The organism is Cryobacterium sp. CG_9.6, from assembly GCF_029893365.1.
In the GTDB taxonomy this organism is placed as follows: domain Bacteria; phylum Actinomycetota; class Actinomycetes; order Actinomycetales; family Microbacteriaceae; genus Cryobacterium.
Genome location: NZ_JARXUZ010000001.1, coordinates 1,383,061 through 1,497,697, shown reverse-complemented (window position 1 = coordinate 1,497,697; position 114,637 = coordinate 1,383,061). Strand labels below are relative to the sequence as shown.

The following is a 114,637-nucleotide window of genomic DNA, read 5'->3' as shown; positions in this document are numbered from 1 at the left end:
CGTCGGCGGGCTCGAAGTGAACCATTCCCGTGACCTATCTTTCGTCGTGTGTGGAGGGTGACACGGAAACCTAGGCGCTCTTGCGAGCGTTGGCCTTGACCGCTACGGGCGGTGCAACGATCCCAGACTCTTCGGCCTTCTTCTTCTCAATGGCCTCGGCGGCATCGGCAGCAGCCTTCTCAGCAGCCTTAAACGCGATGCCCTCTGCACCCACGCCGAGCTTGTTCAAAATCTTGCGCTCAATCTCGTTGGCCATGTCGGGATTGCGCAGCAGGAAGTTACGGGAATTCTCTTTTCCCTGGCCAAGCTGGTCGCCGTCATAGGTGTACCACGCACCGGACTTCTTCACGATGCCCTGGTCGACACCAAAGTCGATGAGGCTTCCTTCGCGCGAAATTCCAATGCCGTACATAATGTCGAACTCGGCCTGCTTAAAGGGCGGTGCCATCTTGTTCTTGACGACCTTCACGCGGGTGCGGTTACCGATGGCGTCGGTGCCGTCCTTGAGGGTTTCGATCCGACGGATGTCGAGACGAACGGACGCGTAGAACTTGAGCGCCTTTCCACCGGACGTGGTTTCGGGGCTACCGAAGAACACACCGATCTTTTCGCGCAGCTGGTTAATGAAGATCATGGTGGTGTTGGTTTGGCTGAGTCCACCCGTGAGCTTACGGAGGGCCTGTGACATGAGACGGGCCTGGAGTCCCACGTGGGAGTCACCCATCTCGCCCTCAATTTCAGCACGTGGGACCAGCGCAGCCACGGAGTCAACAACGATGAGATCGATGGATCCGCTTCGCACGAGCATGTCGGCGATCTCGAGTGCCTGCTCACCCGTGTCGGGCTGGGATACCAGCAGAGCATCAATGTCAACGCCAAGCTTTTTCGCGTATTCCGGGTCGAGGGCGTGCTCGGCATCGATGAAGGCTGCAATGCCGCCGTTCTTCTGAGCATTTGCGATGGCGTGCAGGGTGAGGGTGGTCTTACCCGAAGACTCTGGCCCATAGATTTCCACGATGCGACCACGGGGCAGTCCACCTATACCCAGCGCAACGTCAAGCGCAATCGAACCGGTCGAGATGGTCTCAACGGGTGCGCGTTCGTCACTACCCAAACGCATGACGGAACCCTTACCGAACTGACGGTCGATCTGGGCGAGGGCTGTCTCTAGGGCTTTTTCGCGATCTGCTGCTGATGCCATGATGGTCTCCATTGGTCGTGCGTTTCGGCGCCTATAGGCTGTCGGGGCAAGAATCGGGAAGACCCCGGTGCTCGCTATCGACAAGGCAATTGCTACGTAGTGCGGACGTGAGCGACTGTACGCCGACCCTCCGACACTGGTTCGTCCGGACGGCGGATGGTGGACAACGTGACACTGTTCGCGCTGTGAAGGAGTCTATCAACGACCGAACAGATCTTCTATGATTACCGGGATTCAGATACCGGCGTGTCGAAAACCGACGAGGATCAGTGGCGCGCTGCGGGCAGGCCGGCACCATGGCGCCGTTCGGCGGGGACGTCGGTTTCGGCGCACAGCGCCAGCCACACGTCACGCGCCGGGATTCCCGATTCCAGAGCGGCATCAGCGGTTCGAGCGTCCAACGCTCCGAGAACCAGGTCTCCGGTGAGCACGCGCCCGTAGGCGTCACCAAACTCGTCGGCCACGGCACGGCGGAATTCGCTGAGGCGCACAGGTCACTCCTTACTGCGGGCAGGAAAAATGCAGTGCGCGAAGTTCTGTACGCACTGCATAGATCAATAGGGGGTTAGAAAGGTGACTAGCGAACCAGGAACCCGGGGTCGTAGGCGGCCCCAAAGTCGTCGGGTACGGTGTCGGGGAACGCATCGATCCCCTCGATGACGGCGAGACGGTCGCCGACCTCACGCATGATGACTGAAATAGGGGTGTCAAGAGCGTCTGCAACAGAGGCGAGGATCTCGGAAGATGCCTCTTTCTGTCCACGCTCTACCTCGCTGAGATAGCCGAGGGCGACACTTGCTTTACTTGCGACCTGCCGAAGGGTTCTACCTTTTTGCAGGCGGAAGTCCCTGAGCACATCGCCGATTTCCTGACGTACAAGAATCATCGGAACCTCCTCCTTATGCCTGTCAACCTCTGGGTTAGAACTGGGTACTGCGTCATCAGATATTTTACGCCGCTTAGCGATTCCGACAACTTGAGACTACAGAGAGTGACTGATCTTTTCTTGTTAATATGCTCGATGTAACCCATACGTAACATCATCTATTCCAAGGTCTCCCGAGCTAACAGGTCACGCACAGCTTCAACGGCGCGGGCCACCGTTTCGGCCCGAATTTCGTCGCGACTTCCTGTCAAATGCAGGGGAAGAGCCCATGACCCGGTGCCCTTGGACAGCCCGATGAAAACGGTGCCTTCTGCATGTCCCCCCTGCGGGCCCGGCCCCGCTACGCCCGTCGTTGACACTCCGATCGCCGCCCGTTCTCCGTTGACGGCCAGCGCGGTTCGCGCACCGATCGCCATGAGCTTGGCCACGTCGGGATGAACGGGGCCGTGCACGTTGAGCACGCTCGTATCCACGCCCAGGAGTGTGTGCTTCAGCTCGGTGTTGTACGCCACGATCCCACCATTGACCACAGCGGATGCCCCGGGCACCCTCACGAGTTCGGCCACGAGCAGTCCGCCGGTCAGGGACTCCGCAACGGCAATGCTGAGGTGCGCGGCGATGAGCTCCGCAATCAGCTCCGCTGCCACATCCATCTGCTCACTCATGGGCCGGCGTGCTGGACCCGTGGCGGCGCGCGGCGAGCAGGTATTCAAGGCCGGAGTAGACCGTGAGTGCCACGGCAATCGACATGGCCACGGTGTTGACCCAGTGCATGACCTCGTCACCAAACAGCAGCCAGAGCGGCAACAGCGCCAGGGAGAGGGCCACGGACTGAGCGATGGTCTTGAGCTTGCCGCTCGGAGAGGCCGGGATGACGCGGTCACGCAGCATCACAAAGCGGAACACGGTGATGCCGATCTCCCGCACCAGAATGATGATCGTGACCCACCAGGGCAGCTCACCGATAATCGACAGGCCCACGAGGGCACCGCCGGTAAGAATCTTGTCGGCAATGGGGTCGAGCAGTTTGCCGAGATCGGTGACGAGGTTGTGCTTACGTGCAATCATGCCGTCGATGCCGTCGGTTGCAATCGCAAGAATGAAGAGCAGCGCAGCCGCCCAGCGCAAAGCTCCGTCGGCTCCGTCATCGGTCAGCAACATCCAGAGGAAAACCGGTGCGAGCAGAATACGCACGATGGTGATGGCGTTCGGCACGTTCCAGTTACTGGGCGGGTGGGGCGGATCGTTCGATGTCACCATGCGTTCAGTCCCTGTCCGTCAGATTCCAGGCATCCTCGTCGTCGGAGCTGCCGTCGACCTCAGGATACCCCTGCGACATCTTGCTCACCGGGTCGTCAGCGTAGCGCGGGTCGGGGAGTTCATTGTTGGGTTTGGCGGACTGAGCCGCGTGGTGCTCGGCATCCGAGCCGCGGAGCCTCGCGAGAACACTCGGCAGTTGCTCCGCTGAAACAAGCACGTCGCGGGCCTTGGACCCCTCCGACGGGCCCACGATCTCCCGTGATTCGAGCAGGTCCATGAGGCGCCCCGCCTTGGCGAACCCCACTCGCAGCTTGCGCTGCAGCATGGATGTCGACCCGAACTGGGTGGAGACCACGAGCTCGGCGGCCGCGAGCAGCACCTCCAGGTCATCGCCGATGTCGGAGTCAATCTCCTTGCGCGGCTGCACCATCGACACGTCGGGCCGGTAGTCGGGCCGGGCCTGGTTGGTGACGTGCTTCACGACCTTCTCGATCTCGTCTTCGGTGACCCAGGCCCCCTGCACGCGAATAGCCTTGGAAGCCCCCATGGGGAGGAAGAGCGCGTCACCCTGACCAATGAGCTTGTCAGCTCCCGGCTGGTCGAGAATAACGCGGGAATCGGTGACGCTGGTCACAGCGAATGCGAGGCGCGAGGGAACGTTGGCCTTGATCAGACCCGTCACCACGTCCACGCTGGGGCGCTGGGTAGCCAGCACGAGGTGGATTCCGGAGGCGCGGGCCAGCTGGGTGATGCGCACGATCGAGTCTTCAACGTCGCGCGGGGCCACCATCATGAGGTCGGCCAGCTCATCGACCACCACCAGTAGGTAGGGGTACGGCTTGAGCTTGCGCTCGCTCCCGGCCGGCAGCACGATCTCGCCGCCCACGACGGCCTTGTTGAAGTCGTCAATGTGCCGAAACCCGAAACTGGCGAGGTCGTCGTAGCGCATGTCCATTTCTTTCACGACCCACTGCAGCGCTTCGGCTGCTTTCTTGGGATTCGTGATGATGGGTGTGATCAGGTGCGGTACGCCGGCATAGGCGGCGAGTTCCACGCGCTTGGGGTCGATGAGCACCATGCGCACGTCACTCGGCTTGGACCGCATGAGCAGGCTGGTGATCATGGAGTTCACAAAGCTTGACTTACCCGAGCCGGTTGACCCGGCCACCAGAAGGTGAGGCATTTTGGCGAGGTTGGCCAGCACGAAGCCACCACCCACGTCTTTACCGACGCCGATGGTCATGGGATGCGTGCTGTTGGTGGCCACGGTTGAGCGCAGCACGTCGCCGAGCGTCACAATCTCCCGGTCGGTGTTCGGAATCTCGATACCGATGGCGCTCTTGCCGGGGATCGGTGACAGGATGCGCACCTCGTTGGACGCCACTGCGTAGGAGAGGTTCTTGCTCAGCGCCGTAACCCGCTCCACCTTGACACCCGGGCCCAGTTCGATTTCGTACTGGGTGACCGTGGGGCCACGTGAGAACCCGGTCACCTGGGCATCGACACCGAACTGACGCAGCACCTCGGTGATCGACTTCACGATCACGTCGTTGGCGGCCGAGCGTGCCTTAGCGGGCGGGCCGGCGGTCAAAGTGGATGCCGCGGGCACGACGTAGGGAACGTTCGACTCCGGGGCGCTCGGCCGTAACCCCTCCTGCTCGGCGGACTCGTCGTCGACGCGTGGGGATGTGAACGCGGGGATCACCTCGGTGAGGCCCGCCGGGTCATCGGACTGCAGCCCCGTCGATGTTCCCTTCGACAGATCGATCTCCCCGGTGAATCGCTTCACGGCAAGCTCAGCGCGTCGAAGGTCTTCGAGTACCTCGGTGCCGTAGTGATCGGAGGGTTCGACGGCATCCGCTGTGCTCTCGAGCGGAGTGTCAAAGCCACCACGCGACGCGTCTCCTCCGAGGAGAACGCCAAGCGGGTCAGCGGCATGGTCTTCGTTTGGTGATGTCTTCTCCGAATGCAGCGCGCTGCTGAAGTCGGGATCTTCCTCACGCTGGCTGGTGTTGCGCCGCCACCATGGCAGGGCGGCGGCGTCGCCATCGACGCCATCGAGTTCCACCTGCACGGTCTTTTCGACCGCGCCGGTTTTGTCATTCTTGGCACTCTTGGCAGCCGCACGCTCGTCGTCATCGGGCAGAACGGCACCAAACAGCCAGGCGTACAGCTCGCGTGAGCGTGCCGGGAGACGGTTTGGCGGTGTCTTGGTAATGATGAACAGGCTCAGGATCAGCAGCAGAATCACCACGATCGAGGCGCCAACCGACGTCGTGAGCAGGATCAGTGGCGCAGCCACCATCCAGCCGATGACCCCGCCGGACAGGGCGAGCACGTTCATCCCCTCGCTGGGTTCGGGCTGACCGCCGAAGATGTGGCAGAGGCCGGAAACGGAGACAAGAAGAAGTGTCAGGCCGATTCCGATGCGGCCATTGTCGTGCACCGAGCTGGGTTTGCGAAAGAGCCAGACCGCGAAGATCAGCATGATGACCGGGAGGGCGAAGGCAACACGACCAAAGAGTCCGCCGAAGGTCCAGGCGTCGAGGTTCTGCGCAACAACGTTGTTGATGAGGAACCACTCCACCACTGCACCGGCAATGGCCAGGAGAACGAGAAAGAAGGGGAGGCCGTCGCGACGCTCATCCTTGGAGAGCTTTTCCGGGCCCAGGGCTCGAGCGGCGCCGCCGGTGACATGGGCAAGACCGGTCCAGATGCGGGTGCCAACGCTCGGCTTCACCTCGGTTTCCGTGAATCTCACGGTCTTGGCTGTAACTGTTTTTGCGGCAGGCTTGCGTGCCGGAGTGCCCCGCCCCGGGGCGCTCGGAGTTCGACCGGTCGATTTCGTGCTCGTTGCCATGGGACAACGGTACCGCCGCGCCGTCCGATCCCGGTGATCCCACGCCCACCACGCGCCGCGGTGTGCTTTGCTTCCCTTGCCTACCGGCTAGTAGCGGATGGCATCGATCACCTTCACGCGCACGGCCACGAGCGCGGGTACGAGGCCAGCGAGCGCGCCAACAACCGTGGAGCAGATCAAGCCGAGGATAGCGGCCTCCACGGGGAACGGTGGGAAGTCCGTGACCTGGCCTTGGCCGATAAAGCCCTCCACGAGCGGATTTTTGACGATCAGTACGGCCGCAATGACCCCGATACCACCGGCAACGACCGTGGCGACGACGCTCTCCATCATCACGGCGAAGAACACTCGTCCGGCCGTGGCCCCGAAGCTTCGCCGAATACCGATCTCCCGAATGCGCTGCTTCAGCGTAACCAGAGCAATGTTCACGAGTCCCAGGGCGCCGAGCAGCAGAACGAGACCGGCCACTCCCCCGACCATGAGTTTGAGCGGCAGGTAGGGGTCGCCGTCGAAGCTTGCGTAGTCCTGACGGTTCACGCTGGCGGTCGCACCGTCGCCGAGAGCTCCCTGGATGTCACGCTCCAGAGCGATTGAGAGGTCTGCAGCGACCGCCGGCGGAACCCACATTTCATACTGGGTCTGCGGGCTCCCATACATGCCGGGATCAACCGTTGTGACGGGAGTGCTGGCGGCCAAGGCGTCTGCAAGCATGAACATCGTTGGCTCGGTCTCCCACACGTTTGAGGGATAGACGCCGATGATGATCGCGGTCGTGTTCTGGGCGCCCACGAGAGTCGCCGTGGGGTGCGTGGCGAGATCGGGCGCTCCGATGCGATCGTAGAACACGGAGTTCACGAGGATCGCCGGTGCAAGCCGCAGGGCATCGTCAGGCGCGAACCACGTTCCGGACGAGATCTTCAGCCGGTGCATGGTGCCGTACGGCTGATCGACACCGGTGGCCATCACCATGGCCGCGCCGTCGGCGAATTGCACGGTCTGGCTCGTCGTGAGCACCCGACTGGCATAGGTCACGTCGTAACGTTCGATCGCACTCTGCCACGCCTCCTGCATGAGTGCGGCCGGTAGTGGCGTCCCGTCAGCCGTCGACACGTACACACTCAGACTGGCTGGTCGGCCTGACGAACGCTCGCTCTGCTCCACCTGTGCCTGCTGCGCGAGAGCGCCGAGACCCACCACGGTGGTGATGGCGCAAACCGCTACAGCGACTCCGATGAGGGACAGCATGACCCGAGTCCTATGGATGCGCAGTTCCTGCCACGCCTCCACGAAGGACCCGACGACGTTGGTGGCGAGTCGACTCATACCGTTGCCGCCACAATAGGCGCGGACACGAGCGTCCCGTGGTCCAGCCGCAGATGCCTGGTGGCACGTGCTGCAATCGCCGGATCGTGTGTGATCGTCACGAGCGCAGCGCCCGAGGCGAGCGCGACCTCATCGATGAGATCCATCACGGCTGCGCCGGTTTCCAGATCGAGGGCACCCGTCGGCTCATCTGCCAAAATGAGGCGAGGGCCGCGCACGAGGGACCGAGCGATCGCAACCCGCTGCTGTTCGCCCCCGGAGAGCCGGTCGGGCATGCTCGACAGGCGGTCGCCGAGGCCCACCCGGTCAAGCATTTCGGCGGCGATGCGGGACCGTTGCCAGAACTGTTTCCCCTCGGCGTAGAGCAACGGCGTCATGACGTTCTCCAGAGCTGTGCGCCCCTGCAAGAGGTTGAACTGTTGAAAGATGAATCCCACGTGCTGTCCGCGTACCCGGTCGCGTTCCCCCGATGAGAAGGACGCCACCTTGCGGTCATCGAACGTCATAACGCCGGTCGTGGGGTTGTCGAGCAGCCCGAGGAGGTTGAGCAGCGTGGTTTTTCCGGAACCGGAGCGGCCCACGATGGACACCCGATCACCGTCCGCGATATCGAGGTCGACCCCTGCGAGAATCGTGAGCGGTGGAGCGTCCACGACATCCACCGTGCGGGTCACTCCCGCCAGGTGTAGGAGACTCATCCGCCCATCCCGACGCCATTGCAGATCACGCTGCCGCCCGGGCCGGTTATACAGCCGTCCTGGGGTGGAGCCACCGCGCCCGGCACAAACTCGTTCACGAGGTCACCCTCAACGACGCCGGTCAGGAGCTGAACGCTCGTTCCGTCCGTCATGCCGAGGGTCACCGGGCGCTCCTCCGTCGTGCCGTCCGGAAGCGCCATCCACACCGAACCGGTTGCCGCCGATCCCTTGACCGCCGTTGTGGGGACCACGAGCACGTTGTCGGCCTGCCCAGCCGCAATCGTGATCTTCGCCGCCAGCCCGGAGAAGACCACGACCTCCGCGGGAATCGCGCAACTCACCGTTGTGCCGGTGCCGCCGGTCGCGGCATCCGTTCCCCCGAGCGCGTCACTCGTGGCACCGGCGAGCGGTGTGGTCACGACAAGGCCGGTGCACGTGAAGGGTGCCGGGCCATTGGTGATGGTGACGGATGCCTCGGTCGGCTTGGTTTGTAGGCGATACTGCTGGTCGGGGCTGAGTGCGCCGGTCACCGAGAAGCTCGGCGGTGCAACCTGCCCCGTAGCGTCCCCGACGGAGACGGCCTGGCCGGGAATGATAGTAAGCGAACTCAGCACGCCCGTGGCGGGCGCGAGTACCTTGGAAAAGCTCACGACAGGTTTGGGCTGGGTCATCGTGACCTGACCCAGGGCATCCGTGGTCTCCACCGGGTCTCGGAGGGTCTCCACCCGAATGTCATAGATCTTGTCGCCCTCAACCACGGGCTGGCCGGCGGCCACGAAGATCTCGTCGACGGTACCCACGGCGTTGGCTTTCACGGCAAGTGCGGCGTCGGCGCTCACGGTGGCGTCGAGTGTGACGTTATTCGTGATGGTGCCGAGCGCGACTGCAATCTGAGGTTCAACAACCTGCCCGGTGGGCTGAGCCGGATCACTCGCGACGGCGCCATCCGGGAAGAATGCCAGCTTCACGAGCGCCACAGCAATCAACGCAATGAGCGCGATTCGTAGTAGTGGAAAGATCCATGTGCGTGCAATTTTCACTCAAGCCCCCCGATTCGGCGGCCTGCGCTGGCCGACATGGTGAGTGTAGCGGTCCCGAACCCCGCGGTGGGATCGATCGCCGTGCATGGTGAGCATGTTGCGCGGCTTGACCACGCTGTTATCGAGTGCTCACGCCTGAATGACGAGGGGAACGATCATCGGTTGGCGGTGAAAGGTCTGTTGCACCCAGCGTCCCGCCACCCGACGCACAATTTGGGAGAGCACATGCAGGTCGCGCACATCGTTGAGTGCCGCGGTGCGCAGGGCCGCGCTGATGAGGGGCTTGAGCGCGTCGAAGACCGACTCGTCTTCCGCAAAACCTCGAGCGTGTACCTCCGGGCCCACGAGCACGACCCCGGTCGTCACCGCCACAACAACAATGACCGAGACGAAACCCTCCTGGGCCAGAATTCTGCGGTCTTTTAGATCAGCTTCGGTGAGTTCCCCCACCGTTGCTCCATCCACGAACACGTAACCCACGTCGAGTTGCCCAACCGCCACGGCTCGTCCGGCACACAGGTCAATGACCGTCCCGTTTTCGGCAAGGATGACACTGGATGCACTCACTCCCGTTTCGATGGCCAGCTGTGCGTTCGCGGTGAGGTGGCGAAACTCCCCGTGCACGGGGAGCACGTTGCGTGGCTTCACCATGTTGAACACGTAGAGCAGCGGACCAGCAGTCGCATGACCAGACACGTGCACCAGCGCGTTCCCCCGGTGAAAAACGGTGGCACCAAGCTTGGTGAGTCCGTCGATGATTCCGGCAATCGCGCTTTCATTGCCCGGGATTCGACTTGATGCCAGAATCACCGTGTCGCCGGGACGCACCGCAATCTCGTGAGCCTGTCGCACCATGCGACCGAGGACCGCCATCGGTTCACCCTGCGAGCCGGTGGCGATGTAGATCATCTTATTTTCAGGGATGGCATCCGAACGGCTGAAATCAACCAGCACGTCTGGCGGCACGGTGAGGTAGCCGAGCTCGGCGGCAATTCCCATGCTGCGCACCATTGAACGGCCGAGGAACGTCACCCGGCGCCCGTTGGAGTGGGCCGAATCCAGCACCTGCTGCACCCGGTGCACATTACTTGAAAAGCCGGCAATGATCACCCGGCGCGGTGCTCGCCGAATGATGTGGTCGAGGGCGGGCCTGATCGATCGCTCGTGTGCGGAGAAACCGGGGATATCCGCGTTGGTCGAGTCGATCATCAGGAGATCGACTCCCTCCCTGCCGAGGCGGGCAAACTCCCCCAGGTCGGTGATGCGCCCGTCGATGGGGAGCTGGTCCATATTGAAATCGCCGGTGTGCAGCACGGTTCCACCGGTCGTGGTGATGGCCACGGCGAGAGCGTCGGGGACGGAATGATTCACCGCGATGAATTCCAGCCCAAAGGGCCCCCACCGTTCGCTGGCACCGGCGGCAACGGACACCCGGTTAGGGACGAGGTGATGTTCCCGGAGCCGGGCAGTGAGGAAGGCGAGCGTGAGGACCGACCCAATGATGGGAATGTCTGACCGGAGTCGGAGCAGGTACGGCATACCCCCGATGTGATCCTCGTGTCCGTGTGTCAGCACAACCGCCAACACGTCGTCGATCCGGTCCGCCAGAAAGCCGAAATCGGGAAGGATGAGGTCAACGCCCGGCTGGCGCTCATCGGGAAAGAGAACGCCGCAATCGACGATGAGAATTTTTCCATCGATCTCAAAGGTCGTCATGTTGCGACCGATTTCGCCGAGCCCTCCGATCGGAGTGATTCGAAGGGTACCCGCGGTCAAAGCAGGTGGAAGGCGAACGGCCCCAGCCACAACTCCTCCTCACGCCAGAATGTGGCCTACCGCGTCGTGCCGGCAACCTTGGGCAGTGAGCCGCCGGCTGCCGCGTTGCGATCGGGCCGAAAGTTGCTGAAGTCTACTCCGGGAATGTTCTTGACGAGATCGATTTCCGATTCGATCTGGGCAGCTTCGGATTCCTCAGGACCCACGAGAGGCAGGCGAACGCGGGGGCTACCGATGCGTCGAAGTCCGTGCAGAATATATTTCACGGCGACCGTTCCGGGAACGTGGGTCATCACGGCCCGAACCAGCGGCTCCAGCTGCATGTGCGCAGCCGTCGCGGTGGCAAGGTCCCCGGCGTTCACGGCGTCGACCATCTGCCGATAGGGCGTTGCGGCAATGTTGCCGGTGACGCCAATCAGGCCCGTGGCTCCAATAGACAGGTGCGGCAAGACGTTAGCGTCATCGCCGGAGAAGTACATCAGGTCGGTCTGGTTCAGCACGCGGCTCACCTGGGCGAAATCACCCTTGGCGTCTTTGACGGCAAGGATGTTCGGGTGCTTGGCCGCGCGCAGGATGGTCTCGTACGCGATCGGAACACCGGTACGACCGGGGATGTCATACAGAATCACCGGAAGGTCGGTGGCATCAGCGATCATGCGAAAGTGAGTCAGAATGCCGGCCTGAGTGGGCTTGTTGTAGTACGGCGTGACGATCATGTTGCCGTCAGCGCCAGCCTTCTCGCTCTGACGCGCGAGCTGCATGGCGTGCGCGGTCTCATTCGAGCCACCACCGGTGATGATCTTGGCGCGACCATTGGCCACGGACTTACCCACCTCAACCAGGCGAATCTTTTCCGGGTCGGTGAGGGTGCTTGTTTCTCCGGTGGTTCCGGTCACGACGATGCCGTCCGCACCGGCGTTGATCACATCATCGATGTGCTTCTCGACCCCGGCCCAGTCCACTTCTCCGTCGAACGTGAATGGTGTGACCAGTGCGACTAGCACCTGGCCAAAGGGATTTGTAGAGGAGCTCACAAAATACAGGCTAGCGCCTACGGAGCAACGCGGCCGCTCTTGTTGAAGGCTGCGTAGGTGAGAGGCATCAGCTGCGCAAAGTGATTCTCCATCTGCTCGGCGCACATTTCGATCTCGCGCTGCGGGTACGACGGGAACACCGTGCCCTCACGCTTGGTGCGGAGGCTGAGGAAGTTCATGAGCGAGCGTGCGTTGAGCGTGACATACATCGAGGAGTAGATATTGAGTGGGAGCACGATTCGCGCGACCTCACGGGCCACGCCGGCTTCGAGCATCCGCTGGTATGCCTCATAGGAGTGCACGGCTGCGGCGCGCGTCTGCTGCTGAACGAGGGCGGCCTGCTCGGCCGTTCCCGGAAGGAAATCGTAGGCGCCTGGCTTGCCCACCTGCACCAGGTTGCGGTCCTCGGCGGGAACGTAGAAAACGGGGTTGAGCTCCCGGTATCGGCCCGATTCTTCGTTGTAGGAGGCAATGCGGTGACGCATGAACTCCCGAAAAACGAAGATGGGTGCGCGCACGTAGAAGGTCATGGAGTTGTGCTCGAAGGGCGAACCGTGACGGTCGCGCATGAGGTAGTTGATGAGGCCAGTACTGCGCTTCTCATCGGCCTCGGTTTCGGCACCGTCGAGCTGGCTGGCCTCAAGGGTCTGCTCCCCCAGCGTGGACACTCGGGCAGCGAACAGCACGTCGGAGTCGTGGGCGCTTGAGCGCACCAACTCCACGGTCATTTCCGATCGGAATTCAATTTCAGGCACGGAATAGAGTGTACCGTTCACGTTGCAGCGCGCACGTCATCTGTCGTCACAGTGCACGGCCCGCGCGTGTCGCCTTGTAGCGTTGAAGACATGAATTCCCTCGCCGCCACGGCTCTCGTGCTCGCCCTCGTGGGAGTGGCAACCGTGCTGGGTCTCATCTGGCGGTCCCGTCAGGGTCGAATTTCTCGGGTGAGTGGCACCGTACTCACCCCAGCGGATGTTGCCACCGACCACGCATTTGGTGCTCACGCCACGCTCGTGCAGTTTTCCACCCCGTGGTGCGCTCGCTGCCCCGGCACCGGTCGGTTGCTCGGCCGAGTCGCCGATGCGCGCTCGGGAGTCGTTCACCTCGACGTAGACGTGTCGGAGCGAGCAGACATCATCAGCCGTTTTTCTGTTCTGCAGACGCCGACTACCCTCATTCTTGATGGTGCCGGTCGGGTTCAAGCCCGGGTAGCCGGCGTGCCGAGCGCGGCCGACATTCATCGTCACCTGGACGAGATCGCCGAAGCGCCAGCAAAGTCCCCCACCGAAAGCAGTGTGCATGTCTGAGTCCCGTCCGGCCATTGACCCTCGAGGCCCGCGCTTCGGCGCAGGTATCACCGCGACCCTGCTGCTCGTGACCGTTTTTCTGGCGCTGGTGGGGGCATCCACTGCTGCTCTGGTGCTGTTGTCGGTGCTGGCCGGCCTGTTCGCGTGGGGCACGATTGCCGGAGCGGGGCGTCACCCCTACGGTTGGCTGTTCAAGAAGTTTGTGCGTCCGCGACTGTCACCGCCCAGCGAGTTGGAGGACGAGGCGCCGCCGACGTTTGCCCAGACAGTGGGTCTCGTCGTGACGCTCACGGGGATAGTGCTCGGCGCTCTCGGGATCCCCGAAGCCGTGGGTGTGGCGGCCGCGGTTGCCTTCGTGGCGGCCTTTCTGAACGCGGTCTTTGACTACTGCCTCGGCTGCCAGTTGTACCTGCTGTTGGTGCGGTCTGGAATGTTCCGGGCCTGACGGTCGCTCCCAGTGTTTTCCCAGACGACGCGTTCCGTCCGGGGCACCCCGACGGATAGGGTGGAATTCCACCTTATGGAGGTAACACAATGCCCACGACGCTCACCAGTGAAGCAACTACCGTCTGGACCGGCACGCTCGCAGCCGGCAGCGGCACCGTCAAGCTCGATTCCTCCCACACCGCAGAATTTTCGGTGAACTGGAAGGCTCGTGCCGAGGGCGTCGCCAACACCACGAACCCCGAAGAACTTCTGGGAGCGGCACACGCCTCCTGCTACTCGATGGCCCTCGCAAATGCCCTCTCCAGCGCCGGCCACACGCCCACCAGCATCCAGACCACCGCGGCTGTCACCTTCGCTGCCGGTAAGGGCGTACTCGGCAGCCACCTGCTCGTGAGCGCGAAGATTCCCGGGCTGACCGAAGAGGAGTTCCAGGCCTTCGCCCAGGACGCCAAGGTCAACTGCCCCATCTCGAAAGCACTTGCGGGCATCCCCATCACGATCGAAGCTGAACTGGCGTAACCCGCGTGCGCGTTCTGATCGCCGGGGCGTCGGGGCTGATCGGCAGGGAACTGTCGGCTCAGCTCGGCGTGGCCGGTCACGACGTTGTTCGTCTCGTGCGACGGGACGTGACGGGCCCCGGGGAAATCCGCTGGGATCCGGCGGCACTATCCCTTGATCCGACAGCACTCGATGGCGTCGATGCCGTTGTCAACCTGTCGGGAGCGTCGCTGGCGCGGTTGCCCTGGACTCCGGGTTACCGCAAGGAGATTCTCAACTCTCGCGTTCAGGCCACCCACACGCTCGTCGATGCGTTGCGTCACAGCCAGAACCCGCCCAGCGTCCTGCTGAACGGCTCTGCTGTGGGTGTCTACGGTGACAGGCCTGGCCAGACCGTGGACGAGACCTCGACTCCTGGCACGGATTTTCTTGCCAATGTAGTTGTGGCCTGGGAGCGTGAAACAGAGCGGGCGCCGGATGCCACGCGTGTTGTCCTGCTGCGCACGGGCCTCGTGCTCGCCAAGGGTGGCGCGCTCAAACCGCTGCTCCCGATCACCCGTTTGGGTGTGTCGGGTCCTCTCGGTGCTGGCACGCAGCATTGGCCGTGGGTAAGTTTGCCCGATGAGGCAGCTGCCATTGTGCATCTGCTCACGTCGACCCTGCGTGGACCCGTGAATATCGTGGGTCCGACACCGGCTACCGCGAATGATGTGATGAGCGTGCTGGCACGAGATCTGAACCGTCCGTTTAAGATTCCCGTACCGGCCAAGATCCTCACACTGCTGTTGCAGGATGCTGCGCGGCAGCTTCTGCTCGCCGATCAGAACGTGAGCGCGAAGCTGTTGCAGAGTGATGGGTTCATCTTCAAGCACGAGACAGCGGCCAGCGCTGTTGAGTGGATGCTGCGCCAGCCGTAGCGAGAACGTCTCACGGGGTCTCGACCTGCGCTCACGCGCTGGTCGGGGCCCCTTCTTCGTTGGTCGAGCACCGCAGGGCGCCTCACGAGGTCTCGACACGCGGCCCAGAGGGCGCTGCTCGACCAGCGAGATGGGGGCGAGCCGCGCGCAGTCTTAGACCGACCTCGACACCGCGCCCCCCTTCGCTGGTCGAGCCTGTCGAGACCCCGCGAGACAATCCACCAAGGCGAGCACCGCAGGCCACCTCACGAGGTCTCGACACGCGCCCCAGAGGGCGCTGCTCGACCAGCGGAATAGGGGCGAGCCGCGCGCAGTCTTAGACCGACCTCGACAACGCGCCCCCCTTCGCTGGTCGAGCCTGTCGAGACCCCGCGAGACAATCCACCAAGGAGAGCACCGCAGGGCGCCTCACGAGGTCTCGACACGCGCCCCAGAGGGCGCTGCTCAACCAGCGGAATGGGGGCGAGCCGCGCGCAGTCTTAGACCGACCTCGACAACGCGCCCCCCTTCGCTGGTCGAGCCTGTCGAGACCCCGCGAGACAATCCACCAAGGCGAGCACCGCAGGGCGCCTCACGAGGTCTCGACACGCGCCCCAGAGGGCGCTGCTCGACCAGCGAGATGGGGGCGAGCCGCGCGCAGTATTAGGCCGACCTCGACACCGCGCCCCTTTTCGCTGGTCGAGCCTGTCGAGACCCCGTAAGACAATCCACCAAGGCGAGCACCGCAGGGCGTCTCACGAGGTCTCGACACGCGCCCCCAGAGGGCGCTGCTCGACCAGCGAGATGGGGGCGAGCACCGCAGGGCGCCTCACGAGGTCTCGACACGCGCCCCAGAGGGCGCTGCTCGACCAGCGGAATGGGGGCGAGCACCGCAGGGCGCCTCACGAGGTCTCGACACGCGCCCCAGAGGGCGCTGCTCGACCAGCGAAAAGGTTGGAGAGGGGCAGCGCAGGGGCTAGCGCGGGGCGCGCTCCAGGGCGATCGCGGTGCGGATTGCACCACGAGCACGACGGCGGTCACCGGAGGCGTCGTAGGCCAGTCCGAGGCGCAACCAGACCCGCCAGTTGTCGGGCTCGGCATCCGCTTCGGCCTTGAACTGGGGGAATTCGGCGTCAGCGGCCTCGCGATACGGGCGTCCACTGGGGCGTCGTGGTAGGTCATCGAGGGGAAGACCACCCTGCTCCGCGAGCAGGTGGATCAGCCGTTCCGAGTGCATGCCGAACATAATCTCTCGAATCAAAGCCCAGAAACCAATGAGCGGCAGCACGAGTAGTGCCGCGCCAATCGCGATTCCGACCGGTTCACCGGTCTGCATGAACAGCACTGCGCGCCAGCCCATCAGCACGAGATACAGCACCAGCAGCAGCGACATCAGAACAACGGCAATGCGGCCCTTCATGCGGATGCTCCCGGCAAGGTCAGCCCCAGGTCGATGATCTGGTCGAGGCCCACCGTGACGCCGTGTGCCTCCCGTGTCGCGTCGAGGGCAAGCAGAATTCCCTGAATATAGGAATCCGTCGACAGCGTGTTGTGGCTGATGGTGAGGGTCTCCCCCGTGCCACCGAGGAAGACGTCCTGGCGAGCGAGAAGCCCCTCGAGCCGCAAACTGTGCACGGGAATGTTTGACACCTGCTGACCGCGGGCCCGCTGGTCGGTGTGCGGGGCCGACACGGGGCCTCGACCGGCCCGTGCCTTCGCCATGAGTTCCGCCGTGCGCACAGCAGTGCCGGACGGTGAATCCACCTTGCTCGTTTGGTGAGCCTCCACGATCTCAATCGAGTCATAGAAGCGAGCGGCCAGGGTCGCAAACGCGGTGGCGAGCACGGATCCAATCGAAAAGTTGGGGACAATAACAACACCCACGCTCTCAAGCTTCGCGAGTCGATGTGCGAGAGAGCCGATGCGGTCCTGCGACCAGCCCGATGTTCCCACCAGAACATTGAGGCCGTGGTCTACTGCAAAGTCGACCACGCTCTGGCTGACACCCGGCATGGTGAGGTCGACTGCGACATCGGCCCCGAGCATCTCGTCAAGCGAACTCTGCGAGTTCAGCTGTGCCACCAGCTCGTAGCCCTCGGCCTGCTCGATGAGCCCGCACACCAGGCGCCCCATCTTGCCCGTTGCGCCGATTACGGCCACCCTCGTTGTCATAGTGCCAATCTACCAAGCCCCGGCGGAGCCACCCTCCGCCTCGTGTCGAGATCTACGGCCGTACCCTTGGGGTATGCCAATTTTTACGGATGTCTCGGTGTCTGACCCACGCGCCGTCACCCTGCTCACCGAGTATTTCGCCGATCGGGCCCTCTCGTTTCCGGCCGCGCAGGGCACCTATCGACCCGCTTTCCCCACACCGGAGCAGTTCGTTCCGCCACGAGGCGTGTTTCTGCTCCTCAGTGACGGCGACGAGGCCGTCGGGTGCGGCGGCATCCGTCGTCTTACTGATACCCCTGACGGCAACCCGCGGTACGAGATAAAGCACCTGTGGCTGCAGCCCCACGTGCGCGGGCGCGGATGGGGACGTGTTCTGCTCACCGAGCTCGAGCATCGAGCGTCACAGTTCGGCGCTGTCGAGGTGGTTCTGGACACGAATGCGAGCCTCGAGTCCGCTGCGGCCCTGTATCAACGCTCGGGCTACCGAGACATTGCCGCCTACAACGACAATCCAAACGCCACAAACTGGTACCGAAAGGTTCTCAGCAGCGACAGCACTCTGCTCACCAGCGCGCAGCAGGTTGAGGAAACCCCCTGATCAGCACATATACAGCCAAGACGGAACTGCCCGGTAGCGCCTAGAACATGAGGGGTTCGGGCAGACCGGTGCGCAGTTCCACGGGAAGGTGACCGAGGTCGTTGTGGGTCACCAGCGTCCACGGGCGGCCCGGCTTCTGCTGTAATACCGTGAGGCCACAGTGGGCCTGGTTGATGCCGACCCAGCGCCAGTCCGGCGCCCCCAGAACTTCACGCACGAACCACGCGATCACGAAGTTGTGTGTGATGAGCAGGTCGTGACGCTCCCGGCGGCGCGGCTGTAGGAACTCGGCAACCGCGTCCTCCATCTGTGCGCGCCCGGCGTCGATGTCCTCCTCGGTGACGGAACCGAAGAAGGGGTCGTAGGCCGAGGGTGTCTCGCTGGCGCGGCCGGACGGAATGCAGTCCATCAGCAGCGGCGTGGGTTGGGACGTCAGTGCCGGCAGGCGCTCGGCAATGATGCCGGCCGTCTCCTCGGCCCGTTGCAAGGGTGAATGCCAGGCTCCGGTAAAGGGCACACCACCGAGGCGTTCGGCAATCAGCTGCGCCTGCCGCTTACCGCGGGGTGAGAGTGGGCCGTCCTGCAACCCGTGCTCGGCATCCATCTGCTCGCCGTGGCGAACAAGGTAAAGGTATTGGGGCATCATTGGCCCTTTCGATCGGGTGCGGCTGCCCACGAGCAGTCGACGTTCAGAAGAGGGTCGCGGTTAGACGCTGGCCGGAATGATCGACGCAAATGTGTCCTCGGCGAGGGCACCAACCGCCACGATCGAAATCGGCCCGCTCACGAGTTCTGCGGCCAGTTGTTGCACGTCGTCGGCGGTGACGAGAGCAAGACGACGAAGTGCCTCATCGAGGTCGGCAAACTCCCCGAGGGTAATTTCTGACCGACCCAGCCGCGACATGCGGGTGTCCGAATCCTCGAGGGCGAGAGCGGATGCGCCCGACAGCTGTCCCGCGGCCCGTCTCATCTCCTCAGCAGTCACGCCGTGGTCGGCGAGGCGATGAAGCTCACTGAGCAGAAGCTCGGCAACCTGGCCGGCCTTAGCCGGGGAACAGCCGGCGTACATACCGAAGAGACCGGCATCGGAGTACCCCGGTGCGAAGGAGTACACGGAGTAGGCGAGGCCGCGCTTTTCGCGCACTTCCTGGAAGAGGCGTGAGGACATGCCGCCACCGAAGATGGAGTTGAGCACGCTCATGGTGACCCGGCGGTCATCCGTTGCGAGGATGCCGGGCATACCGATGAGCAGGTTGGCCTGCTCCAGTTGCCGGTGCACGATCGTGACCGCTTTGCCCTGCGTAATGGTGGCCGGGTGGTCGGCACGGCGAACCACGGGAACGGCCGGCACGCTGAGGTCCCAGCCGGCGAGTTCAAGGGCTGTGACGACGTCGGCCACGAGAACGTCATGGTCAACCGCGCCGGCAACGGTCACGACGAGGTCCTGCGGACGATAGTTGGCCTGATAGTGCTCGTGCACGGCCGTGCGGGTTGCCCCACGGATGGTGTGCGCGCTGCCACCGATGGGGCGGCCGAGCGGATGGTCGCCGAGCACGGCCTCAAAGAAACGCTCGTTGGCTACGTCGGCCGGATCGTCATCGGCCATGGCGAGCTCTTCAAGGATGACCCCGCGCTCGGTTTCGAACTCCTCGGCATCGAGTGTGGACGATGTCAACATGTCGGTGAGCACCTCAACGGCCATGGACAGGTCGCGGTCCTGCACCTTGGCGTAATAGCAGGTGTATTCCTTGGCGGTCATGGCGTTATGTTCACCGCCCACCTCGTCAAAGGAAATGGCAATGTCGAAGGCCGTGCGCGTGGGCGTGCCCTTGAACAGCAGGTGCTCAAGAAAGTGGGTGGAGCCGAAGTGGCCGGGTAGTTCATCGCGCGAACCGACGGCGACCCAGTAGCCGATAGTGAGGCTGCGACTGCCCGGAACCCGTTCGCTGAGGATTCGCACTCCGCTCGGCAATACGGTGCGCCGAACGAGCGAATCACCGGCCGCGAGGAAGGAGAGTTCGGGTAGGTCTAGAGGAAATTCAACAGCGCCGTTCATATCCTGACCAGCTTAGGCCAGCGGCCGTGCCCGAAGGCGTACCCCAGCGGACCATAAATGCCGACAGACAAGACTGTCTAGTCTGTGCTACAGTCTGGAAATCAGCCCGAGCAGGCTGTCTGTCCCCCACGCGGTCGCTCAACACTTTGTCGTTCCGCAGTATCACTCTCGAGAATCAAGGAGTAACCCCAGATGGTTGCGCTGACAGACACGGTAGCCCGACCGACGACTCACGCCAAGGTGCGAATCCTCGCCACGGCCGATCGCTTGTTCTACGCCGAAGGCGTGCACACGGTGGGCGTGGACCGCATCATCAGTGAGTCCAAGGTCACCAAAGCCACCTTCTACAAGTACTACCGCTCGAAGGATGCTCTCATCGTGGTGTACCTGCAGGGACGCGACCGCGTTGCGCGAGACTTTCTGGCCGCCGTGGAAACCCGGTACGACACACCCGAGCAGCGGTTGCGCGGCATTGTGGCCGAAATCTCCACGCAGGTGACACGCCCCGGCTTCCACGGCTGCCCGTTCATCAATGCTGCTGCCCAGTTTGCCGACCCAAACCATCCCGTTCGCCAGGCCGTCACCGCTCACCGCGACTGGTACGGCGCAGCCGTCGAGGATCTTTTTCGCGGTATGGGTCACGCGCGTCCGGGCGATGCGGCCGATGACTTCTTCCTCGCTCGTGACGGTGCCTTCGCCGGCGCCAACCTGGGCGATCCCATCGGTGCCCACACCGCGCTGCTGCGCTGCATTCAGCGCGTGCTCGACGAGACCGCGGGCTAGAACTTCACCGGGCGGCTCGCCGGCGGCACGCTCACCTCGAGAGTCGGTCGAGCTCCGCCATGTCATTCCTTCTCAAGCGGATGCCGGCCGCGGCAACCAGGGCTTCCACCTGATCAGGATGACTCGCCCCAGCCACCGGAGCACACACCCCGGAACGGGTGAGCAACCAGGCCACCGCGATCGTTGTGGCGGTCACGTCATACTCGGCGGCAATCCGGTCGAGGAGGCTCAGCACCCGCAGGTTTTTTCGGTTGAGGTAGGCACCGGCGCGCTGACCGCGCAACTGACTGGAGACATCCGCTTTGCTGCGATAGCGTCCGGCCAGAAAACCGTGTGCAAGCGGGAAGTAGGGCATGACGGCCATGCCCTGCGCCCGGGTGACAAGGGCCAGTGCAGACTCAAAGTCGGGTCGGCGCACGAGACTGTACTGCGTTTCCAAGGCAACGAACCGCGGTAGACCGTTGGCGGCGAGCACCCGGGCCTCGATGAGTCGTTCGGGTGAGAAGTTGGAGGCGCCCAGATACCGCACCTTGCCGCTCTGCATTATGGCGGCCATCGCCCCGAGGCTCTCCTCGAGGGGTACCGTCTTGTCATCGCCGTGAAAGTACAGCAGATCGATGTAGTCCGTTCCGAGTCTGTCGAGTGAGGCATCGATTGCGCCGATGATGCTCTGCGGGCTCAGGCCCGGGTTGTCGAGGTTGCGCCCGATCTTGGTGGCCACGATGGTCTTGTCGCGCCCGCCCCGAGTGCGCAGCCAGGAACCGATCATGATCTCGCTTCGGCCGGTGGAGTAGCTGTCGGCGGTGTCGATGAAGTTGCCGCCGCGTGCCGCATGTTCGTCCAGAATGCGGCGTCCGGTGTCGCTGTCAACCGTCCAGCCGAAGGAGCTGCAGCCGAGTGCCAACGGGTGTATGCGAAGCGCGGTGTCGGCGATGATCCGCCGGCGAGGCCCGACCGGGTCAGCACTCGGCAGCACGGGCCGCTCTGGCAGGGGCGACATCGGCGGCGTACCGCTCACCGCATGAGCTCCCGTGGGGTGAGCCGTTCGCACTCCTGCAAGTCGGGACATCCGCGTCTCCTCCGTGTTGGGGCGACCATAACCCGAAAACACCGTCAGAGCACGAAGACTCGACGACCTGCCCAAAAAAGATCGGCAGGACGGCACTTTGGTCGGGTAGAAGTATGGGAAGCGCCCCTGACGGGGTCCAGCTGGCGGGTCGCAAGTTAGGGTAGAGGGGAGAGCGAATTCGTGCGGAAGCCGATGTAGGGCCCACTTTTGGCCTGCCGAATCATTCGCCGGAAAGCATTCATGACTCAACTCGCCGACGTGACCAATATCAACGTGCCCGTCGAAGCACGCCGCCGCCGAACCTTTGCGGTGATTTCGCACCCGGATGCCGGAAAATCGACGCTGACGGAGGCGCTTCTTCTGCATGCGCGCGCCATCACTCACGCCGGTGCCGTGCATGGCAAGGCCGGCCGCGGCGGCACCGTCTCGGACTGGATGGAGATGGAAAAGGCGCGCGGGATTTCGGTCACGAGCGCGGCGATCCAGTTCGAGTACGACGATGCAGTGATCAACCTGGTGGACACCCCCGGGCACGCTGACTTCTCGGAAGACACCTTTCGCGTGTTGTCGGCCGTGGACGCCGCGGTCATGCTCGTTGATGCCAACAAGGGCCTCGAACCGCAGACCATGAAACTTTTCGCCGTGTGCAAGCAGCGCGGCCTGCCCGTGATCACCGTCATCAACAAGTGGGACCGCCCCGGCGCCTCCCCGTTGGCGCTGATGGATGAGATCCAGAACCGCACCGGCCTGCTGCCCACGCCGCTGAACTGGCCCGTGGGTGAGGCGGGTGATCTGCGCGGGGTCATGGATCGCCGTTCCGGTGATTTCCTGCGTTTCACCCGCACCCCCGGTGGTGCCACCGTAGCCGAGTCCACTCGGCTGAGTGCCGCCGAGGCGGCCGCCGAAGAGGGTGTTGCCTGGGCAAACGCCACCGATGAATCCGACCTGCTCGATGCCGAGGGCCAGAATCACGACTCAGAGCTGTTTCTGGCGGGTGACACCACCCCGGTGCTGTTCTGTGCCGCCGTGGCGAACTTCGGTGTACAGCAGCTGCTCGATACACTGGTGGAATTCGCGCCGCCGGCTGAGGCCCGCCCCGACATCGACGGTGTTCCCCGCGCCGTGACGAGCGCCTTCTCCGGGTTCGTGTTCAAGGTGCAGTCCGGAATGAACACCGCACACCGCGACCACGTGGCCTATGTCCGCGTTGTCTCCGGTGAATTTCGTCGTGGCATGATCGTGACGCACGCCGCAACCGGTCGTCCCTTTGCCACGAAGTACGCGCAGCAGCTCTTCGGACGCGAGCGCACCGTGATTGACCAGGCGTGGCCGGGAGACATCGTGGGTCTTGTTAACGCCTCCGCGCTGCGCGTGGGTGACTCGATCTTCGAAGACGAACCGGTGGAGTACCCGCCGCTGCCGCTGTTCTCCCCCGAACATTTTCGTGCGATCCGTCCGGTGGACAGCAGTAAGCACAAGCAGTTTCGGCGTGGCATCGAGCAGCTCGACCACGAGGGCGTCATTCAGGTGATGCGCTCGGAGCTGCGCGGCGAGCAGGCTCCGGTGCTGGGTGCCGTGGGGCCGATGCAGTTCGAGGTGGTGGAAGACCGCATGGTGCACGACTTCCATGCTGACATTCGCATGGAGGCGTTGCCCTACCAGGTGGCCCGGCGCACGGACAAGGCCAGCGCACTACTGCTGGCGCCGATGCGTCAGGTGGAGGTCTTCACCCGTTCTGACGGCACCCTCTTGGCTCTGTTCAGCACTCCGTGGCGGTTGCAGGCGATTCACCGGGAGAACCCGGACCTGGTTCTGATTGACATCGCGAACGCGACGGTCGACGACTTTCGCTAGCCCTGTGCATTAAACAGCACCGAGGAATAACCAAAACTGGCCGCACCCCGAGGGGCGCGGCCAGTTCTGTGTGTAGCGGAGGCGACTAGGCGTCGACGACCACGGACGTGATCAGCGGGCTGCGACGGTACTTGCGGTTCATCCAACGGCTCACCGATGTGGTGAAGAGGTCTTCGAGCTCGGCACCGTTGACGGTCTTCACCCGGTTGGCAACCTTCATCGCTTCGTCGATGACCTTGGTGGCGCCGCGAACCCACTCGTCGTCGTGCACAAAGCCACGAGCGAGGAATTCGACGGGCTCGGAGAGCAGGCCGGTCTTGGCGTTCAGAATTCCCAGAATGGTGATGGTGCCGTCTTCGGCGAGGCGACGGCGATCTTCCATGGCGGCCTCGGAGGCGCCACCGACGGTCATGCCGTCCACGAAGACGTAGTCGGCCACAACACGGCCGGTGATCGACGCGCGACCATCGACGAGGTCGACGACAACGCCGTCTTCCACGATGAGAACGCGGTCTTCTTCAACACCGGTCTGCACCGCGAGCTCGGCGTTGGCCTTGAGGTGACGCCATTCACCGTGCACGGGCATCACGTTGGTGGGCTTGACGATGTTGTAGCAGTAGACGAGTTCGCCGGCACTGGCGTGACCGGAGACGTGCACCTTGGCGTTGCCCTTGTGCACAACGTTGGCGCCCCAGCGGGTGAGTCCGTTGATGACCCGGTAGATCGAGTTCTCGTTACCCGGGATCAGCGAGCTCGCGAGCAGAACGGTGTCGCCCTCGCCGATCTTGATGATGTGCTCACGGTTGGCCATGCGCGACAGGGCCGCCATGGGCTCACCCTGCGAACCGGTGCAGATGAGAACGACCTTGTCGTCCTTCATCCGCTCGAGTGCCTTCATGTCCACGATCAGGCCCTTGGGAACGTTGAGGTAGCCCAGCTCCGTGGCAATGCCCATGTTACGAACCATGGAGCGACCCACAAAGGCAACCTTGCGGTTGTGCTTCACGGCGGCGTCAATGACCTGCTGAATGCGGTGCACGTGGCTCGCGAAGCTCGACACGATGATGCGTCGCGGAGACGTGCGGAACACGGTGTCGATGGCCGGTCCGATGTCCTTCTCGGCCGTGGTGAAGCCCGGAACCTCGGCGTTGGTGGAGTCGGTGAGGAACAGATCGACGCCCTCTTCGGCCAGACGCGCGAACGCACCCAGGTCGGTGAGGCGCTTGTCGAGGGGGAACTGGTCCATCTTGAAGTCACCGGTGTGCAGCAGAAGACCGGCCTCGGTGCGCAACGCAATTGCGAGCCCGTCGGGGATGGAGTGGTTCACGGCGATGAATTCCAGGTCGAACACGCCGACGGTGCGACGTTCGCCTTCCTTCACCTCGATGAAGTTCTGGCTCAGGCGGTGTTCCTGCAGCTTGGCCGCGAGGAAGGCGAGGGTGAGCTTGGCGCCGATGACGGGGATGTCACCGCGTTCCTTGAGCAGGTACGGCACCGCGCCGATGTGGTCTTCGTGTCCGTGGGTCAGCACGATTGCTTCAATGTCCTGCAGGCGGTCGCGCAGAATGCTGAAGTCGGGCAGAATCACGTTGATGCCGGGCTGGTTGTCCTCGGGGAAGAGAACGCCGCAGTCAATGATGAGCAGCTTTCCCTTGTGCTCGAAAACGGTCATGTTGCGACCGATTTCGCCCAGTCCTCCCAGGGGGATGATGCGCAGGCCGCGCTTGGGCAGAACGGGCGGGGCCGACAGATCAAGGTCGTGGGTACTCATGAAACTCTTTTCTCTTGTACGGTGATGCAGGTCTCAGCTTGAGGAGACACAGGAGTACAGGGTTTTTCACCGGGGAACCAACGATGTAAGTCGCATGAAGTTCAACCGGATGCCTGGCCTGAGTCACAAAAAATGGCGGGCACCAGTGAGGTGCGTTGTGCCACTAGCTTTTCCAGTGTACCGGGACGAGGGAAACACCGAGTCATCGAGACGCCACGAACATCGACTTTGGGCTTGCGGCGGCCTCGCAGGTGTCACGGAGCCTGCGGCGATACGATCAAGGAATGGACACTTCCTCGCTGTATGAGATCCCCCTCACCCTTATCGATGGCACCCCGACAACGTTCGGCGAATTCCGCGGGAAGACCGTGCTGGTGGTGAACGTGGCGTCGAAGTGCGGCTTCACCCCGCAGTATGCCGGACTGGAGGCGCTCTACGCCCAGTACGCAACCGACGGCCTCGTCATTCTGGGCATGCCGAGCAATCAGTTCATGGGTCAGGAACCGGGCAACGAGGATGACATTGCCTCCTTCTGCGGCCTCACCTACGGCGTGACGTTCCCGATGACCAGCAAGATCGATGTGCGTGGCAAGGACCAGCATCCGCTTTTCACGGAGCTGACCAAGTTCAAGCGCGGCATCCTTCCGGGTCTGGTGAAGTGGAACTTCGAAAAGTTTCTGGTGAACGGCGACGGAAAGATCGTTGACCGTTTCGCGTCCACGGTGGAACCGCAGTCAACCGAGATTGTGGACGCCATCAAGAAGAGTCTCGCGACGCAGCCCACCGCGTAAGCACCGCCTGGGCGTGCCGCAGCACGGGTTCATCGATCATGCGGCCACCGAACTGGAAGACACCACGCTCGGTCGCGGCTGCCGCCAGAAGCGCGTGGGCGTGCGCCACGGCATCCGCTGTGGGCTCGTACGCCGCGCGAATGACGCTCACCTGACTCGGGTGGATGCAGGCCGTTGCCCGGAACCCACTGGCCACGGCATCGGCGGCCTCCAGACCGAGACCGTCGGTGTCGGGAATGTCGAGGTAGACGGAATCGATGGCCGCCACTCCGGCGGCACCGGCCGCGATGAGTACCGTGTTGCGCGCGTGCCGAGCCACCTCGCGGTAGCGCCCCGCCACATCGCGGCTGGATGTTCCGCCGAGCGAGGCGATGAGGTCCTCAGCGCCCCACATGAGCGCGACGACGTTGGGGGCGGCGGCGAGCAGAGCGGCCCCCTGCACGCCGGCGGCCGTTTCACACAGCGCAATCACCTCGTAGGCCGCCAACTCGGTCATCTGTGCGGCGGATTCGGCCTTCGCCGCCATCACGAAGCGGTAGTCGGTTGCGGCCAGGGCAACCAGGTCACGGGCACACTCGGCTGACCCCACGGGGTTGACGCGCACGATGGTGCGCTCGGGGTCCAGCGGATGCTGCACGAGAGCCGCCCGCGCCTCCTCGCGATTCGCCGGCGAGACGGCGTCTTCCAGATCGATGATGACCGCATCGGCGCGTTCGGCAGCCTTATCGAAGCGTTCGGGGCGGTCCGCCGGGCAAAAGAGCAGGGCCGGGCCGAGCTCAAACGTCACGGCGCCGCGTCCTTGCACCACACCATGACCGTGCGCACTGCGGTGGCAACCACGTCCCGGTACTGATTGCGCCCGGTATGGGTGAGCGTGATGATGCCCTGCCCGGGGCGTGAGACCGACATCCGCTTGCTCGTGACCACGGTTTCGGCGTACAGCGTGTCGCCGTGATGCAAGGGGTGCGGAAAGGTGACCTCACTGAAGCCGAGATTGGCCACGATGGTGCCCTGGGTGAGCTGAGACACAGATGCCCCCACCAGCGTCGACAACGTCCACATGGAGTTCATCAGTCGCTCGCCAAAAGGCTGGGTCGCTGCCCAGGCCGCATCCAGGTGCAAACCCTGCGTATTCATGGTCATGGTGGTGAACATGACATTGTCGGCCTCGGTTGCGGTGCGACCCGGGCGGTGCAGGTAGCGCACGGTGAGATCGAATTCCTCGAAGAACAGCCCGCGCTGTTCGATGTTTGGTCGGTCGTCTTTCATGTGGTTCTCGCCCCTTCGGCGTGTAACGGCTGGTGTGTGCGGGCGCTGGCTCAGCCCGCGAAGCCGAGTGCCCGGGAAATGACCATGAGCTGCACCTCGGTGGTGCCCTCGCCCAGTTCGAGCACCTTCGAATCACGATAGTGGCGTGCCACCAGATTCTCGTTCATGAAGCCGTAACCACCGAAGATCTGTGTCGCGTCGCGGGCATTGTCCATGGCCGCTTCGCTGCCCACCATCTTGGCGATGGAGGCCTCCATCTTGAACGGCTTGCCGTTGATCATTTTGAGGGCCGCGTCGTAGTAGGCCAGGCGAGCGGTGTGCACGCGGGCCTGCATCCGGGCAATTTTGAACGCGATGTGCTGATTGGAGCCGATGGAACGGCCGAACACATTGCGGCTGTTCGCGTAGCGGATGGACTCCTCGAGGCAGCCCTGGGCAGCTCCGGTGCAGAGTGCGGCAAAGGCAATGCGGCCCTCGTCAAGCGTCTGCACAAAGTTAGCGAAGCCACGGCCACGCTCGCCGAGCAGGTTGGCTTCGGGTACACGCACGTTGTCGAACACCAGCGGATGCGTGTCGGACGTGTGCCAGCCCACCTTGTCATAGGGCGGCAGCGCCGTGAACCCGGGCGTGGGGGTGGGCACGAGAATGGCGGTGAGTTCCTTTTTGATCGAGCCGTCGACGCGGGTGGACTGTCCCGTGACCGCCGTCACGGTGACGAGGCGCGTGATCTCGGAACCGGAGTTGGTGATGAACTGTTTGGTGCCGTTGATCACCCACTCGCCGCCCGTGAGTTCAGCGGTGGTCTTGGTGCCCGCGGCGTCGGAACCGGCATCCGCTTCGGTGAGACCAAATGCGGCGAGCGCCGAGCCACTGGCCAGGCGCGGAACCCACTCTTCCTTCTGCGCCTCGGTGCCACTGCGATACACAGGCATGATCCCGAGGCCCACGCCGGCTTCGAGTGTGACGGCGATGCTCTGGTCGGCTCGGGCGAGCTGCTCCACCGCGAGGCAGAGCGCAAAGTAGTCCTTGCCCTGGCCGCCGTACTCCACGGGGAAGGGCAGACCGAACAGGCCCATGTCGCCCATCTGCGCAATGATGCCGTAGGGCAGGCTGCGCTTCGTGTCGTACTCGTAGGCGGCGGGGGCCACGACGGTGTCGGCAAAGTCGCGCACCGTGTTGCTCAGGGCCTGGTATTCGGGGGTGAGTTCGTAGCTCATTGTGTAGCTCCCTTGTCTGTCGTATTGTCTGGACTTGGCTCTGGTGTGACGGTGGCAACGATCTGGTCGAGCTTCACGAGGGCGCCGACGCCAACGTTGATGGTGACCCGCCCTTCGGTTTGAGCCACGAGTTTGTGCTCCATTTTCATGGCTTCCACCACGAGCAGTGTCTGGCCGGCTTCGACCGCATCACCACTCGCGGCGTTCACCGTAATGACCGTTCCGGGCATCGGCGAGCGCACATCGGGGCTCATCGTTCCCGGCACCCGATCGCGGGCAAGCAGGTGTTCGGCCAGTTGCTCGGCGCGTGAGCGATGCCGGAGCGAGAGGGAGAAGCCCGCGGCGCCGAGATACAGCTCCGCACCGCCTGCTGTTGTGCCGCGATGCGCAACCTCGTAGACGCGGGTCATGCCCCGGTAGTCGGCGCTCACGCTTCCGTCGCCGGTCACCCGGATACCGGCCGCAACCGGCGTACCCGTACCCACGCCCCTATCCACGGTGACGGATGCCGCACTTGGCATCCCCAGAACCCACACGTCTACCGACTCGGTCGCCGACACCCCCAGGCAGTACCGGCTGGCGCGCGGCTCGCCCAGTCGCCACCCGGTGGGGCGGGCCCACACACCGTTCGCGTCGGCGACCGTGGACTCCTCCAGTGCGCGCTGGTGCAGAAACAGTGCGGCCGCGGCGAGAAGGTGATCGTCGGCACCGCGAAAGGCGAGGGTGGGCAGCCGGCGTTCGATCAGACCGGTGTCGAGGTGTCCGGCGCGCACGTCCGGGTCCTGCAGCAGCAGTCGCAGGTATTCAATATTGGTGTGCACTCCGAGAACGACGGTGTCGCCCAGCGCCTGATCGAGCCGGGTGAGGGCGCCGAGGCGGGTGGGCGCCCACGCGATTACCTTGGCGAGCATCGGGTCGTAGTGCGAGGCGATGTCGAGCCCGTCCACGAGCGAACTGTCCACGCGGATGCCCTCGCCCTGCGCCTCCTGCAGTCGCAGCACGGTACCCGTCGTGGGCAGAAAACCACGCTCGGGGTTTTCGGCATACAAACGCGCCTCAATCGCATGGCCGGTCAGGTGAACGTCGGACTGCAGGAGGGTGAGGGGCTCCCCCGCGGCAATGCGCACCTGCCAGTCCACCAGGTCAATGCCGGTCACCATCTCGGTAACCGGGTGCTCCACCTGAAGCCGGGTGTTCATCTCCATAAAGAAGAATTCACCGGGCGCGGCGTCGGAAACCAGAAACTCCACGGTGCCGGCACCGGTGTAGCCCACGCTGCGGGCGGCGGCGCAGGCCGCTTCGCCGATGCGCGCCCGGGTGGCCTCATCCAGGAGCGGAGACGGCGCCTCCTCGATCACCTTCTGGTGGCGGCGCTGCAGGGAACACTCGCGCTCGCCCAGGTGGATGGTGGCGCCGTAGTTGTCGGCCAACACCTGTACCTCAATGTGCCGCGGGGTGGCGATGAGGCGTTCGATGAGCAGGGTGTCGTCACCGAAGGCACCGAGCGCCACTCGTCTGGCCGTCTCGAGGGTCTCCGCGAGGTCTTCCTCGCGTTCGACCACGTGCATTCCCTTGCCGCCGCCGCCCGCCGAGGGCTTGATCAGCATCGGATAGCCCACGGAGGCGGCCGCTTCGATGAGTTGGGCGTTGCTGAGACCCGGTTCGGCGATGCCGGGAATGGTGGGTACTCCGTACCCGGCCACGTGGTTCTTCGAGCGGATCTTGTCGCCCATCATGGTGAGCGCGTGCACGCTGGGTCCAATGAACACAATGCCGGCGTCGGCGCACAACCGGGCGAAAGACTCGTTCTCGCTCAGAAATCCATACCCCGGGTGGATGGCCTGAGCACCGGTCTGGGCAGCGGCATCGAGAACGGCGTGAACGTTGAGGTAGCTGTCGGCGGGAGCCGGGCCACCGAGGCGCACGGCGGCATCCGCGAGCGACACATGACGCGCGTTGCGGTCGGCGTCGCTGTACACGGCAATGGAGCGGATGCCCTGAGCGCGCAGGGTGCGAATGATGCGGCAGGCGATCTCACCGCGGTTGGCAACGAGAACGGTGTCGAAGAAAGTGGTGGCATGGGTCGCTGTCATGTTGTCCCTCACATCCGGAAGAGGCCGAAGGCGGATTCGCCGAGGGGCGCGGTGGCACACACGGACAGGGCCAGGCCCAGTACCGTGCGGGTGTCGGCGGGGTCGATGACGCCGTCGTCCCACAGGCGTGCGGTGGAGTAATACGGGCTGCCCTGCCGCTCGTAGGTGTCGAGGATAGGTGCCTTGAAGGTGGCTTCGGCGTCGGCCGACCACTCGTCGCCGGCGCCCTCAATCTGCTCACGCTTCACCGTGGCGAGCACGGCCGATGCCTGAGCACCGCCCATCACGGAGATGCGGCTTCCCGGCCACATCCACAGAAAACGCGGCGAGTAGGCTCGGCCGCACATGGAATAGTTGCCGGCTCCGAACGAACCGCCGATGACGACGGTGAGCTTGGGTACGCGGGCCGTGGCCACGGCGGTCACCATTTTGGCGCCGTTCTTCGCGATTCCGCCGGCTTCGTAGTCCCGGCCCACCATAAAGCCGGAGATGTTCTGCAGAAACACCAGGGGAATCCCGCGCTGGTCGCAGAGTTCGATGAAGTGCGCACCCTTGAGTGCCGATTCGGAGAACAGCACGCCGTTGTTGGCGACGATACCCACCGGGTGTCCGTGCAGGTGCGCGAAACCGGTGATGAGGGTCGTGCCGTAGTCCTTCTTGAACTCGTGAAATTCGCTACCGTCAACGAGCCGCGCAATGACTTCGTGCACGTCATACTGACCCTGCACATCGGTGGGAACCGCTCCGTAAAGTTCGCTCTCGTCGGCCACCGGGTCGATCGTCGGGATCACCGTCCAGGGCGCTGCTGCGGGCCGGGGCAGGGTCGACACGATGTCGCGAACGATCTGGAGGGCGTGCTCGTCGTTTTCGGCGAGATGATCGGTGACGCCGGAGGTACGGGCATGGAGATCACCGCCGCCCAGTTCCTCGGCCGTGACAATTTCACCGATTGCTGCCTTCACGAGCGGCGGACCACCCAAAAAGATGGTGCCCTGGTTGCGCACGATCACGGTCTCGTCGCTCATGGCTGGTACGTAGGCGCCGCCCGCGGTGCACGAGCCCATGACGGAGGCAATTTGCGGAATCTTGGCTGCCGACATGCGGGCCTGATTGAAGAAGATCCGGCCGAAGTGGTCGCGGTCGGGAAACACCTCGTCCTGCATCGGCAGGAAGGCTCCGCCGGAGTCGACGAGGTAGATGCACGGCAGCCGGTTTTCGAGGGCAATCTCCTGGGCCCGCAGGTGCTTCTTCACCGTCATCGGATAGTAGGTGCCGCCTTTGACGGTGGCATCGTTGGAGATCACCAGAACGAAACGTCCGTGCACGAGTCCAATGCCGGCGATGACACCGGCTCCCGGGCTGTCGTCGTTGTACAGGCCGGTTCCGGCTAGCGGGGCAATCTCCAGAAAGGGACTGCCGGTATCCAGCAGTTGGTCAATGCGTTCGCGGGGCAAGAGCTTGCCGCGGGCGAGGTGGCGCTGCCGGGACTTTTCCGGGCCACCGCGGGCGGCGCGGGCCAGTCGTTCCTTCAGGTCGGCGACGAGGGCGCGCTGGTCAGCATCATTCGCCTGAAACGCCTGGTGCGTGGAGTCGAGCTGACTCGTGAGTGTCTCCATCGACATCTTCCCGTTATGACCCGGAATGAACCGGAGTCAAGTACAGTTAGTGTGCACTAACTGAAATTCAGGTTAGTCACTATTAACTGAAATGTCTAGTTCCGCACACCGCACAGAGAGCCCCGGGAGAACAGATGAGTGCATCGGTCGAGTCTCCCCCCACGCCGCGCAGCCAGGCCAAGGCCGACCGCCGTGAGGCTCTGCTCGAGGCCGCGGCAACGCTCTTTGCCCGCTCGGGTTTCAACGGGGCATCCCTGGAAGATCTGGGAGCCGCGGTGGGCATCAGCGGTCCGGCCGTGTACCGGCATTTCAGCGGCAAGCAGGCCGTGCTCAGCGCACTCCTCGTGGGTGTCAGCGAGGATCTCGTGGCCGGCGGCTCCACCGTAGTCGACCAGACAGCGGATGCCTCGGCCGCCCTCGGTGACCTCGTGCGGTTCCACATCAACTTCGCCCTGTCGAACCCTGATGTCATTCGGGTGCAGGACCGCGACCTTGACAGCCTGGCCGCGGAGGACCGACACCGGGTCCGTGCCCTCCAGCGCAGCTACGTGGAGCTGTGGGTCAGTGTGCTGCGCCGGGTGCACCCCGAGGTGAGCGAGGCTCTGCTTCGCATTCGAGCGCATGCCACCTTTGGACTGCTCAACTCCACTCCGCACAGCGCTCGCTCGTCGTCCCAGAGCGACGTGCGCACTCTCCTCGAAGAAATGGCCATTGCGGCTCTCGGTCTTTCCTCGGTGACACCGAGAGACTCTGCTCAGTAACCGAGGGCTAAGCGGATGCCGAGGGCGAGCATGACCACGGCAATCACGGCGTCGAGTATGCGCCACGCACTGGGGCGGGCGAAGTAGGGGCGGAGCAGGCGGGCTCCGAACCCGAGGGCGGAAAACCACACGACGCTGGCGATCATGGCTCCTCCCGCCCACCACCAGCGTTCGGTCGGACCCTGCTGAGTAGCTACGGCGCCGAGAAAGAGCACGGTGTCGAGGTACACGTGCGGGTTCAGCCAGGTGAGCGCCAGCACGGTGGTGACGGCTACGCGCAGGCCGGTCGCGATCGCGGGTCCCGTCACCACGAGGACGCCGGGACGAAGGGCACGACGAGCCGCCCACAGTGCATAACCGATCAGGAAGGCGGAGCCGAGCACGCGGATGACGATCAGGGCCACTGGGGCGGCGGCAATGAGTGCACCGAGGCCGAGCACTCCGGCGAAGATGAGCAGGGCGTCGGATAGTGCGCAGATGGCCACGACCGGGGCGATGAGGCGGTTGCGACCTTCGATTCCGAGCCGCAGCACGAACGCATTTTGGGCTCCGATGGCGATGATGAGCGTCAATCCGGTCACCAGGCCGAGGAGTGCGGGAACGAGGGTCGTGGCAGGGGTCACGGATCAACGTTAGAGGGTGTTTGGGCGCCTGCACGACGCCGGGCGAGGTGGTGAGAGTCAGAGGGTTGGCGCACGAGGTCTCGACCGCGCCGTAGACGGCGCCTGCTCGACCAGCGAGAGGGGGACGCAGAGAGCACTCAGGCTCAGAAGGCGGAGGTGCAGACGCAGAGTTCGTTCCCCTCCACGTCGGCGAGCACCCACCAGTCGGGTGCGTGTTCGTCGGTGAGCAGGGTTCCTCCGGCCTCGACAATCGTTTGCACCCGGTCTTCGGCGTCGTCCGTGGGCACGTAGATATCCAGGTGGATGCGATTGCGACCGGCCCGAGAGATCTCCATGTGTTGGAACCACACCTTCGGGTCTCTGCCGCGCGGATCGACCAGTTCGATTCCGTCGTCGCTCGTGACCTCCTCGTAGTCCAGGGCGGCCGCCCAGAACGGGCGAATGGCGTCGGCATCGATGCAGTCAATGGCAATGTCGCAGCGGGTGGGCTGCAGTGTGGCCACCGTGGCTCCCTGTTGCTCGGCCAGTTCGTCGATGCGGGTGGCCAGTGTGACGTCACGGGCGGTGACCCCACCGGCATCGTGTGAGGTGAGCACCACGTCGACGCTGCCGTAGCCGAGGCGCACGTCAGGGTGGTGATTCATCGCATCCGCTTCTCGGCCCATGGCCACCACCAGCGCAACCGCCGAGGTGAAGTCGGCGGTGCCAAAGGAGGCGTGCAGAGCGCCGTCGAAGTGCACGAAGGCGCTCTGCTGCAGGGCATGGGCGGTGGTGAAGGGGGCCAGGAGTCCGGTGCTCGCATTCATGACTCCACTGTGGTCCGCCGACACCCGCCGGTCAAGGGAGCGTCTAGACCATGGTGATAACCATGGCCGGGTTGGCCAGAATGGTGCCGATATCTGCGAGGAATCTCGAGCCCTGTTCACCGTCAACCAGACGGTGATCAAACGACAGGCTCAGGGTGAGCACCTGACGCAGTGCCACCTGGCCGTGGTACTCCCACGGTGTGGTGCGGATGGCTCCCATGGCCAGAATCGCAGCCTCGCCCGGGTTCAGAATGGGCGTTCCGGCGTCGATGCCGAAGACCCCGATGTTGGTGATCGAGATGGTGCCACCGCCGAGCGCCGCCGGTGTTGTCGTGCCGCCGCGAGCCGCCGTGGTGAGCTCGGCGAGCGCTGCCGCGAGTGCGGTAAGTCCGAGGGTGTCGGCGTCCTTGATGTTGGGCACCATCAGTCCGCGCGGAGTCGCTGCCGCGATACCGAGGTTCACGTAGCCGAACTGTACGATCTCGCCGGCTGCCTCGTCCCATTTGGTGTTGACGGCCGGGTTACGCGTGATGGCGATGCACACGGCTTTGGCCACCACGGTGAGGATCGAGATGCGCTGGTCCGCGAATGCCCGGTTGGTCTTGAGCGAGTCGAGAAGCTCCATGGTGGGGGTCACGTCAATGGTGAGAAACTCGGTCACATGTGGCGCCGTGAAGGCGCTGGACACCATGGCAGCGGCGGTCAGTTTGCGAATGCTCTTAATCGGTGTACGGGTTTCCCGAGCGGATGCTCCGGCGAGCGCGCCCGCCCCAACCGGCGTTGCACTCTCCGGAGCTGTGCTGGCCAGAACAGCACCGTCCAGCACGGCACCATCCAGGGCAGTGCGAACATCGTCCCGGGTGATCAGGCCGCCAGGCCCGGTACCCGTGACGGTCTCGAGGTTCACTCCCAGATCACGGGCGAGGGCGCGCACCGGCGGAGTGGACCGGGGTCGTTCGCTCGTGACAGTGATTTCGCTCGCCGGTACGACCAGGGTTCGCGTTACTGGGGGCGCAGGTGGCTGTGTCGTCACGGCGGTGCTGCTCGCAGCGGTGCCGGGCCGCGTTCGGCGAGCCGGTCGTCCGCCACGTTCCACGGCCGGACCGTATCCCACCAGGTTCGCTTCGCGCTCCTCGGCGGGAACAACTGAAGCTTCGGGAGCCTTCGTCGACCCACTTGCCGCACCGGCAGCATCCGCTACGGTGAACGACACAATGGGCTCGCCCACGTGCACCACCACGCCGGCGGGCTGGTGCAGCTCACTCACCACACCGCTGAACGGCGAGGGTAGCTCCACCACGGCCTTGGCGGTCTCCACGTCGGCAATGTGCTGGTTGAGCGACACGGTGTCGCCGGGCGAAATGTACCAGGCCACAATCTCGGACTCGGTCAGCCCCTCACCGAGGTCGGGCAGTTTGAAGATCTTGAGCATGGTCACCGTCCCATCACCGTGTCGATGCCGTCAAGAATACGGTCCAGGTCCGGGAGGTGGTGACTCTCGAGCTTCGCGGCCGGGTAGGGAATGTCGAAGCCGGTCACGCGAACCGGTGCGGATTCCAGGTAGTTGAAGCAGCTCTCGGTGAGGCTCGCAATGATCTCCCCACCGATTCCGCCCGTGCGGTTGGCTTCGTGCGTAACGACCAGTCGTCCCGTTTTACGAACGGATGCCTCCAGCGTGGGGTAGTCCACGGGTGACAGCGACCGGAGGTCGATGACCTCGATCGATATGCCCTCGTCTGCCGCGGCGAGCGCGGCGTCCCTCGCGGTGGGAACGAGCGGGCCGTAAGTCACGAGCGTGACGTCGGTGCCCGGTGCCACGATGGTGGCGCGCTCCATGGAGATACCGAGCTCCGGCACCACCTCTCCCTTCACGTGGTAGCGACGCTTGGGTTCGAAGTACAGCACCGGGTCATCGCTCGCGATGGCCTGCCGAATGAGGCTGTATGCGTCCTGGGGGTTGGAGACGGCGATCACACGCAGCCCGGAGGTGTGCGTGAAGTATGCCTCGGGTGACTCGGAGTGGTGTTCGGCTGCGCCGATGCCACCGCCGAACGGTACCCGAATGGTGATGGGCATCTTGACGGCCCCCTGGGTGCGGTAGTGCAACTTGGCAACCTGGCTGACGATCTGGTCGAAGCCCGGGTAGATGAAGCCGTCAAACTGGATCTCGGCAACCGGGCGGTAGCCGCGGTACGCGAGGCCCACCGCCATGCCGATGATTCCGGATTCGGCCAGCGGTGTGTCAATGACGCGGCGATGACCGAATTCGGCGAGCAGATCACTGGTGACGCGAAACACGCCGCCGAGGGCGCCAATGTCTTCTCCGAGAAGCACGACTCGGGGGTCATCGGTGAGTGCTCGGTGCAGGCCGGCGTTGATCGCCTTGGCCAGGGTGAGTGTTTTTGTGGTGGTGTCGGGCGTCAGGGGTGTCACCGCTGCTCCGGGTGTCGTCATGGTCATGAGCGTCCCTCCGTGTTGCTGGTGCTGGTGCTGGTGCCCTCAAAGCTCGACAGATAGGCGGCGTACTGGGCGCGTTCCCGGTCGAGTGTGCCCTGCGGTGTGGCGTACACGTTGTCAAAGACGGTGAGTGGTTCCGGATCCGGCATGGTGATGCAGCCCTCCCGCAGTTCCGCGGCCACCTCGTCGGCCTTCGCTTGGGTTCGAGCCTCGAGTTCCGGTGTGAGCAGTCCGAGCGAGTCGAGCAGTCGCTTGAGCCGCAGGATCGGGTCCCGCAGCTTCCACGCCTCCAGCTCGGCCTTATCCCGATACCGGGTGGGGTCATCGGCGGTGGTGTGCGGGCCCATGCGGTAGGTCACGGCCTCAATGAACGTGGGACCGTCGCCGCGTCGGGCGCGGTCGAGGGCGATGCGGGTGGCGGCGATCACCGCGATGACGTCGTTGCCGTCCACGCGCAGACTCGGAATTCCAAAGCCCGGTGCGCGGTCGGCGATGCTGCGCACGGCTTGCAGGCCCACCGGTTCGGAGATGGCCCAGTGGTTGTTTTGGCAGAAGAAGACGACCGGTGCCTGGAAGCTGGCGGCGAAGACCATCGCCTCGTTCACATCACCCTCACTGGTGGCGCCGTCACCGAAGTACGTCATTGCGACGGAATCAACGCCGTCATGTTTGGCTCCCACGGCCCAGCCCACGGCGTGCAGGGTTTGGGCGCCGATGATGATGTTGGGTGCCGCCAGTTGGTGCTGGTACGGGTCCCACCCGGACTGGGCGTTTCCGCGCCATACACGCACGATGTCGGCGAAGGGAACTCCGCGTACGTAGGCCACCGCGTTTTCACGGTAACTGGGAAAGATGAAGTCGTCCTCGCGGGTGGCCCGGGATGAGCCGATCTGCGCGGCTTCCTGCCCCAGAAGCGGCGGCCAGAGGCCAAGTTCACCCTGTCGTTGCAGGGCGGTGGCCTCGGTGTCGATGCGGCGCACCACGATCATGTCTTCGTACAGAGCGGCCAGCTGCTCACCCCCGAGGTCGGTGACCCACGGGTCAAGATCGGGGTTGCTCACCCTCACCCCGTCGGGGGTCAGAAGTTGCACGAATTCGGGGGATGATTCAACCACTGGGCCGCTCCTAGCGTCGCTGCTAAAGTTGATTGAATCGTAAGCTGATGTCGCAAAGAGCACAACCACGTCGAAAAAAATTGAGCATTCTGCTCTATTCCGCAATCTGTGAACCTGTTAGGTTTTGCGTTATGCACACTCTTGACCAGACGGACACGCTCCTGCTCCGTGCACTCTCGGAGGAACCCCGCAGCACGTTCGTCGCTCTCGCCCAGAAGCTCGGCCTCTCTCGCAACACCGTGCAGGCCCGAATGGCAAAACTTGAGGAGTCCAATACGTTTCTCAGCTTTGACCGCCGGGTGAATCCCATCGCCCTCGGCTACCCACTGACCGCCTTCATCGAGGTGCACGTGCAGCAGAAACGCCTCGCGCAGATCGTGGCGGAACTCGCCCAGATTCCCGAGATCGTGCAGGCCCACGGCATGAGCGGGCAGTCGGACCTGCTCGTGCGTGTGGTGTGCACGGATGCCGACGATCTCTTTCGCATCGACGGCACAATTCTCGCCGTGGAGGGCGTGGAGCGCACCGAAACGTCGCTGGCCATGGGTGAGGTCATTCCGTTCCGGGTGGCACCGCTCTTGGAGCGAGCCGAGCAACGTTCCTCCTGATAAATCTATTTGCTAAATCCTTCATATTGTTATATAAAGAAGTAATGAAGTTTATGGATTTTCGGAAGGCTTCGCTTCGTGAACATGTCTGATTCTCAGGAGCTGAGTTGAGCATCCTCCGGCTTGCCACCCTCATTCGGCGTAGCGGTCGCATTGCCGAACCGGCTCCCGCCGCCCCCGACCTGTTTCCCGGTGCCGAGGTCTTCGGTGGCAGCATCCAGGTTCGATTCATCAACGCCGGCGGCTGCAATGATTGCCCGCCCGAGGTATCCGCTGCCTTCGGTCCCGTCTATGACGTGGAACGCTACGGTGTGCGGCTCACCCCGTCACCTCGCCATGCGGACGTGCTGGTGATTACGGGTGGTGTCACCCGCAACATGGCGGAACCCCTGCTGCGCACGATCGAGGCCACGCCCACTCCCCGCTTTGTCATTGCGGTGGGTGATTGCGCTCTCACCGGTGGCATCTTTGCGCACGGCCACGGCATGGCGGGGCCCGTCTCGGACTTCGTGCACGTGGACATTGCCGTTCCGGGCAGTCCGCCCGCGCCCCAGGACATCGTGCTGGCCCTGCGTCGAATGACCGGCCGATGACGACGCTCGGGGCAGGCCTCATCCTGCAACTCGTGTTGGCGTCACTCGCCGTGATCACCGCCCTCACCGTCACCCCCGCGTGGCGTGCCCGGGCAACCGGCACGCTCAGCACCCTGCTGGCCCTGTCCGGACTAGCCACCGGAGCACTGGCCATGACCGGCGCCACCGGCGGCATCCGCATTCCCGTTGCGCTCCCCATGGACGCGCTCATTCTCGCGCCCGACCGCCTCGGCGGCCTGTTCATGGTGATCGTCTCCTTCGTAGGCCTGCTGGTCTCGATCTACGGCATCAGCTCGGCCAACGGCCCGGCCACGTCACGCACGGCCTGGGCCGCTCTCCCCATCTTTCTGGTGGGCATGCAGCTCGTCCCGGCGGCCACCGACTCGGTCTCCTTCCTGCTCGCCTGGGAAATCATGACCCTCGGTTCCACCGTGCTGCTCATGGCCGATCATGCGTCCCGGGTGACGGTTGCCTCCGCCGGAATCTGGTATTCCGCCATGTCGCAGCTGAGCTTCTTCCTCGTGCTCGCCGGGTTCGCGGTGATGGCGGCGGCCACGGGCGGCACCAGCTTCGCCACCATGGCCACCATTGAGTCCGGTTCCTGGGCCGCTAACCTCGCCTTCGTACTCTTTCTGCTGGGCTTTGGCGGCAAGGCCGAACTCGTGCCGCTGCATGTCTGGGTTCCCCGGGTTCTTCCCGAGGCTCCGAGCCACGTGTCCGCTGCCATGAGCGGTGCCATGGTGAAGATCGGCGTGTATGGCGCCCTGCTCGTGTTGGTGCGCCTGTTACCGGAGGCACCACCCTGGTGGGGCATCCTCATCATGGTGCTCGGCGGGGCATCCGCTCTCTACGGCATTTTGCAGGCGTCGGTCTCGAGCGATCTCAAGGTGCTGCTCGCGTACTCCACAACCGAGAACATGGGCCTCGTCTTTCTGGGTCTGGGTGCGTCGGTGCTGCTGCGGTCCTATGACGCCACTGCTGCAGCGGATGCCGCCCTCATCGCCGCCCTGCTCCTCGCCGTGAGCCACGCCGTGTTCAAGGCCACGCTCTTCCTGGGTGCCGGTGCCATCATTCACGCCACCGGCCAACGCAGCCTCGATCAGCTTGGTGGTCTCGGATCCCGCATGCCCCTCACCGCGCTCTCGTTTGGTATTGCGAGCCTCGGTGCGGCAGCCATTCCGGTGACCAGCGGTTTCGTGGCTGAGTGGATGCTGTTGCAGTCGTTGATTCACGGTGGCCGACTGGACGGCGAGGTGGTGTCGGTGGCGGCATCCGTTGCCATGCCTCTCGCGGTGGCCGTGATCGCTCTGACGGCGGGTCTGGCTCTGCTCACATTTGTGAAGGCCTATGGCATCGCTTTTCTGGCGCGTCCGCGCTCCAGCGCCGCGGCGTTGGCCCGTGAGGTTCCCCCGCTCATGCGGTTCTCGCTCCTGCTGGGGGCGCTCGGGGTTCTGGCTCTGGGCTTGATCCCCGGTCCCGTGGCGGCCGTCGTTGCGGGGACTCTCGGTGACGAAACCGCGCGGGCAGCCGTTCCCGTGGGCCTCGGTGGCGTGGCCCTGCCCGGTATTGACGCGGTGCTCGACCCGGTGATGCTCGTGGTGCTGTCGGCGCTCGTGTTGATCCCCATTCTGATTGCGACCGTCGTGTCGGCGCGCAAGCATCCGGAACGCATCAACGCTCTCCCGTGGGGTGGCGGTGGTTCGCGTGCTCGGCCGCGCATGCAGTACACGGCCACGTCGTACGCCGAACCGCTCGTGCGGGTCTTTGACGACGTCCTGAAACCCTCTCGGGACGTGCAGGTCACCCACGTTGGTGAATCCCGCTATCTCGTGGAGCGGGTGAAGATCGAGCAGCGCGTCTCCGATGTGATCGAGACGCGGCTGTATCGTCCGGTGCTCAACCTGTTGCAGCGGTACGGAATCGTGGCACGTCACGCCGCTAACGGCAGTATTCACCGTTACCTCACCTATTCGTTCGTTGCCTTTCTGATCGTGCTGATTGTGGTGTCCCTGTGAATTGGTCAGCGATCATCATCGCGCTCGTGCAGGTCGTGCTGTTCGTCTTTCTCGCTCCCCTGCTCGTTGGCGTGATGCGTCAGGTGCGGGCGAGGGTCTCCGGGCGGGTGGGTGCCGGAATCTGGCAGCCGTGGCGTGATGTGCGCAAACTGTTGCGCAAGGATCCCGTGCGCGCACAGGACAGCAGCTGGATGCTGTGGGCCGGGCCTGTTGCGCTCCTCGTATCGAGCCTGCTGCTGTGCGTTCTGCTGCCGCTGGTGGGCACCATTCCGTTCGCGCTCATTCCCAGCGACCTGTTCGTGATCGTTTCCGTGATGCTTATTGGTGTCGTGGCGCTCGCTCTTGTGGGACTCGACGGCGGAACCGCGTTCGGCGGCATGGGTTCGAGCCGGCACATGACGGTTGCGGCGCTGGTGGAACCCACCTTCCTGCTCTCGGTCTATGCCCTCTCGATTCCCGCCGGCACATCTACGCTCTCGCTCATTGTGCAGACGAGGCTCGACACTCCGGAGATCATCATTTCGCCGGTGAGTGTGCTCGCCATCGTGGCGCTGGCTATCGCAATCATGGCCGAAACCAACCGGTTACCCGTTGACAACCCCGGCACTCATCTTGAGCTCACCATGCTGCACGAAGCCATGGTGATCGAGAGTTCTGGTCGTGACCTCGCGTGGCTGGAGTTGGGCTCCTGGCTCAAACTCGCTGCCCTGCTTGGCCTTGTCGCCAACCTCGTCGCACCGTGGGGTGTGGTCACCGACTTCTCCCTCCTCGCACTTCTGATCGGCGTCGTCACCATCGGAGTGAAGGTGCTGCTGCTCGGCGTGGTGCTCGCTGTCGGTGAGGTCTTCCTCGCCAAGGTGCGGCTGTTCCAGGTTCCCGAGCTGCTTGCCGGTTCGTTCGCCCTCGCTTTCCTCGCCGTGACCGCCTCTTACCTGGTCGCTTAGGACTCCATGACTGAAACGCTGTATACCCAACTGGTCGGGCTCTGTACCGGAACCCTGCTGCTCACCAGCGCACTCATGGTGTGGCGGCATTCGCTGCTCGCGTCCATCCGCCTTCTCGCCGCTCAGGGAGTGGCTCTGGCTGCTCTGATTGCCGTCATGGGTGCGGAGGAGGGTGAGGCCGAACTCCTGCTCGTCTCCGTGCTCATTCTCGCGACGAAGGGCGTCCTCCTGCCCTGGGTGCTGGCACACCAATCAAAGGCCACGATCCGCACCATCGAGGAGTCGCCGCGGCTGAACCCCACCGCGGCTCTGCTCACCGTCACTCTGCTCACGATCTTGAGTTACGTCGTCGTCAGTCAGCTCATCGGGCTCGGGACCAGCGTCGCGTCCAACGCCGCGCCCATTGGTCTGGCCATGATCCTCACCGGATTTCTGCTGCTCATCACCCGTCGTCGCGCCCGGTCGCAGCTCATTGGTTTTCTGCTGCTCGATAACGGCATCGCGACGGTCGCTTTTCTCACCAGCGGCGGGGTTCCGTTGCTGTTGGAGTTCGGGGTGTCCCTCGACGTTCTCCTCGTCGTGCTCATCCTGCACGTCTTTACCGGCCGCATGCGTAACAAGTTCGGTGGAACCGACGTTGATCAGTTGAGAGAGTTGCACGACTAATGGAATTCGCCCTCTTAACGCCTCTCGCCATCCCCGTGATCCTGGCTGTGCTCAGCCTCACGATCGATTCCGCACAGTTGCGGCGCTACTCCCCCGTGGCGTCGAGTGCCGCGGTGCTTGTGTCCGGCCTGCTGCTTATCGGCCCGGCACTTGAGCGTGGTGGTGCCACCAGCCTCAGCGATCTACTTCGCGCCGATGCGCTTTCCTCCTACATGCTCGCCGTGGTCGGTGCGGTCGGCCTCGTCTCCACCTGGGGTGGCATCAGCAGCGTGGCCGCGAGTCGTGGTCGCACCGCCGGTTCCTACGGCGCTCTGCTCTCCCTCTTTCTAGCCGCGATGTCCCTCGCTGTGCTCGCGGACAGCATCGGTCTCATGTGGGCAGCCATTGAAGCCACGACCATTGCCACCGCGTTTCTCGTGGGGCACCACCGCAGTCGGCGATCCCTCGAGGCGGCGTGGAAATACGTCATCCTCGGCTCCGTAGGTGTGGCTATTGCTCTGCTTGGAATCGTGCTCATCTATGCGGCTTCGATTGATACCGACACTCCCACCCTGTCGTGGCTCGTGCTGAGCCAGAGCGGCCTGGGTCTCGACCCCGCACTCGTCACGGCCGGCGGCGCTCTCGCCGTGCTCGGTTTTGCCACCAAGTCGGGTCTGGCTCCCATGCACAGCTGGTTACCCGATGCCCACAGCCAAGCACCGGCTCCGGTGTCGGGCCTCATGTCGGGGGTGCTCCTCTCCGTTGCGCTCTACGCCATCCTGCGCATTCAAACCATCACCAACGCCGTCATCGGTCCGGACTTCTTGCGTGTCATGCTCAGTATTGGCGGACTGCTCTCGCTTCTCGTGGCGGCGTCGCTGCTCATCCGACAGCGCGATTACAAGCGGATGCTGGCCTACTCCAGCATCGAACACATGGGCCTTATGGCCATCGGTGTTGCCATCGGTCCGGCGGCCTTGCCGGCGGTGCTGCTCTACATCCTCGCCCACGGTCTCATCAAGGCGACGCTCTTCGTGATCTCCGGTCGCATTCTTGCGGTTGAAGGGACGCCGGTTATTGCTGATGTCAAACATCTGCTCGCTCGCCGACCGGGAATGGCCATACCCTGGCTCATCGCGATGAGTGCTCTCATTGGGTTCCCTCCGTTCAGCATCTTCTTTGCGGAGGTCGGGATCATCACGGCGGGCTGGTCCGTGGGGATGGGTGGTGTTGTCGGCGCTGCTCTCGTGCTGCTCCTGGTGATTTTTGCGGCGCTCACGCGACTGACCGTGGGCATGACCATGGGGTCTCCCCCTGAGTCCGAACCCTTTGTGGCGGACCGTTCGGCGCACGGTCCTCGGCTGCCGATCATTCTGGCGCTGGTGGCGACGGCATCCATGGCGTTTATTGCCGAACCCGTGGGCACGCTCCTGCTGCAGGCCACCGCCGTTCTGGGAGGGACAAACTGATGCACACCGAACCCACCGGCCACACCGAACCTACTGGCAGGACCGAACCCGCGGTGCTGCGAATCGTGACGCGCGAGGAGGTCCGCGACGCGGCATCCGCTCTTCTGAGTGAGGGACACCGCCTTGTTCTCATGGCGTGCCATGAAGACGACGATCAGTTTCGGGTGATCTATGCCTTCGCGAGGCCCGGCGTGCGGGTGGAGCTGTCGCTCGCTGTTCCGCGGGATGATGCCTGGATTCCGAGCCTGGCCCTCTTGTCCTTGTCGGCGGGTAATTTCGAGCGCGAGATTCGTGACCTGTATGGTGTCGAACCTCGTGATCACCCGCAGCCTCACCGCCTGGTGCGTCACGGTCACTGGCCGCGTGGGTGGTATCCCATGCTGCGCAGTGCTGCGGTCGTGCCCGAATTCGAACCCGATGTGGAGTCGTTCCCGTTCGTTGAGGTTGAGGGGCCCGGCGTCTATGAGATCGCTGTGGGTCCGATTCACGCGGGCATTATCGAGCCCGGTCACTTTCGGTTCTCTGTGGTGGGCGAGACCATTGTGCGCATGGAGGCTCGGCAGTGGTACCTGCATCGCGGTGTGGAGAAACTCTTCGAGGGGCTTCGTCCCGCAGCGGGCATTGCTTTGGCTGAGCAGATCACCGGCGATACCGTGGTGGGTCACTCGCTCGCATTCGCGATGGCTGTGGAAGACGCCGCAGGAATCGAGGTGTCGGAGCACGATCGAATGGTGCGTGCGCTGCTGCTTGAAATGGAACGTATCTATAACCACGTCACGGACCTGGGTTCGCTGGCAAACGATGTGGGGTTCAGCATTGTGGATGCCCACGCTCAGGCGCTCCGGGAGCAGCTCTTGCGCATGAACAACACCATGACGGGACATCGCTATCTGCGTGGTGCCATCACCGTGGGTGGGGCTCGGATTCGCTCGCTTCCCTCCACGGACGAGCTGCAACGTATTCACGCGGCCGTGGAAGAACTTGTCGCGGTTACTCTCAGTCACGCCATTGTTCGAGGTCGATTCACGGGGACCGCAACGCTGCCGCTGACGCAAGCCGAAATGATCGGCACGCTCGGTTACGTTGCGCGCGCTTCCGGTGTTGACACGGATGCCCGTCGTGACCACCCGTTTATCAACCTCGGCGAGGTCTTTCACGTGGTGACGGAGGAGGGCGGAGACGTGCTCGCCCGCTACCGTGTGCGGGCACGAGAATTCTCCGTCTCCATTGCCGTTCTGGTGGAGCTGTGCGCTCGTCTCGGCCAGAACACGGGAAGCGGCACTATCGCCGATCCCACCACAGAAGGAGCCGGATTCTCTCTTGTGGAGGGGTGGCGGGGTACCATTTCGCACCGGGTTGAGCTGGGAGCCGACGGAACGCTCAGTCGGGTGAAGGTCGTCGATCCGTCATTCTTCAACTGGCCGTCGCTTCCCGTGGCGCTGTCCGAGACGATCGTTCCCGACTTTCCGCTCGCCAACAAGAGCTTCAATCAGTCGTACGCGGGTAACGACCTCTAAAGAGGCACCGGTGCACCGACGATGACGCGGAGGGCACTGACGTAGCGGTGAATTTCCAGCGGCGTCGCGTCCGAGCGCAGGATCACCTGCATGCCTAGCAGGTAGGTGGTCACGAGATCTATTCGGGCGGACACCAATTCGGGACCACCGATCGGAAGCGCCCACGCGAAGAGCGGGGCAATCACGTCTGTCATTGCTCGTCGGTAATCGGCCGAAAAATCGTAGTCCGACAGACTGCCGCGTAGTTCGTTCGAGGCCATGACCAGCAGACATCCGTTCCGGCCGTGTTCGGAGACCGCGTCGGCTTCAAAGAGATTCAAGAATGTCTGCACGCCGGTGATTCCCGGGCCTGCGCTCTCAACCATTTCGGCAAACATGTGGATGCGAGCCGCGAGGTAGCGGCGCAGCACCGTGGCGAAGAGTTCTTCCTTGGTGCCGAAGGTTCTGTACAGGCTCGGCTTCTGTACTCCGCTCGTGCGCACGATATCCGCGAGGGATGTGCGGCCATACCCCTGCTGCCAGAAGAGGGTCGTCAGTCGGTCGAGCACGGCGTTCTCATCGAACAGTCTCGGCCGTCCGATCGCGGCAGTGACGTGAGTGCTCATATCGCTAGTCTAGGCATCTGCACACCGCTTTGATACCGTTCGGTACAGATTCACAAGCTATTATGGTACCGTTCGGTACTGAAAGCGGAAGGCACTCACGTCGGCCGCCACGACTGAATCGGAGCTCACCATGACAGATTTTCAGCTGCACGATGAAACGACTGCACCCGAGGACAGCCGGGAATTACTTGCTCAGTCCAAAAAGCAGAATGGCATGATTCCCGGACTGCACGCGGTGATGGCCGAGGCTCCCGGACTGCTCGAGGGCTACCGTGTGCTCCACGAGCTGTTCCTCAATTCCAGCTTCGACAAGGATGAGATTACGGTTGTGTGGCAAACGATCAACGTTGAGCACTCCTGCCACTACTGTGTTCCTGCTCACACCGGTATCTCCAAGGCCATGAAGGTGGACGATGCCATCTCCGATGCTCTTCGTGATCGCACGCCGTTGCCGACGGCACGTCTGGAAGCCCTGCGCACGTTCACGTTGAGCATGGTTCGCGAGCGAGGCAATGTGGATGAGGTCGCCGTTGCGGACTTCCTCGCGGCTGGTTATACGAAGCGCCAGATTCTGGAGGTTGTTCTCGGACTCTCGCAGAAGGTGATGTCGAACTACACCAATCACCTGGCACAGACGCCAGTCGACAGGGCGTTCCGCAAGTACGACTGGCAGGACTCTGCGGTAACCGTCTAGGACGCTCCCCCGCGCAGGGACGCCGATAAGTCGGGGATCGGCGGTCAGGAACCGATGGGCCCCTAAGCTCCCCTGATCAAATCCACAATGTTCTGGGCGCTGTCATCTGGCGAGAGAGTGATTCGGAGCTGGTCACCCTCCACAGGTTCCATGACAGTCACGGCTGACACTAGTTCGTCACCGACCTTTACGACGAGCCGTGCTGTCTCGGTGGTGGCCTGTTCTGTCAGCGTGTGGAGGAGTGTCGCTCCGCCTTGAGTGAATGTCACATCAACGGCATTCTGACCCTCGCTTTGTGCCACAGCAACGTCCTTCACTCCGGCTCGTTGAAATGTCGACGGGAGCACAATGCTCTCGCCGTTCACCGAGACGCACTGCGCGTCCGCCGCCTCAGCGCAGGTGTCCGTTACTGCGAGTTCGATCGCGCCTCCGGTATTCGGTGGCGTCTCAGCGGAGCCCTCCACACCGGTACAGGCGCTCAGCGCCAGCAGCATCGGAATCAGCAGATAAAGCCCGCGTGTTCGAGAAGTCATAAGTCCCCCTGATTGAGCGTCGTTGCCAAAAATCGCACTGTGGCGTCTCGATAGTCGAGGCACCCGCGATCGTGCTCATGTACCGAAGGTTACCCGGTGGGAACCTGATCCCGTGTGGGAATTTGATTCGCAGACCTCAGACTCCCGTGAAGACGGGGGCTTCGGCTTCCGGTCAGGTCGTGAATCGTGAGGTCACGCGCGAGCATAGCGCAGCGCAAGTTGGCGCAGGGTGGCTTCGATACCGGCGGCGTTCTGCCGAGGAAAGCCGAGCAACTCAAAGACCTTGCCCTGCACGGCTGGGACGGTGCTGTAGTCGAACGTCTCAGTGACGCGCGTCGACGTGGGTGTGAGCGGACTGAGTTCCCAGCGCCAGCGGTGGCCTGCTGGGTGACGCCATTCCACAATCCGATCATCTTCGAAGCGCGTCACCGTGCTGGTGATGCGATACCCGACGCCGAACTGCTTCATCGCTACCGAGAAGCGTGCACCCTGACTGAGCCGCTGCGGACCCGACACCGTGTTGCGGACGGTGCCCGAGCCGTCCAGCTCACCGTGACGCTGCGGATCAGCCAGCAACGCAAAGATGTCATCGGCCGAGGCCAGTACCTCGACAGTGCGCGCGACTTGGCGCGGTCCTTGCTCAACCTCTTCGACCGTCATATCACCTAGCCTACGTCGCATCGATGTGGGCCCGCCCCGCTAAGACCCCGAGCGCCGATACGCTCTTCCTGGGCGCGGTGACTGACGAAGGCCACAGGGACAATCCGTGCGGACGGATGGCGATCAAAATCAGTGACGCCGACGCCTGATGGTGGAGCGGTTGCCGTGCGCATGTGCACCCAATGAGTTCCGAATTTAGTTGAGGGAGGCGGCATCCGGTTTCACGATCAGGAAGCTCTGAAGTTTCACCCATCCGTCCGGGACCGCATCCGTATCAACGACAACCTTGGCTGCGCCTTGCCCGTTACGCCACGTCGAAAGACCCGCAATAGGCCCGCAGGTCCATGACAATCCCTGTTCAGGCGCCGCGAGAATAAGGCAGACTTCGTCCGTTGTACTGGTAGCAACGAAATAGCTGATGTCAGCCTCAACACCCACCAGCCGGATGGAATCTCTGTCAAGACCCTCAATCTGGCCATTCGAGGGTAGCGTGTCCTCGGCCGCTCGGTCAGTTGCAAGGAATGCTTGCACCTGATCTGCTGGGTCGGCGGGCGCACACCCGCTGAGGACCATTGTCGCCGCACAAAGCAGAGCCAGCGCCGCGCCCCTCCTGACAGTTCCGCTCCATAAAGTCATGTGACTCCCCCGTCATACCGTCATTGGTTATGCCTTCACCCGGTCATGTCCCCCAGGCTGTGGAACATGTAAAAATGACGGCCACGCTTCTGCAAAACACGTATGTTCTGCAAGTTGCTGCGCGAGAACCCGGTCATCGTCGGAAACTCACCGCGCAGATCCACAGCCAAACTGCCGATGACACCACAACCCTACCCCCGGCTCTCTTGCTCCGTGACGATCTCACGGCCGCCGTGCCAGGACAGCGCGATCACTGGCGTGCAAACGACCCGCTGAGCCCGAGCCAGTACCAGACGGAAACGACGCTGACCTGCCGGAAAGCCGATCCAGCTGGAGGCCTGCATTGAGAATCGAGAGTGACCGATGGTCATCACTGCAGTCAAATCCTGAATGTTTCTAGGCTGCCCGCCATGGGGAAATGACTGGTAGCAGCAACGGTTTTGGCTAGCGCATTGGCACTCTTGAGTTCAGGTTGTGCGGGTGGTCAGGGTTCACCGCCTGTGGCGCTGACGCCAACTCAAGTCGCCACTGTGGAGCCGACTTCTCACCCTGCGGGGGGTGTGGAAAATGGGTTGCGTCCCTCCGAGTGGTGTAATTTCCCGGGTTTGAGCGTCGGATTACCGATGCAGTGAGCCACCGTGCGATGGTCAGTGAGAACCGTTCAAAGTTCCTCACAGAAAGACACATCACACGATGGCTCTAGACCAGTCTGCCCTGCTTGAGCTCCTCTCGGAGCTCAAAGACACGCATCTCACCGATCGAATCCGTTTGGCGACCCAAACGCTCTACCAAGAACTCATCGACGCGGAGGCGACCGCGCGCATCGGCGCCGACCGATTCGAGCGCAACACCGACCGCACCACCCAGCGCAACGGCACCCGGCCGCGGCTGCTGTCGACGACGGCCGGGGACCTGAACCTCAAGATCCCCAAGCTTCGCCAAGGCTCGTTCTTCCCTGCTCTGCTCGAGCAGCGCCGCCGCGTCGACCAAGCCCTGTTCGCCGTCGTCATGGAGGCCTACCTGCACGGCGTCTCCACCCGGAAGGTCGACGACCTGGTCAAGGCCCTCGGCGCCGACACCGGCATCTCCAAGTCGGAAGTGTCCCGGATTTGCGCCGATCTCGACGGTGAAGTCGCCGCGTTCCGAGACCGGGATCTAGGTGAGACCGGGTATCCGTATGTGTTCCTCGACGCCACCTACTGCAAGGCAAGGGTGAACCACCGCGTCATCTCCCAAGCCATGGTCGTCGCCATCGGCGTCGCCTCCGACGGACGCCGCGAAGTCCTCGGTTTCGACGTGGGTGACAGCGAGAACGAGGCGTTCTGGACCAGCTTCCTGCGCTCGCTCCGCGCCCGAGGTTTGGGCGGGGTGAAGCTCGTCATCTCCGACGCCCACACCGGTTTGAAGAAGGCGATCAGCACCGTTTTCCAAGGCACCAGCTGGCAAAGATGCCGAGTGCACTTTATGAGAAACGTGCTCTCTATCGTGCCGCGAGCCAGCCAAGAAGTGGTCGCGTCGATGATCCGCACCATCTTCGCCCAACCCGACGCGAAGCACGTTCAGGCGCAGTTCGACGAGGTCATCCGGGTGCTCACCCCCACCCACTCCAAGGTCGCTCAGATGCTCCTGGACGCCCGCGAGGACATCCTGGCGTTCTGCGGGTTCCCGCCCAAGCACTGGCGTCAGATCTGGTCCACCAACCCGATCGAACGAGTGAACAAGGAGATCAAACGACGCACCGACGTCGTCGGCGTGTTCCCGAACCCTGCCGCTCTGCTCCGCCTCGCCGGAGCGGTCCTCGTCGAGCAGCACGACGAGTGGGAGGCCGGGTCACGCCGCTACCTCTCCGAGGCCTCCATGAGCCAGCTGGACGCTTTCAACATCGCTCTCACCGACACCGACGCGGGCACGCTCACCGGGGTGATTCACATCCCCGAACTCACTAAGGCATAATCAGAAAACACTGACCTGCACGGTGACGGGGAATTACACAGAGATACTGGATGTGACTCTGGTGCGGGGTGACTCAAAATTACACTGACTCCTTTTGAGGTTGTCTTTGGGTGGATCTGTCCGCCGCACCAGAGCCGCTAATGCCGCTTGATCGGGGCGACATGACTTGATAGGAGCCTGGCCAACAGTCTCACCTCTGTGCTGTCTGCCCTCCCGACCCAACGGTGATTTCCCTTCAACGAAGAAACGGGAGTACCGAAGTCATGACAGTTGCAACTAGTGAACCGCCACAATTCACCATCGCGGTCCAGCCTCTACGAACCATCTTCGCCGGGGTTGATACCCACAAAGACACGCACTATGTCGCTATCGTTGACGACCACGGACAACCGATCGCCGACCGGGAATTCCTCGCAGTCGGGAGCGGCTATCGCAAAATCATCGAGTTCCTCCACGCCTACGGCATCGTCGAAGCCGTTGGCGTCGAAGGAACCGGTTCCTACGGTGCGGAACTTGCCCGCGTTTTGGCGAATGCCGGAATGCGCGTGGTTGAGGTCACTCGCGCCAACCGTGCCGAGCGTCGGTTGCGCGGCAAATCCGATCCCCTCGACGCCCACCAAGCGGCGATGTCGGTTCTCGCTGGGCGAGGGTTATCAACCCCGAAACAACGCGATGGCGACGTCGAGTCGATGCGGGTCTTACTTGCGGAACGCTCCTCTGCCACCAAGGCGCGCACGGCCAGCATCAATCAGATCCATGCCCTGTTGGTGAGCGCACCCGAGGCCATCCGGCAAGATTTTCGCCGATACGACGGCAACAAACTCACGGTTGCGCTCGCGCGCACACGACCCACACCGGGCACCACTCCGGAGCTGATCCTACGGGCATCAGCGAAACGCCTCGCGCAACGCCATCAGGTCCTGACAGCGGATATTGCTCTTATCGACAGCCAACTTGGCCAACTCGCCAGCCGGCAGAATCCGGCTCTCATGGCCGCAAGCGGCGTGGGCCCGTTTGTTGCCGCACACCTGCTCGCCACTGCCGGCGACAACCCAGACCGCATCTCCACCAAGGCCCAGTTTGCTGCTCTGTGCGGCGTCGCACCTATTCCGGCATCTTCGGGAAAACGGCAACGTTTCCGTCTCTCGCGCGGTGGCGACCGGCAAGCCAACGCTGCCCTGCACCGTATTGTCCTGCTCCGCAAACGCCACAAGGAACCTCGGACTATGGCCTACATCGCCCGACGCACCGCTGAAGGCCTTTCCGACCGCGACATCGTCCGCTGCCTCAAACGCCACGTCGCCAACGAAATATTTGCATTGCTCACCAAAAACCACGCTGTCCCTCTGCCCGGTGGACCACGGCTGCGGCAACGCCGCCAAACACTCGGCATCGTCCTCACTGACGCGGCCAAACAGCTCAACGTCCCCTACCAGCGCTTACGTCGACTCGAAATAGGACAACGCGCTGACACCGACCTGGAAACCACCTTCAGCGCCTGGCTCGACGACCAATCCCGACAAGCGAAACCCACCCCAAAGGCCGCTTGACATCAATAGGAGCATCCACCACGCGGGACGTGACCGGAAAATGCCATTTTGAACGTCTTGGTTTACATCGATAATGCCGTTCCCGGCCCGGAGGGACAACCATATGACACCGGGACAGACGGGTTCTTCAATCTGACTTCAGGGCTAGCGTCCGCGTGCTCTGCCGCGGGGCAGGAATTGGTGCTCAAAGCTCACGGCGGTTAACTGCACGAACATCGCCGCGAGCGTGCTCAACAATGCCAGGTCCGCTACGGCCGCATCCATATCGCTGCCACGCTTACACCGGGGTGGTGGACCTCGACATCTGCCTAGCGCCTCCGGCGGCGCTGTTTTCCTTCTATTGGGTTCCCGGCAGGGCCGAGAAGGAACTTGTCAAGGTCGATGAGGTCAGTGGGAGTTTAGGTGGCTCGTCGAAATGCTGGAAAGACCGTTGCAGAGACGGCGCTCCCCGAGCGGCCCGGTCATGACTGGGTCTGTGCCCGTGCGTCGGTGGAGACCTCGGCGATCCGTTTGATCGCGGCGAGGGTTTTCGGGATGCCATCGAGGGCTTGCTGGGTGCGGTCGGTGATTTGAGCGTGGGCGTCGTCGCCGAACTTGTCCTCGAACATGGCGATCCCGTCCGGCAGGAATTCCCAAGACTCGGTGAGTATCGTCCCGGTCTCGACGGCGGTGAAGCTGAAGCCCCAGCGGACGAAGCTGCCGCCCACCACCCAGGCGAACTCGCGACCCTGCTCTGCAGTCACGACCTCAGACCGGGTCTCCCAGGTCCGATGCGGGAGCTCGTTGTGCCCGGTGAACCAGGCACCGACCCGACCGGCCTCGGCCTCGTCGTCCCACCAGCATGACGTGCAGACCGGGCTCCACTCGCCGGTACGGGTGATGTCGGAGAGCAGGTCGTAGAGAAACGAAGCCGACGCCTCGATGATGACGGACTCTTGGTGGCTGAGGGTGCTTGTCTCACTCATCCGTTCACCCTAACGGAGGGGGTCACTTCTTCTGCCGCCGGCTGCCGCCGTGCCAGTCTTCTTGCTTTCCGACCGTGCCCGCGTCGACTCCGAACGCGGCCAGCTGTGGCTGCTCGCGCAGGCTGCGTTTGAGTTCGGCAAATCCGGAGAATCGTGCCAGAGCGACCACGTGGTCCCACAACTCGACTGCTGAGTCCTCGTGTGGCAGCCGGCTGATCACCGGTCCGAAGAAGGCCACACCGGTGGGTGGCTCGAAGTGGATGATGGGCGTGCCCACATCTTTTCCCGTGAGGGAGAGCGCTTCGTCTGTCTCCTTCTGGATCTCCACGTCCCATGATTCGTCGTCGAGAGCGTCCGCCAGCTCGAGCGGCAGGCCTGCCTCGGCGAGGATCGGCTCCGCAAACTCACGCGTCCCGCGGAGCTCACGCATCTCGAGTTCGCTCCGATGGCTGTCCGAGCTGGGGGCGGTGTCGAAGATGTGGGTTCCCAAAGCGGCGTACAGGGGCGCGATTGCTTCGCGGCCGTGTTCTGCTCGCGCTCGTGCGGCTACCCGCAGGAGCCGAAGCCCGGCGGTGTGGCCGGCTTCGTACTCGGGAGGGAAATGCGCGTCGTAGTCGACCTGGGCGTTGATCAAGCGCAACGAGATGAATCGCCAGTCCACGGTGTAGTCGCGCTGCGCCTGCACCTGCCGCACCCACTTGCTGGTCATCCAGGCGAAGGGGCACACCGGGTCGAAGTAGAAGTTGATGTCGGCATCCATACGTCCACCTTAGGTCCGTGCCGTAAACACGACCAAGATCGACCTCACGAGGTGGGCTTGAACCCGGAGAGGACACGGGTAAGCGACGAGACCGCCGCCGGTCGCCGCGCAACGGGCGTGCCTGATCGATGGCGCGGAGCTCGAAGCGCCGTGCCCACAAGCGGGATGCCATGCGCGACAGATCGCGGACTAAACCACCCGGCGGGCGTACACGCCGATGCCGTGTCACTGGGGAACCGCAACCGGGCAACTGTCGCCACGACTCTGGACAGCGACTGACTCGCACCTGCCCACAGTCTGTTTCAGCCTGTCCCACCTAGGCTGGAGGTGCCGGCTTGGGAATTTTCAGAGTGCGCCGGCTCCAAGCGAAGGCGAGAATCCTGATGGAATCCCTAACGAGTCACACCGACTATGGCGCAGTGAGCCTGAACGAGTCCGAGGTCAACCCCGACCCGATGGTCGAGTTCCCCCTGTGGCTGGCTGCCGCGGAGCAGGCCGGGCTTTACGAGCCCAATGCCATGGTGGTCAGCACCGTTGACCCAGACGGCCGACCGAGCAGCCGAACCGTGCTGCTCAAGGGGCTCGACGGCAGCGGCTTCGAATTCGTCACCAACTATGCGTCCCGCAAAGGCCGGGCGTTGAGTGTCAACCCGGAGGTCTCGCTGCTGTTTCCCTGGTATTCCATGCAACGCCAAGTGATTGTCTACGGCACGGCCACTCCCACGGATGCCGCCACCAGCGACTCCTATTTTGCCGGCCGACCGAGGGGGTCGCGCGTTGCCGCGGTCGCCAGCGACCAGTCCCGACCCGTCTCAAGCCGCGCCCGGATCGAGGAACAGGTTCGCCAGGTGGAAGAGCGTTATCCGGACGACACGGATATTCCCCGGCCCGAGGACTGGGGCGCGTTCCGTGTGATTCCACGCGCGATCGAGTTCTGGCAGGGCCGCACATCCCGACTCCACGACCGCCTACGGTTCACGGCCGGTGAACCTGGTTCCTGGACGCTGGAACGGCTCCAGCCGTAATCAAAGTTGGAGCTACCCGCGACGTCGGAGTATTACGGCGGCACGGCCGCGGCTCGACTCATGATGCGGTTCGCTTTTTCAGGAGCGCAGCCGTCGCGTGCAGAGAGAAACAGGTTGAGCGTCCGTCTAGCCCCGGACGCTCAACCAAAGCAGTGCTTATTCTTCTCAGGCCGGCGGCGCGAAGAACTCTAGGGGCAGCCCGTCGGGATCGCGGAAGGACAGTCCTGATCCGTATCCGGCGTCTTTGATGCTGTCGTGGGTGATACCGAGCTGGTCCAGGCGCTTCTCCCAATGCTCCAGCTCGGACCGGTCTGCAACACCGAATGCGACGTGATCCAAGCCCGCACGACGCTCGCTGAACGGCATCGTTACGTCCGAGTCGGGGAACTGGTGCAGCCCGACGAGAGTGCCACTCACCATCCAGACGACGTGGCGGAAGGGTCCGGTGTCCTCATCGAGCACTGGTTGCTCCTCGAACAACTCCGTGTACCACGGGACGCTCACCTCGAGGTCTCGTACCGTGAGCGCCACATGGGCGAGGGGTGGGAAAATCGTCATCGATGGTTCCTCCTGAATTCCAATAAGCACGATCGTGCGTGCGCACCTCCACCCTACGGTCGTTCGTCTCGCAACAGTCGAGGGAACCGGCGACCTCTCGATCGCGTGCCTGATTCAACGTCGTAAAGAAATGCCGTGTTGGCTGCACCGCACGGATGGTCGAGGCTGACCGATGCGCGCCCAAGCTCGTCGTCAGCGATGCCGTGAAGGGTGAACATGAGAGACGCGTGGACGATCGAACTCTTCCGACGTCCTCGGCCGAACCGTCACGTCGGTCATAGAGCGGCCGTTCGCTAGCCGATATAGTCAACCGACCACGGAATCACCGCGTCACCGCGTCAATTAGGGAACGATCGACGGGCACTTCCCCGCTGGTACAGCGCTCGAGTTCGAGGGTCTCGCCTTGCTGTCCGGGTGCCTCCCAGCTCATGGATGGCGAGTGAGTTGCGAGACACCCGAAGCCACGAGCTTGTGAGACTCAATGAGTTCATCAACCAGATGTCCGAACACGCTCGCAGTGAACGCGGGGGCATCGGTCTGACCGAGGACGTACCGGACAGTGTTGTCGTTGTGGCTGCCGCAGATGCGGATCCCGACCGTTGGATTGTGGGTAGCGAACCGGAGCTTGTCGACGACGACGTAGCGGAGCTGGACGACGTGGAAGAACAACACGTCGAGGGAGAAGTCGTCGCCGCCCACGTCGACGTACACGTATCGGCTGACGACTGCGAAGCCGGCGTCGAGTTCCCGCGGGGTTTCAACGATGCGTTCCATCAGGGACTGTTCCATGTCGCACTCGGCGGCCTCATCGGTCAGCGCGAGGACGTCGAACACGTAGGGATCTTTCGCGATCTGCTGCACAATGTGCTCGCTCGGCCAGACAAGGGCAAGGGCAGAGGTCCGCATGTACTGCAGGTTCCGAGACGACAGATGATTTTACTCGGCGAATTCGATTCGTAGGTCTTCTGAGAACCGACGGATGACCCCGCTCCCAATCCCCCAATACAGTTCACTGAGTTGGCTGTTAACGACACGTTGCGCTGAGACCTGCGCGCGGTGGCAGGCAGCGGTGCAGGCTTGACCGGGTGATGCCGCATTTGGCGACGATCTCAGTCATGGTCAGTCCGGTGGCTCGCAGGTGCGCTGCTTCGGTGGTGAGGCAGCTCTCATCGTCATATTGCCCAAACACCTCTCCCCGCACCAATTGGGGACCGGTAGCCGCGAAGTCGAGTTTGCTGCGAGCTGATACGTTTGGTCGAAACTGTGGGATGGCGTCCGCGAATCAGGGGGAGCATATGACCACATTGTCGCCCGCGCATGTCGCAGCCCCGGCGATTGCCGTAAGGGCTCGGAGCATCGGTCCCGCCGTAATGGTCGGGCTCATTACGACCGCTGTTTACACGGTGTTCTCATGGTTTCAATGGAAGACTTTTGTGGTTCCATCATGGGATTTGGGAATCTTCACCCAACTCGCGAAACAGTACGCGTCACTAGACGCACCCATCGTCGCAATCAAGGGCGACGAATTCAATCTTCTCGGGGACCACTTTCACCCCCTACTCGTTTTACTCGCGCCGATCTATGCGGCGTTCCCGAGCGCCTTCACCGTGATGCTCGTGCAGAATGTGCTCTTTGGGGTCGCTGCAGGCACTATCGCTTTCGCGGCCGGCCACTTGCTGGGTCACCCTGCAGGAGTGCTGTTTGGGTTGGCTTTTGGATTCAGCTGGGGGCTCCAGGGTGCCATGGAGGTTCAGTTCCACGAGATCGCCTTCGCAGTTCCCCTCCTCGCATTCTCTCTGACCGCGTTTCTCCGTCGTCAGTGGGTTGCCTGCATGGTCTGGGCCATGCCCTGAGCTGCCGCGGGCATTTCGGACAGCGGAATTAGTGGATTCTTCTACGCTGCCAATGCTGGCTGCTGATAACCATAGTGGACTTCATTGGGCCGTCGGTAACCGAGAGCGGAGTGCCGGCGTCGGCTGTTGTAAAACCCTTCGATATAGCGAATGACGTCGCTGCGAGCTTGTGATTTCGTGGCGTAAGCGGTGCGATAAACACGCTCATTCTTGAGCATCGAGAAGAAACTTTCCGCCATGCTGTTGTCCCAACACACGCCGGTGCGGCCCATGGAGGAACGCATCCCCAGGCCGGACACGAGAGCCCGAAATTCGGCCGAGGTATAGACGCTGCCGCGGTCGGAATGCCAGATCGCGTCGGCCTCGATCACGGTCGTCGCAGCGGCGTTGCGGAGGGCGTCGGCGACGAGCTCGGTGCGCATGTGATCGGCGATGGACCAGCCGACAACCTTCTTGGAATAGCAGTCGATGACGGTGGCCAGATAGATGAATCCTTGCCAGGTATGGATGTAGGTAATATCGCCGACGAACTTCACCCCGGGGCGGTCGGCGGTGAAGTCGCGTTTGACGAGGTCGGGCATGTTGGCGGCCGCTTCGGCATCGGCTTCGGTAGTGATGCGGAAAGGCCGTGGTTGGCAGGCTACGAGGCCAATCTGGCGCATAAGCTGCCGCACCAGCTCGGGCGAGCACTCGGTCTGCTCCGCGGCGAGGTCGGCGTGGATTCGGCGGTATCCGTAGGTGCCGTCGGACTCCTCGAAGAAGTGTTGAATCCGCGCGATCAGGGCCTCTCGCCGGGCCGCGGTCGCGGACTGCGGCCGGATCGCCCAGTGGTAGAAACCGGACGTTGACACGGCCAGCCAGAGGCACATTTTCACCACCGAATTCCGGTTGGTGGGCTCAGAATTTTGGGAGTCGATGTACTCGTACTTGCTCACTACCGCTGCTCCCGCGCGAAGTAAGCGCTGGCTTTTTTCAAGAAAGCGGTCTCCGCCCGCAGCTCTTGAACTTCCCGCTCGAGTTCCTTCAGACGGGCCCGTTCCGACACTGTCAGGTCCGCTTCGGTGCCGCCGTTGGCCTCGCGGTATTTGTTGAGCCAGTTCCGGAGCGTCTCGGGCCCGACGCCGTATGCGGTGGCGACGTCCTTGATCGGTTTGGAGGTATTGATCACCTCGCGGCACAGCTCGTCTTTGAACTCTTGGGTGAAACGCCTACGTGCTGCGGCCATGCTGATCTCTACTTTCAGTGAACTCTCATTTTAAGAGGGCCCACTGTCCGAGATATCCGCGGCAGGTCACCCCTGGTTTTCGTGAAGGAGGACTTGGGCCTAACCGTGGCCGCAATCGGTATCGTGCTCGCCTACCGCAGCCGCCAACCCCTCGGAATTTGGCTGGCCGTGTGGGGTGTCGCGTGGTTCGGAATAGCCAGTCTGATCGTGCTCCCCATGCTCAACCCCGATGGCCATTGGGCCTATGCGGAAAGCATGAACCTTGCGGCCCCTTCGACGTCCTTTTTCCACCCCGAGAAAGCCCTGACCCTCGTCCTGCTCGTCGTGGCGTCCGGTGCAATCGCTCTCCGGTCTCCACTGGTTCTGGTTCTTTTGCCAACTCTGGCGTGGCGATTCCTCTCCGACAACTCTGGATATTGGGGTCCCACCTGGCAATACAGCGCCGTGCTCATGCCCATCCTGTTCTGCGCGGTTCTCGACGGAATCACAGCCTGTCGATCTGGCCGAACTCGATGGATGCGCACATACGGACGAATAGCACCAGCCCTTGTGGTCCTGGCCGCCGTCGCCCTTTTGCCCCAGCTACCACTTGCGAAACTCGTCAGCACGCAGACTCAATTCTCAAATAGTCGCAACGAAGCTGCACATGCTGCCCTCGCTCGTGTCCCTGATCACGCTGTGGTGGAATCCGACATCGGACTCATGGCATATCTGGTGCCCCGCACAACGGTGTACTGGGTGGGCAACAAGAATCCGCTTCCCGAGTACCTGGTCGTCGACCTGCAATCCGGAAGCATACCCGCAGAGTGGAGCTCTGTTGAGGACATCGCTCGGCACATCCACCCTGGAGTCCCTTTCCACACCGTCTTCTCCCGAGACGGTTACCAAATAGCACAACGAATCGATGCTGACCACTGACCAGCCCCGTTGTGAGAGTTTCACCTCCTGAAATGCGGCACGGTAATTTTTAGCACCTGTTTCCTGCAGGGTAGGCGTCAGCGTACTCGATGTGCTCCCGCCGTGGTCTTGCCATCGCGAACACTCTCTCTTGTGAGTTATCCACTCGACGAGGTCAGGGCCACTCCCCCACTGACGACCCACCGCACCTAGAAGGGGGCGGGGTCGTTGGTGGTGGGGTTTTGGTTGGTGTCGTAGGGGTTGGGGGTGTTGAAGGGGGTGTTGAAGGGGTTGGTGTAGGTGGTTTTTCGGGGTGTTTTTCGGGGTGTGGTGCCGGGGTGGGTGAGTGGGGGTGGCATTCGGGTGGCGGGGTTGGTGGCGTAGTGTTTGCCGGCGGGGGAGGTCCAGTGGAGGTTGCCGTTGGGGGTTTGGGTGACGGTCCAGTTGGTGTTGTGTTTGAGGGCGTGGCAGGGTTTGCAGAGGTGGGCGAGGTTGGTGCTGGTGGTGGGGCCACCGAATTGGCGGGCGATGGTGTGGTCGAGGTCGCTGTGCCGGGCGGTTCGGTTGCAGCCGGGGAAGCGGCAGGTTTCGTCGCGGATCTGTTGGTAGCGTTTTAGGGCGGCGGGGACGGCGAAGTGTTCGTTACTGACGGAGAGCACGATGCCTGTTTCGGGGTGGGTGAGGATGCGGGTGAAGCTTGTTGCGGTGCCGGCGAGGCGGCGGGCGGTTTCGGGGTCGATGGGTCCGTAGCCTTCGAGGGACCCGGGTTCCTCGCTTCGGCCGAGCAGGGTGAGTACCGGGACGGTGACGTTGACGTGGGCGCTGATGCCGGCGCCGAGGCCTGTTTCGGTGACCCCGGTGAGGAGCAGGTCAACGGCCACGTCGGCGGTGAGTTGGGCGCGGTTTCGGAGTTCGTCGGTGCCCTGCAAACTGGTGGCCGTGTCGGTGAGGCGGGTGAAGATGGCTTGGAGGTCATCGGACGCCGCCGAAATCCATAGGGTGGACATGCTGTCTTGGCCGGGGAAGAGGGCCACGCGCCGGTTGGCCAGGCACGTCAGGCGGCGTTCGGCGATGGTGTCGGGGTGCAGGGCTTCTCGAAGGCGGCGTGCTTTCAGGTCAAACTTTGCCACCGTCAATGTTTTCGCTAGCGGCAGCAGTGCCTCTTCGAATTCTGGCTGGCTCAGTGCGGGCAGGGAGGAGACGTGATCGATCAGGCGGTGCACGTGGCGTTCACTGATCTGGCCTGCCCGCAATGCGGCGAGGGTGGCGGGTAGGGCGTGGGTGAGGCTGCGACTGTCGCGGATGAGGGCGCACGCGGTGCCTTCTGGGATGCGCAGGGCGCACGCGATCTCCGCCGTCACCGCACGTTCAGCTGCATACGGTGCTTCCCACCGGTCGTGGCCGGTGGCTTTACCGGTTTCGGCATTAGCGAGTGCGCGGGTGACAGCGTCGTCCACGGCGGTGGCTTTGCCCGCCTGAGCCCAGGCGATGACCTTCTCAAAATAGACCACCCGGTCAATGAGTGCCGCCGGGCTCGCCGTCGCCCCGGTACTGAAGGCTTCACTGGGCAGAACCAAAAACGCCAACGCCAGTTGCGCATCCGGCAGCGCTTCGCGCGCCTCACACCCCGAGGTCCCCTCCGTGCAGGACGTTGCCCCCGCCAACCGGAGGCGGTCCTCGGCGTCAAACGCCGCCGCCCGCCTCGCGCCCTCCGGACTCAGCCCCTCCTCAAAATCAAAAAAGTTCTCAAAATCCTCAATGTCGGAGGGGGAGACGAAACTTGTCAGAAAGGCATCACGCTCCGCGTCACCCGGCCACGCCGGGGGCGGTTCCTCTGGTTCACCTGTGGTTTCCATGCCACCATTTTACTCCCGATAGCACATAAACACGAGCAAACCTCACAAAAATATCCATAAAAATCAGAGATGTGTACACCCGTTTCTGCTCGTGCTCTTGCCAGAGGAGCCCTCGAGATGCACAGCCACTTCATCCCTCACAGTCCGCGTCCCGACGGGCTGTTTCACAGTCAGAAATGTCACAGTATTGGCACCTCTAAAGCGTGGGAGACCGCAATGACCGTTGTTCCAATTACCGAGCTCACTACGCCCACTGCGGCCCCAGACTCCGGTCTCGATGGCATTCGCGAGCATTTTGATGTCGTCGTCATCGGTGCAGGACCGGCGGGAACAGCCGCGGCCCTGCGCGCCGCCGAACTGGGCGCATCCGTAGCCATCTGTGAGGCCGACCGCCTCGGTGGCACATGCGTGAATACGGGCTGCGTACCCACCCGTGTCCTGGCCAAGACGGCGAGACTCCTGCGGGAAATTCGAACGGCCAACGCCTACGGCATCTCCGTCACCGAACGCCCCATCGACTGGCCCGCCATGGTTGCCCGGGTTCGAGACACCATGGACCGCGTGCGGTCCATGAAAAGCGAGGCAACACGGTTCGCTGATGCCGGTGTACAGCTCATTCTTGAGGGTCGCGCCCGCTTCATCGATCCCTTCACCATCGTTCTCGACAGTGGGCGAACGATTTCGGCAGACGCCGTTATCGTCTGCGTGGGCGGTCACTCCCGCCGACTTCCCGTGCCGGGAGCTGAACTAGCGGTCGTACCCGAACACGTGCTCGACCTACCGGAAATTCCCGCCCGGCTTGCTGTCATCGGCGGTGGGAACACCGGAGCGCAACTGGTAACCGTGTTCAATTCCTTTGGCTCGGCCGTGACCCTGCTCGACGTGGCTGACCGAATCCTCACCACCTCCGATGAGTCCATCTCGCACACGGTGGCAGATGCCTTCGCCACGCAGGGCGTCGATCTCCGACTGGGCATTCAGGGCGTCAATGCACTGGAGCGGAACCCCGACGGCTCCATCACGCTGACCTGGCGACAGCACGGAAAAGATGTCTCAGCCGATTTCGACGCGGTCATCATGGCAACCGGGTGGCCAGCAGATGTCGATGACCTGGGCCTCGAATATGCCGGCGTGGTTCCCAGCCGCTCATCCATCCCCGTGGACCTGTACTTTCGCAGTTCCGTGCCACACATCTTCGCTGTGGGCGATGCCAACGGCCGCGACATGTTGGTGCAGGCAGCGCAGTCCGAGGGCGAAGCGGCAGCCGAGAACGCCGTCCTCGACGCAAACCGACGCAGCCCCCGCAGCGCACTCCCCGCGGGTGGATTCACCGACCCCGACTATGCCGGTGTCGGCCTGACCGAGGTTGAGGCCCGACGTCGCGATGAATTCTGCGTGGTCACGGTGGTGCCGTACTCACAACTCGATCGCGCTGTGATTGACGACCGCGAGCTGGGATTTCTGAAACTCATCAGCGACCGCCGACGGGAACTCATTCTTGGCGCTCATGCGACGGGTGAGAATGCGGTCGAGGTCATTCAGTCCGTGACGACGGCGATGGCCGCGGGGATTGACGTGCAGACATTGGCCAACGTGCGTTTTGCGTATCCCACCTACAGCGCCATCATCGGTCTCGCGGCCCGCTCCCTGCTCGCCGAGTCCGTGGCGGGACCAGTACGTCGGCACACGAACGCGGTCATCGCCTAGAACCACGGGCCGAACTCCCCCGCAACAGTCCGAGCAGGAAGCTCTCGACCGCGAGCTACTGCGTGTCTTGCTCCATGGTGCGCAACAGCGCATGCGAGTCAGTGAGATTGGAGAGCAGCATCCGCTTGGCGGCGGCAAGAAGCTCCACCGTGCCCGCGTCACGCAGCGCGTAGTAGATGGTGTTGCCCTCACGCCTGGTCACCACAACTCCCGCGCGACGCAGCACGGCCAGTTGCTGGGACAGATTGGAGAGCTCGCACCCGAGGGCCTCGGCGAGACTCCCCACCGAGCGTTCACCGACGGCGAGTTGCTCCAGAACCTGAACACGCAGCGGATGCCCGAGCGATTTGAACAGGTCGGCCTTCAATTGGGCAGCGGGAAGACCTTGACTCAGCACAATCTGAGTATATCGTTAACTTACAATTCCTTCAAGTAGATGCCGTCACCAGCGGCACGCACGCAAAAGGCCCGCCCTGCCGAAGCAGTGCGGGCCTTCCGTCTACCCGACCGACCTGGCGAGAGGTGATCGGGAGAACTCTAGGTTCGAACCTAGTTGTGGAGCCTAGCCCTCGACCGAAGCCTCGGAGCCAGCGGATGCCGCATCGCGGCCGTCCGTGTCAGCACCCTCTTCGAGAACCGGAGCCAGCGACAGCTTGCCACGATCATCGATCTTGGTGATCTGAACGAGCACCTTCTGGCCAACGCCGAGAACGTCTTCGACGTTCTCCACTCGCTTACCTCCAGCAAGCTTACGCACCTCAGAGATGTGCAGCAGACCATCCTTGCCCGGAAGCAGCGAAACGAAGGCGCCAAACGCAGCAATCTTCACGACAGTTCCGAGGAACTGCTCGCCGACCTCGGGGTTGGTGGGGTTAGCAATGGAGTTGACCATGGCACGAGCAGCCTCAGCCGACGGTCCGTCGACAGCACCGATGTACACGGTGCCGTCTTCTTCGATGGAGATATCGGCGCCGGTCTCATCCTGAATGCCGTTGATCGTCTTGCCCTTCGGGCCGATCAGCTCGCCGATCTTGTCTACCGGGATCTGAACACTGATCACGCGGGGCGCGGTCGGTGCCATTTCATCGGGAGCATCGATGGCGGCGTTCAGCACGGAGAGGATCGTGGCACGAGCATCGCGAGCCTGCGTCAGCGCGCCAGCCAGAACCGACGCGGGAATGCCGTCGAGCTTGGTGTCGAGCTGGATAGCCGTGATGAACTCACTCGTTCCGGCAACCTTGAAGTCCATGTCGCCCAGGGCGTCTTCGGCTCCGAGGATGTCAGTTAGGGCCGCGTAACGGGTCTTGCCGTCAACGGTGTCGCTGATCAGGCCCATGGCGATACCGGCAACGGGAGCGCGCAGCGGCACTCCGGCGTTCAGCAGCGACAGAGTCGAGGCGCAGACAGAACCCATCGACGTGGAACCGTTGGAGCTGAGCGCCTCGGATACCTGACGGATGGCGTAGGGGAATTCCTCACGCGTGGGCAGCACGGGAACCAGGGCGCGCTCAGCGAGCGCTCCGTGGCCGATCTCGCGGCGCTTCGGCGTTCCCACGCGGCCGGTTTCACCGGTCGAGTAGGGCGGGAAGTTGTAGTTGTGCATGTAGCGCTTCTTGGTGACCGGGTTGAGCGAGTCAATGGACTGCTCGAGCTTCAGCATGTTCAGCGTGGTCACGCCGAGAATCTGAGTCTCACCGCGCTGGAAGATCGCCGAACCGTGAACACGGGGAATAACCGCAACCTCGGCGTCGAGCGGACGGATGTCTGCCAGTCCACGACCGTCGATGCGAATGCCCTCGTTGAGCACGCGCGAGCGAACAACAAGCTTGGTGACGGACTTGTATGCAGCGTTGACCTGGTTGTTGGCGCTGGCGTCGAGCTCTCCGGCCTCAACCTTGGCGGCAACGGCGGCCTTGACGGTGGCCTTGAGTGCGTCGTCAGCGTTCTGACGCTCAACCTTGTCGGCGATCGCGTAGACGTTCTTGAGCTCGTCATAGGCAACAGCAGCAACGGCGTCGTACGTGGCCGGCTGGTAGGGCGGGAACAGTGCAAAGTCGGCCGTGGGCTTGGCCGCCTTGTCGGCGACTTCCTGCTGAGCGGCGACGAGCTGCTTGATGAACGGCTTGGACGCCTCGATGCCCTGGGCAACGACCTCTTCGTTCGGCGCAATGGCGCCGCCCTTGATGAGGTTCCACGCAGCATCGGTAGCTTCGGCCTCGATCATCATGATCGCGACGTCCTGCGCACCACTGGCATCCGTCACCACACGGCCGGCAACGACCATGCTGAAGACGGCGTCATCGAGCTGCGAGTGCTTCGGGAAGGCAACCCACTGACCGCCACCGTTCTCGTCGGGAACGAGGGCGACGCGAACGCCACCGATCGGACCGGAGAAGGGAAGACCCGCAAGCTGGGTCGACATGGACGCAGCGTTGATTGCCAGCACGTCGTACAGTTCGTCGGGCTCGATGGCCAGAACCGTGATGACAACTTGGATCTCGTTACGCAGACCGTCGACGAACGACGGGCGCAACGGCCGGTCGATCAGACGGCAGGTGAGGATGGCGTCGGTCGAGGGACGACCTTCGCGGCGGAAGAAGCTGCCCGGGATACGACCCGCGGCGTACATACGCTCTTCTACGTCAATGGTGAGCGGGAAGAAGTCGAAGTTATCCTTCGGCTGCTTGCTCACACTCGTGGCGGAGAGCAGCATTGTCTCTTCGTCAATATATGCGGCGGCAGAACCCTGCGCCTGCTGGGCAAGACGCCCGGTTTCGAAACGGATGGTGCGCTTGCCGTACTTGCCGTTATCGATAACGGTTTCGGCGAACGTGATTTCTGGACCCTCCATGTGGGGGTTCTCTCCTTTGTGTTGCTTCTCGCCATGCTGGCGACGAAGGCTCGCGTGCCCGTGTGACAGGCGAGTTGGACCGGGAGCGGGATTCGCAGACGACGTCTAGTGAACCGCTCCATGTGTCGGTCAATACAAAGATTGACCGACACGAGTCTAACAGACGCGTCAGAAACCGCCGGTAAGCCTAAACCCACGTTCCGAGACGCGGTTCAGGCGCTCTGCGCGAGATCCCCCAGAGCGGATGCCGCGGTGCCGCCGAGTGCCGACGCATCTGTTCCGAGAAGCTCACGACGGGCGGCGCGCTCGGCCGCCAGCTTGAGTGACGCATGGGTCGGAGCCTCGGGAACATGTGCGGGGCGGTTCTTTGCGAGTTCCTTGCGCAGAACGGGCACGACCTCCTCACCGAGGATGTCCAGCTGTTCGAGCACGGTCTTCAGCGGCAGACCGGCGTGGTCGACGAGAAAGAGCTGGCGCTGGTAATCACCGAAGTGATCGCGCATGCCGGCGTAGCGGTCGATGACCTGCTGGGGACTGCCCACCGTGAGCGGCGTCTGTTCGGTGAAGTCCTCGAGGCTCGGGCCGTGACCATAGACCGGCGCGCTGTTGAAGTACGGACGGAACTCGCTGACCGCGTCCTGAGACTTTGTGCGCATGAATGCCTGACCGCCGAGACCCACAATCGCCTCGGAGGCAAGTCCGTGGCCGTAGTGCTCGAAGCGAGCACGGTAGTAGCTAATGAGTTTCATATAGTGCTCTTTGGGCCAGAAGATGTTGTTGGCGAAGAAGCCATCCCCGTAGTACGCGGCCTGCTCGGCAATTTCCGGACTGCGGATGCTGCCGTGCCAGACGAAGGGTGCGATCCCGTCGAGCGGACGAGGGGTGGACTGAAAGCCCTGCAGCGGCGTGCGGAACTGGCCTTCCCAGTCCACGTATTCCTCGCGCCAGAGACGACGCAGCAGGGCGTAGTTCTCGAGCGCCAAGGGAATTCCCTGCCGAATGTCCTGACCAAACCACGGGTAGACGGGGCCGGTGTTGCCCCGACCCAGCGTGAGGTCAACACGGCCACCAGAGAGGTGCTGCAGCATGGCGAAGTCTTCGGCAATCTTCACCGGGTCGTTCGTGGTGATCAGTGTCGTGGCCGTCGAGAGAATGAGCGTCTCGGTGATGGCCGCGATATAGCCCAGCAGTGTCGTCTGCGACGACGACACGAACGGCGGATTGTGGTGCTCGCCAATGGCGAAGACATCGAGACCAACCTCTTCGGCCTTCTTGGCGATCGCGACGAGGGCGGTGATTCGCTCAGACTCGGTCGGCTCATGGCCCGTCGTGGGGTCGACGGTTCTGTCCCCCACCGTAAAAATTCCGAACTGCATGTCAGTCTCCCAAGGTTCTCTCCGACGCCATGTCTAGCCAGCACAACGGCGGTGATGGTGATCCTATTCCCCGTCACCGCCGGTGACCCTACTTCGAGACGGGCTCCGCTGCTTCGACCGGAGCGAGGGGCTTACCGTCGGCATCGAGGCCGCGTAGCTTGCGCCCGAGCACCGAGTGGCTGCGACCGTAGAGGAAGTACACGGCAAAACCGATGAGGAGCCAGACACCGAACCGCACCCAGGTGAGCGTCGTGAGGTTGAGCATGAGCCAGACACACAGCACGGCGGACAAAATAGGCAGGAAGGGCGAGAACGGAACCGTAAACGCTCGTGGCAGATCAGGGCGCTTCTTGCGCAGCACAACCACCGCGATGCTCACGAGCACGAAAGCGGACAGAGTGCCGATGTTAATCATTTCTTCGAGCACACCCACATCGGTCAGGCCGGCAATGAGGGCCACGACGAGGCCGGCGATGATCTGAATGCGTGCCGGGGTGCGACGTTTCTCCGACGTGACGCTGAGCCACCGCGGCAGCAGTCCATCGCGGCTCATGGCGAAGAGCACCCGGGAGAGACCGAGGAGAAGAACCATGATCACGGTGGTCAACCCCACGAGAATACCCACGGAGATGATCTGAGCAGCCCAGCCTGCACCCACGGCGACGAATGCTGTGGCCAGGGAAGCATTGGGATCATCGGCGAGCACGGTGTAGGGCACCATTCCGGTCAGCACGAGGCTCACGCCGATGTACAAGACCGTGACAATACCGAGGCCGAGGAAAATGCCCTTGGGAAGGGTCTTCTGTGGATTCTTGACTTCCTCAGCCGAGGTGGCCACCACATCGAAGCCGATGAAGGCAAAGAACACGAGCGAGGCGCCGGCCAAGAGGCCGAAGAGGCCGTACTGCGCGGGAGCCGCCCCGGTCATGAAGGAAAACAGGGACTGCATCCAGACGTCACCCTCCCCCGGCTTCGAGGGGACGGACTCGGGGATGAACGGCGCGTAGTTTTTGGTGTTGACGAAGAACGCACCCACCACGATCACGAAGACCACGATGGCAACCTTGATGATGGTGAAAACGCTGGCCACCCGAGCAGAGAGCTGGGTGCCGAGAACAAGCAGTGTGGTGAAGATGGCAACGATCACAAACGCACCCCAGCTCACGTCCAGGCCCAGCACGCTGATGGTGGCCGGAATGTCCCACCCGGCCAGATCGAAGACGGTGCTCAGGTAGATACCCCAGTACTTGGCGATCACGGCGGCAGCGGTGAGCATTTCCAGGATCAGGTCCCAGCCGATGATCCAGGCGAGAAGCTCTCCCAGCGTGGCGTAGGTGAACGTGTACGCCGACCCGGCCACCGGCACAGCCGACGCGAACTCCGCGTAACACATGATCGCGAGGGCACAGGTGAAAGCGGCGAGCAGGAACGCCAGGGTCACTGACGGACCGGCATAGCTCCCTGCTGCTTTTGCACCCACGGAGAAGATGCCGGCACCGACCGCCACGGCAACACCCATGATCATGAGGTCCCAGGTGCCCAGAGTGCGTTTGAGGCTATGGCCCTTCTCAAGAGAATCTGCGATGGAGTCTTCAATACTCTTGGTGCGCCAGAGGCTCATAATCTAATGTCGTCCGTTTCGTTGGGTTCTACGTATTCATGCTAGTCATCGAAGGAACCCACCCAGGTGGTTTGTGTCCAGCGCAGACCATTCGTCAGCAGCCGCGAACACACAGAACGGGCCGCCACCAGCGAAGGTGACGACCCGTTGTGTAAGAAGTTCGCGGTATCAACGCAAAGCTTCGTTCAGCTAGCGCTGAGTAGTCACTGACTACTCAAGCGAAACTAGCGACGAAGGCCGAGGCTGCCGATCAGTGTGCGGTATCGAGTGATGTCGATATCGGACAGGTAACCGAGCAGTCGACGACGCTGACCAACCATGAGGAGCAGGCCACGACGCGAGTGGTGGTCGTGCTTGTGCTCTTTCAGGTGCTCCGTCAGGTCAAGAATGCGCTGCGTGAGCATAGCAATCTGAACTTCGGGGGACCCTGTGTCACCTGGGTGGGTAGCGTACTTTTCGATGATCGCCTTCTTTGCATTGGCTTCGAGTGCCATAGATGGGATCCCCTTTCTCTCACTGCGCGGTGCCCTTGGCAGGATGCCTGGGCTCTCTTTGTCCGCGGCCGCTAAACGGCAACCTACATACTTTAGCAGATCTTGGCTATTTCCCCGGACTGGGGCGTCACTCATTTTCTCTCCCGCAACCCATAACCCACCCGTCGCGGCATACTCACTCAAGAAGACGAATACACAGGAGTGTTTGCTGATGCATATGACCTGCCCGTACTGCGGTTCCGTGGCCCGACTCGCCCCGAACCCGTCCCTTGGCGCGGGTCTCCCCCGCTACGTCCTCAAGTGCTCGGGATGCGCCCAGACCAGCATCCTCCCGGAATCGACGGTCCCCGCAGCGCAGGGTCCGGTGGTGGCTACCTCGAAGCGGCCACCACGCTCCGCGACTCGACCCACCGAGTAACCCGTGATGTCAGCGTCGGCGCTGACGACGAGCCAAGGGGCGAGACGCTGGCGGCACGGGTGCCTCCGGCGGCAGTGCAGCCGGCTCGTTCCAGGTTTTGGCGATCGCCCAGGTCACAGCAGCGATCGGTACGGACAGGACCGCACCAACGATTCCCCCGAGAATCGTCCCTGCAGTCAGCGCGAACAGAATGACCAGCGGGTGCAGCTTCAGGTTCTGCGCCATCACCACGGGCTGCAGAAAGTTACCTTCCAACTGATTGACGGCGATCACGATGATGATCACAATGAGTGCGACAACGGGGCCGTTGGCCACGAGAGCCACGAGAGCCGCAAGAATACCGGCGGCAGTGGCACCGATCAGGGGAATGAAGGACCCGAGGAACACAATCACGGCCAGGGGAAGAGCGAGGGGAACCTGCAGCACTGCCAGGCCGATTCCAATCGCTGACGCATCGACGAGTGCCACGATGGCCGTCCCGCGAACATACCCCCCGAGCACGCCGCGAGCAGTGGTTCCAATCCGACGTCCACGGGCGAGGCGCACCCCGGCAAACGGAAGCAGGAAGAAATTCCAGATGCGTTCGCCGTCCTTCAGGAAGAAGAACAGAATGACGAGCAACAGCACGGTACCGGTGAGAAGCTCGGCAACCACGGAGGCCCCAGCCAGAGCACCCGTTCCAAACTGACTGCTTGTGACAAAGTCCACCGCCGCTGAACGCACGTCTTCAATCTGCTGCTCATCGATGCCGAGGGGTCCCTGCAGTAGGAAGACCTGCAGGGTGTCGATTCCCTCCGCAGCGGAGGTGAACAATTCATCCCACTGACCTCGCACAGCAAAAACAATCAGGGTGATGATTCCACCGAACGCCGCAATGCTCGTGAGCAGGGTGGTCCAGGTGGCGAGAAGTGCCGGCATGCCACGTCGACGAAGCCACCCCACGACGGGACTGAGCGCCGACGCGAGAATGATGGCAATGAGAACCGGGATGACGACGAGCTTCAGCTGCACAAGCCCAAAAATAACCACAGCCGCAAATGCGATCACAAGCAGAATCTGGCCGCTCCGAAGGCCCAGCCAGCCGAGCCGGTCGGTCAGCGGGGTGCGGGGAGGCGTCTGGGTGGGGGCGTCGAGTTCTCGCATGGCACCAGCCTAGACAATCACCGCAACTGGCACGGTATTTCGCGTTTCCGGTTAGGAAGTTCGGGCGGGCAACCCGGCAGCGACAGCGTCAAGCACGCCGCGGTTCCCGGCATAGATACCGTCCGCGCGTGGCCAGTGAGTCAAAACATCGGTGAACCCGAGCTCGGCGGCCAGGCCAACAGCCGTATCGAAGGCCGCCACGCTCTGCAGTGAGTAACTTCCCCCGCTGTCGAGGTTGAGGTAGCGATCAATGCTGGCCGGGTCGCGCCCCTCCTTCTGCAATGCATCGTCCAGGCGGGCGGAGAGGTCGCGAACACTGGTCCACCAGGCCTCACCGTCGGCACCATCAGCACCGGTAGTCACCCAGCCGTCACCGTACCGAGCGGCCAGACGGATGCCTCGGGGTCCGTTTGCCGCTATCACGAACGGCACGCGTGGGCGCTGCACCCCCGCTCCCACCATGCGCGCCTGCACGGCCGTAAACCAGTCCCCGCTGAAGCTGATCCCACCGCCGGGAGCGATCTCGTGCCGAAGGAGCACGTCCAGGTCGGTCACAAACTCCACAAACCGCTCGTGTCGCTGCCGCGGCGTGAGTTCGGTCTGGCCGAGGGTCACGGCGTCAAAGCCGGTCCCTCCGGATCCCACGCCGAGCACGAAGCGCCCAGCCGAGATGTCATCCACCGTGGCAATCTCTTTGGCAAAGGGCACCGGATGTCGAAAATTGGGCGACGACACGAAGGTCCCCAACCGGATTCGGGAGGTGACGCAGGCCGCCGCCGTGAGCGTGGGTATCGTGCCGAACCACGGTTCGTCAGCCAAAGACCGCCACGAGAGGTGGTCGTAGGTCCAGGCATGGTCGAACCCGTAGGCCTCGGCAGCCACCCACTTCTCCCGGGCGATTGGCCAGCGGTCCTGCGGGAGAATGACGATTCCGTAGCGCATGCTTCGAGTCTACGGATGCTCGTGGAGCACCGTCCCTCCAGACAGAAGCACCCCACAGCCAAGGCTGCGGGGTGCTTCTGAAGGAAGGGTAAACGCCTAGGAGTCCTTGGGCTTTCGACCCCACCCACGACGGCGACGCAGACCCTCATCGGTGGTCATGGCCTCCTCGGTCATGGCTGCCATGATGTGGCCATCAACCTGATCACCAAAGTGATCGTCGAAGTTTTCTTCAAGGTGTGCGGTGACGGTTTTTCCGATTCGACGCGCGAGTTCCTCGCGACGCTGACGACGCTCAACGCTCACGATGAGTTCGTGCTCGATACGGAATGCCTTGAACGTGGCAATGCACATACCGACCATCACAAGGCTCACGGGAATTGCCGTCAGGATAGCTCCGGTCTGCAGCGCAGCGAGCCCGCCAGCAAGCAGCAGGGCGATCGCAACGATACCGCCAAGCGAGGCCCACATGATGCGGCTCCACTTGGGCGGGTTCGTGTCGCCGCCCGAGGCCAGCATGTCGATGACCAGTGACCCAGAGTCGGCTGACGTGATGAAGAAGATCGCAATCACGATCACGGCAATCACGGCCAGCACTCCGCCGAGCGGAAGTCCGCCCAGGAAGCTGAAGAGCACGTTCTCAGGAATGATCCCCACCTCGGGGTCGAACAGTCCGCCCCCGTCGCCCTCCCACGCCTGACGAATGGCACTTCCACCCATTACGGCGAACCACACAAAGGTCACGAGGGTGGGAACGATAAGTACTCCGGCAATGAATTCCCGCACGGTGCGTCCACGAGAGATTCGCGCGATGAAGACACCCACGAACGGGGCCCACGAGATCCACCAGCCCCAGTAGAAGACTGTCCATGCGCCCTGCCAGTCAATGCCAGCCTGTCCGGTGAACGAACCGGTGTCGAAGGTCAGCCCCACAACGTTCTGAAAATAGCCGCCAATGGACTCAACAAGGACGCGCAGCAGGTAGAGCGTGGGGCCCAGCAGCAGCACGGCAACCAACAACAGGCCGGCCATGCCGAGGTTGATGTTGGAAAGCCACTTGATGCCCTTGCCAACACCACTGACCACCGAAACGGTGGCGATAGCCGTGATCACAATGATGAGAATCACGAGCAGGGTGTTGTTGACCTCGCCCACAACACCGAGGTAGCTCAGTCCAGCAGCGATCTGTTTGACACCAAGGCCGAGGGACGTGGCAACACCAAAGAGCGTTCCAACAATGGCAATAACATCGATGGCGTCACCGAGGCGACCTCGAACGCGGTCCCCGAGCAGCGGCTCGAGGGCCCAGCGAATAGAAACCGGACGCCCCTTGCGGTGAATGGAGTACGCAAGGCTCAGCCCCACGACGGCGTAAATGGCCCAGGCATGGAATCCCCAGTGCAGGAAAGTCTGGTTCATCGCCGCAGCAGCAAGCTCCTGAGCGTTACCGCTCACTCCCGGCTTCGGGTTGGTGAAGAACGTCAACGGCTCAGACATGCCCCAGAAGACCAGGCCAATGCCCATTCCAGCAGCGAAGAGCATGGAGAACCAGCTCATGAGGCCAAACTCGGGCTTGTCATCATCCTTGCCGAGCTTGATGTCACCGAAGCGGCTCACACCCATCCACACGGCGAAGACCACAAAGCCCGCCACCAGAATGATGTAGTACGGGCCCAGTCCAGCTACGACCCAGCCCTGCAGGGTGGAAAGAGTAGTTCCCGTTCGCACGGGAAAGCTGATGGCGATGATGACGACCGCAAGAATGATGCCGAGCGCCGGGTAGAAAACCCGCGGTGCTGGCACGACGAAACGACGTTTCTTGGGGCCCTTCCCTACTGTTACTGAGGGGGCTTGGGATGGTGCGCTCACTTTTAACTTCCTCTTGGAGGATTTCCAACCAGCTATGCCAAGTGGATCTCTAGGGTTGTTGGCGGCCAATGGGCAACATTCCACAATACACCACGATGCCCCCCTCAACTGGGGTCAGCAAAATACACGCCAGGAGCGGGTATGTTCCGAACGACTCGGCGGGGAATATTCCCTTCAGTCGTGCCCACGTGCCACGATGAGATATGGACATCAATGACCTCAAAGAGATCCGGATTCTCACCGAAGATGAAAGCTGGGATGCCCTGCTTTCCGCAAGTCTTGGCCGCCTTGCGGTGAGCGTCGGCGGGATTCCCGACATCTTTCCGGTGAACTTCGTTGCCGCTGACCGCCGATTATTCTTTCGCACAGCCGAGGGCACAAAGCTGCTCGAGCTCACCGTAAACAACCGGGTTGCATTCGAAACGGATGGCGTCGGTCACGACGAAGCATGGAGCGTCGTGGTGAAGGGCACAGCCAGCATTCTCGACAAGCAATCCGATATCGATGCCGCCGACCAACTGCCGCTGCACCCGTTGATCCCGACTCTCAAGTACATCTACGTGGAGATCACACCGACCCACATGCAGGGACGTCGGTTTCCGCTGGGCCCGGAGCCGGACCGCTACTAGGGCGTACTCAGCGTGACGCTGCTGTCCCCATGGCTGCCAGCACGGCCGCCGCGTAGGCATCCGCTGCGTCGTCGGCAACAAAATGTGTGGGCCCTTCGCCGAGGTCGGCCACAACCTGGTACCGAAAATCAGCGGTTCGCTCCAGAGCGCGGAATCTCCGACCCAGCAGCTCACGGAGCTGGTCTTCCCGCGGAAGCCACAGTGCGTTCTCGAGCGCCAGGGAATCGAGCGCCCATTCAGTCGTGCCGTTGAAACCGAGAATCGTGCCGGTGTCGAACTCATGCGGCTCGATGGCCATGCTGCTTACGGTAAAGACATCGTCGTCAAACCCCGGTCGTTCAATGCGAAACGCATCCCCGGAAGCCGGGCGCCAGACGAGGCCAGCGGCGAGCAGAGACCGGGCGTTGTGGGTAGAGATCATGAATCATTATGTACGCGGGGAGTCTCGTCCCGACAGCGTTGAGCCAGAAGACCACCAAATGGAGCCGGTGTGGCCTCGTGCGACGCGAACGTCGTGCGAGGCCACACCCCACGCATCACACACGTGCGGGTTAGTCGGTTGCAGCGAGCGACTCTTTAGCTGACGCCCAGCAGATCAATCACAAAGATCAGTGTCTGCCCCGAGAGACGGTGGCCGGAACCGGCGGGGCCGTAGGCCAGGTGCGGGGGCACCACAAGCTTGCGTCGACCGCCTACCTTCATGCCGGGAATCCCCTGCTGCCAGCCGGCGATGAGCGAGCGCAACGGAAAGTTGATCGACTGGCCGCGGTTCCACGACGAGTCGAACTCGTCACCGGAGGCGAATTCGACTCCGAGGTAGTGCACATCAACGGTGGCACCGGGCGTGGCCTCTGGACCGTCACCCACGACAATGTCGAGGATCTCAAGCTGTTCGGGCTCTGCGCCCTCCGGGAAGTCGATTTCGGGCTTTGAATTCAAATCAGTCATGGGTCCATCCAACCGGATGAGACCGAACTTCACCTAGCCAGAAATTCATCCTTGCGCGAACGCTGCGAAAGATGGACTATATACATACATCAACTCGTCGCATCGGTAGAGTCGTCGGCACCGCCACACCACCGAAGCGGCGAGTTCCTGTTTAACACGTTCGTGCGGGATCGCTGACTTACTGAAACATCACATCAGGGTTCAGAATACCGAGTGGATCAATCACAGCTTTCAGGCGCCGCTGGAGGTCGAAGCTGGTGTCGCCCAGTTCGTCACGAAGCCACCGTCGTTTGAGCACCCCCACCCCGTGTTCGCCGGTGAGCGTACCTCCGAGGCGAAGCGCGGCCCGAAACATCTCGTCTGCCGCCGCCCAGATATGCTCCGGCACCGATCCATCCGTTCGCCCCGAGGGATCAGGGGGAATCACAAAATTCGGGTGCAGATTTCCGTCACCGGCGTGAGCCACCACCGGAATGGACACCCCGGTGCGCAGGCTGATGTCTGCGATGACCGCGAACATCTCTGCCATGCGCGAGCGAGGCACCGAAACGTCTTCAATGAGCACGGTACCGTGCTGCTCCAGGGCCGGATGCATTGCTCGCCGAATCGCCAGCAACTGCTCGCCCGACTCCCGATCACGAGACACCTGAACGTCCCCTCCGCCAGAGCGCATCACCGCCGCCACCCTCTCGGCTTCGAGCCCCGCGCCCTCACCGTCGGTCTGCGCGAGCAGGAATGCTCCGGTGCCGAGGGGAAGTCCCGCGCAGCGTTCCGGACCTAAAAACCGGGCCACGATGGCGAGTGCGACCGGGTCGATGAGCTCCATCACCGCCGGGCGTAAGCGTTCGGCCGTGATTCGAGCGGATGCGGCGGCAGCGCCGGCAACGTCGGGGAACACCGCCGCAACGGTCACCGTGTCCCCCAGCGGAATCGCCCGCACGCGCACGGTCGCCTCCACAATGACCCCAAGAGTGCCCTCGGAACCGGTGAGGAGCGCGGTCAGGTCGTAGCCGGTGACGCCCTTCACGGTGCGATGACCGGTGTGTAGCAGTGTGCCGTCGGCCAGCACCACCGTGAGGGCCAGGACGGCTTCACGGGTGACACCGTACTTCGCGCAGAGAAGTCCTCCCGCGTTCGTGGCGATGTTTCCCCCCACCGTCGAGATGGCCTTGCTCGCCGGATCGGGCGCGAACCATAGTCCGTGCTCGGCGAGCGCGTCATTCACGTGTTGATTGATGACGCCGGGTTCCACGACCGCCAGCTCGTCTTCCGGACGAATCTCCAGGATTCGATTCATGCCGGCGAGGCTCAAGACGATCGACCCGTCGGAACCGCAGGCTCCTCCGGCCAGCCCGGTGCCCGCACCGCGCGTGATCACGGGTACCCGATACTCGGATGCCAGGCGCAGCACGCACTGAACGTGTTCAATGCTGGTCGCGTTCACCACAGCGAGCGGGGTTCCCGGTGCCATCCACCCGGACCTGTCTCTACGACTTGCCACCAGATCCGACGACTCCACGCTCACGATCTCGCCCAGTTCGTGCTGAAGACGCGCCAGTACAGTCATGACACCACACTACTCAGGCGGCTGTCAGCCCCTTCCGTGGAACTCCTCTAACGAGAACTCGGGGCCGTTGTCGTTCTCCCACAGTCGAGACGCGCTGCGTGCCGATAGCCTAGAAGGGTGAAGTTTGCGCATCTACGAGTTGACGGCCAGTCCACCCCGAGGCTGGCGGTGACCTTTGGAGAAGAGGCGCTGTTCCTCGATGAAATCATGGAAGACGCCCCGCGGGACCTGCAGGACCTGCTGGAAAAGGGTGAGCACGAGATCGACCGGGTGCGGGCGGTCAGCCTGAACGCGGCATCCGCTGGCGTATCTATGACCTCGATCGACACCCTGCGGCATTCCTCTGCGGTGCTGCGGCCACCGCAGATCATTGCGATCGGCGCGAATTATGCCGCCCACTCCTCCGAGTTGAGCCTGCGCTTGGAGACATCGGCGACAGTCTTTTCGCTCTGGCCCAACTCTCTCACCGGGCACGAGTCCACGATCACGTGGCCGGAAGACCTCACCTCTCAGGTGGACTACGAAGCAGAACTTGGCGTCATCATCGGTCGCCCCGCGCGAAACGTGTCGGTGCAGGACGCGCTCGACTATGTCTTCGGCTACACGATCGTCAATGACATCACCGCGCGCGACCTGCAGTTCTCCGAAGCGCAGTGGTCGCGCTGTAAGTCGTTCGACGGTTTCACCCCGACGGGACCCATCGTTGTGACGGCGGACGAGATCGGGGACCCCCAGAATGTGTGGCTGACCACACACGTTGACGGGCGCATTCTGCAGGATGCCTCCAGCGGAGACATGGTGCGCACCGTCGCCGAGATTATCTCCTACCTCTCCAAAACCTCCACGTTGCTGCCGGGAACGCTGATTTCCACCGGAAGCCCGGGCGGCGCGGGCTATAGCCGAAAGCCGCCGGTCTTTCTCCGGGACGGGTCAACGGTCACGATCTCCATCGACAAGATCGGGTTTCTCACGACGCATTGCCGCACGAGTTAGCGCGCCGAGAACAGGGGCGCTACTCAGGAGCCTGATCGCGGCCGTCCGTGGCCAGAAGTTCATCCTCGACCACGCCGCCGTAGCCTTCCTTCTGGGGATCGCCGTGCAAACCCCCCGAGACCGCGTATTCCTCTTCCGGTGACATCACCAGGTGGTGACGACCGTAGACGGCAAAAATCACGAGCATGATCACGTAGACAACGGCGATGGCGACAATGGCCGGACGCGCCGGCACATTGATGAAGAATCCGAAAAAGATGGCCAGTGACAGCACACCGGCGATGATCGCACCGGGAACGCCCCACGGGCTCCGGTATGGGCGGTTTGCGTTCGGGTACTTTCTCCGAAGAATCACGAACGACGTCATCTGCAGAATGTAGGCGATCACGGCACCCCAAATCGCAATATTGAGCACGATAGCGCCGGCGACACCGTCGGATCCGCCGAGGGAATCAACGAGAACCAAAGCGATGAAGCCGATGACTGCGCCCACGAAAAGAGCAACGGCCGGTGTCTGGCGCTTGCCGGTGAGCGAGAGAAATTTCGGATAGTAGCCAGCACGGGACAGTGAGTACATGTTTCGGCCGTAGGCAAACATGATTCCCTGGAGCGATGCCAGCAGACCGATCAGCGCGAAGAGGGAGAGCACCGCTGCGGCGCTGTCGCCGACGATGGCACGAAAGCCATCCAGCAGTGGCTCGAGAGAGCCGGCGATGTTTGTCGCTCCCACGATTCCCGTGTTCAGGACGAGCACGAGTAAGCCCGTGATGATGAGGGTGGTTCGGGCAATGAGTCCGGCCCGGGGAATGTCCCGCACGGGGTTGTGCGATTCTTCCGCCGCCAAGGGCAGCTCCTCGATCCCCAGGAAGAACCACATGGCGAAGGGAAGGGCAAAAAGAATGGGAAGGATGCCGTGCGGCAGGAAGAGCGATTGGCCCGGATCCGGCTGAATATCGAACACCAGGTCCCAGCTGAACAGGCCTGAGAAGGCCGCCATAGCGGCAAAAACCAACAGAATAATGATGGAGATGATGGACACCACGATGGCAAATCTGAAGGAAATTGCCGCACCGGCCGAGTTGAGCCCGATGAAGACCGCGTACAGGATGACCCACCAGACCCAGGCCGGGAGTGTGAACCCGAGCAGCTCGGTGGCAATACTGCTGGCGTAGGACGCCGAGAAGTACACGATCACTGCGGTGGTGGCAACGTACTCGATGGCCTCAGCAAGGCCGGTGACGAATCCACCCCACGGCCCCATGGCTGCGCGCGCGAAGGAGTAGGCACCGCCGGTGTGGGGCATCGCCGCCGCCATCTCACCGATGCTGAAGATCATGCCGTAGTACATGACAACCAGGAGCGCGAAGGCAATGAGCATCCCGCCGAAGCCGGCGTACTCAATCCCAAAGTTCCAGCCCGAGAAATCACCGGAGATGACGGCCGCGACGGCCAGCCCCCACAGCCCCCAGACGCCGGCAGAACGCGTGAGTCTGCGTTTCTCGAAGTATCCCGCCTCGGCGGTCGTGTACTTTACCCCGGAGACCTTCAACGTGTCTTTGGACATCTGCTTCCTCTGTGCGCACTCGGGCCCGCACGAAGCGAGCAACACGGAATTTGATAGCCCGACTCTAGGGGAGGCAATGGTCCGTGACCAGACCTTTAGAGAAAAATTCTCGGCAAAAAATATCGACAGGTGCTACCTGCTCTGTGGTCTAATGGTTGCAATCGCAGCATTTGCTCTCATCGAGGAGAAGTTCATGACCCACGGCTCCGGCAATCTGACCCTCGAGGACTTGGCTGCTCTGGTTGCTGACCGAAGCATTGACACGGTCATTGTTGCCTTTACCGACATGCAGGGACGCCTCGTGGGTAAGCGCCTCTCGGCTCGATTGTTCGTAGAGGACGCCGCCGCACACGGAGCAGAATGCTGCAACTACCTGCTGGCTGTCGACGTGGAGATGAACACCGTCGATGGCTTCCACATGTCCAGCTGGTCGCGCGGCTACGGCGACATGGCGATGATCCCTGACCTCACAACACTCCGCAAGGTCCCCTGGCTACCGGGAAGCGCTCTCGTCACTGCTGACCTGCACTGGCTCGATGACACTCCCGTCGTGGCATCGCCCCGGCAGATTCTTCAGGCTCAAATCGCTCGTCTGGCCGAGCACGGCCTGCAGGCGCACGTCGCAACCGAACTGGAGTTCATCGTCTTTGATGACAGTTACCGGGAGGCGTGGAAGAAAGGCTACCGGGGCCTGTCGGCCTCCAGCGACTACAACATCGACTACGCCCTCCTCGCTGGCGCGCGCGTAGAACCGCTGCTGCGCGACATCCGTCTCGGCATGGATGGCGCAGGCATGTACTGCGAGGGAGTGAAAGGCGAATGCAATCTGGGACAGCAGGAGATCGGGTTCCGCTACGCCCCAGCACTCGACACCTGCGATAACCACTCCATTTACAAAAACGGTGCCAAGGAGATCGCGGATTCTCACGGCAAGAGCCTCACCTTCATGGCCAAGTACAACGAGAAGGAGGGAAACAGCTGCCATATCCACATCAGCTTGCGCGGCCTTGACGGATCGGCGGTGTTCGCCGACGCGGAGGCAGAGCACGGAATGTCGGCACTGTTCCGCCATTTTCTGGCTGGACAGCTCGCGGTAATGCGTGAACTCACCCTCTTCTTTGCTCCCAACATCAATTCGTATAAGCGTTACGTTTCCGGCAGCTTCGCTCCCACTGCCCTGGCGTGGGGCATGGACAACCGCACCTGTGCCCTGCGCGTCGTGGGCCACGGTCTGGGGATGCGCGTCGAAAACCGGGTACCGGGCGGTGACGTCAATCAATACCTCGCAGTCAGTGCCCTGATTGCAGCCGGGCTCTATGGCATCGAGAACAAACTGGAACTCGAACCTCTGTGTGAGGGCAACGCGTATACCAGCGATATCGAGCGGGTTCCGTCAACCCTGCGTGAATCTGCCGAGCTGTTCGCAACATCCGCTTTCGCGCGCGAAGCCTTTGGCAATGAGGTCGTCGACCACTACGTCAACTACGCGCAGGTCGAGATCGCGGCCTACGACTCGGCGGTCACCGATTGGGAGCGGGTTCGCGGTTTTGAACGCCTCTGAATCACGACCGATCATCGGTCTCACGACCTACCTCGAGCAGGCGCAAACGGGCGTCTGGGACGTACCGGCGGCCTTCCTCCCCCACACCTACTTCGATGCCGTGACGAGGGCCGGCGGCATTGCGGTGCTCCTGCCGCCCCAACCGGTTAGTGCTGCCATTGCAGACCAGGTGCTCGACCGCCTCGATGGGCTCATCGTCACCGGCGGAAAAGACATTGACCCGGCTCGATACGGGCAGGCAGCACATGCAGCAACCGACGAGTCACGACCCGACCGTGATTCCTGGGAGCACGAACTCCTGCTGCGGGCCATCGACCGCCGCCTCCCGTTCCTCGGTATCTGTCGCGGGGCACAGATGCTCAACGTCACCCTCGGCGGGACTCTGCACCAGCATCTGCCGGACGTGATCGGCGACACCACTCACCAGGCTGGCAATGGTGTGTTCAATCAGGTGGCCATCACCGTGGAGCCATCGTCTCGACTGCATGAGCTTCTTGATCGGTCCGTGGGAGGCCTGCGCGTGCCGGTTTACCACCACCAATCCGTTGACCGCGTGGCCGACGGCCTCGTCGTGACGGCGCGCAGCAGTGGCAGTGGCATCGTGCAGGCCGTCGAGCTCACGTCTGTCCCGTTCGGCATCGCCGTGCAGTGGCATCCAGAGCAGAACACCGACGATATCCGCCTGTTTTCGGGACTGGTTGCGGCGGCCACGCACTACGCCAACACCCTGAAGAATCGGGACGAACACGAATGAGCACCACGAGCGTCATCAACCCCGCCACCGAGAAAGAGGTTGCATCCGTTGAGCTTCTGGATGTCGACGCCACGGACGAAGCGATCATGCGGGCCGTTGTCGCCCAGCAGCACTGGGCGCGAGTGGCTCCCGCCGACAAAGCACGCCTTATGCGACGGTTCGCGGAGGCTGTGGACGGAGACCGAGAGAATCTCGCCCAGATCGAGGTGATGAACTCCGGGCATCCGATCACGCAGGCACGCTGGGAGTCCGCGCATGTTCGTGACGTGCTCAGCTACTATTCAGCGGCGCCCGAGCGCATGTTCGGCCAGCAGATTCCGGTGTCCGGCGGCCTCGACGTGACATTTCACGAACCACTCGGCGTGGTGGGAATCATTACGCCGTGGAACTTCCCCATGACCATTGCGGCCTGGGGTTTTGCCCCCGCCCTCGCGGCGGGCAACGCCGTACTGCTGAAGCCCGCCGAATGGACGCCGCTGACCAGTATCCGGCTGGGCGAGCTCGCGCGTGAAGCGGGGCTGCCCGAAGGACTGTTTCAGGTGCTCCCCGGCCGGGGCTCGGTGGTGGGGGAACGCTTCGTCACGCATCCAGCCGTGCGAAAAGTGGTGTTCACCGGGTCGACGGCCGTGGGCAAGCAGATCATGGCCGGCTGCGCAGCACAGGTCAAACGGGTAACACTCGAGCTCGGCGGCAAGAGCGCCAACATCATTTTCGCCGATGCAGACCTCGAGAAAGCAGCGGCGAGTGCGCCCTCCGGCGTGTTCGAGAACGCCGGGCAGGATTGCTGTGCTCGCAGCCGAATTCTGGTGGAGCGCAGTGTCTATGACCGATTCATGGAGCTCCTCGAACCTGCCGTCGCAGCGGTGCGCGTGGGTGACCCCGCCAACGAGGCCACCGAAATGGGTCCCCTCGTTTCGAAGAAACACTTCGACTCGGTGTCAGAGTACGTTTCTGACGACTCCCTCGTGGCGTTTCGCGGTGCCACGCCAGCCGGCCCCGGATACTGGTTCGCACCAACGGTCCTGACACCACGCTCCCGCACCGATCGCACCGTCACCGACGAAATCTTCGGGCCCGTCGTCACCGTGCTCCCCTTCGACGGTGAAGCGGATGCCGTACAGCTGGCCAATGACACCACCTACGGCCTCTCCGGCTCAATTTGGACCCGGGACGTGGGTCGTGCCCTGCGCGTCTCACGTGCCGTGGACGCCGGTAATCTGTCGGTCAACTCGCACTCTTCCGTTCGCTACTCCACGCCGTTCGGCGGGTTCAAACAATCGGGTCTGGGCCGCGAACTGGGACCCGACGCACCGCTCAGCTTCACCGAAACCAAGAATGTCTTCATCGCAGTCGACTGATTATCAGCAGGCACCACGTCACCCGTCCCATCCCAGGAGTCCGAATGACCATTACACCCCTCAACCTCGCCCAACGCCTGGCGGGCAAAGTCGCCGTGATCACCGGCGGTGCCAGCGGAATTGGCCTGGCCACGGCGCAGCGATTCGCCGCGGAGGGGGCAACGGTCGTGATCGGCGATCGCGATGAAACGGCCGGCCTCGCTGCCGCCGAACTGGTCAACGGCCTGTTCGTGAAGGTGGACGTGACAAACGAGGAGCAGGTCGATGCCCTGTTCGACACTGCGGTGCTGACCTACGGTTCCGTGGATGTGGCCTTCAACAATGCCGGGATTTCACCCCCCGACGACGACTCCATCCTCACCACGGAGCTGCCCGCGTGGCAGAACGTTCAGGATGTGAACCTGAAGTCGGTCTATCTCTGTTGCCGCGCCGCCCTGCGACACATGGTGAGGCAGGGGCGGGGTTCCATCATCAACACGGCCTCGTTCGTGGCCGTACTCGGCTCGGCAACCAGCCAAATCTCCTACACCGCGTCCAAGGGCGGCGTACTGGCGATGAGTCGCGAACTCGGAGTGCAGTTTGCCAGACAGGGAATTCGTGTCAACGCACTGTGCCCCGGCCCGGTGAACACGCCACTTCTGCAGGAACTGTTTGCCAAAGACCCGGAGCGTGCCGCCCGACGCCTCATTCACATTCCCATCGGGCGGTTCGCCGAGCCGGCAGAACTCGCGGCGGCCGTCGCCTTCCTGGCCAGCGACGATGCCTCGTTCATCACGGGTTCCACGTTTCTCGTCGATGGCGGCATCAGTTCCGCCTACGTGACTCCGGAGTGACCCCGAGTGAGCCACGACACACCAGGCCTGGATACCGGACTGCTACTACGCCCGGTACCGGGCGGTAACGCCTTCGAAGAAACGGTTCAGCGACTCCTGCACACGGTGCGACTCGGCCTCATCGCGCCCGGCGACAGGTTGCCGCCGGAGCGAGATCTCGCGACCAGGCTGGCCGTGAGCCGAGAAACCGTGCGTGACGCCATTGCCTCCCTCTCCGAGGCGGGGTATCTGCTCTCCCGCCGAGGTCGGTACGGTGGCACATTCGTCAGCGAGATATTGCCGTCACCCACCGGTCCGCACTCTGGCGGGCAGGCCGACATCGTGACAGACGCCCCCCAGGCGTCCCCGGCCATGATCGAGGACACCCTCACTCTGCGATCGATCCTCGAGGTGGGCGCCGCCCGGCACGCGGCCGCGCGAGCGCTCTCGCCCGGTGAACGGGAACAGTTGTGGGAAGCTCTCCGCGAAGCCACGGAGGCAACCGGCGATGACTATCGTCGGTTGGACTCCCGCTTGCACCTGACCATCGGCGAACTGGCCGGGTCTGCGTCGCTGATGCCGCCACTGGCAGAGGTTCGCATGCGGATCAATGAACTTCTGGACGCAATCCCGCTGCTCAGTCCCAACATCACGCATTCCAACGAGCAGCACGAACAGATTGTGCTCGCTATTCTCACTGGCCGGCCTGATGCCGCAGCCGAGGCCATGACCGAACATCTCGCGGGCACCGCGTCTTTGCTCCGCGGATTTCTCGAGTGATGTGCGTGGCGAGAAAGCCTGAGGTGCCCAGAAAGCCCTAGGCGCCGAGCAGCGCCTCCACCGGGCCGCGCACGAAGAAGAGCACGAATCCGGCAGCGACAATCCACAGAAGCGGACTAATCTGCTTCCCCTTGCCGGAGAAGGAACGAACGAGCACCCAGCTCACGAATCCCGCACCGATCCCGTTGGCGATGGAATAGGTGAGCGGCATGACGATGATCGTGAGAAACACGGGAAGCACGATGGAAAACTCGGTGAAGTCAATGAACCGAATCTGGGACACCATCATGGCACCGACAATCACGAGCGCCGCCGCCGCTACCTCGAGGGGCACGATCTGGGTGAGCGGCGTGAAGAACATTGCCGCGAGGAACAAAACGCCGGTCACGACGTTGGCCAGACCCGTTCGTGCGCCCTCGCCAATGCCGGCACCGGACTCGATGAACACGGTGTTCGACGAAGCGGATGCCGCGCCGCCAGCGACCGCACCGATACCCTCGACGATCAGTGCCGACTTCAGCCGGGGGAAGTTTCCGTTCTTGTCGGCGAGCCCGGCTTCGTTGGCCAGTCCCGTCATGGTGCCCATGGCATCAAAGAAGTTAGTGAAAACGAGCGTGAAGACGAGCATGACCGCGGCCAGCATCCCGATACGTTCAAACGCACCGAAGCTCACCGCACCGAGAAGGCTGAGGTCGGGCACGGCCACAACCTGTGTGGGCAGAATGGGAGCGTTGAGGTTCCACCCGGCCGGGTTGACACCGAGTGACGGCCCCACCTTGAAGATGGCCTCTAGCACGACAGCGATCAGTGTGGTCGCCACGATCCCGATCAGCAGGGCGGCCTTCACCTTGCGAGCCAACAGCACACCGATGATGATGAGCCCGATCACAAAGACGAGGGTGGGAAGGGTGGTGACGGAACCCTGGTCACCGAGCTGAACGGGCGGCGACGCGGCTCCACTGGAGCGCACAAAGCCGGAGTCAACGAGACCGATGAACGCAATAAACAGCCCGATACCCACCGTGATGGCGATCTTGAGTTGACGAGGTACGGCGTTGAAGATCAACTCGCGCATTCCGGTGGAGGCAAGAATGACGATGATGATGCCGTTGATAACCACCAGGCCCATGGCTTCTGGCCAGGTGACCTGGCCCACCACACTCACGGCCAAGAACGAGTTGATACCCAGCCCGGCCGCGAAGCCGTAGGGCAGGCGAGCGACGACACCGAACAGAATCGTCATGACCCCGGCCGTGAGGGCGGTGACCGCTGCAACCTGTGCGTTCGGCAGCCAGTTACCGGCCACGTCTACCGCGGCCTGATCGGCGCTGAAACCGCCGAGGATCAGTGGGTTGAGAATGACAATATATGCCATGGTCACGAAGGTGACGAGGCCACCACGAACCTCCCGGGCCCAGGTGGACCCGCGGCTCGTGATTTCAAAGTACCGATCGACCCTGCCCTTAAGCCCGGTGGGCTTCGGGGGTGTGACTTCTGACGTTGCTGCGTTCGTGGTGGAAATGTTGTGCTCCCGGGCCGTTCGGAAAAAACAGGCATTATGCGCTCTGGCGTTATTGACAAAAGCACATGTTTATCAAATATGTAGTCTACGACTCAGACGTGGGGTACGAACGCGCCCCAAGCCACGCGGCGCTCGGCACCAGGGTCGGCTTCGACCCGATCCTGGGTATCGATGATGAGCGTTTCACGGCGCACTTCCCCATACGGCGGCCACTCGCTGTCGGGTATGCCGCTCTCGGCAAAAGCCACCCACCAGCGCTGCATGCGCTCCCCCACCGCGCGAAATGCCGCCCGCCCGCCGAGCAGCGTCATGCCGCGCCCGGGCCAGCCATTAAGCCGGTCAAACAGGGGAAACAGTTCAAGTCCGTGCGTGGCATCCAGCCCCATGAGGCGAATCAACCGAGGCGCAGCATCGAACCGGTAGAAATACACCGGAGCATAGCGTGAGTGCCGCTCCCCCACCTTCACGGTGGGGTACCAAAAGGAGTAGTCCCCACCAAAATCGAGAGCCGCCCGCAGTGCCGGAATTCCCGGATACTGGGCTTTAAGCGCTCGGCGCGCCTTTTTCTTGGTCTTGGTGAAAATTGCCCGGATGCGAGTGGGTGTCGTCGCGAGAATGTCGATACGCCCACTAAACAGAGAGCCCTCACGTGCATTGGTCCCGATGATGAGGGGCACCCGGTGAGCACGTCCGTCTCGGAAGGCATCAAGGGGGCGCTCCGGAAGAAAAACTCCGTCAATGACCGGGCACAGCGGAATCGTGCCGGGGTCTTGATCGGGAGTTCTACGGGTGAGCTCCGTCGTTGCCTCAGCGAGTCGCGCCGGATCGGCCTCAAGAAGAAGCCGCACCGCGAGGTCGTCACGCGAATCCGTATCCGGCGCCTGCAGTGGAGCCTCATCGGCCAGGCTCTGCACGAATTCGCCGGCCCACCGCGCGGTGAGCTCCGTGGGATACACCGCATTCGCCGGTGCACTCTGCGCAATGGCCCGCTGAAAGAGACCGGCGACACTCGGCACGGTGAGGAGCGTTGTCACGGCGTTACCGCCGGCCGACTCACCAAACAGAGTGACGGCATCCGGGTCTCCTCCGAATTGTGAAATATTGTCGTGCACCCACTGAAGGGCGGCGGCCTGGTCGCGCAGACCCAGATTGCTCTCAAACGGGCGCTCGGGCGTGGAATACCGGGTGAAATCGAGGTAACCGAGGGCGCCCAGCCGATAGTTGAGGCTCACGTACACGATGCCTCCGCGCCGAACCAGTCCCTCTCCCTGACGAGGAACCTCCCGGGATGACCCCACGCTGTAGGCCCCACCGTGAATGAAGACCATGACCGGGCGAAGACGGCTCCGGGCACTCGGTGTGGTGCCAGTGGCGTCGTCGGGAGCAATGACGTTGAGGTTCAGGCAGTCCTCACTCTGCGGGATACAAGGGTGGGCGCCAATGAACTGACCCCGGTGGCTCTGCGGTGCCACCGGTCCGAACTCGTGGGCCGGTCGCACTCCAGGCCAGGCGGTTACCGGCTCAGGCGCCCGAAACCTCAGGTCGCCCACCGGCGCGGCAGCATAGGGAATTCCTCGCCACGCCAGCACACCGCGCTCCCTGATGCCCCGGACGTGGCCACCGGTCACTCCCCGAACGAGTTCATCGACCTCGGAGGACGCGATCGTGCTGGCCGGAAAAGTCATGCCCCGATCCTATTTGTTTACTACGATCAGTTTGAGAGCGCGCAACAACGAAACGAGAAACAATGGCCCTGCCCTGGACTTTGCACGGTGACGGAAAATCAGTCGGGGCGCAGGAGGTTGTTGGCCCCGGTGAAAGACTGAGCTGGCCCATCACCATCGGTATTGGCGCCCAGCACGTGGTGGCCATGTTTGGGGCCACCTTCCTCGTGCCGCTACTCACCGACTTTCCGCCGAGCACCACACTGCTGTTCTCGGGGATCGGCACCCTGCTGTTTCTGATCATTACGGGTAACAAGCTGCCAAGCTACCTCGGGTCATCGTTCGCGTTCATTGCGCCCATCACCGCGGCCACCGCTTCGGCCGGCATGGGAAGCGCCCTGTTCGGAATCCTGGCCGTGGGGGTGCTGCTGGCCGTGATCGGCGTGGTGGTTCAACTCACCGGAACCGGCTGGATCGACAAGCTGATGCCGCCGATTGTGTCGGGCGCCATTGTGGCTCTGATCGGGTTCAACCTGGCGCCGGTGGCGCGCGCCAACTTTGACCAGGCCCCGGTCACCGCCCTGATCACTCTGCTGGCCGTGATCCTCTGTACCGTGCTCTTTCGCGGCATTCTTGGCCGTCTCTCCATCTTCCTCGGCGTTCTCGTGGGCTACGTGGCCGCGGTGTTGTTTGGTGAAGTCGACTTCAGCCAGGTGGCGTCGGCAGCGTGGGTGGGCCTGCCGCCCTTCACCGCCCCGGCGAATCCGTTTGAGAACCCGGCCGTCGTGTTCGGCGTGCTGCCGGCGTTCCTCCCCGTGGTTCTCGTTCTGATCGCCGAGAACGTGGGCCACATTAAGGGTGTCGCCCAAATGACGGATGCCAAGGTGAATCGGCTCACCGGGCGGGCGCTGCTGGCCGACGGACTCGCCACCATGCTCGCCGGTTTCGGCGGCGGCAGCGGAACCACAACGTACGGCGAGAACATTGGCGTAATGGCGGCCACGCGCATCTATTCCACGGCCGCCTACTGGGTGGCCGGAATCACCGCCATTCTTTTGGGCCTCTCTCCCAAGGTGGGCGCCGTCATCAACACGATCCCCGCGGGGGTGCTGGGTGGAGTCACAACGGCCCTCTACGGCCTGATTGGCGTCATTGGCGTGAAGATCTGGCTGGATAACAAAGTGGACTTCTCCAAGCCGGTGAACCAGTTCACGGCAGCCACGGCTCTCATCATCGGCATTGCCGACTTCACGCTGTCGGCGGGAACACTGAGTTTCAACGGCATCGCTCTCGGCACCATTGCGGCCATCGTGATCTATCACCTGATGACCTGGTTGGGCCGGGTACGTCGTACGGCCTAGCCGCGCGAAATCCCGGTCAGGTGTTGGGGATCACGGTCTTCAGGTCGGGACCGAACGTAAACGTGGCCCGTGCCGGCGTACCGGCAAACACCCCCGGAAGCCAGTGCTTTGCGTCATCCCACATCTCGTGCACCGGAAGCGCTGCCACCTCGAACCACTCGGGGTTGAGTTCATCGGACTCCCGCGGCGTGCCGGTGAACTCCGAACACACAAACACGTTCGAAATCTGACTCCAGGCTTCCCGATGCGGGAACAGGTAGGTGAGCACGCCGAACGGCAGCAGATGTTGCGCCTGCACGAGCAGACCGGACTCTTCCTCGATCTCACGCACGGCGGCATCCACTGCACTCTCGCCGTGCTCAAGTTTGCCGCCGAGGCCAACAATATTGCCGATGCCGAGTCCCTTTTTCTTCCGACCGAGCAGCACCTGCAGCTCACCCGAGGGTGTGCGCCGAGTGAGATAACACACGCACACCTGGGGTAACGACATGCCCTCAGCTTAACTCGCTGCAAACTCGACGGTTGGAGAGTTAGGCTCAAATTATGGAATTTGTACCTGCAACCGGAACCATCACAATGTTCACCACAACCTGGTGCGGCTACTGCTCGCGCCTGAAGACGCAGCTGGACCGGGTTGGCGTGGCCTACCGCGAGGTCAACGTGGAAGAGGTTGACGGTACGTCGGAACTCGTGATGAGCCTCAACGGAGGCAACCGGACGGTACCCACCGTGCTTTTCCCCGACGGTTCTAGCGCCACCAACCCCTCACTCGCGCAGGTGCAGGCCAAACTCGCGGCTTAGCCGAAGAGTACGGCGGCCTCGTCGTAGCGTGCGGGTGACACCTTTTTGAGTCCGATCGTGGCATCGGCGATGCTGACCACCTCGATTTCGGTTCCGCGCAGAGACACCATGGAGCCCCACTGCTGGGCGTAAATGGCATCGACTGCCGCCATCCCCAGGCGGGTGGCCAGCACGCGGTCGTACGCCGACGGCGCCCCGCCGCGCTGGGTGTGACCCAACACCGTGGCGCGGGATTCGATACCTGTTCGTTCTTCGATGAGCGGTGCGATGAGCTCACTGATACCGCCCAGGCGCGGCCGGTCGAACGCATCAAGACCCTTGTGGGAGTGGGCCTGCTCCATGCCGGCAAGCAGAAAGCCCTCGGACACGACAATGACGGGGGCGCGACCGCGGGTGCGTACGTGCTCCACCCACTCGCAGATTTGCTCGATGGTCTTGGGCTGTTCCGGAATCAGGATCGCGTGAGCGCCTCCAGCCATGCCCGAGTGCAGGGCGATCCACCCCACGTGACGCCCCATCACCTCAACGACCATGCAGCGGCCGTGTGACTCGGCCGTCGTGCGCAGGCGATCGATGGCCTCGGTGGCAATCTCCACAGCGGTATTGAAGCCGAACGAATAGTCAGTGGCTTCAAGGTCGTTGTCGATGGTTTTCGGCACACCCACGATCTTGAGGCCGGCCTCGGTCAGGCGGTGCGCAGCCGTGAGCGTGCCCTCACCCCCGATGGCAATGACGGCGTCGATACCCTCGGCATCCAGGGTGCGCTGAATGTTCTCGGGACCGCCGTTATCGCCCTCGAAGGGGTTCGTACGCGAGCTCCCCAGGATGGTTCCGCCCTGACGGGACAGACCGCGCACACTGTGTCGGTCCAGGGTCATGAACTCGCCCTGCACCAGCCCGCGCCAGCCGTTTCGGATGCCGACGAACTCGGCATCGTGCACGCGACCACCCTTGAGAACGGCGCCACGGATGACCGCGTTCAATCCGGGGCAGTCGCCGCCGCTTGTGAGGATACCGATCTTCATGGGGCTCTATTCCTTCACGGCTCGACAAACATAACTTGCCCATTGTGGGGCCAGTGGGGCCGCGACCCAAATCGGCCGCGGCCCAGCGGGTTAGAGCTGACCGTCGAGAGCCTGAGTGAGCAGGTACACGAGGGCACTGGCCTGGATGGAGTCGGCCGACGTATCTTCTTCCTGCGACCCATCGAGCGCCCGGGCGGCCAGTCCCTGTTTGCTGCCGATGAGATCGGCGATCCGTGCATCGATGGTGTGCGCAGCAATGATTCGCCACGCGGTAACGGGTTCCTCTTGCCCAATGCGGTGTACCCGGTCAATCGCCTGCGTCTGCTCCGCGGCCGTCCAGCTCAGTTCGGCCAACACCACGTTCGATGCCGCCTGCAGGTTCACACCGACGCCTGCCGCGGTGAGCGAGCACACCGCGATCGCCACGTCGGGGTCGTTGTTGAAGGAGTCGATAGCCGCCTGCCGCGCAACAGCTGTTTGATCGCCGCGGAGGGAGACCGTGCGCAGCTCACGCTTCGCGAACAGGTCTTCTGCGGCATCCATCACGTCGATGTGCTTGGCAAAGAACACAACCTTGCCCACCGAACGAGCCAGCTGTGCGGCGTAGTCCGCCGCGAGGCCCGCCTTGGCCTGACCGATCTTGCGCACCATGGTGAACACGTTCTCGCCGGTGGTCTGACCCTTGGAGTCCTCGAGCTCGGCATGGGCCACAGCCCGAATGAAGGAGTCCCGCTGGTCCTCGCTCACGGTGGCCGGGCCGGTTCCCTGATGACGTGCCGCAACGAGCGCGTTGTAGCGCACAACGAGCCGCGCGCCGAGTTCACGCTCCGCCTTCTGAATGGAGCGGCCAAGATCGTCATCGAGCTCCACTGGAAGGTCCGCAATACGCTTGGCCGGGAGGTCAGCCGCAACGTCGACCTTGCGGCGACGAACAATGCCCATATCGATCACGGCAGCGCGAGCCTCGGCATAAAAGCTGGGATCGGCGGGGGTCAATCCGGTGTCCTCGAGCCGCTGCAACAGGGCGGGTGCCGGCTTATCGCCGTCGATCCAGCCGAGGAACTGCCAGATTGCACGGAAATCGTCCACATCGTTGATGAGCGGTGTTCCCGTCAACGCCATGAGGAGGGGGTTTCCACCCGGCGTGCGGCGACGGATCTGCTCGGCAAGGGAGAGCACGTGCTTGGACCGCTGCGACTGGAGGTTTTTGATGAAGTGCGCCTCGTCGACAACCATTCCCTTGAACCCGAGGGTGCCGAGCCACGCGAGGTGGCGATCCAGTACGTCATAGTTCACCACCACCACGTCGGCGAAGGCATCGAGCGTGTCGCCGTCGCCGTGAATGACGGTTGCCCGACGATTCGGCGTCCAGAGTTCCACCTCGCGGGCCCAGTTCATCTTGACCACGTTGGGCACAATCGCCAACAGTGGGTACGAGTTGCTCACAGATGCCGCCAGCAGGCTCTGCGCCGTCTTTCCGAGTCCCGGCTCGTCGGCGAGCAAGTAACTGCGGTGGCCCAGCCGGGCACTTTCAATGAAACGAGCCTGGTGGCGCATCAGGTCCATGCCGTTGGGAGACAGCCGGTCGAGCGCGGGGGCCTCGGGCATGTCCATGCTCGCAGCCTGTCCGCCGGAGCCGTATTCAAATGACTTGAAGAGCGGACCGAGCAGTTCCCAGTTCGCCAGCCGACGGGGGCGGGCCACCGGGGCGGCCTGCGCCGCACTGAAGTCGGGCGCAAGAAAGGGATTGGCAAGCTGACGCATCTTGACCGAGGCGGGAACAACCTGACCGGCCGGAGCGGGAGCAACAACCTCCGGCTCGCGCGTGATGATGAGTTCGTCGGGGCTGAGTTCAGCGCCGCTCTCCAGTAGCCAGTCACGGCGGAAGCGCTGGGCCACCGTTGACACGCCGGCGTCAGGCTCCAGCAGGGTAATCAGGCTGGTGTCTCGGGCCGCGGTCTTGGCCAGAATCTGCGCGATGCCGTCGAGACGCTTGAGAAGTTCCGCACGGTTGGCATCCGTTTGCTCGGTGTCAGCCTTGACCCGGGCACGTTCCTCGCGCATCAGGAGTGCGATGACCTGGTACTTGGTACGGTTTGTCGGGCCGAGCTTGGTTCCCGTTTGGGCCTTCGCTTCGACCTCGCGCACCTTGCGGGCGAGGATGGGGATGATGGGCGCATCATCGTCGCGGGACCGCGGTCGCATGCGCCGCCCTGCGCTGCCACGGTTGCTCGAACCGTCGGTGCGGGTATAAGCCATTGTTCTCCACTTCACAGCCTCGCGGCGATGATGACACGCTCGCGAGTGGGGCTGTCCCCCGGTGTATCGGCATATCGCTAGGAACCGGTGGCCCACCGGATTTCATCGACTGCATCGCATTCGTCGGGAACGGTTGCAGTGGCACGGTGACGTCGGTGACCACGTTCTTCAAGCGGCACCAGTCTACGCCCAGAAGTCAGCTGACGGAGCATTCACCCGGTCAGTCGTGCTGAACGGGCACCTTCGTGCGAATACCCACAATAATGAACGCCAGGGCGGCGATGTATTGAGCGGATGCCCACCCCTGACCCTCCAGCGGAATGATCACAATCGGATTCCACAGCACCGCGATGGGCAGGAGCGCAAGGAGCCACCACCACGACTTGGCCTGAATGACGAAGACGGTGATGATGAGCGCCAGGATGCTCACCGCGTAGCGAATGATGATGAATCCCTCGCCGTCGATGAGAGCAAGGCCGGCAAGGAGAGCCATGGCACCCAGCAGACCGGGCGCGAGTGCGGACCTGGTGAAGGTGGGCGCAACTGGAGTTCCCATCAGAGCGCTCCACCACGGTTGGGGGCGCCGAGCGCGCCCGCTGAGCTCGACACCACGCGCAGTCGATCGGCTTCCGCCCGGCCTTTATACAATTTCATGCCCTTCAGGTCGTCACGCACGTCGAATCCACTCTTGGTCAGCGGTACATCAACAGCGGAGTACTCCAATTCTACCGATGCCCACCACCGGCGATACCCGCCTGCGGGCGCCCGCCGGTCACCGATCAGGCGTGTTGGATCGGGATCGATGACGTAGTGGGTGAACCCGCAAACAGCACCTCGAGTGCCGGCCGGAGCTGGTCGAGCCAGACCTGATACCCCTCGTCGGTCAGGTGCAACTGGTCGGAGGAGAACTGCGGGTCGATCTCACCGTTGGCCAGAGCCAGCACGGGCCACAGGTCCAGATACAGGGCGTGTTGCGTCGCTGCATACTGGCGAATATGGCGGTTGATGCTCCGAATGGTCAGCGCAAAATCTGGATGACGGGGGAAAACCGACTGAATGAGAATGCGAGTTGCCGGCAGTGCCCGTCGCAGCCGGTACAAAATCGTTTCCAGATTGCGCACCACGTACTCGTCGGACTTGCGCCAGCCCAGATCATTGGTTCCGGCCAGGATGACGATCACATCCGGCGCGGACGCGATCATGGCGTCAAGCCCGGACACCAACTCGGTGGTTGTGTTTCCGCTCAGGCCCAGATTGGTCACGTCGTATTCGGGGAACCACTCGGCCCAGCTGCCACCAGCCGTCAGGCCATCACCCACAAATGAAATGGATAGGGACACCGGGACTCCTCACGACGATGGTGATGGCTGAGCTCGTCCTCGGCCACCCCTAGTCAGATCATCCTAAGTGCCCACAACGCTGAGGTCGAGGCCCTAAAGTCCCCTTTCAGACCAGACCTGTGCAGAACAGCCCTAACGGGGTACTGTCAACGTCGATCACGGTCTGCACCGTTCGGTTCATGGCCGTACCGCCCTCAAGAAAGGTAAAGTCATGAACATTCTGGGTAGTTTCTGGGATTTCGCAGTTTTCCTGTTCTGGACCTTCGTTTTCGTCGCCTACCTCATCGTACTGTTCTCTGTTGCGGCCGATATCTTTCGGGATCGTCACCTGAATGGCTGGCTCAAGGCCCTGTGGATCCTCTTCCTGATCTTCCTGCCCTTCATCACCGTTTTGATTTACGTCATTGCGCGCGGACGGGGCATGGCCGAACGGCAGGTCAGCAGCGCCGAGGAGAGCCGTCAGCTCACTGACAGCTACATTCGAAACGTGGCTACGTCGACCTCGCCAAGCCAAGAGATCGGTCAGGCTAAGCAGCTTCTCGACGCGGGCACCATCACGGCGAGCGAGTTTGCCGCCATCAAGGCAACGGCCATGGGTACGCAGTACTCCAGTCGAGACACGGTCTAGATCCAGACCGCGAGCGAGGTCGCACGGCATTTCGCCGAAGATGACCTCGCTCGCTGGGCTGGCTGACTACCTACCTACCCGGCCAGCAGGCGCCTTGGTCAGCGCGCGAGCCGCTGCAGTGTGCGCCTCTGCCTCTGCCGTTGCGGCAATCCGCGTAGCCATTCCCTCGAAGATGATGCCGTGGAAGGGCAGAATAGCTGCCCAATACAAGCGGCCACCCAAGCCGCGGGGGAAGAACACCGCTCGCTGACGGTAGAGCGAACCGCCACCCTTAGCAGGAGTCACGGTCATTTCCAGCCACGCCTTACCGGGAACACGCATCTCCGCACGTAGTCGCAGGAACTTACCGTGATCAATCTGCTCAACGCGCCAGAAGTCGAGCACCTCACCATTGTTGAGATGGTCGGGGTTACGGCGGCCGCGGCGCAGGCCCACGCCGCCAACGAGCTTGTCCATCAGGCCACGAATTGCCCACGCCAGCGGGAATGAGTACCAGCCGTTCTCACCGCCAATGCTCTCAATGACCCGCCACAGGTTTTCTGGCGACGCAAACGTGTTCTTCTCCCGAAGGTCGGTATACACAATGTGTCCGGCCCATTCAGGGTCGCTGGGCAACGGGTTGCTTGCCGCGCCCTCGATCGATGAGTTACGCCAGCTCGTTTCAACGTCACCGTCGCGCATGCGGCCGAGCGCCAAACGCACGGCACGCCGATACCCGGTGAGCCCACCGGGCGGGGTGGGAATGTAGTCGTCAATGTCACGCTCGTGCACGACGCAGTCGTACTGGAGAGAAGCGATGATCGGGATCGCGAGGTTTCGCGGGATCGGGGTTACGAGGTTGACCCACTGCGAAGCAAGCCAGGGCGTCAGAACCGGAAGCGAAGCGATGGCGCGCTGCTTCAGACCCGCCTCGAGGGCGTAGCCGTTCATCATCTGTCCGTATCGGAAGACGTCGGGACCACCGATGTCGAAGGTACGATTTACGTCAGCCGGAAGGTCGGCGCAGGCCACCAAGTAGTACAGCACGTCGCGCACCGCAATGGGCTGAATGCGGTTGCGCACCCACTTGGGTGCCGGCATGTAGGGGAGCACGTCGGTCAAGTGCCGAATCATCTCGAACGACGTTGAACCGGAACCAATCACGACGCCCGCTTGGAGTGCCGCCGTGGGCACACCCGACTTCATCAGGATCTGGCCGACCTCCACGCGTGAGTGGAGGTGAGGGGAAAGTTCTTCGACATCGGGGTGCAGTCCACCGAGGTACACCATGCGGAAGATATGTGCGGCAGCGGCCGCACGTGCCACGTTCTCGGCGGCCCGATGTTCCGTCTTCTCGAAATCACCCGGGGTACCCATGGAGTGCACGAGGTAGTAGAGCACCTCGACATCGGCAAAGGCCTTCGTCAGCGAGGCAGGATCCCCGAGGTCACCCTCGAAGATTTCCACCTTGTCGGCCCAGGGAACATCGCGCAGTTTGAGCGGCGTACGCACCAGCACCCGCACATCGAATCCAGCTTCAAGCAGTTTCGGAACAAGGCGTCCACCGATGTATCCGGTGGCACCGGTGACAAGCACGCGACGAGAGATCATGCAGGACAGCTTATCCGCTGCCCTGCACAAAACCCCCGGTATGGCCTGTGAAGCGGGTGTGCTTAGAGAATCGCCTTCGTGTGCCACACCGTTTTGGTTTCCGTAAACGCCACGATGCGGGCCAGAGAGGGAGCCGCGGCATCCGTTCCCGATTCCGGCGGCAGAACGCGCTTGAGCGTGTCCGCAGCAGCAATCTGCAGTTCCACCCAGTCGAGGTTTGCCGCACCAACCAGGTCGAGCGCGTTGACGTCGGCGTGGCTTGCGAGCCACGGGGCGATCTCGGCCGGTGAACCGGTGAGGATGTTCACAACACCACCCGGAACGTCGCTTGTGGCGAGCACCTCGCTGAGGCTGATGGCCGACAGCGGGGCCGTTTCATGCGCGACGACGACCACGGTGTTACCGGCCACGAGTGCCGGGGCAATGGCGCTGATCAGGCCGAGCAGCGAACCATTGCTCTGCGGCGCAATGATGGCAACGACCCCGGTAGGTTCCGGCACCGAAATATTGAAGAAGGGGCCAGAAACCGGGTTGGCATTGCCGGCGACCTGAACGTACTTGTCAGCCCAACCCGCGTACCAGACCCAGCGGTCAATAGCCTCGTCTACCTGAGCTGCGGCGATCTGGGCGCTCACACCCTCCGAGTGCACAATCTCATCGATGAACTGGATGCGACGTCCCTCGAGCAGCTCTGCGATGCGGTACAGCACCTGGCCACGGTTGTAGCCCGTAGCGCCAGACCAGCCAGCAAGAGCACCGCGCGCGGCCACGACCGCGTCGCGGGCATCTTTGCGAGAGGCCTGGGCAGCATTGGCGAGGAATTCACCCTTGTTCGACACGACTTCGTACACCCGTCCGGATTCGCTGCGCGGAAATTTTCCACCGATGTAGAGCTTGTAGGTCTTGGGAATGACGAGACGGGTCACTTGGTGGCCTTCTTTCCGGCTGCAGGCTTCTTATCGGATGCTGTGGGTGCGGTCGAGCCGGACAGAGCCGCACGCACCGAGGGGCGAGCCGAGGGGCGAGCCGAGGGCTTGAGGTACGCGGCCAGGCCGTGACGACCACCCTCGCGTCCGAAACCAGACTCCTTGTAGCCGCCGAAGGGACTTGCCGGGTCGAACTGGTTGAACGTGTTGGCCCAGATAACGCCAGCGCGCAACTTGTCAGCCACCGCAAGAATTCGGCTGCCCTTGTCGCTCCAGATTCCGGCGGAGAGGCCGTACGGAGTGTTGTTGGCCTTGGCGATGGCCTCGGCCGGAGTGCGGAAGGTGAGAACCGACAGCACGGGTCCAAAGACCTCCTCGCGTGCGATGCGGTGACTCGTCGACACGTTCGTGAAGATGGTGGGTGCGAACCAGAAACCGTTTTCGGGAATGGCGCAGTCGGCACTCCAGCGTTCGGCTCCCTCCTGGTCACCGATGTCAGAGAGCTCGGTGATCCGTGCGAGCTGCGCGGCGCTGTTAATAGCCCCGACATCGGTGTTCTTGTCGAGCGGGTCACCCAGGCGCAGGGTCTGCAAACGCTGCTTCAGACGGTCGATAACCTCATCGTGGATGCTCTCCTGCACGAGCAGGCGGCTTCCGGCACAGCAGACGTGACCCTGGTTGAAGAACGCACCGCGAACGATGCCCTCAATGGCCTGGTCGATCGGGGCATCGTCGAAGACGATGTTGGCACCCTTACCGCCGAGCTCCAGGGTGAGCTTCTTGTCGGTGCCGGCGACCGAGCGGGCGATGGCGCGGCCCACAGCGGTGGAACCGGTGAAGGCCACCTTGTTCACGTCCGGGTGGTTCACGAGGGCGGAACCGGTGTCACCGGCTCCGGTGATGATGTTGACGACACCTGCTGGCAGGTCGGCCTGCTGCAGGATCTCGGCGAACAGCATGGCGGTGAGAGACGTGGTCTCGGCGGGCTTCAGCACGACGGTGTTGCCAGCGGCGAGGGCCGGAGCAATCTTCCAGGCGAGCATCAGCAGCGGGAAGTTCCACGGAATAACCTGAGCAGCAACACCGAGCGCGGCGGGATTCGGCCCCACACCGGCGTGATCGAGCTTGTCGGCCCAGCCCGCGTAGTAGAAGAACCAGGCGGCCACGAGGGGCACGTCAACGTCACGGGTTTCCTTGATGGGCTTGCCGTTGTCGAGGCTCTCGGCCACGGCGAGTTCGCGGGCGCGCTCCTGCACCAGACGTGCAATGCGGAACAGGTACTTGCCGCGGTCACTTCCGGACAGGCGTGACCAGGTGCGATCGTAGGCGCGACGTGCGGCGGCGACGGCGAGGTCGACATCCGCTGCGTTAGCCGCCGCGATCATGGTGATCTGCTTCTCGGTGGCCGGGGAAATGGTCTGGAACGGTGTGCCGCGACCCGGTGTGAAGTCACCGTCGATGAAGAGACCGTACTCGGATTTGAGGTTCAGGATCGCCTGAGACTCCGGGGCGGGGGCATAGTCAAGAAAGTTCATCAGCAGGTCCTTAGTCGATCGTCACGTAGTCGGGGCCCGAGTAGTGCCCGCTGGTCATCTTCTGGCGTTGCAGCAGCACGTCGTTGAGCAGGCTGGACGCGCCGAAGCGGAACAGGTGCGGCTGAAGCCACTCCTCACCCACGGTCTCGGCCACGGTGACGAGGTACTTGATGGCATCTTTTGACGTGCGGATGCCGCCGGCAGGCTTCACGCCGATCTTTTCGCCGGTGAGCCGGTGCCAGTCGCGCACCACCTCGAGCATCGACAGGGTCACCGGCAGGGTGGCTGCCGGTGCGACCTTGCCGGTCGAGGTCTTGATGAAGTCTCCCCCGGCAAGAATGGCCAGCCAGCTCGCCCGACGCACGTTGTCGTAGGTGTTCAGTTCGCCCGTCTCGAGAATGACCTTGAGATGAGCGAAGGTTCCGTTGCTGCGGCGGCACGCCTCCTTCACGGCCACGATCTCGTCGTAAACCTGACCAAAACGTCCGGACAGGAAGGCCCCGCGATCGATGACCATGTCGATCTCGTCGGCGCCGGCGGCAACCGCGTCGGCCACGTCGAGCAGCTTAATGGCCAGGGATGCGCGGCCGCTCGGGAAAGCGGTGGCGACAGCGGCCACGTTCACGCCGGTAGCTGTGCCGGCGGCGTGCGCGGACCCGAGGGCCGTTACGGCGGTGCCCACCATGTCACCGTAGACGCAGACGGCTGCCACGCGCGGGCATCCCGGGTCACTCGGGTCGGGGATGAGAGCCTTGCTGACCAGCGAGCGGACCTTGCCGGGGGTGTCTGCACCCTCCAGCGTGGTCAGGTCGATAAGGCTGATGATGGTGTCAATCGCCCACCGCTTGGAGCTTGTCTTGATGGAGCGGCTGCCGAGGTCGGCGGCGCGCGCCTCCAGCCCAACGGCATCGATTCCGGGGATACCGTGCAGGTAGCGGCGCAGGTTCGCGTCGGTGGCTTCTCCACCGATCAGCGAGTGTGCACGCTGGGCCAGCTGAGCGGGTACCAGATTACTGGTCGTCATAACTTGTCCTTACTGTCAAAGTTTGCGTGGGTGCCCGGTGTCGGGTTCCCGTCGGTGTACGTGTGGGGATCATTCGGTGATGCCGAGGAGCGCGTTCGCGGTGTCTTCGTCTGTCACGAGAACAGTGCAGAGACCGCTGGTCACGATAGCCCGGGCGATCTCGTGCTTGGCCCGCCCGGAGATGACGGCAATAGCCTGAGGTGCGCGTCGCAACTGTTCGAGCTGGATGCCGACCGTGCGCTCGTCGAGTTCGGGATCGACAATGCGTCCATTCTTGTCGATGTAGCGGCCCACGATATCGCCCACCGCGCCCTTGTTCACCAGCTCGGTGATCTGGTCGACCGTGAGATATCCGCTGTCGACAAGGGCGGAGTTCTCGTCGGCCTGACCGGCGCTGTAGAGATAGGCCGTCGCGTTGGCGCCCTGAGTCAAAACCGCCGCAACCGTGCGATCCGCTTCAATGGCACGTTTCGTCTCGCGGCGTTCAAAGATGGCCGGACTGGGAAGAAGGGTCGCCGATCCGTTCGCCTTCTGCGCGATCGTGACGGCCGTCGCCGCAGCCGTTCCCGTGCGCTGGTTGATGCTCACACCGCCGTTGATTTGTACAACGTTGACCCCGGGAGCCCACCCCTGCTTCAAGCTCAGCGAGACTTCGTGGAGGGTGCGTCCCCAGCTGATGCCGAGGGTGCGCGGAATCGGTCGCAGTCCGGTGAGATAGTCGGCGGCCGCCTGGGCCGTTCTGGCCTGAAGCTCCTCGTCGCTGGACACCCCGGCGGACGACACAACGATCACGTCGGTCAGGCCGCTGGTCTCCCGCAACCTCCGCTCGATGGGCAGACGCCGTGCCCGCGGGTGCACAATTTCAATGCGAATAAACCCATTGGCCTTGGCCTGGGCGAGAAGGCGTCCCACCTTCCAGCGGGTGATCCGAAGAATCACGCCAATCTCATCTTGCGTCTGGTTTTCTTCGTAGTAGAGCTCCGCGGCCCGAATGGAAAGAAGCTCATCGATGTCACTCATGGGTGCGTACCTTTCCGTGCCGTGGTTACTGTGCCGCTCTCTACGTCAGCCTAGATTGCTTGATGCACGCAAACAACAGACGTTGTGGATCTTGCTCATATGAGCACGTCCTGGTCGCTCGTATACCCAACGAGCACGCCTATGCTCTGACCATGGACAACACTCCCCCGCACCCGGCCCTCGCCATCGATGTGGGGGGTACCAAAGTTGAGGCCGCCCTCGTGGACAGCCTCGGGGTCGTTATTGCCGAGACTCGCCACCGGGCCCCGACCGGCGCTGGCGCAACGAGTGCCGAGCTCGCGGCCGCCGTCACCACCGTGGTCACGCGAACACTCGCCGACCTCCCCGCCACGTCGGAACTTCGGGGCGTCGGTATCGGCTGTGCGGGACCGATCAGTCTGCCCGACGGTGCCGTGTCACCTCTCAACCTCGCGGTGTGGCGGGACTTTGGTCTGCGCTCCCTCGTTCAGGATCTCGTGCCGGAAACCACGGTGCGGCTACGAATGGATGGTCTCTGCATTACGCTCGCGGAGCACTGGGTGGGTGCCGGCCGCGGATTCGACAATGTCATGGGCATGGTGGTGTCAACGGGAGTCGGCGGCGGTCTCATCCTCGGTGGCACCACGGTGAGCGGGCCCACCGGGAATGCTGGACATGTGGGGCATATCGAAGTGGGTGGATTCGATGATCCGTGTGTGTGCGGAGGAACCGGGTGCCTGGAAGCCATCGCGTCCGGTCCGAAGACCGTGGCGTGGGCACGGAAGCAGGGGTGGACGGGGGAAACGGGAGAACACCTCTCTGAGGCCTACGCGGCGGGTGACGCCATCGCCATGCGGGCTGTTCAGCGCAGCGGTCGCGCCCTGGGGCAGGCCATCGCGGCCGCCACGACCCTGCTCGACCTTGATCTCGTGGCCATCGGGGGCGGCTTCTCACTCGTCACACCCGATCTCCTCCGATTCGCCCGCGAAGCCATCGCTCTGCGCACCCAACTGCCCTACGCCACCCGCGTGCAGGTGGTGCCCACGGCTCTCTCGGGTGACGGCCCACTTATCGGCGCCGCCGCACTCATCCACCGCGCCGCACTCGTGCCGTAACCGACAGGGGCGTGATCGACAGGGGCGTGATCGACAGGGGCGTGATGGTTCCTAGCGTCGAGGGTAGAGGTCGTCTTCGAGCATGTGCGGGCGAGAAATCACGGTTGCAGCCAGCGGGATGGCGCACGCCGTCGCCAGCAGAAACAGGAGCGGCCAGGTCCACCCACCACTGACCGAATGGAGCAGACCAAAAAGTAGCGGGCCGAGCGCGCCAATCGTGTACCCGACACTCTGCACAAAACCACTCAGGGCCACCGAACCGGCGTGGGTTCTGGTGCGCAGGTTGATCAGAACCAGGGCGAGCGGAAAGAAGAGCGGGCCCAGCCCGGCGAAAACAACCCACAGCCACGTGAGAGTCTCGGGTGCCAGCAGCAAGCCCAGGTCTCCGGCAACGAAAAGCGCCACGCCCACGTACACGAGTCGTCCCACATGCTTCATGCGCGCGGTCAGCACCGGGATGATGAGAGCACAGGGGATACCCATTCCGGCATACACCGCCAGGAGCGTTCCCGCCTGGGCCGCAGTGACTCCCGCCGTGTCGAGGAGCAGCTGCGGGAGCCAGGCAAAGAACGCATAGGCGTTGAGGGCGGACATGGCGAAGATGACCGCAATGGCCCAGGCGATTGACGAGCGCCAGATTCGGCTGAGCACCGCGGGGTCCGCCTCGTCAATGAGCGCGGTAGCGATGAGGTCTACCCGGGGCCGCAGCAGCATCGCCACCCACGGCACGAGAGCGAAAAGCGACAGCAGCATCCACATGCCGAGGGATGTTCCCCAGCCCAAGGCATCCGCTACCGGCACGGCCACGAGTGGGGGAATCAGCGCACTGAAGGACACAACCGTGACATACAGCGAGGTGAGGAGCCCAACCCGATCGGGAAAGTACTTCTTTACGAGCGGCGGAAGCAACACGTTTCCGATGCCGAGCCCGGCAAACGTGAGTGCACTCCCGAGAAGGAGACCCGGAAGCGCAACCGCGAGGCCACGGGTCAGATGACCGACCAGCATGGCGACAAGCGAGACGACGAGCAGCGGCTCGAGTCCGATCCGCCGGGTGAAAACCGGCGCGAAGATACCAAACAGCGCAAAACACACCGGCGGCAACATACCGAGCACACCCAGGGTCACGACATCCAGCGGAATATCGGCGTCGATGCGAGTCGCGATTGGCGACAGCGCCGCCACGGCGGTGCGCATATTTGTCGCCACGAGAAGAATCCCCACCAGGGCAAGCGTGCGGCCCGCAAATACTCCGCGACTCATGGGCGCGCCAACGGCGTCACACCACCGCCCGTTCCGCGCGGATGCGCGTGGGCAGGTCCTTGAGTTCGGCCCAGCGATGTGCCGGTACCAGAGCCGGCATAATGACGGCCCACATTTCGATCAGCCGATCCTCGATGTCATCTCGGCCCGTGAGCACATCGGACACCACCTGCACTCCGGTGAAGGCCGAGATAATAAAGTGCGACAGGGCGCAGATGTCGATATCGGGCGAAATCTCACCCTCGACGATTCCTCGGCGCAGGTACTCCTCACACGCCTCCATCCAGGCGAGGTAGGGGCCGGCAATCGGTGTGTCAAAGTTGGCGGCCTCAATCGTGAGGCGGATACCGGCGCTCACAATTGGGTCTTCATGCAGCTGGCGGGCCAGCTCCAGTGACATCACAATAATGGCCCGCAGTCCGGGCACATTATCGGCGAGCAGGGTACGACCGATTCCCGCGGATGCCTCGTGCTGAGCCTCGATGATCGCGACCGCAAGTGCTTCCTTGGATTCGAAATGGAAGTACAGCGCGCCCTTGGTGACACCCGCCGCGGCGCTCACCTGCGCCAGAGAAGTGCTTCCGTAACCGCGCTCCTGAAACGTCGCCGCCGCACCACGAATAATTGCCGCGCGGGTTTCAATCGCGCGTTCCTGCTGTGCCATTCCACTCCCTATATTTGTGCCCTCTTCATGCCCTCTTGAAGGTTAGCTGCCCCCGCAACAACGCAAGTCAGCGGCCCGGTGAGCTCCCCTGGCGATTACCCGGCGCATCCGCTGACGGTTCTGTTGGTGCAGGTGTCGGCTTCGGCTTCGGCTTCGGCTTCGGCTCGGGCTCGGGCTCGGGCTCGGGCTCGGGGACGAATTCCGGCACCCCGCTACTCGTGAAGACGGTAATCCTCGTGCCCTTGAAGCTGGAACCAGAGGGGTCAGAACGCACGACCGTGCCCGCCGGCATATCGGAGGCGATGACACCACCGTCGGCGAAGCCAAAACCGGCTCGCTCCAAGGTGGACTGGGCTGCAGCCAGTCGAAGGCCCCGCACATCGGGGACAGCGACCGGAGAACCGTTGATGACGGCGGAGCTGGCCTCGGGAAAAGCAGCACCTCCGTATTTGGCGTTGGCCACACCCATCACATCCGGCCACATGCGGTGGCGGGCAAGGGACACGGCGCCACTTTCGAAGCTGAGGCTGCGCTGACTGAGTTTTCCCGTGAGGCTCACCACGCCGGCAACGGTTGCCACCGCGCTGCTGGCGCCCATCATCCAGGTGTCAGCGCCGGAGTCGGTGGTACCCGTCTTGCCGATCATCGGAACACGCGATGACGTGGCACCGTAGGACGAGCGGGCCGTTCCGTTCGACATGACGCGCTGCATGGCATAGGTCATACCCGCCGCAACGGCGGGTTCCACCGACACGGCACAGGCCTGCGGCGGAACCGGTAGTTCCTCACCGTTGACGCCGGTGATCTGATCGATCACGATGGGCGCGCACGTGACGCCGTTGTTTGCAATGCCGGCGAAGGCAACGGCCATGGTGAGCGGCGCGATTTCATTGGTGCCGATGACAGCCGCGGCGCCCTGCTTCAACGGGTCACCGTCGGCGCGGTGCACCCCGAAGGAGTTCGCGCGTTCCTTGATGTCGCACAGGTCGAGCCCCTTGGCCATCCCAATGAACCCGGTGTTGTAGGAGTTGATCGTGGACTCCAGGGCGCTGTAGTTTGCTCCCGTCTCGCTGAGCGAGTCGTTGCGGGGGTTGAAGTCGGTTCCGTAGCTTTGCGGACCAAGACACCGGTCCTGGAAGGTGCCCCAGTTGGCTTTTCGGGCTGAATCCACCCGTTCACCGAGAGCGTGGCCGTCGCTGAGCCACTGCGCTAGCGTAAAGACCTTGTACGTCGATCCCGGTTGGAACCCACTCGACCCACCCATGGTGAAATCGGTGTTGTAGTTGATACCGGTGTAGTTAGCACCCGTCACTTGCACGGCCGGATCCTGGCTGTAGTCCTTGCTCTGGGTCATGGCCAAAACGCGGCCGGTTCCCACCTGCACGCTGGTGATCACACCGCCAATGTCCCCTCGGGAATACACCTTGGGAACGTTGCGGTTCATCGTGTCCACCGCTGCGGCCTGAATATCTAGGTCGAGGCTGGTGTAAACGTTGAAGCCACCGAGGCGGAAGTTGGCCAGTCGTGTCTCCTCGTCAACACCGAAGGTCTCGTTGGTCTTCAGCACGCGGGTGACGTAGTCGCAGAAGAACGCATTCGCACCAGCGGTCTGGCATCCGGTACTCGGTGGGGTGATCACGGGCTCAATAACTGTTGCGACGGCCGCGTCGTAGTCTTGCTGGCTGATTTTGTCGTACCGCAGCATCTCACGCAAGATGTAGTCGCGCCGTTGCTTGTTTTGTGCATAGCCGGTGGCCGTTCCATTCAGCTCGCTCTCGGGACGATCAAGCTGGTAGCGCACGGGGTTGTTCACAATGGCCACCAAGCTCGCTGCCTGCGGCAGAGTGAGATTCAGGGCCGTCGTGTTGAAGTAGTAGTTGGCCGCTGCTTCGATTCCGTACACGGTGCCACCGAAGCCGGTGATGTTGAGGTAGCCGCGCAGGATGTCGTCCTTGGAGTATTCCTTCTCCATGCCGATCGCGAGGCGCATTTCCTTGAGCTTGCGACTGGCTGAGATCTCGACGGCACTCTCGTAGCACTCGGCGCGCACCGCGGCCTCGTCCATCGCCTCGCATTTCTGTACGAGCACGTTCTTCACGTACTGCTGCGTTATGGATGACCCGCCGCGTGTTCCACCGCCCGCAAACGTGGTGACCGCGCCATTGATGGTGCCCTGTAAGTCGATCCCCCCATGCTCGAGAAATCGCGGGTCTTCGCTCGACACCACGGCGTCCCGAACGAAGGGGCTCATCGCCTCGAAACCCACCTCAACCCGGTTCTGCTCATAGAAGGACGCCATCAGCACCGGTGTTCCATCGGCATTCCGAGCAAAGATGTTGCTCTTTTGAGACAGTTGCTCCAGGGCAATGTAGCCGGGGAGGTTCTCGAACATGTTGATGGTGTTCGTCGCCGTTATTCCCGAAAGCGCCAGCGCCGGTGTCACTGCAACGGTCACCAGCAGGCCGGTAACGGCGCTCATGCACACGAGGCCAATCAAACCACCCACAGCTCCCCCGAACCGTTGAGCTCTGCTCCGACTCGAATTCGAATCGTCACCCATGTCACTACCCCCTGTGGAACGTTGAAGACTACGCCACAAACCCTTGGCCGCTCCTCCACTCTATGCAGGGTGCCTACGTCCCGTCACCTCGACGTCCCCAATACCCCTCGAATGGGGGTAACCGGTCGGTTGGACTTTATCGTTGGGGTTGGGGTGCAAGGATTCCGCGGACGCGCTCCACATCGTCGTGCATCTGCGCGATCAACGGCTCGATTCCCGCGTAGGCAACCATGCCCCGAATCCGCTCCACAAAAGCCACATCCACGATGTGGTCGTAGAGATCGAGACCGGTTTCGTCCAGAACGTAAGCTTCTACCTGACGGCGCGCAATACCTTCGAAGGTGGGGTTGTTACCCACCGAAATCGCGACCGGGTAGCGCGTACCGGCATCCGTGAGCCACCCCGCATACACGCCGTCAGCGGGAATGAAGCCCTCTGAGTCCCGCGCAAGGTTGGCGGTGGGAAAGCCGAGCTCCCGGCCGCGGGCAGCGCCGTGCACGACAACGCCGCGCATGGTGGGCAGGTGACCGAGTAGCTCCGTGGCCGTCGAAACGTCGCCGGTCGTGAGTAGGCCGCGAATCCAGGTCGACGAGACGCGTCGGCCGTGATGGGGCTTCACATCTTCGATCAAGAGCACCTCAAATCCAAATTTCACGCCCAGTTGGGTGAGCGTATCCACGTCGCCGGCGCCGCGGGAACCGAAGCGAAAATCTCGTCCCACCAGAACAAACCGGGCCTTCAGACCGTCCACCAAAATGGACGTCACGAAGTCTTCGGGGGAAAGCCCAGCCAGGTGCCAGTCAAAGCCGAGCACAACGGTGGCGTCAACGCCGGTCTCGGCCAGCAAATCAAGCTTCTGCTCGATGCTGACGAGCGCCTCGGGGCAGTCCTGCGGCGACAGGAGGGCGAGCGGATGCCGGTCGAACGTCACCACAACGGCCGCGAGTTGGTGTTCGGCTGCGAGGGTGTTCAGCTCGGCGATGACAGCGCGATGGCCGGCGTGGACGCCATCGAATTTTCCGATGCACACAACCGAAGCTGGCCAATCGGCCGACGCCGTCGGGATGCCATAGAGGGTCTTCACGAGCGCGCCGCCGCAGCGGGAATCGGGGTGGAGAGGGCCGGATTACGGGCCAGCCACCACATGCCGAGAAGAGGCAGAACCAGTGGTACGAAACCATAGCCGCGACCGAAGATGGACCAGACAGTTTTGTGCTGGAAGAGTTCGGGCTCAAGAAGGCTCAGCATTCCCACCACGAGAACGCCCAGAAGTTCGAAGCTGATGGTGATCCAGGCCACGCGGTACCACGCCGGGCTCCGCCGCACGAGCGCAATCGTGGCCACGATGTAGACGACGGCGGCCAGTGCGGAGAGGGAATATGACAGCGGTGCGTCGGAGAAACTCTCCGCGATCTGCACGAACGAACGGCCCGTTGCTGCCAGGGCGAGCAGGCCATAGACCGCAATCAGGAGTCGACCAATGCCCGTCACACGTCTCTTGGATACCGTCATGGCGGTCTGTTGTTGTGTCATCGCCTCATAATTATCGCAGCTTCCGGGCCGGGTTGACACCGGTTCACCGTCCCTGCACGGTCCAGATCTGCAGCATTCGGTAGACCATCACGGCAACAGACAGGCTCGCCACACCCAGAATCACCGTGCTCCACCGGTTGCGCTCGATGAGCGCCCAGAATACCGCCGCCACGGGCAGCAGAATGGCGCTGATGAGGTACGTGTAGAACTCGAGCACACTTCCCGTGGCCTCGTTCCCCGTGAAGGGAGCCACGATCGCGACCACCAGCTGCACCAGCAACAACAGCTCAACCAGGGCAGTCGCCCCCATGGTGAGGTCGGTGGGTTTTCGACCCACCAGTCCCAGGGCGACGCAGAGTACTCCCGCGGGAATGGCGACCGCGAGCTGCAACCAGGTGAACCACTCAATCATGCAGAATCTCCGTTACGGATCTCGGTGGCCACTGGCGACTCAGGCTCGGGCTCAGGCTCAGGCTCAGGCTCAGGCTCATCGGGTGGAAAGTTCAGAATGGATTTCGCCTGACCGCCACGTATTTCCACCAGACCCACCAGTCGGCCTCCGGGGGCGATGGCCGCCAGCGGCTCGGGTCCCTGCGGTGAGCCCGACACCTCTACCCGCTTGCCATGACCCAGGTCGATGGCCTGCTGCTGAGTCAGGTCCAGCCGCGGAAGCAGGCGAGTGGCGGCATCCGCTGGGGAAATAAGCGACGCGGTTACGTCGAGTTGTTCCAGCACCGACGCCGCTTCCACCCGGAAGGGTCCAATGCGGGTGCGACGCAGTGCGGTGAGGTGACCACCAACGCCGAGCCCGGCCCCCAGATCGCGGGCGAGCGCCCGAATGTAGGTGCCCGAGCCGCAGTTGACGCGCACATCCAGGTCGAGAAAGCCGTCGCGACTAGTGCTGGAGAGCTGCTCAAACGAGCTCACCGTCACGGGGCGCTCGGCAAGTTGCACATCTTCGCCGGCGCGAACCCGGGCGTAGGCGCGCTGGCCATCCACCTTGATGGCACTCACGGCGCTCGGCTGCTGGCTGATGTCACCGGTGAGTGCCTGGATCCCGGCGGTGATGGCCTCGGGAGTGAGCGCGGCGACGGCGTCGGAGGACGCGCGCACCAGCTCGTCACCCTCGGCATCATCCGTTGTGGTCGAGGCCCCGAGCCGGATGGTGGCCAGGTATTCCTTGTCGAGTCCCACCACGTAGGTGAGCAGTCGGGTGGAACTGTTCACACCCAGCACGAGGAGACCCGTGGCCATGGGGTCGAGCGTGCCGGCGTGGCCGACCTTACGGGTGCTGGCCAGGCGACGGGTGCGGGCCACGGCGTCATGGCTGGTCCAGCCCTGAGCCTTGTCGACGAGGAGCAGGCCACTGCGGGTGGATTGTGGGGTCTTCATACGGGTTCTCGCCGGGGCGGCGCTGGACGTGTGATCCGAGCTGCGAGCCGCACTGGATGCCGGGGCCGAGGTGTCAGAAACGACGGCCGGTGAGGTGTCCCTCGATGTCTCATTCACAGAGTTGATGGTATCAGCCGCCACCACCACGGTTCGGTGCTGCGGCGGGAGGTGCAGCTCAATCTAGGCTGAAGTATGCGAATTGCTGTGATCGGCGCCGGCGCCCTGGGCGGAACCTTTGCCACCCTGCTCGAAGGCGCGGGCCACGAGGTCACGGTGACCGCACGTGGCGTGACCCTGGCGGCGATACGGGCCGACGGCATCCGCCTGGGTGGTGGTTTCGGTGACGCCCATGCGCGTCCTCGTGCCCAGGAGCTTTTGACCGAACGGCCCGATCTCGCCCTGGTCTGCACCAAGGCGCAGGACGCGAGCCGAGCAATCGCCGATAACGCGCAGTTCCTGAACGGATGTCCCGTGATTGTCGTGCAGAACGGTCTGCTGGGCGTAGATACCGCTAGCGCGCTGCTTCCGGACTCGGAGTGCTTCGGACTGCTCGTGATCGTGGCCGCGAACTACACCGAACCGGGGCACGTGGTCGTGACAACGGCCGCGCCCAGCTACCTCGGTCGCGGCAGCGGGCTCCCCGACGCCGAGACGCTCCGCTGGCAGGCCGTGCTTGGGGAGCCGCTCCGAACCCGCACGATCAGCAACTTTGTGGGTGCGCAGTGGACCAAGCTTGTTGTCAACATGCTCAATGCCCTGCCGGCAATCACCGGACTGAGTGTGCAGGAGGTTATCGACACCCCTCGGCTGCGCCGGATCCTCACGGCGAGCATGCGTGAAACGGTGCGGGTGGCACAGAGTCGCGGGGTGCGTTTTGGCTCGTTGCAGAAGCTCTCCAATGACCGATTGAGAGTGTTCTCCCGGCTGCCGCTGTGGATCGGCCAGGCTCTTCCGCTGGGTATGCGCGCGCGAATGGGAGACGTTCCGAATCGCGGATCCACGCTGCAGAGCATCGTGCGCGGGCAGTTGACCGAGATCGATTTTCTGAACGGTGCGGTTGTGCACGAGGCAGAAGCCGCCGGAATCACGGCTCCCGTAAATGTCACGCTCACGGCACTCGTGCATGAGGTGGAGGCAACCGGTACGCACCTGGCGGTACCCGATGTTCTCGCCCGCCTTGCGTCGCGCACGCGCTGATTCCCAGCGTTGCCGAACGGCACCCGGGCCAGGTCAGCAGCGGTCCAGAAACAGGCGGCGGGGAGCCGCAGGATCGGTGTTGATGATCACCGCGTCCACGATCTCCCGCGGGGTGACATCAGCGAGGTACAGCACGTCTTCCGGTGTCACCGGATCGGTCTCCAGAAGAACGCTGAACATCCAGAGGCCACGGAGTTCGGGACGGTTGGCAAAATCACCCTCCACCACCAGGATCGCGTCGGCGGACGTGGTGCGCCACGTGGGCTCGATCCAAGTGTCGCGGTCCGCGTCAAAGTGTTCGGTGACAAACCCCGCACTCCCGTCCAGACGAAACGGTTCAATCAGAACCCGGCGGAGGGCCGAGTAGTCGTAGCCGAACCGGTAGTGCCGCTCCGGTGTTGCCGGCCCGAAGCGGTTCCGCTCCGCCTGGGAGCGCTGAAAGTTTCGGAGGGACGCCGTGAAGACGTTGCGTTCGTCGTCTTCCGTGAGAACCTCGGCAAGGTCAGCCGCAAATTGTGCTCGCCCCGAGGCATCCGCCCCATCGATCGCGATCACGGTTCGACCGCGCCCATAGTTATGCAGTACCTCAGCGGCCAGGGTGCGCAGGAATTCGATGCGTGGTGTGGAGGTGAGCCTCATGATTGAAGCCTAGGTTAGAACCAATGAACGTTACAGCCCCCGCCGTGCCGCCCGGCGCCCTCAGCCCCGTGCTCAACCTGTGGTTCCGTGAGAATGCCCGGGACCTTCCGTGGCGTCGGAGCGATTTTTCGCCCTGGGGGGTTCTCGTCAGCGAGTTCATGTTGCAGCAAACCCCGGTCAACCGGGTGATTCCCCGCCTCACCGAGTGGCTGGAACGCTGGCCCACTCCCGCCCACCTGGCGGCGGTTCCCCCGAGCGAAGCGGTGCGCGCCTGGGCGAGTCTGGGGTACCCCCGGCGTGCCCTCTGGCTGCACGCGGCCGCAGTTCAGATTACAGAACGCCACGACGGTCTCGTGCCAGAGAGCGTGGAGGAGCTGCTCAGCCTCACCGGAGTGGGAGACTACACGGCACGAGCCGTGGCCGCCTTCGCGTATGGCCACCGGCATCCGGTTGTCGACACCAACACCCGGCGAGTGTTGGCCCGTGCCGTCAGTGGCCAGGGCGAGCCGGCGCCGCCCAGTCGCACCCGCGACCTGGCCCTGATGTCGTCGGAGTTGCCCGCTGACCGCGCGGAGGCAGCCGTGTTCAATGCGGCCACGATGGAGCTCGGCGCCATTGTGTGCACCAGCCGCTCCCCCAAGTGCCACGAGTGTCCCCTGCGTGACACCTGCGCCTGGCGGGCGCTGGGCTACCCGGTCTACGAGGGGGCGCGCAAGGTGGTGCAGAAGAAGTTCGAGGGTAGTGACCGGCAGGTTCGCGGCCTCATCATGGCGGAACTGCGCTCCACGCACCGTCCCGTGTCACCCGATGAGATCTCGGGCCTCTGGGCGGATGCCGCGCAGCGCGACCGTGCACTCGCGAGCCTCCTGGTGGATGGGCTCGCTGTCCCCGCCGATGGCGGCTACGTTCTGCCGTCCTAGCTGCACCGAGCGTTTCTTCCGAGTGCCTTCTGCCGACCTAGCAAGCGCGTCCTGTCGCTAGTTCAGGAGATCCGCCCACCGGCGCCCGTCCGGCCCAGTAAAACACCGGTGGCTCCCGGTTGCCGCCGCAGGATCTCCTGAAGTAGCAACCGGAAGCCACCGGTGAGTGCTGTACGCGGGCTTACTTGGTGACGGACTCGTCAGCGGATGCGGCGTCGCGGTCGGCAGTATCTGCCTCGGCAACATCCTCGTCGGCGTCCTCACTCTCGGCGTCGTCGCTCTCGTAGTCGCGCGGCTTGGCATACGGGTCGGCATCGCCGGCGTACTGGGCCGTGCTCGCGTCGCGTTCCGTGGCGGTGTCGCGCTCGTGAGCCTCGCGCAGCAGATCGTCGATGAGTGCGGCGTTCTCGGGGATACCGTCAGCGATGAACTCGATTGACGGAGTCAACCGAGCGGTGATGTTCTTCCCCACCTCGCTGCGCATCATTCCCGTTGCGGCCTTCAGCGCCGCAGCGCTGTCGGTGCGCTCTTCGATCGAGCCGTACACGGTATAGAAGACGGAGGCATGCTGCAGGTCGCCCGTCACCTTCACGTCCGTGATCGTGACGAAACCAAGGCGCGGGTCTCGCAAGCCACGCTCAAGGCGCTTCGCGATGATGACCTTGATGCGGTCCGCCATTTTTCTCGCGCGTTCCGGATCTGCCATGACGTTCTCCTTCTGTCAAATACTTCGGTTGCTGTGATTCGGTACTGCTTGTGATTCGGTACTGCTGGCAATAATTCTTGCGTTAAAGACCGGGGGTCTCCACCCACATGCCCGGTGGGCAATCGAGCGGAGACCCCGGAACCGTGGAATTAGACCCGCGGCTTTTCCTTCATTTCGATCGTCTCGATCTCGTCACCGATTTGGATGTCGTTGAACTTGCCCAGTCCGATACCACACTCGAAGTCCGTGCGGACCTCAGTGACATCGTCCTTGAAGCGACGCAGCGATTCGATGCCCAGATTGTCCCCCACCACGACGCCGTCGCGAATAACGCGAGCCTTGGCGTTTCGGGTGATGGTACCGGAGCGAACGATAACACCGGCAACGTTTCCGAACTTCGACGAGCTGAAGACCTCGCGAATTTCGGCGATACCACTCTGAACCTCTTCGAACTCAGGCTTGAGCATTCCCTTGAGGGAGTTCTCAATGTCCTCGAGTGCCGAGTAGATGACGGAGTAGAAGCGCACGTCCACGCCTTCACGAGCGGCACGTTCGCGTGCCTTCGTGTCGGGGCGAACGTTGAATCCAATGATGATGGCGTTGTCGACGGTAGCGAGGTTGACGTCGCTCTCGGTGACCGCACCCACACCACGGTGGATGATGCGCAGCTGAACGGAATCGTCGACCTCGATCTTGAGGAGCGACTCTTCCAGTGCCTCAACGGCACCGGACACGTCACCCTTGATGATGAG

109 protein-coding genes (2 of these 109 running past the window's edge) are annotated in these 114,637 nt (G+C 63.0%); 36 read left to right on the top strand and 73 right to left on the bottom strand.

Features of this window, described 5'->3' with window-relative positions:
• From H4V99_RS06780 to thyX, 13 genes are all read right to left on the bottom strand, one after another.
• Positions 1-25, bottom strand: partial view of a regulatory protein RecX gene (locus H4V99_RS06780; RefSeq protein ID WP_280676688.1) — the 5' portion only. The gene continues 794 nt to the left of window position 1, outside the view; the window shows 25 of its 819 coding nt (coding positions 1-25); it begins with the start codon at positions 23-25; its stop codon lies off the left edge, out of view.
• 45 nt (positions 26-70) lie between these two features.
• Positions 71-1,201 carry a recombinase RecA gene (recA, locus tag H4V99_RS06775; protein WP_280676686.1) on the bottom strand — a complete coding sequence of 377 codons (1,131 nt, stop codon included), beginning with the start codon at positions 1,199-1,201 and terminating at the stop codon, positions 71-73.
• A 266-nt stretch (positions 1,202-1,467) separates the two neighbouring features.
• On the bottom strand, positions 1,468-1,692 hold the full coding sequence (locus H4V99_RS06770; protein ID WP_280676684.1) for a DUF3046 domain-containing protein: 225 nt from the start codon (positions 1,690-1,692) through the stop codon (positions 1,468-1,470).
• Between the two features lie 86 nt (positions 1,693-1,778).
• Positions 1,779-2,087 carry a helix-turn-helix transcriptional regulator gene (locus H4V99_RS06765; RefSeq protein ID WP_280676682.1) on the bottom strand — a complete coding sequence of 103 codons (309 nt, stop codon included), beginning with the start codon at positions 2,085-2,087 and terminating at the stop codon, positions 1,779-1,781.
• A gap of 158 nt (positions 2,088-2,245) precedes the next feature.
• Positions 2,246-2,752, bottom strand: coding sequence for a CinA family protein (locus H4V99_RS06760; protein WP_280676680.1), 507 nt, complete (start codon positions 2,750-2,752; stop codon positions 2,246-2,248).
• Complete coding sequence (gene pgsA / locus H4V99_RS06755; protein WP_280676679.1) at positions 2,745-3,347, bottom strand: CDP-diacylglycerol--glycerol-3-phosphate 3-phosphatidyltransferase; 603 nt, start codon at positions 3,345-3,347, stop codon at positions 2,745-2,747. Before pgsA ends, H4V99_RS06760 begins: the two co-directional genes overlap by 8 nt.
• 4 nt (positions 3,348-3,351) lie before the next feature.
• Positions 3,352-6,207 (bottom strand): DNA translocase FtsK, encoded by a 2,856-nt coding sequence (locus tag H4V99_RS06750; protein ID WP_280676677.1) that lies wholly within the window; start codon positions 6,205-6,207, stop codon positions 3,352-3,354.
• Positions 6,208-6,294: 87 nt separating this feature from the next.
• Positions 6,295-7,530, bottom strand: a complete 1,236-nt coding sequence (locus tag H4V99_RS06745) for an ABC transporter permease (protein WP_280676675.1) — start codon at positions 7,528-7,530, stop codon at positions 6,295-6,297.
• Positions 7,527-8,228: an ABC transporter ATP-binding protein gene (locus tag H4V99_RS06740; RefSeq protein WP_280676673.1), complete on the bottom strand. Its 702-nt coding sequence runs from the start codon at positions 8,226-8,228 to the stop codon at positions 7,527-7,529. Before H4V99_RS06740 ends, H4V99_RS06745 begins: the two co-directional genes overlap by 4 nt.
• Positions 8,225-9,268, bottom strand: coding sequence for an efflux RND transporter periplasmic adaptor subunit (locus H4V99_RS06735; protein ID WP_280676671.1), 1,044 nt, complete (start codon positions 9,266-9,268; stop codon positions 8,225-8,227). The genes H4V99_RS06740 and H4V99_RS06735 overlap by 4 nt, the downstream gene beginning before the upstream one ends.
• Before the next feature lie 129 nt (positions 9,269-9,397).
• Positions 9,398-11,074: a ribonuclease J gene (locus tag H4V99_RS06730; RefSeq protein WP_280676669.1), complete on the bottom strand. Its 1,677-nt coding sequence runs from the start codon at positions 11,072-11,074 to the stop codon at positions 9,398-9,400.
• 26 nt (positions 11,075-11,100) lie between these two features.
• Complete coding sequence (gene dapA, locus H4V99_RS06725; RefSeq protein ID WP_280676667.1) at positions 11,101-12,078, bottom strand: 4-hydroxy-tetrahydrodipicolinate synthase; 978 nt, start codon at positions 12,076-12,078, stop codon at positions 11,101-11,103.
• A gap of 17 nt (positions 12,079-12,095) precedes the next feature.
• Complete coding sequence (gene thyX, locus H4V99_RS06720; protein WP_280680001.1) at positions 12,096-12,806, bottom strand: FAD-dependent thymidylate synthase; 711 nt, start codon at positions 12,804-12,806, stop codon at positions 12,096-12,098.
• Between the two features lie 117 nt (positions 12,807-12,923).
• Here thyX and H4V99_RS06715 point away from each other — a divergent pair, with 117 nt between their 5' ends.
• From H4V99_RS06715 to H4V99_RS06700, 4 genes are all read left to right on the top strand, one after another.
• Positions 12,924-13,385, top strand: a complete 462-nt coding sequence (locus H4V99_RS06715) for a thioredoxin family protein (RefSeq protein WP_280676665.1) — start codon at positions 12,924-12,926, stop codon at positions 13,383-13,385.
• Positions 13,378-13,830 (top strand): DUF4395 domain-containing protein, encoded by a 453-nt coding sequence (locus H4V99_RS06710; RefSeq protein WP_280676663.1) that lies wholly within the window; start codon positions 13,378-13,380, stop codon positions 13,828-13,830. The genes H4V99_RS06715 and H4V99_RS06710 overlap by 8 nt, the downstream gene beginning before the upstream one ends.
• 89 nt (positions 13,831-13,919) lie before the next feature.
• On the top strand, positions 13,920-14,351 hold the full coding sequence (locus H4V99_RS06705) for an OsmC family peroxiredoxin (RefSeq protein WP_280676662.1): 432 nt from the start codon (positions 13,920-13,922) through the stop codon (positions 14,349-14,351).
• Positions 14,352-14,356: 5 nt separating this feature from the next.
• The gene (locus tag H4V99_RS06700; protein WP_280676660.1) at positions 14,357-15,247 is read left to right on the top strand and encodes a TIGR01777 family oxidoreductase; all 891 of its coding nucleotides are present in this window, start codon (positions 14,357-14,359) and stop codon (positions 15,245-15,247) included.
• A 955-nt stretch (positions 15,248-16,202) separates the two neighbouring features.
• Here the strand turns inward: H4V99_RS06700 and H4V99_RS06695 are convergent.
• Both H4V99_RS06695 and dapB read right to left on the bottom strand, forming a co-directional pair.
• Positions 16,203-16,646, bottom strand: a complete 444-nt coding sequence (locus H4V99_RS06695; protein WP_280676658.1) for a hypothetical protein — start codon at positions 16,644-16,646, stop codon at positions 16,203-16,205.
• On the bottom strand, positions 16,643-17,398 hold the full coding sequence (gene dapB, locus H4V99_RS06690) for a 4-hydroxy-tetrahydrodipicolinate reductase (protein WP_348522356.1): 756 nt from the start codon (positions 17,396-17,398) through the stop codon (positions 16,643-16,645). Before dapB ends, H4V99_RS06695 begins: the two co-directional genes overlap by 4 nt.
• 73 nt (positions 17,399-17,471) lie before the next feature.
• On the opposite strand from dapB, the gene H4V99_RS06685 reads away from it, so the two are divergent.
• Entirely contained in the window at positions 17,472-17,996 is a 525-nt protein-coding gene (locus tag H4V99_RS06685) for a GNAT family N-acetyltransferase (RefSeq protein ID WP_280676656.1), read from the top strand.
• A 40-nt stretch (positions 17,997-18,036) separates the two neighbouring features.
• Here the strand turns inward: H4V99_RS06685 and H4V99_RS06680 are convergent, their stop codons facing one another.
• Together H4V99_RS06680 and H4V99_RS06675 are read right to left on the bottom strand one after the other, a co-directional pair.
• Positions 18,037-18,639 carry a histidine phosphatase family protein gene (locus H4V99_RS06680; protein WP_280679999.1) on the bottom strand — a complete coding sequence of 201 codons (603 nt, stop codon included), beginning with the start codon at positions 18,637-18,639 and terminating at the stop codon, positions 18,037-18,039.
• 63 nt (positions 18,640-18,702) lie between these two features.
• Positions 18,703-20,052 (bottom strand): pitrilysin family protein, encoded by a 1,350-nt coding sequence (locus tag H4V99_RS06675; RefSeq protein ID WP_280676655.1) that lies wholly within the window; start codon positions 20,050-20,052, stop codon positions 18,703-18,705.
• A 192-nt stretch (positions 20,053-20,244) separates the two neighbouring features.
• On the opposite strand from H4V99_RS06675, the gene H4V99_RS06670 reads away from it, so the two are divergent.
• Entirely contained in the window at positions 20,245-20,835 is a 591-nt protein-coding gene (locus tag H4V99_RS06670; RefSeq protein ID WP_280676654.1) for a TetR/AcrR family transcriptional regulator, read from the top strand.
• A gap of 31 nt (positions 20,836-20,866) precedes the next feature.
• On the opposite strand, the gene H4V99_RS06665 is transcribed toward H4V99_RS06670, so the two are convergent.
• Entirely contained in the window at positions 20,867-21,904 is a 1,038-nt protein-coding gene (locus H4V99_RS06665; RefSeq protein ID WP_280676653.1) for an aldo/keto reductase, read from the bottom strand.
• Positions 21,905-22,144: 240 nt separating this feature from the next.
• On the opposite strand from H4V99_RS06665, the gene H4V99_RS06660 reads away from it, so the two are divergent.
• Positions 22,145-23,758, top strand: coding sequence for a peptide chain release factor 3 (locus tag H4V99_RS06660; protein WP_280676652.1), 1,614 nt, complete (start codon positions 22,145-22,147; stop codon positions 23,756-23,758).
• Between the two features lie 85 nt (positions 23,759-23,843).
• Here H4V99_RS06660 and H4V99_RS06655 read toward each other — a convergent pair whose 3' ends face one another.
• Complete coding sequence (locus H4V99_RS06655) at positions 23,844-25,529, bottom strand: ribonuclease J (RefSeq protein ID WP_280676651.1); 1,686 nt, start codon at positions 25,527-25,529, stop codon at positions 23,844-23,846.
• Positions 25,530-25,813: 284 nt separating this feature from the next.
• Between H4V99_RS06655 and H4V99_RS06650 the strand changes: the two genes are divergently transcribed.
• On the top strand, positions 25,814-26,320 hold the full coding sequence (locus H4V99_RS06650) for a glutathione peroxidase (protein WP_280676650.1): 507 nt from the start codon (positions 25,814-25,816) through the stop codon (positions 26,318-26,320).
• Here the strand turns inward: H4V99_RS06650 and H4V99_RS06645 are convergent.
• The 5 genes from H4V99_RS06645 to H4V99_RS06625 are packed head-to-tail and all read right to left on the bottom strand — an operon-like array spanning position 26,286 to position 32,515.
• Positions 26,286-27,107, bottom strand: a complete 822-nt coding sequence (locus H4V99_RS06645; protein ID WP_280676648.1) for a CoA ester lyase — start codon at positions 27,105-27,107, stop codon at positions 26,286-26,288. The genes H4V99_RS06650 and H4V99_RS06645 overlap by 35 nt on opposite strands.
• Entirely contained in the window at positions 27,104-27,589 is a 486-nt protein-coding gene (locus H4V99_RS06640) for a MaoC family dehydratase (protein ID WP_280676646.1), read from the bottom strand. The genes H4V99_RS06645 and H4V99_RS06640 overlap by 4 nt, the downstream gene beginning before the upstream one ends.
• A 50-nt stretch (positions 27,590-27,639) precedes the next feature.
• Positions 27,640-28,806, bottom strand: coding sequence for an acyl-CoA dehydrogenase family protein (locus tag H4V99_RS06635; RefSeq protein ID WP_280676644.1), 1,167 nt, complete (start codon positions 28,804-28,806; stop codon positions 27,640-27,642).
• On the bottom strand, positions 28,803-30,899 hold the full coding sequence (locus tag H4V99_RS06630; RefSeq protein WP_280676642.1) for a biotin carboxylase N-terminal domain-containing protein: 2,097 nt from the start codon (positions 30,897-30,899) through the stop codon (positions 28,803-28,805). Before H4V99_RS06630 ends, H4V99_RS06635 begins: the two co-directional genes overlap by 4 nt.
• Positions 30,900-30,907: 8 nt before the next feature.
• The gene (locus tag H4V99_RS06625) at positions 30,908-32,515 is read right to left on the bottom strand and encodes a carboxyl transferase domain-containing protein (RefSeq protein WP_280679996.1); all 1,608 of its coding nucleotides are present in this window, start codon (positions 32,513-32,515) and stop codon (positions 30,908-30,910) included.
• A 134-nt stretch (positions 32,516-32,649) separates the two neighbouring features.
• On the opposite strand from H4V99_RS06625, the gene H4V99_RS06620 reads away from it, so the two are divergent.
• Positions 32,650-33,276 carry a TetR/AcrR family transcriptional regulator gene (locus H4V99_RS06620; protein ID WP_280676640.1) on the top strand — a complete coding sequence of 209 codons (627 nt, stop codon included), beginning with the start codon at positions 32,650-32,652 and terminating at the stop codon, positions 33,274-33,276.
• Here the strand turns inward: H4V99_RS06620 and H4V99_RS06615 are convergent.
• From H4V99_RS06615 to pdhA, 5 genes are all read right to left on the bottom strand, one after another.
• On the bottom strand, positions 33,270-33,899 hold the full coding sequence (locus tag H4V99_RS06615; RefSeq protein WP_280676638.1) for a LysE/ArgO family amino acid transporter: 630 nt from the start codon (positions 33,897-33,899) through the stop codon (positions 33,270-33,272). The two genes, H4V99_RS06620 and H4V99_RS06615, sit on opposite strands and share 7 nt — an antisense overlap.
• Positions 33,900-34,042: 143 nt before the next feature.
• Positions 34,043-34,705 (bottom strand): VOC family protein, encoded by a 663-nt coding sequence (locus H4V99_RS06610; RefSeq protein WP_280676637.1) that lies wholly within the window; start codon positions 34,703-34,705, stop codon positions 34,043-34,045.
• 43 nt (positions 34,706-34,748) lie between these two features.
• Entirely contained in the window at positions 34,749-36,137 is a 1,389-nt protein-coding gene (locus tag H4V99_RS06605; protein WP_280679994.1) for a dihydrolipoamide acetyltransferase family protein, read from the bottom strand.
• A gap of 2 nt (positions 36,138-36,139) precedes the next feature.
• Entirely contained in the window at positions 36,140-37,159 is a 1,020-nt protein-coding gene (locus H4V99_RS06600; protein WP_280679992.1) for an alpha-ketoacid dehydrogenase subunit beta, read from the bottom strand.
• Between the two features lie 2 nt (positions 37,160-37,161).
• Positions 37,162-38,277 (bottom strand): pyruvate dehydrogenase (acetyl-transferring) E1 component subunit alpha, encoded by a 1,116-nt coding sequence (pdhA, locus tag H4V99_RS06595; protein WP_280676635.1) that lies wholly within the window; start codon positions 38,275-38,277, stop codon positions 37,162-37,164.
• A gap of 131 nt (positions 38,278-38,408) precedes the next feature.
• Between pdhA and H4V99_RS06590 the strand changes: the two genes are divergently transcribed.
• From H4V99_RS06590 to H4V99_RS06560, 7 genes are all read left to right on the top strand, one after another.
• The gene (locus H4V99_RS06590) at positions 38,409-38,885 is read left to right on the top strand and encodes an Lrp/AsnC family transcriptional regulator (protein ID WP_280676633.1); all 477 of its coding nucleotides are present in this window, start codon (positions 38,409-38,411) and stop codon (positions 38,883-38,885) included.
• A 107-nt stretch (positions 38,886-38,992) separates the two neighbouring features.
• A complete protein-coding gene (locus H4V99_RS06585; RefSeq protein ID WP_280676631.1) occupies positions 38,993-39,478 on the top strand; it encodes an oxidoreductase in 486 nt (161 codons plus the stop codon).
• Positions 39,475-41,493, top strand: a complete 2,019-nt coding sequence (locus tag H4V99_RS06580) for a proton-conducting transporter membrane subunit (protein ID WP_280676629.1) — start codon at positions 39,475-39,477, stop codon at positions 41,491-41,493. Before H4V99_RS06585 ends, H4V99_RS06580 begins: the two co-directional genes overlap by 4 nt.
• Positions 41,490-42,437 (top strand): NADH-quinone oxidoreductase subunit H, encoded by a 948-nt coding sequence (locus H4V99_RS06575; RefSeq protein ID WP_280676627.1) that lies wholly within the window; start codon positions 41,490-41,492, stop codon positions 42,435-42,437. The genes H4V99_RS06580 and H4V99_RS06575 overlap by 4 nt, the downstream gene beginning before the upstream one ends.
• Before the next feature lie 6 nt (positions 42,438-42,443).
• Positions 42,444-43,103: a hypothetical protein gene (locus H4V99_RS06570; RefSeq protein ID WP_280676625.1), complete on the top strand. Its 660-nt coding sequence runs from the start codon at positions 42,444-42,446 to the stop codon at positions 43,101-43,103.
• On the top strand, positions 43,103-44,551 hold the full coding sequence (locus tag H4V99_RS06565; protein WP_280676623.1) for a proton-conducting transporter membrane subunit: 1,449 nt from the start codon (positions 43,103-43,105) through the stop codon (positions 44,549-44,551). The genes H4V99_RS06570 and H4V99_RS06565 overlap by 1 nt, the downstream gene beginning before the upstream one ends.
• On the top strand, positions 44,551-46,068 hold the full coding sequence (locus tag H4V99_RS06560) for an NADH-quinone oxidoreductase subunit C (RefSeq protein ID WP_280676620.1): 1,518 nt from the start codon (positions 44,551-44,553) through the stop codon (positions 46,066-46,068). The genes H4V99_RS06565 and H4V99_RS06560 overlap by 1 nt, the downstream gene beginning before the upstream one ends.
• Here H4V99_RS06560 and H4V99_RS06555 read toward each other — a convergent pair.
• Positions 46,065-46,673 carry a TetR/AcrR family transcriptional regulator gene (locus H4V99_RS06555; RefSeq protein WP_280676619.1) on the bottom strand — a complete coding sequence of 203 codons (609 nt, stop codon included), beginning with the start codon at positions 46,671-46,673 and terminating at the stop codon, positions 46,065-46,067. The genes H4V99_RS06560 and H4V99_RS06555 overlap by 4 nt on opposite strands.
• 130 nt (positions 46,674-46,803) lie before the next feature.
• Here H4V99_RS06555 and H4V99_RS06550 point away from each other — a divergent pair, with 130 nt between their 5' ends.
• Positions 46,804-47,367: a hypothetical protein gene (locus tag H4V99_RS06550; protein ID WP_280676618.1), complete on the top strand. Its 564-nt coding sequence runs from the start codon at positions 46,804-46,806 to the stop codon at positions 47,365-47,367.
• 62 nt (positions 47,368-47,429) lie between these two features.
• Here H4V99_RS06550 and H4V99_RS06545 read toward each other — a convergent pair whose 3' ends face one another.
• The 3 genes from H4V99_RS06545 to H4V99_RS06535 form a co-directional block, all read right to left on the bottom strand.
• The gene (locus H4V99_RS06545) at positions 47,430-47,900 is read right to left on the bottom strand and encodes a hypothetical protein (protein WP_280676617.1); all 471 of its coding nucleotides are present in this window, start codon (positions 47,898-47,900) and stop codon (positions 47,430-47,432) included.
• A gap of 192 nt (positions 47,901-48,092) precedes the next feature.
• Positions 48,093-48,560 carry an SRPBCC family protein gene (locus tag H4V99_RS06540; protein WP_280676615.1) on the bottom strand — a complete coding sequence of 156 codons (468 nt, stop codon included), beginning with the start codon at positions 48,558-48,560 and terminating at the stop codon, positions 48,093-48,095.
• Between the two features lie 195 nt (positions 48,561-48,755).
• Positions 48,756-49,091, bottom strand: a complete 336-nt coding sequence (locus tag H4V99_RS06535; protein WP_280676614.1) for a hypothetical protein — start codon at positions 49,089-49,091, stop codon at positions 48,756-48,758.
• Positions 49,092-49,889: 798 nt separating this feature from the next.
• Here H4V99_RS06535 and H4V99_RS06530 point away from each other — a divergent pair.
• On the top strand, positions 49,890-51,149 hold the full coding sequence (locus H4V99_RS06530) for an IS256 family transposase (RefSeq protein ID WP_280676612.1): 1,260 nt from the start codon (positions 49,890-49,892) through the stop codon (positions 51,147-51,149).
• A gap of 263 nt (positions 51,150-51,412) precedes the next feature.
• A complete protein-coding gene (locus H4V99_RS06525; RefSeq protein ID WP_280676610.1) occupies positions 51,413-52,699 on the top strand; it encodes an IS110 family transposase in 1,287 nt (428 codons plus the stop codon).
• A 461-nt stretch (positions 52,700-53,160) separates the two neighbouring features.
• Here the strand turns inward: H4V99_RS06525 and H4V99_RS06520 are convergent, their stop codons facing one another.
• Together H4V99_RS06520 and H4V99_RS06515 are read right to left on the bottom strand one after the other, a co-directional pair.
• A complete protein-coding gene (locus tag H4V99_RS06520) occupies positions 53,161-53,664 on the bottom strand; it encodes an SRPBCC family protein (RefSeq protein ID WP_280676608.1) in 504 nt (167 codons plus the stop codon).
• 22 nt (positions 53,665-53,686) lie between these two features.
• On the bottom strand, positions 53,687-54,424 hold the full coding sequence (locus H4V99_RS06515) for a hypothetical protein (RefSeq protein ID WP_280676606.1): 738 nt from the start codon (positions 54,422-54,424) through the stop codon (positions 53,687-53,689).
• A 383-nt stretch (positions 54,425-54,807) separates the two neighbouring features.
• On the opposite strand from H4V99_RS06515, the gene pdxH reads away from it, so the two are divergent.
• Entirely contained in the window at positions 54,808-55,449 is a 642-nt protein-coding gene (gene pdxH, locus H4V99_RS06510) for a pyridoxamine 5'-phosphate oxidase (RefSeq protein WP_280676605.1), read from the top strand.
• Between the two features lie 165 nt (positions 55,450-55,614).
• Here pdxH and H4V99_RS06505 read toward each other — a convergent pair whose 3' ends face one another.
• A complete protein-coding gene (locus H4V99_RS06505) occupies positions 55,615-56,007 on the bottom strand; it encodes a VOC family protein (RefSeq protein WP_280676603.1) in 393 nt (130 codons plus the stop codon).
• 426 nt (positions 56,008-56,433) lie between these two features.
• Positions 56,434-56,913: a PDDEXK nuclease domain-containing protein gene (locus H4V99_RS06500; RefSeq protein ID WP_280676601.1), complete on the bottom strand. Its 480-nt coding sequence runs from the start codon at positions 56,911-56,913 to the stop codon at positions 56,434-56,436.
• A gap of 389 nt (positions 56,914-57,302) precedes the next feature.
• On the opposite strand from H4V99_RS06500, the gene H4V99_RS06495 reads away from it, so the two are divergent.
• Entirely contained in the window at positions 57,303-57,860 is a 558-nt protein-coding gene (locus H4V99_RS06495) for a DUF2079 domain-containing protein (protein WP_280676599.1), read from the top strand.
• 41 nt (positions 57,861-57,901) lie between these two features.
• Here the strand turns inward: H4V99_RS06495 and H4V99_RS06490 are convergent.
• Positions 57,902-59,085 (bottom strand): IS3 family transposase gene (locus H4V99_RS06490; protein WP_280676597.1). Its coding sequence is split into 2 segments (ribosomal slippage): positions 57,902-58,824 and positions 58,824-59,085, totalling 1,185 coding nucleotides; the frame shifts between segments, so codons are not numbered across the junction.
• Positions 59,086-59,166: 81 nt separating this feature from the next.
• Between H4V99_RS06490 and H4V99_RS06485 the strand changes: the two genes are divergently transcribed.
• Positions 59,167-60,003 carry a DUF2079 domain-containing protein gene (locus H4V99_RS06485; protein ID WP_280676595.1) on the top strand — a complete coding sequence of 279 codons (837 nt, stop codon included), beginning with the start codon at positions 59,167-59,169 and terminating at the stop codon, positions 60,001-60,003.
• A 188-nt stretch (positions 60,004-60,191) separates the two neighbouring features.
• Here H4V99_RS06485 and H4V99_RS06480 read toward each other — a convergent pair whose 3' ends face one another.
• Positions 60,192-61,838 (bottom strand): HNH endonuclease signature motif containing protein, encoded by a 1,647-nt coding sequence (locus tag H4V99_RS06480; protein ID WP_280676593.1) that lies wholly within the window; start codon positions 61,836-61,838, stop codon positions 60,192-60,194.
• A gap of 216 nt (positions 61,839-62,054) precedes the next feature.
• On the opposite strand from H4V99_RS06480, the gene H4V99_RS06475 reads away from it, so the two are divergent.
• Positions 62,055-63,545, top strand: coding sequence for an NAD(P)/FAD-dependent oxidoreductase (locus H4V99_RS06475; RefSeq protein WP_280676591.1), 1,491 nt, complete (start codon positions 62,055-62,057; stop codon positions 63,543-63,545).
• A gap of 55 nt (positions 63,546-63,600) precedes the next feature.
• Here H4V99_RS06475 and H4V99_RS06470 read toward each other — a convergent pair whose 3' ends face one another.
• The 8 genes from H4V99_RS06470 to H4V99_RS06435 all read right to left on the bottom strand — a co-directional run bounded on the left by H4V99_RS06470 (position 63,601) and on the right by H4V99_RS06435 (position 74,190).
• Positions 63,601-63,942, bottom strand: coding sequence for a metalloregulator ArsR/SmtB family transcription factor (locus H4V99_RS06470; RefSeq protein WP_280676589.1), 342 nt, complete (start codon positions 63,940-63,942; stop codon positions 63,601-63,603).
• 165 nt (positions 63,943-64,107) lie between these two features.
• On the bottom strand, positions 64,108-66,396 hold the full coding sequence (locus H4V99_RS06465; RefSeq protein ID WP_280676587.1) for a polyribonucleotide nucleotidyltransferase: 2,289 nt from the start codon (positions 66,394-66,396) through the stop codon (positions 64,108-64,110).
• Positions 66,397-66,608: 212 nt separating this feature from the next.
• Positions 66,609-67,772 (bottom strand): LLM class flavin-dependent oxidoreductase, encoded by a 1,164-nt coding sequence (locus H4V99_RS06460; protein ID WP_280676586.1) that lies wholly within the window; start codon positions 67,770-67,772, stop codon positions 66,609-66,611.
• Positions 67,773-67,860: 88 nt separating this feature from the next.
• Positions 67,861-69,393 carry an amino acid permease gene (locus H4V99_RS06455; RefSeq protein ID WP_280676583.1) on the bottom strand — a complete coding sequence of 511 codons (1,533 nt, stop codon included), beginning with the start codon at positions 69,391-69,393 and terminating at the stop codon, positions 67,861-67,863.
• A 224-nt stretch (positions 69,394-69,617) separates the two neighbouring features.
• Complete coding sequence (gene rpsO, locus H4V99_RS06450) at positions 69,618-69,887, bottom strand: 30S ribosomal protein S15 (protein ID WP_134366400.1); 270 nt, start codon at positions 69,885-69,887, stop codon at positions 69,618-69,620.
• 427 nt (positions 69,888-70,314) lie between these two features.
• Positions 70,315-71,448, bottom strand: coding sequence for an AI-2E family transporter (locus H4V99_RS06445; protein ID WP_280676578.1), 1,134 nt, complete (start codon positions 71,446-71,448; stop codon positions 70,315-70,317).
• Between the two features lie 51 nt (positions 71,449-71,499).
• The gene (locus tag H4V99_RS06440) at positions 71,500-72,390 is read right to left on the bottom strand and encodes an LLM class flavin-dependent oxidoreductase (protein ID WP_280676576.1); all 891 of its coding nucleotides are present in this window, start codon (positions 72,388-72,390) and stop codon (positions 71,500-71,502) included.
• A gap of 96 nt (positions 72,391-72,486) precedes the next feature.
• Positions 72,487-74,190: a BCCT family transporter gene (locus H4V99_RS06435; RefSeq protein ID WP_280676574.1), complete on the bottom strand. Its 1,704-nt coding sequence runs from the start codon at positions 74,188-74,190 to the stop codon at positions 72,487-72,489.
• A gap of 269 nt (positions 74,191-74,459) precedes the next feature.
• Here H4V99_RS06435 and H4V99_RS06430 point away from each other — a divergent pair, with 269 nt between their 5' ends.
• The gene (locus H4V99_RS06430; RefSeq protein WP_280676572.1) at positions 74,460-74,885 is read left to right on the top strand and encodes a pyridoxamine 5'-phosphate oxidase family protein; all 426 of its coding nucleotides are present in this window, start codon (positions 74,460-74,462) and stop codon (positions 74,883-74,885) included.
• A gap of 7 nt (positions 74,886-74,892) precedes the next feature.
• Here H4V99_RS06430 and H4V99_RS06425 read toward each other — a convergent pair whose 3' ends face one another.
• From H4V99_RS06425 to H4V99_RS06415, 3 genes are all read right to left on the bottom strand, one after another.
• On the bottom strand, positions 74,893-75,306 hold the full coding sequence (locus H4V99_RS06425) for a pilus assembly protein CpaE (protein WP_280676570.1): 414 nt from the start codon (positions 75,304-75,306) through the stop codon (positions 74,893-74,895).
• Between the two features lie 155 nt (positions 75,307-75,461).
• Positions 75,462-75,833, bottom strand: a complete 372-nt coding sequence (locus H4V99_RS06420) for an FKBP-type peptidyl-prolyl cis-trans isomerase (RefSeq protein WP_280676568.1) — start codon at positions 75,831-75,833, stop codon at positions 75,462-75,464.
• Between the two features lie 178 nt (positions 75,834-76,011).
• Positions 76,012-77,400, bottom strand: a complete 1,389-nt coding sequence (locus H4V99_RS06415; RefSeq protein ID WP_280676566.1) for an FAD-linked oxidase C-terminal domain-containing protein — start codon at positions 77,398-77,400, stop codon at positions 76,012-76,014.
• A gap of 117 nt (positions 77,401-77,517) precedes the next feature.
• On the opposite strand from H4V99_RS06415, the gene H4V99_RS06410 reads away from it, so the two are divergent.
• Complete coding sequence (locus H4V99_RS06410) at positions 77,518-78,393, top strand: fumarylacetoacetate hydrolase family protein (protein WP_280676564.1); 876 nt, start codon at positions 77,518-77,520, stop codon at positions 78,391-78,393.
• Between the two features lie 19 nt (positions 78,394-78,412).
• On the opposite strand, the gene H4V99_RS06405 is transcribed toward H4V99_RS06410, so the two are convergent.
• Complete coding sequence (locus H4V99_RS06405; RefSeq protein ID WP_280676562.1) at positions 78,413-79,957, bottom strand: amino acid permease; 1,545 nt, start codon at positions 79,955-79,957, stop codon at positions 78,413-78,415.
• Between the two features lie 193 nt (positions 79,958-80,150).
• Between H4V99_RS06405 and H4V99_RS06400 the strand changes: the two genes are divergently transcribed.
• Genes H4V99_RS06400 through H4V99_RS06380 form a run of 5 tightly spaced genes read left to right on the top strand, consistent with a single transcriptional unit; the run spans position 80,151 to position 85,222 of the window.
• Positions 80,151-81,518, top strand: coding sequence for a glutamine synthetase family protein (locus H4V99_RS06400; protein WP_280679990.1), 1,368 nt, complete (start codon positions 80,151-80,153; stop codon positions 81,516-81,518).
• On the top strand, positions 81,505-82,272 hold the full coding sequence (locus H4V99_RS06395; RefSeq protein ID WP_280676559.1) for a gamma-glutamyl-gamma-aminobutyrate hydrolase family protein: 768 nt from the start codon (positions 81,505-81,507) through the stop codon (positions 82,270-82,272). Before H4V99_RS06400 ends, H4V99_RS06395 begins: the two co-directional genes overlap by 14 nt.
• Positions 82,269-83,630, top strand: a complete 1,362-nt coding sequence (locus tag H4V99_RS06390; protein ID WP_280676557.1) for an aldehyde dehydrogenase family protein — start codon at positions 82,269-82,271, stop codon at positions 83,628-83,630. Before H4V99_RS06395 ends, H4V99_RS06390 begins: the two co-directional genes overlap by 4 nt.
• 44 nt (positions 83,631-83,674) lie before the next feature.
• The gene (locus tag H4V99_RS06385) at positions 83,675-84,463 is read left to right on the top strand and encodes a 3-oxoacyl-ACP reductase (RefSeq protein ID WP_280676555.1); all 789 of its coding nucleotides are present in this window, start codon (positions 83,675-83,677) and stop codon (positions 84,461-84,463) included.
• A gap of 6 nt (positions 84,464-84,469) precedes the next feature.
• Positions 84,470-85,222, top strand: coding sequence for an FCD domain-containing protein (locus H4V99_RS06380; protein WP_280676553.1), 753 nt, complete (start codon positions 84,470-84,472; stop codon positions 85,220-85,222).
• Positions 85,223-85,259: 37 nt separating this feature from the next.
• Here H4V99_RS06380 and H4V99_RS06375 read toward each other — a convergent pair whose 3' ends face one another.
• Positions 85,260-86,744, bottom strand: a complete 1,485-nt coding sequence (locus tag H4V99_RS06375) for an NCS2 family permease (RefSeq protein WP_280679988.1) — start codon at positions 86,742-86,744, stop codon at positions 85,260-85,262.
• A 92-nt stretch (positions 86,745-86,836) separates the two neighbouring features.
• Positions 86,837-88,429 (bottom strand): carboxylesterase/lipase family protein, encoded by a 1,593-nt coding sequence (locus H4V99_RS06370; RefSeq protein ID WP_280676551.1) that lies wholly within the window; start codon positions 88,427-88,429, stop codon positions 86,837-86,839.
• A 62-nt stretch (positions 88,430-88,491) separates the two neighbouring features.
• On the opposite strand from H4V99_RS06370, the gene H4V99_RS06365 reads away from it, so the two are divergent.
• The gene (locus H4V99_RS06365) at positions 88,492-89,769 is read left to right on the top strand and encodes a solute carrier family 23 protein (RefSeq protein WP_280676549.1); all 1,278 of its coding nucleotides are present in this window, start codon (positions 88,492-88,494) and stop codon (positions 89,767-89,769) included.
• Between the two features lie 16 nt (positions 89,770-89,785).
• On the opposite strand, the gene H4V99_RS06360 is transcribed toward H4V99_RS06365, so the two are convergent.
• Positions 89,786-90,259, bottom strand: coding sequence for an 8-oxo-dGTP diphosphatase (locus tag H4V99_RS06360; protein ID WP_280676547.1), 474 nt, complete (start codon positions 90,257-90,259; stop codon positions 89,786-89,788).
• Between the two features lie 53 nt (positions 90,260-90,312).
• Here H4V99_RS06360 and H4V99_RS06355 point away from each other — a divergent pair, with 53 nt between their 5' ends.
• A complete protein-coding gene (locus H4V99_RS06355; RefSeq protein WP_280676545.1) occupies positions 90,313-90,570 on the top strand; it encodes a mycoredoxin in 258 nt (85 codons plus the stop codon).
• Here H4V99_RS06355 and H4V99_RS06350 read toward each other — a convergent pair.
• From H4V99_RS06350 to H4V99_RS06335, 4 genes are all read right to left on the bottom strand, one after another.
• Positions 90,567-91,595 (bottom strand): 6-phosphofructokinase, encoded by a 1,029-nt coding sequence (locus H4V99_RS06350; RefSeq protein WP_280676543.1) that lies wholly within the window; start codon positions 91,593-91,595, stop codon positions 90,567-90,569. The two genes, H4V99_RS06355 and H4V99_RS06350, sit on opposite strands and share 4 nt — an antisense overlap.
• 90 nt (positions 91,596-91,685) lie before the next feature.
• Complete coding sequence (locus H4V99_RS06345; protein WP_280679986.1) at positions 91,686-93,800, bottom strand: DEAD/DEAH box helicase; 2,115 nt, start codon at positions 93,798-93,800, stop codon at positions 91,686-91,688.
• A 274-nt stretch (positions 93,801-94,074) separates the two neighbouring features.
• Entirely contained in the window at positions 94,075-94,410 is a 336-nt protein-coding gene (locus H4V99_RS06340) for a DUF6804 family protein (protein WP_280676541.1), read from the bottom strand.
• Positions 94,411-94,633: 223 nt separating this feature from the next.
• Entirely contained in the window at positions 94,634-95,194 is a 561-nt protein-coding gene (locus H4V99_RS06335; RefSeq protein WP_280676539.1) for a GDSL-type esterase/lipase family protein, read from the bottom strand.
• Between the two features lie 211 nt (positions 95,195-95,405).
• On the opposite strand from H4V99_RS06335, the gene H4V99_RS06330 reads away from it, so the two are divergent.
• Positions 95,406-95,822 carry a PLDc N-terminal domain-containing protein gene (locus tag H4V99_RS06330; protein WP_280676537.1) on the top strand — a complete coding sequence of 139 codons (417 nt, stop codon included), beginning with the start codon at positions 95,406-95,408 and terminating at the stop codon, positions 95,820-95,822.
• A gap of 66 nt (positions 95,823-95,888) precedes the next feature.
• Here H4V99_RS06330 and H4V99_RS06325 read toward each other — a convergent pair whose 3' ends face one another.
• The 5 genes from H4V99_RS06325 to H4V99_RS06305 form a co-directional block, all read right to left on the bottom strand.
• Entirely contained in the window at positions 95,889-97,412 is a 1,524-nt protein-coding gene (locus H4V99_RS06325) for an SDR family oxidoreductase (protein ID WP_280676535.1), read from the bottom strand.
• A 62-nt stretch (positions 97,413-97,474) separates the two neighbouring features.
• A complete protein-coding gene (locus H4V99_RS06320; protein WP_280676534.1) occupies positions 97,475-98,338 on the bottom strand; it encodes an aldehyde dehydrogenase family protein in 864 nt (287 codons plus the stop codon).
• Positions 98,335-99,873, bottom strand: a complete 1,539-nt coding sequence (locus tag H4V99_RS06315; protein WP_280676532.1) for an aldehyde dehydrogenase family protein — start codon at positions 99,871-99,873, stop codon at positions 98,335-98,337. The genes H4V99_RS06320 and H4V99_RS06315 overlap by 4 nt, the downstream gene beginning before the upstream one ends.
• A gap of 10 nt (positions 99,874-99,883) precedes the next feature.
• Complete coding sequence (deoC, locus tag H4V99_RS06310; protein ID WP_280676530.1) at positions 99,884-100,897, bottom strand: deoxyribose-phosphate aldolase; 1,014 nt, start codon at positions 100,895-100,897, stop codon at positions 99,884-99,886.
• Positions 100,898-100,966: 69 nt separating this feature from the next.
• On the bottom strand, positions 100,967-101,917 hold the full coding sequence (locus H4V99_RS06305) for a sugar-binding domain-containing protein (protein WP_280676528.1): 951 nt from the start codon (positions 101,915-101,917) through the stop codon (positions 100,967-100,969).
• Between the two features lie 152 nt (positions 101,918-102,069).
• On the opposite strand from H4V99_RS06305, the gene H4V99_RS06300 reads away from it, so the two are divergent.
• On the top strand, positions 102,070-103,011 hold the full coding sequence (locus tag H4V99_RS06300) for an ROK family protein (protein WP_280676526.1): 942 nt from the start codon (positions 102,070-102,072) through the stop codon (positions 103,009-103,011).
• Positions 103,012-103,062: 51 nt separating this feature from the next.
• Here the strand turns inward: H4V99_RS06300 and H4V99_RS06295 are convergent, their stop codons facing one another.
• The 7 genes from H4V99_RS06295 to truB form a co-directional block, all read right to left on the bottom strand.
• Positions 103,063-104,274, bottom strand: coding sequence for an MFS transporter (locus tag H4V99_RS06295; protein WP_280676524.1), 1,212 nt, complete (start codon positions 104,272-104,274; stop codon positions 103,063-103,065).
• Between the two features lie 16 nt (positions 104,275-104,290).
• Entirely contained in the window at positions 104,291-104,938 is a 648-nt protein-coding gene (locus tag H4V99_RS06290) for a ScbR family autoregulator-binding transcription factor (protein WP_280676522.1), read from the bottom strand.
• A gap of 67 nt (positions 104,939-105,005) precedes the next feature.
• Entirely contained in the window at positions 105,006-107,417 is a 2,412-nt protein-coding gene (locus H4V99_RS06285) for a transglycosylase domain-containing protein (RefSeq protein ID WP_280676520.1), read from the bottom strand.
• Positions 107,418-107,634: 217 nt separating this feature from the next.
• Positions 107,635-108,582, bottom strand: coding sequence for a bifunctional riboflavin kinase/FAD synthetase (locus tag H4V99_RS06280; RefSeq protein WP_280676518.1), 948 nt, complete (start codon positions 108,580-108,582; stop codon positions 107,635-107,637).
• Positions 108,579-109,031 carry a hypothetical protein gene (locus H4V99_RS06275; RefSeq protein ID WP_280676516.1) on the bottom strand — a complete coding sequence of 151 codons (453 nt, stop codon included), beginning with the start codon at positions 109,029-109,031 and terminating at the stop codon, positions 108,579-108,581. Before H4V99_RS06275 ends, H4V99_RS06280 begins: the two co-directional genes overlap by 4 nt.
• A 43-nt stretch (positions 109,032-109,074) precedes the next feature.
• Positions 109,075-109,443: a hypothetical protein gene (locus H4V99_RS06270; protein ID WP_280676514.1), complete on the bottom strand. Its 369-nt coding sequence runs from the start codon at positions 109,441-109,443 to the stop codon at positions 109,075-109,077.
• Complete coding sequence (gene truB, locus H4V99_RS06265; protein ID WP_280679984.1) at positions 109,440-110,423, bottom strand: tRNA pseudouridine(55) synthase TruB; 984 nt, start codon at positions 110,421-110,423, stop codon at positions 109,440-109,442. Before truB ends, H4V99_RS06270 begins: the two co-directional genes overlap by 4 nt.
• Positions 110,424-110,615: 192 nt before the next feature.
• Between truB and H4V99_RS06260 the strand changes: the two genes are divergently transcribed.
• A complete protein-coding gene (locus H4V99_RS06260) occupies positions 110,616-111,620 on the top strand; it encodes a ketopantoate reductase family protein (RefSeq protein WP_280676512.1) in 1,005 nt (334 codons plus the stop codon).
• A gap of 33 nt (positions 111,621-111,653) precedes the next feature.
• On the opposite strand, the gene H4V99_RS06255 is transcribed toward H4V99_RS06260, so the two are convergent.
• The gene (locus H4V99_RS06255; protein ID WP_280676510.1) at positions 111,654-112,259 is read right to left on the bottom strand and encodes a hypothetical protein; all 606 of its coding nucleotides are present in this window, start codon (positions 112,257-112,259) and stop codon (positions 111,654-111,656) included.
• A 23-nt stretch (positions 112,260-112,282) separates the two neighbouring features.
• Between H4V99_RS06255 and H4V99_RS06250 the strand changes: the two genes are divergently transcribed.
• A complete protein-coding gene (locus H4V99_RS06250; protein ID WP_280676508.1) occupies positions 112,283-113,179 on the top strand; it encodes an A/G-specific adenine glycosylase in 897 nt (298 codons plus the stop codon).
• 181 nt (positions 113,180-113,360) lie between these two features.
• Here the strand turns inward: H4V99_RS06250 and rbfA are convergent, their stop codons facing one another.
• The gene (gene rbfA / locus H4V99_RS06245) at positions 113,361-113,885 is read right to left on the bottom strand and encodes a 30S ribosome-binding factor RbfA (RefSeq protein WP_280676506.1); all 525 of its coding nucleotides are present in this window, start codon (positions 113,883-113,885) and stop codon (positions 113,361-113,363) included.
• Between the two features lie 149 nt (positions 113,886-114,034).
• Positions 114,035-114,637: the end of a translation initiation factor IF-2 gene (infB, locus tag H4V99_RS06240; RefSeq protein WP_280676504.1), read on the bottom strand. The gene runs 2,289 nt beyond the window's last position; only the last 603 of its 2,892 coding nucleotides appear in the window; its start codon lies beyond the right edge, outside the window — the gene reads right to left on this strand; it ends in the stop codon at positions 114,035-114,037.

Coding starts and splice junctions, on each gene's coding strand:
- recA (WP_280676686.1), bottom strand. CDS start 1,201: ATGGCATCAGCAGCAGATCGCGAAAAAGCCCTAGAGACAGCCCTCGCC.
- H4V99_RS06765 (WP_280676682.1), bottom strand. CDS start 2,087: ATGATTCTTGTACGTCAGGAAATCGGCGATGTGCTCAGGGACTTCCGC.
- H4V99_RS06760 (WP_280676680.1), bottom strand. CDS start 2,752: ATGAGTGAGCAGATGGATGTGGCAGCGGAGCTGATTGCGGAGCTCATC.
- pgsA (WP_280676679.1), bottom strand. CDS start 3,347: ATGGTGACATCGAACGATCCGCCCCACCCGCCCAGTAACTGGAACGTG.
- H4V99_RS06750 (WP_280676677.1), bottom strand. CDS start 6,207: ATGGCAACGAGCACGAAATCGACCGGTCGAACTCCGAGCGCCCCGGGG.
- H4V99_RS06745 (WP_280676675.1), bottom strand. CDS start 7,530: ATGAGTCGACTCGCCACCAACGTCGTCGGGTCCTTCGTGGAGGCGTGG.
- H4V99_RS06740 (WP_280676673.1), bottom strand. CDS start 8,228: ATGAGTCTCCTACACCTGGCGGGAGTGACCCGCACGGTGGATGTCGTG.
- thyX (WP_280680001.1), bottom strand. CDS start 12,806: ATGACCGTGGAGTTGGTGCGCTCAAGCGCCCACGACTCCGACGTGCTG.
- H4V99_RS06715 (WP_280676665.1), top strand. CDS start 12,924: ATGAATTCCCTCGCCGCCACGGCTCTCGTGCTCGCCCTCGTGGGAGTG.
- H4V99_RS06710 (WP_280676663.1), top strand. CDS start 13,378: ATGTCTGAGTCCCGTCCGGCCATTGACCCTCGAGGCCCGCGCTTCGGC.
- H4V99_RS06705 (WP_280676662.1), top strand. CDS start 13,920: ATGCCCACGACGCTCACCAGTGAAGCAACTACCGTCTGGACCGGCACG.
- H4V99_RS06695 (WP_280676658.1), bottom strand. CDS start 16,646: ATGAAGGGCCGCATTGCCGTTGTTCTGATGTCGCTGCTGCTGGTGCTG.
- dapB (WP_348522356.1), bottom strand. CDS start 17,398: ATGACAACGAGGGTGGCCGTAATCGGCGCAACGGGCAAGATGGGGCGC.
- H4V99_RS06685 (WP_280676656.1), top strand. CDS start 17,472: ATGCCAATTTTTACGGATGTCTCGGTGTCTGACCCACGCGCCGTCACC.
- H4V99_RS06680 (WP_280679999.1), bottom strand. CDS start 18,639: ATGCCCCAATACCTTTACCTTGTTCGCCACGGCGAGCAGATGGATGCC.
- H4V99_RS06675 (WP_280676655.1), bottom strand. CDS start 20,052: ATGAACGGCGCTGTTGAATTTCCTCTAGACCTACCCGAACTCTCCTTC.
- H4V99_RS06670 (WP_280676654.1), top strand. CDS start 20,245: ATGGTTGCGCTGACAGACACGGTAGCCCGACCGACGACTCACGCCAAG.
- H4V99_RS06665 (WP_280676653.1), bottom strand. CDS start 21,904: ATGTCCCGACTTGCAGGAGTGCGAACGGCTCACCCCACGGGAGCTCAT.
- H4V99_RS06660 (WP_280676652.1), top strand. CDS start 22,145: ATGACTCAACTCGCCGACGTGACCAATATCAACGTGCCCGTCGAAGCA.
- H4V99_RS06655 (WP_280676651.1), bottom strand. CDS start 25,529: ATGAGTACCCACGACCTTGATCTGTCGGCCCCGCCCGTTCTGCCCAAG.
- H4V99_RS06650 (WP_280676650.1), top strand. CDS start 25,814: ATGGACACTTCCTCGCTGTATGAGATCCCCCTCACCCTTATCGATGGC.
- H4V99_RS06640 (WP_280676646.1), bottom strand. CDS start 27,589: ATGAAAGACGACCGACCAAACATCGAACAGCGCGGGCTGTTCTTCGAG.
- H4V99_RS06635 (WP_280676644.1), bottom strand. CDS start 28,806: ATGAGCTACGAACTCACCCCCGAATACCAGGCCCTGAGCAACACGGTG.
- H4V99_RS06630 (WP_280676642.1), bottom strand. CDS start 30,899: ATGACAGCGACCCATGCCACCACTTTCTTCGACACCGTTCTCGTTGCC.
- H4V99_RS06625 (WP_280679996.1), bottom strand. CDS start 32,515: ATGGAGACACTCACGAGTCAGCTCGACTCCACGCACCAGGCGTTTCAG.
- H4V99_RS06620 (WP_280676640.1), top strand. CDS start 32,650: ATGAGTGCATCGGTCGAGTCTCCCCCCACGCCGCGCAGCCAGGCCAAG.
- H4V99_RS06610 (WP_280676637.1), bottom strand. CDS start 34,705: ATGAATGCGAGCACCGGACTCCTGGCCCCCTTCACCACCGCCCATGCC.
- H4V99_RS06605 (WP_280679994.1), bottom strand. CDS start 36,137: ATGCTCAAGATCTTCAAACTGCCCGACCTCGGTGAGGGGCTGACCGAG.
- H4V99_RS06600 (WP_280679992.1), bottom strand. CDS start 37,159: ATGACGACACCCGGAGCAGCGGTGACACCCCTGACGCCCGACACCACC.
- H4V99_RS06590 (WP_280676633.1), top strand. CDS start 38,409: ATGCACACTCTTGACCAGACGGACACGCTCCTGCTCCGTGCACTCTCG.
- H4V99_RS06580 (WP_280676629.1), top strand. CDS start 39,475: ATGACGACGCTCGGGGCAGGCCTCATCCTGCAACTCGTGTTGGCGTCA.
- H4V99_RS06570 (WP_280676625.1), top strand. CDS start 42,444: ATGACTGAAACGCTGTATACCCAACTGGTCGGGCTCTGTACCGGAACC.
- H4V99_RS06565 (WP_280676623.1), top strand. CDS start 43,103: ATGGAATTCGCCCTCTTAACGCCTCTCGCCATCCCCGTGATCCTGGCT.
- H4V99_RS06560 (WP_280676620.1), top strand. CDS start 44,551: ATGCACACCGAACCCACCGGCCACACCGAACCTACTGGCAGGACCGAA.
- H4V99_RS06555 (WP_280676619.1), bottom strand. CDS start 46,673: ATGAGCACTCACGTCACTGCCGCGATCGGACGGCCGAGACTGTTCGAT.
- H4V99_RS06550 (WP_280676618.1), top strand. CDS start 46,804: ATGACAGATTTTCAGCTGCACGATGAAACGACTGCACCCGAGGACAGC.
- H4V99_RS06545 (WP_280676617.1), bottom strand. CDS start 47,900: ATGACTTCTCGAACACGCGGGCTTTATCTGCTGATTCCGATGCTGCTG.
- H4V99_RS06540 (WP_280676615.1), bottom strand. CDS start 48,560: ATGACGGTCGAAGAGGTTGAGCAAGGACCGCGCCAAGTCGCGCGCACT.
- H4V99_RS06530 (WP_280676612.1), top strand. CDS start 49,890: ATGGCTCTAGACCAGTCTGCCCTGCTTGAGCTCCTCTCGGAGCTCAAA.
- H4V99_RS06525 (WP_280676610.1), top strand. CDS start 51,413: ATGACAGTTGCAACTAGTGAACCGCCACAATTCACCATCGCGGTCCAG.
- H4V99_RS06520 (WP_280676608.1), bottom strand. CDS start 53,664: ATGAGTGAGACAAGCACCCTCAGCCACCAAGAGTCCGTCATCATCGAG.
- H4V99_RS06515 (WP_280676606.1), bottom strand. CDS start 54,424: ATGGATGCCGACATCAACTTCTACTTCGACCCGGTGTGCCCCTTCGCC.
- pdxH (WP_280676605.1), top strand. CDS start 54,808: ATGGAATCCCTAACGAGTCACACCGACTATGGCGCAGTGAGCCTGAAC.
- H4V99_RS06505 (WP_280676603.1), bottom strand. CDS start 56,007: ATGACGATTTTCCCACCCCTCGCCCATGTGGCGCTCACGGTACGAGAC.
- H4V99_RS06500 (WP_280676601.1), bottom strand. CDS start 56,913: ATGCGGACCTCTGCCCTTGCCCTTGTCTGGCCGAGCGAGCACATTGTG.
- H4V99_RS06495 (WP_280676599.1), top strand. CDS start 57,303: ATGACCACATTGTCGCCCGCGCATGTCGCAGCCCCGGCGATTGCCGTA.
- H4V99_RS06480 (WP_280676593.1), bottom strand. CDS start 61,838: ATGGAAACCACAGGTGAACCAGAGGAACCGCCCCCGGCGTGGCCGGGT.
- H4V99_RS06475 (WP_280676591.1), top strand. CDS start 62,055: ATGACCGTTGTTCCAATTACCGAGCTCACTACGCCCACTGCGGCCCCA.
- H4V99_RS06465 (WP_280676587.1), bottom strand. CDS start 66,396: ATGGAGGGTCCAGAAATCACGTTCGCCGAAACCGTTATCGATAACGGC.
- H4V99_RS06460 (WP_280676586.1), bottom strand. CDS start 67,772: ATGCAGTTCGGAATTTTTACGGTGGGGGACAGAACCGTCGACCCCACG.
- H4V99_RS06455 (WP_280676583.1), bottom strand. CDS start 69,393: ATGAGCCTCTGGCGCACCAAGAGTATTGAAGACTCCATCGCAGATTCT.
- rpsO (WP_134366400.1), bottom strand. CDS start 69,887: ATGGCACTCGAAGCCAATGCAAAGAAGGCGATCATCGAAAAGTACGCT.
- H4V99_RS06445 (WP_280676578.1), bottom strand. CDS start 71,448: ATGCGAGAACTCGACGCCCCCACCCAGACGCCTCCCCGCACCCCGCTG.
- H4V99_RS06440 (WP_280676576.1), bottom strand. CDS start 72,390: ATGCGCTACGGAATCGTCATTCTCCCGCAGGACCGCTGGCCAATCGCC.
- H4V99_RS06430 (WP_280676572.1), top strand. CDS start 74,460: ATGGACATCAATGACCTCAAAGAGATCCGGATTCTCACCGAAGATGAA.
- H4V99_RS06425 (WP_280676570.1), bottom strand. CDS start 75,306: ATGATCTCTACCCACAACGCCCGGTCTCTGCTCGCCGCTGGCCTCGTC.
- H4V99_RS06420 (WP_280676568.1), bottom strand. CDS start 75,833: ATGACTGATTTGAATTCAAAGCCCGAAATCGACTTCCCGGAGGGCGCA.
- H4V99_RS06415 (WP_280676566.1), bottom strand. CDS start 77,400: ATGACTGTACTGGCGCGTCTTCAGCACGAACTGGGCGAGATCGTGAGC.
- H4V99_RS06405 (WP_280676562.1), bottom strand. CDS start 79,957: ATGTCCAAAGACACGTTGAAGGTCTCCGGGGTAAAGTACACGACCGCC.
- H4V99_RS06400 (WP_280679990.1), top strand. CDS start 80,151: ATGACCCACGGCTCCGGCAATCTGACCCTCGAGGACTTGGCTGCTCTG.
- H4V99_RS06390 (WP_280676557.1), top strand. CDS start 82,269: ATGAGCACCACGAGCGTCATCAACCCCGCCACCGAGAAAGAGGTTGCA.
- H4V99_RS06385 (WP_280676555.1), top strand. CDS start 83,675: ATGACCATTACACCCCTCAACCTCGCCCAACGCCTGGCGGGCAAAGTC.
- H4V99_RS06370 (WP_280676551.1), bottom strand. CDS start 88,429: ATGACTTTTCCGGCCAGCACGATCGCGTCCTCCGAGGTCGATGAACTC.
- H4V99_RS06365 (WP_280676549.1), top strand. CDS start 88,492: ATGGCCCTGCCCTGGACTTTGCACGGTGACGGAAAATCAGTCGGGGCG.
- H4V99_RS06360 (WP_280676547.1), bottom strand. CDS start 90,259: ATGTCGTTACCCCAGGTGTGCGTGTGTTATCTCACTCGGCGCACACCC.
- H4V99_RS06355 (WP_280676545.1), top strand. CDS start 90,313: ATGGAATTTGTACCTGCAACCGGAACCATCACAATGTTCACCACAACC.
- H4V99_RS06350 (WP_280676543.1), bottom strand. CDS start 91,595: ATGAAGATCGGTATCCTCACAAGCGGCGGCGACTGCCCCGGATTGAAC.
- H4V99_RS06345 (WP_280679986.1), bottom strand. CDS start 93,800: ATGCGACCGCGGTCCCGCGACGATGATGCGCCCATCATCCCCATCCTC.
- H4V99_RS06340 (WP_280676541.1), bottom strand. CDS start 94,410: ATGGGAACTCCAGTTGCGCCCACCTTCACCAGGTCCGCACTCGCGCCC.
- H4V99_RS06330 (WP_280676537.1), top strand. CDS start 95,406: ATGAACATTCTGGGTAGTTTCTGGGATTTCGCAGTTTTCCTGTTCTGG.
- H4V99_RS06325 (WP_280676535.1), bottom strand. CDS start 97,412: ATGATCTCTCGTCGCGTGCTTGTCACCGGTGCCACCGGATACATCGGT.
- H4V99_RS06315 (WP_280676532.1), bottom strand. CDS start 99,873: ATGAACTTTCTTGACTATGCCCCCGCCCCGGAGTCTCAGGCGATCCTG.
- deoC (WP_280676530.1), bottom strand. CDS start 100,897: ATGACGACCAGTAATCTGGTACCCGCTCAGCTGGCCCAGCGTGCACAC.
- H4V99_RS06305 (WP_280676528.1), bottom strand. CDS start 101,917: ATGAGTGACATCGATGAGCTTCTTTCCATTCGGGCCGCGGAGCTCTAC.
- H4V99_RS06300 (WP_280676526.1), top strand. CDS start 102,070: ATGGACAACACTCCCCCGCACCCGGCCCTCGCCATCGATGTGGGGGGT.
- H4V99_RS06295 (WP_280676524.1), bottom strand. CDS start 104,274: ATGAGTCGCGGAGTATTTGCGGGCCGCACGCTTGCCCTGGTGGGGATT.
- H4V99_RS06290 (WP_280676522.1), bottom strand. CDS start 104,938: ATGGCACAGCAGGAACGCGCGATTGAAACCCGCGCGGCAATTATTCGT.
- H4V99_RS06285 (WP_280676520.1), bottom strand. CDS start 107,417: ATGAGCGCCGTTACCGGCCTGCTGGTGACCGTTGCAGTGACACCGGCG.
- H4V99_RS06275 (WP_280676516.1), bottom strand. CDS start 109,031: ATGACACAACAACAGACCGCCATGACGGTATCCAAGAGACGTGTGACG.
- H4V99_RS06270 (WP_280676514.1), bottom strand. CDS start 109,443: ATGATTGAGTGGTTCACCTGGTTGCAGCTCGCGGTCGCCATTCCCGCG.
- truB (WP_280679984.1), bottom strand. CDS start 110,423: ATGAAGACCCCACAATCCACCCGCAGTGGCCTGCTCCTCGTCGACAAG.
- H4V99_RS06260 (WP_280676512.1), top strand. CDS start 110,616: ATGCGAATTGCTGTGATCGGCGCCGGCGCCCTGGGCGGAACCTTTGCC.
- H4V99_RS06255 (WP_280676510.1), bottom strand. CDS start 112,259: ATGAGGCTCACCTCCACACCACGCATCGAATTCCTGCGCACCCTGGCC.
- H4V99_RS06250 (WP_280676508.1), top strand. CDS start 112,283: ATGAACGTTACAGCCCCCGCCGTGCCGCCCGGCGCCCTCAGCCCCGTG.
- rbfA (WP_280676506.1), bottom strand. CDS start 113,885: ATGGCAGATCCGGAACGCGCGAGAAAAATGGCGGACCGCATCAAGGTC.